This window comes from Bacteroides sp. AM16-24, from assembly GCF_003471885.1.
Lineage (GTDB): Bacteria > Bacteroidota > Bacteroidia > Bacteroidales > Bacteroidaceae > Bacteroides.
In genome coordinates this window covers 1-115,343 of record NZ_QRKI01000011.1, presented here as the reverse complement: position 1 = coordinate 115,343, position 115,343 = coordinate 1, and the positions used below count along the sequence as shown (strand labels likewise).

The following is a 115,343-nucleotide window of genomic DNA, read 5'->3' as shown; positions in this document are numbered from 1 at the left end:
ACGCTCTATCATATTGACCGTGGCGGAGATATTACCTATCACGGTCCGGGACAGCTGGTATGTTATCCTATCCTGAATCTTGAAGAATTCTCATTGGGACTGAAGGAGTATGTGCATTTGCTGGAGGAAGCAGTCATCCGTGTGTGTGCCTCTTATGGAATCATTGCCGGAAGATTGGAGAAAGCCACAGGAGTCTGGCTGGAAGGGGATACGCCACGTGCCCGTAAGATATGTGCCATTGGTGTGCGTAGCAGCCACTTTGTCACCATGCACGGGCTGGCACTGAATGTGAATACGGATTTACGTTATTTCAGTTATATCCATCCTTGCGGATTTGTGGATAAAGGAGTGACCTCACTTCAGCAGGAGCTGAAACGGGAGATGCCGATGGAAGAGGTGAAACAGCGACTATGCAGGGAATTACAAGAATTACTTCATAGATAAAAAACAGTCCATCTATTTACAACGGATAGATGGACTGTTTTCAGAATAATTATTAATTGCTTTTATCTTTTATTTCAGCCATTCGTCCAGCCATTCGAAGAATGTGCGCTGCCAGAGAATACCATTCTGAGGTTTCAATACCCAGTGGTTCTCGTCCGGATAGATCAGCAGTTCGGCAGGAACACCACGCATTACGGCAGCATCAAAAGCAGCCATTGCCTGGTTGGCAAGAATGCGGTAATCCTTTTCACCGTGAATACAAAGGATAGGCGTATCCCATTTGTCTACAAACTGGTGTGGAGAGTTGGCGAATGTGCGTTGAGCCACCGGATTCTGTTTTTCCCAGTATGCGCCACCCATATCCCAGTTGGCAAACCATTTTTCTTCAGTTTCCAGATATTGCATTTCCATGTTGAAGATACCATCATGTGCGATGAATGCTTTGAATCGCTTGTCATGATGTCCGGCAAGCCAGTAAACGGAGAAGCCGCCGAAGCTGGCGCCTACACAACCGAGACAGTCTTTGTCTACAAACGGTTCTTTCGCCATTTCATCAATCGCTGTGAAATAATCCTTCATACATTGACCGCCGTAATCTCCACTGATAGCCTCATTCCATTCTACTCCGAAACCCGGAAGACCGCGGCGGTTGGGAGCTACGATGATATAATCGTTGGCAGCCATAATCTGGAAGTTCCAGCGATAACTCCAGAACTGGCTTACGGGGCTTTGCGGACCACCTTCACAGAACAGGAGGGTGGGGTATTTCTTATTCGGGTCAAACTGTGGCGGATAGATTACCCATGTCAGCATCTGTTTGCCGTCTGTAGTCTTCATCCAGCGAGCTTCAACCTTACCCATTTCCAATTGGTCGTAAATCTGCTTGTTTTCGAAGGTCAGTTGCTTTGCTTCGGCAAAAGCATCACCGTTGCGGGTGGCAGATACGGCATAGATTTCATCACCCATACTCATTGAATGGCGTAAAGCGATTACCTTATCTCCTGCAAGGGCAAGGGAAGCATAGTCATACATGCCGTCTGTCAATTGTGTAATCTTATCATTGGCAGCAAGGTCTACATTATAAATCTGTGTTTCACCATGCCAGACACCGATGAAATAAATACTTTTAGAGTCTTTATTCCATAAGAAACCGTCTACATTCGATTCAAATTCCTTGCTGACGAAACGTTTCTCACCTGTTTCCAGATTCATAATGAAGAGGCGGTTTAAGTCTGCTTCATAACCGTCACGTTCCATGCTCTGCCAGGCAATGTATTTACCATCGGGAGAGTATTGAGGATTCGTGTCGTAACCTTTGTTTTCTTCGGTGATATTGTCTGTCTTCTTAGTTGCAAGGTCATAGATGTAAATATCCGAGTTGGTGGAGATGGCATAAGCCAGACCGGTCTTTTTACGGCAAGTATATGCTACCTTGTCTCCGGCAGGACTCCATGCCAGTTGCTCGATGCCACCCCAAGGTCTCATCGGGCTTTCGTAAGGTTTCCCTTCCAGTATATCTTTTATATTACTGATACTGTTTCCATCAAAATCGGCTACAAAAGGATGTGGAGCACCGGTTACCCATTCATCCCAGTGTTTGTACATCAGGTCGGTAACGATGATCCCCGTTGCTTTAGGCAGATCAGGATACTTATCCGCGGTACTTGGTTTAGTTTTCACTTGTGCAATGAAAAGCAACTTCTTGCCGTCGGGAGAGAAAGAATAACCTTCGATATCACCATCATATTGCGTCAATTGCTTGCGTCCGCTGCCATCAGGATTCATTTCCCACAACTGACTGCTGCCACTTTCATTAGAAAGGAACGCCAGTTTAGTACCGCCTTTTATCCAGTTTACTTCGTTCTCCTGCCAAGGAGTACGGGTGATTTGTTGGTTGCCTGTTCCATCTGTGTTCATCACAAAGACTTCACGGTTGCTCTTGTTCTCCGGTACACTGTAGTAAGCTACCGTGTAAGCAATCTGCTTTTCATCGGGAGATACGGCTACACCGCCGATACGCCCCATAGCCCAGAGAGCTTCGGGAGTCATGCGCTTGCCTTCAATCTTGATGTTCGACCGCTCGATAAGTGGTACTCCGGCTTGCCCTGCGTCTTTTGTCCCGCCGCAGGCAGCCAATGTCATAGCTGCTGACATAAGCAATAAGTTTACTTGTTTCATATAGGTTGTTCGTTACAGTTATTTTGCGACAAATATACAAATTATATGCGTTTCTTCTGCCATTGTCCTCGTTTAATATACCGCCAGCAAAATAGTAGAATAAAGATGGAATACACCATTTCTGATGTCCAGCATAGGGCTACATCCAACTTAAGGTAAAGAATGGTGTAAGTAATATAGGCCACATAGATCACCAGTGTGGCTAGTTCCATTACCAGTGCTGTGCGTGTATTTCCAGTTCCGGAAACTGACTGGAAATATACATTGGCAGGTACGAGAAATAAATATGCAGAACACATCACCCAAAGTGAGTGTACGGCTGCATCCTGTAAATCGGTCATATCGGTGTAGATGCCCAGTATCAATTTGGGGAATAGTACGAAGAGCAATGCCAATGGTAAGACAAATATATATGCAAGACGTATATGTTGCCGGATGGTCCCTTCTACACAATCTTTCTCGCCGGCACCTATTAGGTTGCTGACTAGTGAACCGCATGTCGAGGCAAATGCCATCATTACCATAAACAGTATACCGGATACACTCCGGACAATGTTTGTAACGGCAAGCGACCGCTCTCCCAGGTGCTCTACATAGAGGAAGAATAAAAACCAAGTGGACAAAGAAATAACATTCTGTATCATTGTCCAGAAAGAGATGTTTAACATCCGTTTTAATACTTCCGGACGGAACTTAGGAATACGATCCAGTCCATACTTGCGGCAATCGATGCGACTACGGGTATAGAGGATGAAAAATGCCAATGAAACTAATTCTGCAAGCGATGAGCCAATGGCTGCACCTGCAATACCGAGGGCTGGGAAACCGAACTTTCCAAAAATCAATATATAGTTGAACACTACGTTGCTCAATACCATAACTATTGAGTTCAGGGTCAGGGTTTTTGTTTGTGTAGTTCCCAGAAAGAAAGCACGGAATATGACTGCACTGAATGAGAAGAAAGCTCCGAAGACACGCCAGTTCAGGTAGCTAATAGCTGCTTCATAAATGTGTTCGGAGGCAACGATACGCTTTAGTATAATCGGCGACAGGAAGTAGGAGAGCAGGAACATGATTGTTGCCAATCCTATCTGGAAGTAAATTCCCTGATAGAAAAGGTCACCAATTTCCCGGTACTGTTTTTCACCGTTTCGCCGTGCTATCAGTATCTGTGCTCCGATGCTGAAGCCGAAAGCTGCCATAAAGATTACCATATAGAAAACACCTGCAATGGCTGATGCTCCTAGTTCTACTTCGCCTACCCGTCCTAGAAAGGCGGTGTCTGTCATACCTATCATTTGTTCCATCAGCAGGCTGATAAGGATCGGATAGGCTATCATCCAAATCTGTTTGTTGGTGTATTTAGTTTTCATTTAAATTATAGTTATAGTTGTTATAAGAGAAAGAAAGCCGGACAATTACATCAATTGCCCGGCTTTTATTATCAAGTGATGAAAAACGGAGACTTACTTTTTATTCTGTCTCTCTTTCATCAACTGTTCCTGTTGTTTCTGCATTGCCTCCAGGCGAGCGGCAAAGCCGGTTTTCTTAGCTTTCTTCGGATCTTTCTTTCGGGCTTCCAATTGGGCAAGAAGTTTCTCTTCATTCGTAGTCTTGCGCAGAATGAGAGTAGTCACCACACTAATCAATGTCGATATGAAGTAGTAATAGTTCAAACCTGAAGGATAGCTGTTCAAGATAAACAACATCATAATCGGCATGAGATAGGTCATCCACTTCATCGCTGCCATCTGCGGGTTTGCTCCGGTATCCTGTTGTTGCATCATGAACTTGGAGTTCAGAATATTCACAACGGTCATCAGTAAGCAGAACAAACTGAGGTGACTGCCCAGAAACGGGATATTGAACGGGAAGTTGATGAAAGCATCATACGTTGAAAGGTCATCAGCCCATAAGAAGCTCTGTTGACGCAATTCGATAGCACTTGGCACGAACATGAACAGCGCAATCAGAACGGGAAATTGTACCAACATCGGCAAACAACCACCCATCGGACTCACACCATACTGGCTGTACATTCCCATTACCTCCTGTTGCTTCTTCATCGCATCTTCCTGCTTGGGGTATTTCTTGTTGATTTCGTCTATTTTCGGTTTCAACACGCGCATCTTGGCAGAAGATATATACGTTTTCCAGGTAGCGGGGAATACGACTGCTTTTACAATCAATGTCATCAGTAACAATACGATACCCATGCTCAGACCCCAACCGGACAACCAGTCAAAGATATTAATAGTAAACCATTTGTTGATCCAGCGGATCAACGGCCAACCTAAATAAACCAGGCGGTTCAGTTCCCATTTCTCTTCGCGTCCCTTGTCCAGTGCAGTCAGCGTCTTGTAATGGTTCGGGCCGAAGTAAAAGAACATCTGTGTAGGCTGTTTGCCTGTCGGGTCAAAGCTCGTACTCATTTCAGCAGAGTAGTCCTTGATGTATCCACTGCCTTCTCTCTCCATTTTAGATACTAACTTCGTTTTTTCAAAGTCGGTGTCTGCAATAAATACTGAAGAGAAGAACTGATTCTTGAAAGCAATCCAGTCCAGACGTTCCGGTACTTCTTTTTCATCATCTTTATTGGCTGATAAATAATCTGTACCATTACCCATGAACTTGTAAGTCAGTTCAGACAGACGGTTTTCGTATACATAACCCTTTTCGATCTGACGGGCGCGTTGTGCCCATTCGATGTCTACATAGTTATTACTTGCTGCCAACTTATCTGCCATGCCTTTAGCTTCGATGCTGAAGTCCACCAGGTAAGTGTTGGGATGCAATGCATACTTGAAGTCTATAAAACTTGCACTGTCAGCAGACAGACGCATCGTTACAGTGCTGTCCGTACGGTTCACAGTGGTGAAGTAATAGTCCTTAGTCTGTATTGTTTCCTTTTTATTATAGAAAAGGAAATTCATGGAAACATCGTTTCCGGTGAATAAGGTTACAGGAGTCTTCTTGTCCTGCTCCATATACTCTTTCAATACAGCGGAGAATATGGAACCGCCTTTGGTGCTGAGGGTCAACTCAGCCACGTCGTTCTGAATAGTAATCAGCGAATCTGTTCCTTGGAGAGCATTGAAGAAGAGTGAAGTAGAATCCACAGTTTCTACATCTTTTTCATTTGCCAATGCTGCATCCGCTTTGGCTTTCAGTGCTTCTTCACGTTGCTGTACCAGCGCAATGGAATCATAATAACGCTGCTGTGCCTCCAATTGCTCTTTGCTGGGGCGACTCAGAAAACTGAAGCCGACTAACAAAATTGCTATTAAAACAAGACCTGTAATGGTGTTTTTATCCATGAATAATTTCTAGTTTACAATTTTATAATTATTGAAATAATCTTATTTCTTTGCTTTTTCCTTTTCCTCGAAACTTTCGATAGATGCTTTAATGAAAGCCACGAACAACGGATGGGGATTCAATACCGTACTGCTGTATTCCGGATGGAATTGAGTTCCGACAAACCACTTCAGTTCCGGTATTTCTACGATTTCCACCAAGTCCGATTCCGGGTTGATACCTACACATTTCATGCCGGCTGCTTCATACTCCGTTTTATACTGGTTATTGAATTCATAGCGATGGCGGTGGCGTTCCTGGATGTGTTCTGTTCCGTATGCCTCGTATGCCTTGCTGCCTTTTTGCAAAATACATTCGTAAGCTCCCAGACGCATCGTTCCACCCATATTGGTGATGGATTTCTGCTCTTCCATGATGTCAATCACATTATGCGGAGTTTTCTCATTCATTTCGCGTGAGTCAGCATCAGTATATCCCAGTACGTTGCGTGCAAATTCGATAGCAATGCATTGCATTCCCAGGCAGATACCGAAAGTCGGAATATCATGCGTGCGTGCATATTTGATAGCTACGAACTTACCGGCAACACCACGTTCGCCGAATCCCGGGCCAATCAATATACCTGCCATGCCTTTCAATGCTTCCGCTACATTTTCTTCCGTGAGCTTTTCACTGTTCACGAAGTCTACAGATACCTTACAGTCATTGTACGTACCGGCTTGTGACAGGGCTTCACGGATGGATTTGTATGCATCCTGCAAATCATATTTGCCAACTAGTGCGATGTGCAGCGGTTCTGTATTTTCCGCTTTATGACGGCGTTCAAGAAAAGCACGCCACGGACCCAGTCCCGGTGTGTCGCCTACGGGCAATCCCATTTTCTTCAATATTGTTTCATCCAGTTTCTGAGCCTGCATCAGGATGGGAACTTCGTAGATGGTAGGAGCATCGATGCTCTGTACTACTGCGTTTTCATCCACATTACAGAACAAAGCAACTTTCTTGCGTACGTTGCTACTCAATTCGTGTTCCGTGCGCAAAACCAATATATCCGGTTGGATACCTGCACTCTGCAATTCCTTTACGGAGTGTTGTGTCGGTTTGGTTTTCAATTCACCGGCGGCTGTGAGGTAAGGCACATAAGTAAGATGTACACACAATGCGTCACGTCCCAGTTCCCACTTCAACTGACGGATACTTTCCAGATATGGCAAGGATTCGATGTCGCCCACCGTACCGCCGATTTCTGTAATTACAAAATCGAATTTATATTTGTTACCCAGCAACTTTACGTTTCGTTTGATTTCGTCCGTGATATGAGGAATGACTTGAATGGTCTTACCTAAATAATCACCACGGCGTTCTTTATCGATAACGCTTTTATAGATGCGTCCGGTTGTGATGTTATTGGCTTTTGTAGTCTGGATGCCAAGAAAACGTTCGTAGTGGCCTAAGTCAAGGTCAGCTTCATGTCCGTCTACAGTCACATAACATTCTCCGTGTTCGTAGGGGTTTAAAGTACCCGGGTCAATATTGATATACGGGTCAAACTTTTGAATGGTTACTTTGTAACCTCTTGCTTGTAGCAATTTACCAATGGATGAGGCGATGATACCTTTACCTAAAGATGAGGCAACGCCACCGGTGACGAAAATATACTTTGTTTCTCCCACAGCTATACTGTTTTTAATATTATTGTTTTGTTTTGGTGCGATGTACACATTTGTGTATCTATCTGTCTACACGTGAGACTTAAAAAGCGCAAAATTACAAAAAAAAGAGGAAGTACATAAAGTTTCGGCGAAACAATTATAAAAAAAGCATGTTTTCTTTTTCTTTCTCTATTTCTATGTTTTCTAAACATTTTAATTTAATTTTGCGCTCAAAACATAGATTTTAGGGCGTTATGAAGAATAAATTTTTATCTTTATGGGCAATCGCTGTGCTTTTTTCTTCGTCGGCTATGGCGCAGAATTCGGTGAAGCCTGTATTAAAAACCGGTGAAAAAACGGCTGTAGTACAAGCGGATACTTTATCGGACTTAATGAAGCAATATTTTGTTTTAAAGTTGAAGCCGGGAAGTGCTACCCCAGAATTGGATACAGTTTCCATATCCTATGAAAAACATTTGGGAGTATTAAATTACCTGAATGATCCTTCCACTCCGGAGCGTTACATTGCGGACAATCCTGATTATTACCGCTTGTTTATCCCGTTGACTTATTATAATTCTCCCATGGAGAGCATTTCAATATTGAAATGGAAATTCCAGCCTTTTGATACAGCAAAAACTTCTGTAAAGGAACCATTGTTGTTTGATGAAGCTCCTTTTACTTCGAAGAAACGTGCCAATGAAGTGGTGGACCGTGCGCTGTTATATCTTTATGCTAATGAGAATCCGCCTAAGATTGTGGCATGGGAAGATGAATTAATGCAGGTGAAAAGTTTCACGGATAATATTGAAAAAGAAGTTTCATCTAAACCTTCTGTCCTGAAATTATTTGTCCAGGAAGATATGGCCAATGTAAAAGAGGATGCAGAGGTTGTGATCCATAAGCCCAATTGGTGGGTGACGGGTGGAAGTGGTTCTTTGCAGATTACTCAAAACTATATTTCTGACAACTGGTATAAAGGTGGTGAAAGTACAAACTCTTTTTTGGCGAATCTGCAATTGTTTGCTAATTATAATGATCGCGAGAAAGTGCAGTGGGAAAATATGTTGGAGGCCAAGTTAGGTTTTGGTTCCACTCCTTCGGACAAGTATCACGATTATCTGGTAAACACTGACCTGCTACGCTTGTATAGTAAAATGGGTATTCAGGCAGCTTCTAATTGGTACTATACCATTTCAACAGAATTTAAAACCCAGTTCTGCCATGGTTATAAGGCGAACAGCGAAAAGTTAGTTTCAGCTTTCTTTGCTCCGGCGGATTTATCCACCAGTGTCGGTATGGACTACAAGTTGAAGAAGAAAAAGTTTAGTCTGTCTGTTTTTATGGCTCCGTTGACTTGGACGATGCGTTATATAGGCAATAAAGATGTGAATGAGGTGGACTTCGGTTTGGAGGAAGGCAAGTGTGTACGTCACAACTGGGGTTCGCAAATACAACCCACATTGGAGTGGACCATCATTCCTTCCATCGTATTGAATTCCCGTCTGAATTATCTGACCAGCTACGAATGGACTCGTGTAGAATGGGAGAATACGATCAATTTCATATTGAACCGTTATCTTTCTACAAAATTGTATGTACATGCACGTTATGATGACAGTAGCAAGCCGACTACTGGAGATAGTCACTTCCAGGTGAATGAAATTCTGAGTTTTGGTATTAATTATAAATGGTAATTATAAATACTTGATATAAATAATGAAGCTGCTTCCTTTTGGGGGCAGCTTTATTTATAATATCCCTCCATTAGTGGAATTAATGGCTTCCTTTCCGTGCCCGAAAAGGAACCAAGGCTGGAGTTGGGCAATATCCGGTCCGTACCAACTCCGTACCAAATTCGGTTGAAGGTACCTCTATCCGGGGATGGTACGGAGCAAACAGGGGGGTGAACCTTTTTTGGTAGGGATCTGACAGGATGCTGAGCAGCCTCTGATTCCTGCCAATGAGTATAGTATAAATGTAGTAAATGAGGCTGTTTCTTTTGAACAATAGTGCAAAGTGATACATCAATCCCTGTTTTTTAACAGCTTTTCTGGCTTTTCCTGTGAAAAAAATGAGGAAAAACAGTTAAAACGGGAAAAAGTGCGTTAGCGTACACATAAAAAAGTAGGTGAAAGCCTTGCAGTTCACAAATAATGCGTAAATTTGCCGCAATTTGTAATGCACAGTTTGCAAAATGGCAGATATTATAAAACATCAAGGTATTGTGGAAAACATAAACGGTTCTCATGTTATGGTGAGAATTGTCCAAACGTCAGCTTGTGCAGCGTGTAGCGCTAAAGGACATTGTGCCTCGGCTGATACCAAAGAAAAAATGATTGATGTAATCAGTAATGATGCATCTTCCTACCAACCCGGTGACCGGGTAATCGTCTTCGGAGAACTATCCATGGGGATGATGGCGGTGTTACTGGCCTTTATAATACCTTTCTGTGTTCTGATTATTTCTCTCTTTATATTTATGGCTATCTGGAACGACGAACTTCTCTCTGCGATTTGTTCGTTAGCTCTCCTTATACCTTACTATTATATATTATGGCTGAATAAAACACGTATGGGGAAAAAGTTCTCTTTTTCCATAAAGCCGATAGACTAACTATTAGAACATTAAAAACAAATAATTAAATAAATAACTAATTTATGAATGTAATTCTGATTGCAGTGATTTCATTGGGAGCTATAGCGCTGGTTTCGGCTGCTATTCTGTATATCGCTTCCAAGAAATTCGCCGTGTACGAAGACCCGCGAATTGCACAGGTAGGAGAGGTGTTGCCTCAAGCAAATTGCGGTGGATGTGGTTACCCGGGTTGTAGTGGTTTTGCCGATGCTTGTGTAAAAGCAGGTTCGTTGGACGGAAAATTCTGTCCGGTAGGCGGACAACCTGTCATGACGCAAATTGCCGAAATCCTTGGTTTGGATGCTACTGCGGCCGAACCGATGGTTGCGGTTGTGAGATGTAATGGAACCTGTGCCAATCGCCCGCGTGTAAATATGTACGATGGCGCGAAGAGTTGTGCTATTGCAGCTTCTCTTTATGGTGGTGAAACAGGTTGTAGTTTTGGATGTCTGGGCTGTGGCGACTGTGTGGAAGCCTGTCAGTTTGATGCTATCCACATGAATCCCGAAACAGGACTTCCGGAAGTGGATGAAGCCAAATGTACGGCTTGTGGTGCTTGTGCAAAGGCTTGCCCGAAGAATATTATTGAAATCCGCCCGCAGGGTAAGAAGTCACGCCGTGTCTATGTGCAATGCGTGAACAAAGACAAGGGTGCCGTAGCGCGTAAGGCTTGTACGGTTGCTTGTATCGGTTGTGGCAAGTGCGTGAAAGTTTGTCCGTTCGAGGCCATTACGCTGGAGAATAATCTGGCTTACATTGACCCGAACAAATGTAAATCATGTCGTAAGTGCGAGGAAGTTTGTCCGCAGAACACGATTGTCGCACTCAATTTCCCGCCGCGCAAGCCGAAGGCGGAAGGTGCTGCTCCGGCTGCTGCTAAAGTAGCTGCTGCGCCAAAAGCTACAGAAACACCTAAAGCAGCAGAGGCTCCTAAGGCTGTAGAAACCCCGAAAGTAGTTGAAACCCCTCAGGTGGAAACTCCGAAGGCGGAAGCTTAATAATCAAGAAGTAATAAACGACTAAAATACAGAATTGTATGTTGAAGACATTTTCAATCGGTGGTGTTCATCCACACGAAAATAAACTTTCAGCACATCAGCCCATCATCAAGGCGGAAGTTCCTGCTAAAGCTGTGATTCTGCTGGGACAGCACATCGGTGCACCTGCAAAACCGCTTGTGGCTAAAGGAGATGTGGTGAAAGTCGGCACAAAGATTGCTGAACCCGGTGGTTTTGTATCTGCAGCCATTCACTCGTCTGTCAGCGGCAAGGTTGCTAAGATCGATTCGATTATCGATGCCAGCGGTTATCCGAAGCCAGCTATTTTTATCGACGTAGAAGGTGACGAATGGGAAGAAAGCATTGACCGCACAGAAACTTTGGTGAAGGAATGTAATCTTACCTCTGAAGAAATTGTGAAAAAGATTGCCGATGCCGGTATTGTAGGTTTGGGTGGTGCTTGTTTCCCTACTCAAGTGAAACTTTGTCCGCCGCCTGCATTCAAGGCAGAATGTGTGATCATTAATGCCGTAGAATGTGAACCCTACCTGACAGCTGATCACCAGTTAATGCTGGAACATGCAGAAGAAATTATGGTAGGTGTATCTATCCTGATGAAGGCCGTAAAGGTTAATAAGGCATTTATCGGTATTGAAAATAATAAGCCGGATGCTATTCAGTTGATGACAAAAGTTGCTTCCAGCTATGCAGGTATCGAGGTGGTTGCTTTGAAAGTGCAATATCCGCAAGGAGGTGAAAAGCAGTTGATTGATGCCATCACCAGCCGTCAGGTAGCAAGTGGCGCATTGCCTATCTCTACAGGTGCTGTGGTACAGAATGTGGGTACTGCATTTGCCGTATATCAAGCTGTACAGAAGAATAAGCCATTGTTTGAACGTGTGATTACCGTAACAGGAAAATCGGTGGCAAAACCCTCCAACTTCCTGGCACGTATCGGTACACCGATGAAGCAGTTGATTGATGCTTGCGGTGGTTTGCCCGAAGATACAGGTAAGATTATCGGTGGTGGCCCGATGATGGGAAAGGCGTTGATAAATACAGATGTACCAACTGCTAAAGGTAGTTCTGGTATTCTGATAATGAACAATAAGGAAGCCAAGCGTGGTGAAATTCAACCTTGCATCCGTTGTGCAAAGTGCGTGGGTGCTTGTCCGATGGGATTGGAGCCTTATTTGTTGTCGGCGCTTGCTGAACATACTGAATTCGAGAGAATGGAGAAAGAAAGAATAATGGATTGTATCGAGTGCGGTTCTTGCCAGTTCACCTGTCCTGCGAACCGTCCGTTGCTGGACTATTGCCGTTTGGGTAAAGGTAAAGTAGGAGCGATCATCCGTGCACGTCAAGCTAAAAAATAACGAAGTATGGAAAATAAATTAATAGTATCACTTTCGCCCCATGTCCATGGTGGTGACAGCGTGAAAAAGAATATGTATGGCGTGCTCATTGCATTGATTCCTGCATTTCTCGTATCACTCTATTTCTTCGGACTGGGTGCGCTGATTGTTACGGCTACTTCGGTAGCTGCCTGTTTGTTCTTTGAATGGGCTATCGGCAAATTCCTTTTAAAGAAAGAAACCACGACTATTTGTGACGGTTCTGCCGTAATCACAGGTGTGTTGCTGGCATTCAACTTACCTTCCAATCTGCCTATCTGGATTATTATTCTGGGTGCATTGTTTGCAATAGGTGTCGGTAAAATGTCTTTTGGCGGACTGGGTTGTAATCCGTTCAACCCCGCATTGGCAGGCCGTGTATTCCTGTTGCTCTCTTTCCCTGTGCAGATGACGAGCTGGCCGGTTGTCGGACAGTTGACTTCTTATACAGATGCAACGACGGCGGCTACACCTCTTAACCTGATGAAGCAGATTGCCGGTGGAAATATAGAAGCTTTAAAAGATTTGCCTTCTTCTTTTGACTTATTGATTGGTAATAATGGAGGTTGCTTGGGTGAAGTAAGTGCCTTGGCATTGCTGTTGGGATTGGCTTATATGCTTTGGAAGAAAATTATAACCTGGCATATTCCTATTTCTATATTGGCAACAGTATTTGTATTCTCAGGTATCATGCATCTGGTAGATCCGGAAGTATATGTATCTCCGGTGCTTCAACTGCTTACAGGTGGTTTGATGTTGGGGGCTATCTTTATGGCTACGGATTATGTCACTTCTCCGATGAGCAAGAAAGGGATGTTGATCTATGGTGTGTGTATCGGTCTGCTGACAGTGATTATCCGTTTGTTCGGTGCTTATCCTGAGGGTATGTCATTCGCCATCCTGATTATGAATGCCTTTACTCCGTTGATAAATACATATTGTAAACCTAAACGCTTTGGGGAGGTAGCGAAGAAGAAATGAAAAAGTTAGAATCATCCTTGAAGAATATGTTGCTGGTACTCACGGGTGTTACCGCTATTTCTGTGGCGTTGCTGGCATATGTAAATGAGCTGACGAAAGAACCTATTGCACAAGCCAATGCAAAGACATTGAGTGATGCGGTAAGTGCGGTTGTTCCTGGTTTTGATAACGATCCGATTGCGGAAAAAAAGGTGCAGGCTGTGAATGGTGTGGATTATGCCGTGTATCCTGCAACGAAAGACGGACAATTTATTGGTGCTGCTGTAGAAGCCAGTTCAATGGCATTTGGCGGTGAACTGAAGGTACTGGTCGGTTTTGATGCAGAAGGAAACATTATAGATTATTCTTTGTTGTCGCATGCGGAAACTCCGGGATTGGGTTCCAAAGCTGCCGATTGGTTTAAAGAAGGTAACAAAGGAAGTATTAAGGGAATGAATCCGGGTAAGGCCCCTTTGTCTGTTAGCAAAGACGGGGGACAGGTAGATGCTATTACCGCTTCTACCATTACTTCACGTGCTTTCCTGAATGCTGTGAATGCTGCTTATGCTGCTTATGCGGGTCAGAATGAGTCTGATGCTGCTACGGGCGCTACACAAAAAGTTGTTGAACCTGCTGAAAACGCAGCTACTGAGGCTACGGATTCCATCAGCGCTAAATAAAGAAAGGAGTAGAAGATATGAATAATTTTAAAGTTATGATGAACGGGATTATTAAAGAGAATCCTACGTTTGTACTCCTGCTTGGTATGTGTCCTACGCTGGGTACTACCTCTTCCGCCATTAATGGTATGGGTATGGGATTGGCAACCATGTTCGTGTTGATTTGCTCTAATATTGTAATCTCGGCTATTAAGAATGTTATCCCTGATATGGTGCGTATTCCATCTTTTATCGTAGTTATCGCATCTTTTGTAACGTTGTTGCAAATGGTGATGCAGGCTTATGTTCCTGCTCTGTATGCTACGCTGGGTCTGTTTATTCCGCTGATTGTGGTAAACTGTATCGTACTGGGACGTGCCGAAGCTTTTGCTGCAAAGAATACTCCGGTAGCTTCTTTCTTCGATGGTTTGGGAATGGGACTTGGTTTTACCTTGGCTCTTACTCTGTTGGGTGCCGTACGTGAGTTCCTGGGAACAGGTAAAATCTTCAATCTGACTATTCTTCCTGAAGAATACGGTATGTTGATATTCGTACTTGCACCGGGTGCGTTCATCGCGTTGGGTTATCTGATTGCATTGATTAACAGCTTTAAAAAAGCATAATTAAGAACTTAGTATGGAATATATATTGATATTTATTTCGGCAATCTTTGTTAACAACATCGTGTTGTCACAATTCCTGGGAATTTGTCCGTTCCTCGGAGTATCCAAGAAAGTGGAAACTGCATTGGGTATGTCGGCTGCTGTAGCATTCGTACTTACTATTGCTACTATAGTGACATTCCTTATTCAAAAGTTTGTTCTTGATGCTTTCGGTTTGGAATACCTGCAAACAATTACCTTTATTTTGGTAATTGCAGCCTTGGTTCAGATGGTAGAAATCATTCTTAAAAAAGTATCACCTTCCCTATATCAGGCACTGGGTGTATTTTTACCTTTGATTACTACAAACTGCTGTATTCTTGGTGTGGCCATTCTTGTAATTCAAAAGGATTATGACCTGTTGACGGGTGTAGTTTATGCATTCTCTACTGCTATTGGCTTTGGCTTGGCACTGACACTCTTTGCGGGTTTGCGTGAACAGATGAGTTTGGTGAATATTCCGAAAGGCATGAAAGGAACTCCGATTGCTTTAATTACAGCCGGTCTTTTGGCTATGGCTTTCATGGGATTCTCCGGTGTAGTAAAGATCTGAAAAAAAGAACATTCAGTAATAGATAAGGGGTAGAAGAAATTCTGCCCCTTTTTAATTTAAACTAAAAAAATACTCTTTTTTCTTTTTATCTAAAATTAATTTCCTTAAATTTGCCGCCACAACGATGATAACCTATAAGAATAAATCACTGATGAAAGAAAAAATCTTGGTTACAGGTGGAACCGGTTATATTGGTTCACATACTGTAGTAGAACTTCAAAACGCAGGTTATGAAGTAGTGATAATAGATAATTTGTCAAACTCTAGCGCCGATGTAGTTGATAACATCGAAAAAGTATCAGGTATTCGTCCTGCATTCGAAAAATTGGATTGTTTGGATTTCGCTGGTCTTGACGCTGTGTTTACTAAATATAAAGGCATTAAAGCCATCATCCACTTTGCAGCCAGTAAGGCTGTAGGCGAGTCGGTTCAGAAACCATTGCTTTATTATCGCAATAATCTGGTTTCATTGATTAACCTGCTTGAGTTGATGCCAAAGCACGGAGTGGAAGGTATTGTGTTCTCTTCTTCTTGTACAGTTTACGGTCAGCCGGACGAATTGCCGGTAACGGAGAAAGCCCCGATTAAGAAAGCTGAATCTCCTTACGGTAATACGAAGCAGATCAATGAAGAAATCGTTCGCGATACAGTGGCTTCAGGTGCTCCTATCAATGCAATTTTGCTGCGCTATTTCAATCCGATTGGTGCGCATCCGACAGCATTGCTCGGTGAGTTACCCAATGGTGTGCCTCAGAACTTGATACCTTATCTGACCCAGACCGCTATCGGTATCCGTGAGAAACTGAGCGTCTTTGGTGATGATTATGATACGCCCGACGGCTCTTGTATACGCGACTTCATTAATGTAGTTGATTTGGCAAAAGCACATGTTATTGCTATCCGCCGTATTTTGGAAAAGAAACAAAAGGAAACAGTGGAAGTGTTTAATATCGGAACGGGACGCGGTCTTTCAGTATTGGAATTGATTAACGCTTTCGAAAAGGCAACTGGTGTGAAACTGAATTATCAGATTGTCGGTCGTCGTGCGGGAGATATTGAAAAGGTATGGGCCGATCCTAAATTCGCTAATGAAGAGTTGGGTTGGAAAGCTGTTGAAACCATCGAAGATACATTGCGTTCTGCATGGAACTGGCAATTGAAGCTTCGTGAGAGGGGTATTCAATAAGCGGTAAAAGAGATTTTTGTTTTTATTAACAAATAGGGAATGAACAAATGCTTCCCCGCATTTGTTTATATGTTGCAAATCAGCCTGATGCTGTTTATGTATATGTGAATATCCGTAACTAGTACTTATGCCTCCCCGGCATAGACAGGTAAGATTGCATAGTAGTTTTGTCGTGTTTTATTTTGTGTTTGTGTTGTGAATAAGCCTTGTCGGGAGACAGGGCTTATTTTTTATTCTTGTTCTTCTATTGCCTTATTCAATAGAAATGTTGTTTCTTTAAGTTTTTCGACAATATTTATTTTAGTAATTTCTTCAAACCGAATATCTGGCAAGTAAATCCCCAGACTTGCGATGATCGTCTTGTTTTTATAAATAGGAGTTGCTAGGCTGACAACATGGTTAGCATTGGAAGTGATTTCTACTTCTTTGGCTCTAATTTCAGTTAAGGCAGCAACCAGATTTTGTGCATTCTTTATTTCCGGCCACGATTCTTTATCAGGTAATCCGTATTTTCCTGTGAAATAGTTTAGTTCCTTTGGAGAGTAGTGGGCTAGTATCATTCTTCCGGTAGTAGCTTTATAAACGCTGGATTCTTGGGTGGTTCTGACCTGGATTTCATGGGTACATTCTGCTTCATATAATAAAATTCGTTTCCCCCCTTCAATAATGGAGAGAATAACCGTTTCATTTATATTATCCCGAAGCCGTTCAATAAGAGGCTTTGCGATTTCTTTTAGTTCAGCATAATAGGTATATGAGTTGGTTAATTGATAAGCCATATAGCCTAGTTTGTATCCCTTCTTTGCGCCTATCTGTTCTACATAGTTTCTGTTTACCAATGTTTTTAATATGTTGGCACATGTTCCATGGTTTAATTGAAGTGAATCTGCAATTTCGGACAAGCTTAGGTCTTCTTTGGGGCTGGAAGCTATTACTTCAAGAATGCTTAGGGCCCGATGTATGACTTGTATCATATCTATAATATAAAAGTTATTTTTTTATAGTTTTATAATGCAAAATTAGGAATTATAATTCTATTGCCAATTTTTAGGTTTTGTTTTTAACTACTATTGTGTGTGTGTCCTCGTGTAGAGCCCTTTTGATGGCTTATTCTTATGTTCTACAACAGAAATTGCATTTTTTTTCTGCTGATTATTTTGATCCTAAAAGACTAATAGTAATTTTGCATTGAAAAATTAAATTTTATATTATGAAAACAAAGTGTTATTTGCTACTGTGTATGTTTGTTTGCACCACGGCTTTTGCTCAGCATGGTGTAAAAGGCAAAATTGTGGATGCCGGTACCGGAGAGTCTTTGGTAGGCGTGAATGTTACGGTAAAAAATGAGAGTTCCGTAGGTACGATTTCCGATTTGGACGGAAATTATTCTTTGGTTGTTTCTAAAACTGCTACTTTGGTATTTTCGTATATAGGTTACATAAGCCAGGAGATACCGGTAGGAGAGAAAAACATGATTAATGTTTCATTGGTTGAGGATTCAAAAACCTTAAGTGAAGTTGTTGTGATTGGTTATGGAACCATGAAAAAATCAGATTTGACTGGTTCTGTGGTTAAAGCGGATTTGAATGTAATGAAAGATTCGCCGAATACAAGCATTATGCAATCTTTGCATGGAACGGTGGCTGGATTGCAAATAGGGCAGACCAATTCAGCTGGTGAAGATCCTTCAATCGGAGTGCGTGGACAAACCACTATTAATGGTAGTACTTCTCCTTTAATTATATTGGATGGAATTATATATGGTGGGCGCATTTCTGATATTAATCCGAGTGATATTGAATCCATTGATATATTGAAAGATGCGAGCAGTAAGGCTGTTTATGGTGCGAAAGCAGCTAATGGTGTATTGATGATTACATCTAAAAAAGGTAAAAGAGCTCAAAAACCGAAGATATCATATTCAGGTAGTTGGGCGTTCAGTAATCCGACAGTCGATTACCGGCCATTGAACCGGGAAGAATGGATGCAGAAAGTACGTGATATCGAATATGAGTCAGCCTATACCAAGGAATCCGGTTATTTAGTTCCAAATCCGGACTGGGATTTTTCCAAGTCACAACTGAATGTGCAACAGTTGGATGGAATAGAGAATGGTACAGATTTTAACTGGTGGGATGAAGCTATGCAGACTGGGCATTTATTTACTGATATGGTGAATATCAATGGTGGTAGCGAACATGTTTCTTATTTCCTTTCCGGTAGTTGGACCAATCAAAGAGGAGTTGTAAAGAATGACAAATATAAGCGTACTACATTCAGAGCTAATATTGATGTGCAAGCTACATCTTGGCTGAAGGTGGGTACTAATACTTTTTTCTCCGTTTTGGACTATTCCGGAGAGTCCCCCAATATGAATGCTCTTATTCGTATGCCGGCCGTAGTGACTCCCAAGGATGCGGATGGTGAGTGGATTACCAATCCGAATGGAACTTTAACTATGAATCCTTTCTTGGAATATATGGTCGAAAATTCAGACAAGCGTCATCAGATAAATACAACCGTTTATGGACTGGTTAGTATACCTTGGATCAAAGGATTGACCTATCGCTTGAATTATAATTATACGCTTGATGCCAAGAATTTATATAATTATAGTCGGTATGAGGCCAGTCAACAAGGAGAAGCATCAAAGCAGCACGATAATTCATCTGTATGGTTGCTGGATAATATTGTAAATTATACCAATTCTTTTGGTAAGCATGCTATTAATGCAACGTTTGTGTATGGTGCTAGCAGGCAGGCCTATGACAATACCCTGGCAAAAGGACAACAATATACTAGTACGGTAACTGGTTATAATGATTTGGGACAGGCTATCATACAAACCATACGTTCGTCAGCTTATAAGGAGAGCAACCTTTATCAAATGCTTCGTACATCTTATAATTATGATAGCAAATATTTGTTAACAGCTACATTACGTCGTGATGGTTTTAGTGGCTTTGCCGAGAATCACAAGTTCGGTCTGTTTCCTTCTGTTGGTTTGGGTTGGGTATTGTCTCGTGAAGCGTTCTTGTCCGAAGCGGAATTTATGGATAATCTCAAGCTCAGAGCTAGTTTTGGTGTGACGGGTAACCAAACTTCACGTTACAGTTCCTTAGCAAAGGTTGAACTGAATGCAGGCTCGAAATATGTTTTTGGCGATGGTGCAAGTACGTCCATCGGTTCTACTGTTATGCGCATGTCCAATAAAGATTTAAAGTGGGAGACGACAGCTGAGTATAATGTTGGTATTGACTTTTCCTTTTTCAAGGAGAGGCTGACTGGAAGTATAGACTTTTACCGAGCTACCACAAAGAATCTGTTATGGGATGTTATTATTCCGACGATGACCGGATTTTCCAGTGTACGCAGCAATGTGGGCAAGTTACAGAATACAGGTTTGGAAATAGTACTCGGTGGTACTCCTGTGAAAACAAAAGATTTTCAATGGAATGTCCGGCTGAATTTTTCAACGAATAAGAACAAGGTGGTTTCTTTACTGGGACAGGATACTGATGGAGACGGTAAAGAAGATGACTTGGTAGCCAGCGGACTGTTTATCGGAGAATCGTTGGGAACCATTTATGACTATGAAGTGGAAGGTATCTGGCAGTTGGCAGATAAAGAGAATGGTACTATTATGAAGGGTTTTTATCCCGGAACCTATAAAATTAAGGATCAGAATGGCGATGGAGAGATTACGGCTGGTGAAGACAGGGTGATTCTAGGGCATAAAGAACCGGCTTACATGATGGGTATTTCCAATGATTTTAGCTATAAAGGGTTTGAATTACGTTTTTTCATCAATACCATTCAGGGAGGTAAGAACGGATATCGGTCGAAGATTGCCAAACCTGATTATATTGGAAAGTCGATAGGTAATGCCGAGAACCTGAGTTGGCTGACTGCCTATGATTATTGGTCACCAAGAAATCCGAATGCTAAGTTTGCAACAGCTTGGCTATCTCCTACCGTAGATACGAATCGGATGCAAAATCGCAGCTTTGTCCGTTTGCAAGATGTATCGTTATCCTATAACTTTGATCAGCGATGGACTAAAAAGTTAGGTGTGAGTAATCTGAGGCTTTTTATTAGCGGACAGAACCTTTTGACTTTTACAGGTTGGGATGGTTGGGATCCTGAAGCCGGTATTGGTTTCACCACAGACTCTTATCCCGTAATGCGTACTTATGCTTTTGGTATAGATTTAACTTTTTAACAGATTGAATTATGAGACAGAATATTTTTAATGCAGGAATTGCCTTTTTATTCTCATGTTTTGTTTTCTCTTGTAACGAAAGCAGCTTTCTGGAAGAGAAGCCGCTGGACTTCTTGAGTCCGGAGAATGCCTATAATACATATGCCGATTATGAAACAGCCTTAACAGGTTTGTATGCGAAAGTACGTGCGAATTTCTATAATAGTGATTTCGTCTTCTTTCAGGAAACAGATGTAGCCAAGAATGCGCGTGACAATAATAATTTCATGGGCAATCTTAAAGACTGGCTCACTCCTCAGCAAGCTGGTGTGGCAGACGTATGGGATCGTGAGTATAAACTGATTAATAATGCCAATACCATCATCAGTCGTATAGAAGGTAGTTCACTGAACGCGGAACAAAAATCCCAAGTGGCTGCCGAGGCCAAATTTTTCCGTGCATTCGGTTATCGTACGTTGGTTTATATTTTCGGTGGTGTTCCGTTAGTGCTTGAGGAAAATGTCTCTCCAAAGACGGACTTCACCCGGAACTCGAAAGAGGAAGTATTGAAAGCTATGTATGATGACTTCCTGGAAGCAACAACTGTACTTCCTGACATTCATACTGTAGTTGATGGAAAGATTTCCAATCTAGTGGCAAAACATTACCTTGCTGAGACCTGTATATCGTTGGGACTCTACGATGATGCTATTCGTTTAGCTTCTGAAGTGATTGATAATCCCAATACAGGTTTGATGAAAGTCAGGTTCGGGTCTCACAAATCGGAAGAAGGAGATGTCTATTGGGATCTATTCAGAAGGAAAAATCAGAACCGAAAAACTTCGGGTAATACGGAAGCATTATGGGTAATTCAGATGGAGCCGGATGTAGAAGGTGGTTATCTGACTTCAACTTCTTATCGTCCCTATTATCTGGAACGGTTTGCCGCACCAGTGACATATTCATGTACTGATCCGGAAGGAAAGAAAGCTTTCCTTTCTTCGAATGGTCGTTCGGATGCCAATGTGGGGGGGCGTGGAGTTTCCAATATGTCAAATACCCATTGGTGGTTGTATGAGGTATGGGGCGACGATTTTAGCAATGATATGCGTAATTCCAAATACAATGTGGTACGTGATGCTTATTATGATTTGCCTACTTCCAAGTATTATGGTAAAAGTATTATTGCTCCTGAAACGAAGAGTAAACTTTTGGAAGAACAGTCTTGGCGTTGGTATCCGTGGCCAACTAAGATTACAACTCCGGGTGAACATCCTGAAGCCCTGTATGCCGATCCGGCACTGAAAACACTGAAATCAACTGCCGGTGCTACTTATCTGGACCAATATATGCTACGTTTGGCTGAAACCTATCTGCTACGGGCAGAGGCTTTTTTAATGAAAGGAGACAAAGAAAAGGCAGCAAACGATATCAATGAAGTAAGGAACCGTGCTCATACATCTGAAGTAGTTGCATCGGAGGTCACCATAGACTATATTCTGGATGAGCGTGCACGCGAATTGGTATATGAGGAATTCCGCAGAATTACGTTAGGACGATTGGGCAAGTATGTAGAACGTGTTCGTAAATACAATACGCTCAACGGACCTCGTGTGGAAGATTATCATGAACTGTTTCCGATACCTTACAGTGCAATAGAAGCCAATAAAGATGCTGTATTGGAACAGAATCCAGGTTATAAGAACTAAGGAACTACTGATATAATAAACAAGAATAATACAGTTTCTAACTATAATTTTTTAAAAGGAATTGAAAATGAGGAATCAAATAAATGTTTTATGTCATTTTTTGCTGCTTTGGGTTGTAAGCTCATGTACCCATACACCGGTTAGTGAAGGACGGGTGAAAACGAATCTTGCCGTACCGTATGAAGTGATCGGTGTACTATCTCCTAAAAGTATTCATGAGGTAAAAAACGATCTGACTTTAGGATGCGAGGTGCTGGATAGGGATTATGCCGACTACCATCAGTATAAAGAATATATCGTTCCTTTGGGTCTTAAAAAGATACGGTTGCAAGCCGGATGGGCCAAAACAGAAAAGATAAAGGGAGTTTATGATTTTGCCTGGTTGGATTCCATCATAAATGATGCAGTTGGACGTGGAATAAAAATCTGGTTACAGGCATCTTATGGGAACCCCATCTATGAAGGTGGGGGAACCCCCTATCTGAAAGGAGGTTGGCCTACTTCCGAAGAGGGAAAAACTGCTTGGAACAGATGGGTGGAGGCTATGGCTCTTCATTATAAAGGTAAGGTTTATGAATGGGAAATCTGGAATGAGCCGGATATCAATAAAGAACAGATCAAGGATTATAAGAGTCTGACGGACCTGAATATTCGTACGGCAGAAATTATAAAGCGAATAGAGCCGGATGCTAAGATCGCTGCTTTGGCATTGGCCTTTGCCGATGCAGAATTTCTGGAGAAATGTATGCAGGATTTTAAGGAACGCGGGAAATTGGAACTTTTTGATTGGATTTCGTATCATCAGTATGTGTTCCGGCCGGAAGATGTGTATCCGAAGGTTGAGAAGATGCGGCAAGTTATACAAAAATATTCAGATCATATCAAATTGTGGCAAGGTGAGAACGGTGCACCATCCAAAGGATATATGGGTGGAGCTTTAGGAGCTTATCAATGGTCGGAAGTCTCGCAGGCCAAATGGGCTTTGAGAAGAATGCTCGGTGATCACGGGCGGGATATTGCTACCGGGATATTCAGTATTGCAGATATGAACTATGGCGGTAATGATGCCATCAAGAAGAAAAATGTAAAAGGCCTGTTGGAAACTAATGAACAAAACCAGGTTGTTCGGGCAAAGGTGGTTTATTATGCCGTACAACATCTGGCTTCGGTGTTCGATTTGTTACAGCATTCGGTAGATGTACATAGGTTTGAGGTAAAGACGGATTATCCTTATAGTCTTTTTGCCTATCAAGATGAAAAGAGTGAATTACAGTCATTCCTGATATGGTACGATGAAGCTACTCCTACAAACTTCAATCAGACTACCCCGGTGGATGTGGAAGTGGCCGGGGGAAAATTTAAGAATCCTGTATGGGTAGATTTGTTGACTGGTAAAGTTTATAAGATTCCTGCCGGTGATATAAGTAAGCACGGAGACAAGTATTGTTTTAGCAATCTTCCGGTATATGATTCTCCGATTATGGTCGTTGACCAGAGCTTAATCAAATATGAATAATGGCTATGGAGTTACAATTACAGGAACTGGATTACTGGGCCATTGGTGTTTATATATTATTGATGGCAGGGATAGGTTTATCTTTCGGTTGGTTTATTAAAGATGTCGGTGCTTATTTCAAGGGAAATGGCACTATCCCCTGGGTGATGGCTACCGTTACCAATTTTATGGGATTGTTCAGTACGTTTGTCTTCGTGGCTTATGCCGGGATTGCTTACGAGTACGGGTTGGTCTCTGTTACGGTATTTTGGTCCACTGTACCGGCATGTATCATTGGCAGCCTGTGGCTTGGCGGACGTTGGCGGCGGACTGGTTGCGTCACTCCCATCGAATATTTGGAACAGCGTTATAGTTTCTCTGTTCGTGAAATAATGACGTGGGTAGGATTACTGGTGAGGCTGTTAGACAATATGGTGCGGTTGTATGCTATTGGTGTTTTCATTACTGTAGTCACTCCTCTGTCATTGGAATGGGCCATCATCATTTCGGGTGTAATTGTTACGCTGTTCAATATTATTGGCGGTATCTGGACTGTAACGATTATGAGTACGGTACAGTTTGTGATCTTAATACTTATCACCTGTGTACTGCTGCCCGTGTCCTTACATGAAGTGGGAGGTATTGGTGGACTTTATCAACAGATCCCTGAGAAGATGACGTGGTTTAATGGTCCCAAAGGAGCATTTTTCTGGTTGGCAATCTATTATGTAATGACGATGATAAAATACAATGAGAACTGGACATTTATTCAGAAATTCTTTTGTGTGAAAGACGAAAAAGCAGCTAAGAAAATGGGAGTTCTGACGGGTATCCTCTTTTTAGTGTTTACCCCGATATTCCTCATTCCGGCTGTTGCCTCTTCTTTAATAGTTCCGGAACTGGAGAATCCGGAGATGTCCTATATATCGGTTGCCATTCGCTTGCTTCCTGCCGGTATTATGGGTATCATGTTTTCTTCGATGTTTGCGGCAACTATGTCTTCACTGAATGCCGAGTACAATGTTATGTCGAGTGTTTTTACAAAGGATGTATATCAGCGGTTGTTTAATACGGAAGCTGCTGAAAAACGCCTTCTGGTTGTGGCTCGTTGGTCTACATTGGTTATCGGAGCACTGATTACAGTAGGTGCTATCTATATCGAAGGGTTTGGAGGAGCTTTTGAAGCCAATAAACTGTTTACGGGAATATTCTGTATTCCTATAGGTATTCCTTTGGTATTGGGTATTGTAAGCCGCAAGCCGAATGCCAAGGCGGCTATAATTACGATCAGTGCTGGAATTGTAGTAGGGATTGTCTTGAATGCACTTCCCGAAGTGGATTGGGAGATGGCAACGCTTATCGAGTTAATAGTTTGTTTGGTTCTTTATTATCTGCCGGTTTATGGGCAGATGGATATGAAAGACAAAGTGAAAGTGGATGAACTGTTTGATGCCTTGAGTGTGAATATAGACCCTAAAAAGGTTCCTTCCATTTCATCGCAATATGTTAAAGCACTGATGATATTACTGTTGGTATCTCTTGTTGTATCCGGCGGGCTTTTTATAGGAATGAGCATTCCCAATCTACGTTCTATGGGTGGAGATTTGAGTTTATGCGCCGGCATTTTGAGTCTTTTACTGGCAGTGGCTCTGTGTGTTGTTTATAAATTGAAAATAAAAAAGTAAATAATGAAACTAGCATGGTATTTACCTACTTTGCCATCGGTAAAGTGGAAGATTGCAACCCAATTGGGTGTAGAATATGCGGTAGCGGCATTGCCTGCCGAACGGTATTATATGAAACCGTGGGATTTCAAGGCTCTGCTTTATGCTAAAGAGAGTTTGAATGATGCAGGTCTGAAGCTTGAAGTGATTGAACCGGCTCCTCCCCATTATAAGATTAAGCTGGGATTGCCAGGCAGGGATGAAGAAATAGAGATATTCAAGCAAGTACTGAGAAATATGGCGGCTTTGGATATTCCTGTTTTATGTTACAATTTCATGCCCCAATCCGGTTGGTATCGTACCTCTTTTGCTAAAAAGGGGAGAGGTGGGGCACTGGTAACGGCATTTGATTCAAAATTGATGCAGGCAGCCCCGCAGTTGACTGAAGCCGGGACACAAACTGACATACAGATATGGGACAATTATAAATACTTTATGGATAAGGTATTACCCGTAGCAGAAGCATGTAAAGTGAAACTGGCTCTTCATCCGGATGATCCTCCGGTACCTTCCTTGCAGGGAGTGTCGCGTATCTTTAGAAATGTAGAGAATTTCGACAAAGCCTTAGAACTTTATCCCAGCGATTACAACGGGATAACATTTTGCCAAGGTTCTTTTGCAGCCATGAATGAGGACATACCTTCTTTGATAAGACATTTCGGTCGGAAGATTTTCTTTGTCCATTTCCGAGATATACGTGGAGATGCAGATGCTTTTGAAGAGACATTCCATGATGAAGGGCAGACTGACATGAAAGCCTGCATGCGTGCATATAAGGAAATTGGGTTTGATGGAGTGATCCGTACAGACCATGCTCCTGTTATGGCTGGTGAGTCAGGAGAAAATCCGGCGTATGAGATGCTGGGACATATATTTGCGACAGGATATTTAAAAGGTTTATTAGAAGAATAAAAATGATTATGGACAATAATTTAATGAAGTTAGAGAAATTGATTGAGAAATTGGATAGGATAGATGGTATAGAGTTTCCGATTTCAGATCAAGAATTGTGTGAACGTTACGAAAATCTTTATACAGGAGCCGTAAACGATGTTTTGCGTGAAGCCACATTGATGGATCAAGCCTTGCCGATTACTATCTTACCATTGCAGTTTGAAATGCGTGCGGCAGGCATCGCATTCACTATTCGCAGTAATCCGGACCCCACTGTCAAGGGGGAAATGGATATCAGGGCACAGATGCTGGATGATATGCCGAAAAATTGTTGTGTGGTATGGGACGCAGGTAATGAAGATGAAGCAGCTCATTGGGGAGAGGTAATGACAGCTTCCGCTATAGCCCGCGGAGCAAGATGTGCTGTGGTCAACGGTGGGCTGCGTGATACGATTCAGGTATTGAAGCAAGACTTTCCTATATTCTACCGTTACCGCAGTTCGAACGGTTCTTTAGGGAGAACTAAAATAACAGGATATAATATACCGGTTAGGATTGGAAAAGTTTATATAAAGCCGGGAGATGTCATTTTTGGTGATGTGGATGGTGTGGTAGCCATTCCGCGTAGTATCGCCTATGACGTATTGTTGAGAGCTGAAGCTATCAAGCAGCAGGAGAGGGAGATGCGTACTTGGGTACATGAAGGCTTTTCTGCTCAGGAGATGGTAAAGAATGGTGGCTATTTTTAAAGCAGCTTGAGTATGGATAGTTTTATTAATGAGGATTTTCTGCTGACGACCCATATTTCCAGGCAACTCTATCATGAGATTGCTGAAAATCTTCCGGTTATAGACTTTCATAACCATCTGGACCCGCGAAAACTGGCAGAAAATCATAAATTCGTTGATTTGGCAGAATTGTGGATTCATGCTGATCCTTACAAACATCGTGTGATGCGTATAGCCGGTATTGACGAAGAGATGATTACAGGGGTTGGCATATCCGGTAAAGAACGGTATGATACGTGGGCCTCCATATTCACACGTACCATTGGTAATCCTTTGTTCCATTGGTCATGTCTGGAGTTAAAACGCTTTTTCGGTATTGACGAAATCTTGAATCGGGAAAATGCGGGGGAGATATGGAAGGTGTGCAATGACATCCTCCGGCAGCCGGGATGGGGAATGCTGGACATCTTGAAGAAATGTCGGGTGGAAATGTTATGTACTTCCGATGATTTATTGGCCGATTTCACTTGGCATCGCCAGGCATCCCTACAACCTCAGAATATTATAGTGAAGCCTTCGCTGCGGGCGGATTCGGTAATTTCTTTTACAACTCCTTCTTTCAAGGATTTCGTTTCGCAGTTAGCGGAGCTTTCAGGTATGAAAATAAAGTGTCTGGAAGATTATCTGAATGCAATAGATATTCGTCTGAACCTTTTTTCTGATGCAGGATGCGAGTACGCCGACCATTCTTTGGATGCGGGTTTCAGGTTTGTACCGGTTTTATCGGGAGAGGCTTCGTCCTTATTCGGTAAATTGTTGCAGATTGGGGAAATCTCTCCTGCGGAAACGGTGAAATTACAGTCGTATGTCTTGTTGTTCATGGGGCGCTGCTATGCACGGAGAAACTGGAACATGCAATTACATATTGGGGCCAAACGGGATACCAATACTCAGTTGCGGACACGGCTTGGTCCGGCGGGAGGATATGCAGCGATCGGTTCGGCGTGCGATGTGAACAGTTTGGTTTGCTTCCTAGACACATTGAATGAGGAGGATTCGTTGCCTCGGACCATTTTGTATACATTAAATCCGGCGGACAATGCTGTTTTTGCCACACTGACCGGTTCATATTCGGGCAGTGGTATTTTAGGAAAAGTGCAATTTGGTCCTGCCTGGTGGTACAATGATCATTTGGAAGGAATGACGCAACAATTGCAGTCCCTATCTTCTTATGGACTTTTGAGCTGTTTTGTCGGTATGACGACAGATTCACGGAGTGTACTTTCCTTCTCGCGTCATGAATATTTCCGCAGGGTGCTTTGCCGGTTTATTGGTGAAAAGGTAGTCAGCGGAGAGTTCCCGTCGGATATGACTTTATTAGGCGATATAGTAAGAGACATTTGTTATAGAAATTGTAAAAATTGGAGGAAATAGGTATGAACAATATAAAAAAAGAAGAAGTGGCTGTCGTTACGGGAGCCGGTGGTACGTTATGTTCGGAGTTAGCTGTAGACTTGGCTCGGAAGGGCTATCGAGTAGCCCTTATAGGTCGTAGTCTGGAAAAGTTGCGGAAGACGGAGAAGATGATAAAAGAGGCGGATGGGAATGTTTTGTCTGTTTCGTGTGATGTTCGTAATTTAGCGGAAGTAAAGAGGGCACATGCTTTGATTAACGAACAGTTTGGTGCATGTTCGATTCTTATTAACGGGGCGGGAGGTAACCAGCCGGAGGCAGTGACTAATATCAATGAATTTAACGAACGGGAATTGGAAGAGGAGCAAGGAGAATTGCGCGGTTTCTTTAATCTGGACATGAGCCGTTTCTTGGATGTGATTGATGTAAATATTATGGGCACGGTTATTCCTTGTCAGGTTTTTGCTCCGGATATGGTTCGGTTGGGCAAAGGATGTATCATCAATTTTGCATCAATGAATACTTATCGGCCTTTGTCGCGGGTACCGGCTTATGCTTTGAGCAAAGCAGGTATTGCAAATTTCACCCAATGGTTGGCTGCCTATCTGGCACCGGCCCATATACGTGTGAATGCCATTGCTCCGGGATTTTTTCTGAATGACAGGAGCCGTAAGCTGTTGATGACTCCGGATGGTAACTTTTCGGAAAGGGGAAGTAACATTTTGCGTCAAACACCCATGAAGCATTTTGGGGAAGCGCAAGAGCTGGTAGGTTGTATGAACTGGCTTATCAATGAAGAAGCTTCCGGCTTTGTAACCGGCATTACCATACCAATTGACGGAGGCTTTCTGGCTTGTAGCGGAGTCTGATTTTTAATTTTGATTAATGAAATGTTTATTATGAAAAACAAGTTTGTAATTCTACCGATTATTGTGTTCTTTAATTTTCTTGCGCTGTATTCACAGCAAATACCGAAGCAGGAAGAAACTTTGAAACACATGCTGTTGGCCAATAATTATTTTATGGTCAAATATCCGGATCCTTGTCAACTTACATTTGTACATACCTTACGGCCAAGCAATATATGGACGAGGGCTGTATATTTTGAAGGTTTGATGGCTTTTCATGCTATTTATCCCCAAAAGGAATTTTACGATTATGCATTGAAATGGGCGGAATTCCATAAATGGGGGTTGGATAAAGGGACTGTTACTCGTCATGCAGACAATCAGTGTTGTGGGCAGACTTATATTGATTTGTATAACATTTGTCCTGATGATCCTAATAAAATCAAGGATATAAAATTATCCATTGACATGATGGTGAATACACCTCAGAACGATGACTGGTGGTGGGTAGATGCCATCCAGATGTCTATGCCTGTATTTGCTAAGTTGGGCAGACTGACTGGAGAACAATCTTATTATGACAAGATGTGGGATTTGTATTCATTCACACGCAACCATCATGGCGATAAGGGGTTGTACAATCGTAAAGACGGGCTTTGGTATCGCGATAAGAGATTTGCCCCGCCTTATAAAGAGCCTAACGGACGAGACTGCTACTGGTCCAGGGGCAATGGATGGGCATACGCTGCGCTGGCGCGTGTCATGAATCTGATTCCCCGAAAAGATAAGCATTACAAGGATTATCTGAAAGACTTTTTGCAGATGAGCAAGGCCATTAAACTTTGCCAGCGCGAAGACGGTTTTTGGAATGTAAGCCTACATGATCCCGGTAATTTTGGTGGAAAGGAAGGTACCGGTACCGCTTTATTTGTATATGGTTTGGCATGGGGAATAAGGAATGGTATTTTGGATCGTGACGAATATCTGCCAATGACCTTGAAAGCTTGGAATGCTTTGGTAAAGGACTGTATGCATCCGAATGGTGCATTGGGATATATGCAAGGGAGAAGTAATAGTCCTAAGGCCGGTCAGCCCTTAACTTACGATTGTATACATGAACCGGAGGATTTTGCAGTAGGCTGCTTTTTGTTAGCCGCTTCGGAAATATATAAATTGAAATAGCATAAATATTATGTATAGAAATATTTTGTTACTCATATGCGGGCTGTTGGGGAGTGTCTCTCTGTTACATGCTCAGAAACTGGTCAAAGCTGGTATGGGATATAGCAGTACGTCTGTTAATACTGCCATTTTTCGGACAAACTCCGTTACTTCGAAAGGAAATATGCAATTTATTGCCTATTATGACGAAGATGGATATCTGACGTTGGGGAAACGCCGTTTAGGAAACGACCGTTTTGAAATACTCCGTTCACCTTATAAAGGAAAATGCGAGGATGCCCACAACGTTATCAGTATTGGTATCGACGGTAAAGGTTATCTGCATGTGGCTTTCAATCATCACAATGCTCCGTTGCAATATTGTAAAAGTGTGGAGGCTTATTCCCTCCGGCTGGATACGTTGCAATCTATGTTGGGTAAAGATGAAAGGAAGGTGACCTATCCCGAATTTTATACATTGAAAAATGGTGATTTGCTGTTTGCTTACCGTTTGGGTAAGTCCGGTCAGGGCAATCTTGTACTGAATAGGTACGATGTGCGGAAAGGCCAGTGGAAGCGCTTGCAGGATACTTTGATTGATGGTGAAGGACAGAGAAATGCATACTGGCAAATGTGTGTTGACAGGAAAGGAACCATACATGTTTCCTGGGTGTGGCGTGAGACGTCTGCTGTAGAGACGAACCATGATTTATGCTATGCCTGTTCCAAGGATGGAGGAATCACTTGGCAGAAGTCAACCGGTGAGCGGTATCATCTTCCCATTAATGTGAGAAATGCAGAATATGCATTTAAAATTCCTCAGAAAAGTGAGTTGATAAACCAGACAAGTATGGCTACTGATAAAGAAGGCAATCCTTTTATTGCCGCATATTGGAAAGAACCCGGAGATGCTTGTCCGCAATATCGATTAGTCTTCATAGGAAAAGGAAATTGGCAAATGGTAAAGGTTGCCGATAGGCATACGGATTTTACATTAAGTGGGCGCGGTACCAAGATGATTCCTATGTCACGTCCTCGTTTGGCTGTTGACACCCGGGGAAAAGGAATATATTATATATATCGTGATGTAGACCGTAATAGCCGGGTGACGGTAGCATACTCGGGTGACCTTTCAAAAGGGAACTGGAATGTGAGTGATCTGACGGATTTTTCGGTTGATGCATGGGAACCAAGTTATGATACAAATTTGTGGAACAAGCGGGGAATGCTGCATCTTTTTGTACAATGTACCTCACAGGGAGACGGAGAGAAAGTGAAGCAATCGGTTCCCCAACAAGTATATGTATTGGAAGTAGATACAAAACAATAAATAATTATGAAACGAGAAGCATTTAAAATGTTTTTGAAGCCGGGGTGCGAAGCTGAATATGAAAGAAGGCATGCACAGATATGGCCCGAATTGAAACAATTATTGTCAGAAAACGGAGTTTATGATTATTCCATTTATTGGGATAAGGATACCAATATCCTTTATGCTTGTCAGAAGATCAAAGGAGAAGCTTCATCCCAAGAAATGGGAAATACTCCTATTGTACAAAAATGGTGGGATTATATGGCTGATATAATGGAAGTCAATCCGGATAATTCTCCAATAAGTATTCCACTTATAGAAGTCTTTCACATGGAATGAAATAGAGATAAGTCTTAAGATTGAATTACACGGACAACTTTATGAAAAAGAATATAGTAATTCTATTTTTGTTGATTGCCGGTTGGGGGTATGCTCAAAAACCAGCTTATCTGGCTTCGAAGTTTACAAATGGATTACGCGATTTTTTTGTTTATTATGATAGTTGTTTTGAGGCAAGACATCATTTACCCGGACTTTTTCCTTGGTTGGAGAAAGATAGAGTGGAAATTAAGGAAATTGTACGAAAGTCACTTGCCATAAAAGAGGAATGGATTCCGGTGATTAAGACCCGAATAAATGGAGTCACACGAAATCGGGACTTCATAGTGCAGCATTTGCAATCCGTTTCGTGGAATAATTGTTACGGTGCAGCTCATTTGTATATTCCGTCCAATAATGATGCGGATAAAGGTTTACCTGTTGTATTGCTGGCTTGCGGACATGGAAATAACGGTAAACTCTATCCTGCTTATCGGAAAATGGCAGAATATTTGGCTTCCAGCGGCATTGCGGTATTAGTACCGGACAATATTGGTCAGGGTGAACGTCATTTCATGGGACATTATTCCGCTCCCGGAGTTTTTGAGTGTGGACTGACTGTACAGGGATTGATAGTTATGGAAACCATAGGATGGCTCAATTGGATAAGAAAGCAAAGAAATTTTAATATCGAAAAGATTGCTGTATGTGGTAATTCTGGTGGAGGGGCGCTGGGACTATTCTTGGCATCTGTTGTACCTGAAAAATTCTCTGTACTGATTTCATCTGGCTATCCTTCTACGTTCGAGTATGTTGCCCGCAAGGAGAAACGGCATTGCCATTGTAACATTGTTCCGGGAATTATTGGAAAAGTGGAGATGTGGCAGGTTTTGGGGTGTTTTGCACCTAAACCAATGTACCTCCTGCAAGGAAAATCGGATGAATTCTTCCCGGTAGATATCTTTTATCGAGTATGTAGACAAGTAGGAGATGTTTATCACGAATCGAAGGTTTCAGTGAATTTTAAGGCAGATGTATTTAACGGAACTCATGACTGGGATGATACACGTATTTTGGGGATCGCGCAATATCTTTGTAGACAATTTGATACTTTTTGTAAGCAATGGGATGAATTTATGGGTAGTACCCGATTAATAGCTTCTGACTGCTATGATAAATGGCCAATCAATGCGCTTGATATAAACAAACTTGCCCAACAAATTTCAGGCAATAAAATTAAAGCCAATAAATTGAGAGATGTTTTTCCGCCATTTCACATTCCAATAGAAAAATCAGAAGTAAATTACAGGCTACCTCGCGGGGATTGTGGAGAAATCTTTGCACAGTTTAATGCTTTTCTTGGATTATAAAAAGTTATTAAGAATAGGGGGACTCTCCATGCTGTTGTGAAGAGTCCCTTTATTTATTTTAATGTTCCTTGGTATACAAAGGCCTTTTCTCCGAAATCTTCTTTAACAGATTTATTATATTCCGGTTTGAACAATCCGAATACGGATGAACCGGACCCTGTCATTGCCGCATATATGGCTCCTTCTTGATAGAGTTTCTCTTTTATCTCTTTGATAGCGGGGAATTGGGGGAATACGCTTTCTTCGAAATCGTTCACCATTCGTTCTTTCCATTCCTCTATAGGTTGCTTTATGACTTCTTTCAATGGAATTTCCTGCCGATGAGGCTTTATTTGCGCAAAAGCATCACGAGTGGATACAAAGATATCCGGTTTTACTAAAACAATCTGATATCCTTTTAAGGATAAGGAAATAGGAGAGAAGATGTTTCCTATTCCCTCTGCATAGGTTGGAGCGTTCCGGATGAAAAAGGCGCAATCCGCTCCTAATCTGGCGGCATACTCTTCTAAGTTCTCATCCGACAATTTCAAATTGAACTTTTCATTCAGCAATTTCAGCATATAAGCTGCGTCCGATGAACCGCCGCCTAATCCTGCACCGGAAGGGATATGCTTGAATAGGTGAATATCTACGGGAGGAAGGTTGAATCTTTCATCTAAAAGCTTATAAGCTTTCACTACTAAGTTGTTTTCTGCTTCTCCCGCAATTTCTAATCCCGCCTGATGCAGACGAAACTTCTGCGTGCTTTCATTCCATATATTGACTTCTAACGCATCTTCTATGGGGACGGGATAGAATACTGTTTCCAGATTATGATATCCATCAGGACGTTTCTCTACAATGTTCAGTCCCAGATTTATTTTAGCATTCGGAAATGTTATCATGGCGTTTTCTATCCATATTCAAAGTGATTTATGTAGCAAATATACGAATTTGTTTAAAGTAAAAAGCAAAATCTATCTATTTTTGTTTATTGCAGAAAGCAGTTTGGGCTTGATTGATTTGAAAATAGTAAAAAGGTTGCTCTTGGGGGAGAGCTAACCTCTTTGAGATTTTTCTTAGTTTTGCAGTAACTTTAAGATATATTTTCCCGGCATAACAATTCGTGCCTTCATTTGTGGTGAACTGTTGATGTCATAGATGATTTTCCAAATTTTGCCTCCTAATTTTCCGAAGTCCGTCAGTCTGAGAATAGCGTTTTTCTCTTTTATGGATGCAACTTTTTGCCGTTCCAATTCTGCGATCAATCCTTCGTAGTTGTGCGTCTGCCGGTTGAGTGCATACTCCGGAGGAACAAGAAGAATCTCCTCATTCTTCACTGTCTCCCCTTGGGGAGATATAGAGGGGGCTGTTTTATTATCTTTATTCTCTTTATTTGTTGCTAAAGCGTTGCTTGCCTTTGCCTCCCTGATTTTCTGCTGGTTAGCCAGTCCTCCATGCTTGCCTGCCTCTCTGTTCGCTTCACGCTTGGCTTCCAGTGGCCTCATGCGCAGGATAAGCCCGGGCGATGAAAATACTGTATCGTCCACCTCAAAGAGTTTATAATCGTAGATAATTCGCTTTGAGGTAGTCACTGTCACTCTCATCTTTTGTGCCAGGATAGGCAGCACCCTCAGATCGGCTTTATATCCGTTCTGTAACCTTAGGAATTCAAGCAGCATCCAGTAGATGCCATATCCTTTCATTCCTTCTTTTTGTATCATCATCATAATTTTAAAGTTATTGCCTGCATTGGCATCATGTAATAAATATGAATCCATAATTCTTCATTCTTAATTTTTCATTCTTCATTTAAACCATCGGTTTCCATTCCAGAAAGTTTTCAATCTGGAAGGTTCTCCATCCCTGCTGTTCCATATCCCAGTATGCTACATGGTTTTTAATGCGCTCAATATCATATTTCCGATGGAAATCGGACTCATAATAAATAAGGGTTCCTCTTGCCATGTAGAATTCTCCATTTTGTTTTCTGTAGGCTATCAGCGCACATCCGTATGGCATGTACTCGGTCAACTGTCGGATGCGTAGTGCCATCCATGTAATGGTTTCTTCGGATAAATCGGTTTCTTGTCTAATAAGTTTTTTCCATAGATTTTCTACTCTTTCTTCTTTCGTTACATGATTTGGTTGGTGTCCCAACTTCTTTTTCTCCATTTTAATAATTTTAGTTGAATATAAATTGTTAATAATCAACTTTCTGTGATGGCTACACCCTTTGCTCCGGATAGCTACACCCTTTTATGCTTAGGGCTACACCATCCGGGTGAAAGGGTGTAGCCCTTCCACTGTCAGGTTGACGGGGCAAAGTTATGCCCTTTCTTTGGAGTAAACTATCAGTGATTTATTTTTACATCATATCCATAGGGGTCTATATGTTCCGTATCTTCCTTTTGTATCACTGCCCATATCTTTCTTAGTTCTGTCATTAAACTGCTTAGTTCCAATAAAGTATCTTCTCCTTTTTCGTGTTTTAAACCATCACCCGATTCGTATAAGTGCATTCCCAAATCGCTTATGGTGTTAATATTTAGGCCTCTAAAATAGCCTAATTTGAAACTTCTTAGAATTCCTACATACATGTGGGTTTTTGTACCTGCATAATACCGTTCAGCCAGTAAATTTTCATCAACTATACTAATTCTGCTTACTGTTCTGCTACTGCTTGTTTTCTGATTTCCAACTTGATGTGACCTTTTCTTTGTATCAGATCCATTCTGATTCTCTTTTTTTTAAATCTTTCATATTATATAAATTTTAATTGTGTATTTAACTGATATTTACAGTTAAAAATGTCGCAAAAGTAGAAATTAAAGTTCGAATATGATAATGGGGAGAAGGAAAGTGAAAAGAATGTGATGTTAGGTTAGGGGGAACAATTGTTTGTTAAGTATATGCCTTATTTTAAAAGCTGTCCAAGAATCGTTCGTTTAATGGACACAAAGATAGATGTGTTTTTTTGAATGACAAAATGTTTGATAAAAAATCTTTTTATAATCGAATAAAAAAGAGGTTAACTAATTGATTATAAGCAACAAATAAATAATAAAATCATTGGTTAAAATTCATTTCTTTTATTCTTTTTCTTGCCTGCTGATTTTTATAAATATTGACATACATTAAACGAACGATTAAAAGACACTTGTTTGCTTGTAATTCGTTCGTTTATAGCTTTTTACCTGCAAGTTGGTGAGTGGTTACAGTAAATCACTGGGCAAGAGGAACACAAAGTTTGCCCTATTTTACATAAAGTGTTCGCAAGTGATTGAATTTCAAGTATATGCAAGGAATTCAAAGCCCCGATGGAATACCCTTTTCTGAATAAAATATTAAATGGAATCGGAAAAAGAATCTGAAGTATGGTATGCAATGCGTGCTACTTATCGTAGGGAGCTTGATGCAATGCGATTACTCGAAAAAGAAAATTTAGGCTGTTTTATTCCCATGCAATACAAGATAAGTATAAAGAGAGGGAAAAAAGTCCGTGTTTTGCTTCCGGTCGTTCACAATTTGCTTTTTGTTCATGCCTGTCCTTCCGAGTTGAAGCGTATTAAGTCTCAGATCACTTATTTGCAATATATAACCGATACTCGTAGCGGGCAGAAGATTATTATCTCCGATAATGAGATGCAGCGTTTCATTGCTGTGGCGGGTACTTACAATGACCACCTTATGTATTTTCAGCCTAATGAATTAAACTTGTCGAAAGGTACCAGAGTCCGTGTTATAGGTGGTGACTTTGAGGGCCAGGAAGGTGTTTTCCTGAAAGTGAAAGGTGCTCGCGATCGTCGTGTCGTTATTGAAATACAAGGTGTTATTGCTGTTGCCATGGCTACTATTCATCCTGATCTTATAGAAGTAATTAAATAATTGCCGGTTGTCATTTGATACCTGGTAAATCATAAATCTGAAATCATAATTGTTATGACTCTTTCCGAAGAAACTGCTACTCTTCAGCGTGCAGCGCACGAACTGATGTATTTAGGTATGGACGGGAATCCGGTTTATAGCGATGACCTGTCCCGTCGTAACGGTGAAGTTTATCGTCTGACTACGGCTTTGTATAATTCCGGTGTCAAAGGTTCCACTACTGAAGAACAAGCTTCCGTTTGTCTTGCTCTTCTGATGGGCTATAGTGCGTCGTTCATTGATTATGGTGAAAAGCAAAAACATGTTCAGGAAGTTTTGGATCGTTGTTGGGATATTCTTGATGTTCTTCCTGCTTCGTTGTTAAAGCTCCGGCTACTTACTGCCTGTTATGGTGAAGTATTCGATGAGCCTTTGGCTGATGAAGCCCGTGCTATTATTGCTTCCTGGGATTCCGCTTCGCTCACTCCTGAACAAAAAGAAGCTATTGCTGAGTTTCAGAATGTGGTCGATAATCCTTATCCGTGGGAGTATATTGACGAATAAAAAGGACATATAATTTGGCGGGCTCTTTAAGACATAAAGCCGTTCATGGTGTTGGGTGGAGTTTTATTGATAATATAGCCAGTTCCGGCATCACCTTTTTGGTGGGGCTTGTACTTGCTCGTTTATTGACTCCCGAAGAATATGGCATCATGGCTATGATTGCTATTTTCATAGCAGTTTCCAACTCCATTATAGACAGTGGCTTTTCCAATGCACTGATACGGAAGACACGTATAGAACGGGTCGATTATAACACTGTTTTTTATTTTAATCTGACAGTCAGTATTCTTATTTATGTACTTCTATATTTAGCTGCCCCTGCAATCAGTGTATTCTTTAAGGAGCCTGTTTTGGTGGAAGTTATAAGAATAATTGGTTGGGTACTGATAATCAATGCACTTGCCATAATTCCTCGTACCCAGTTTGTAAGGGAGGTGGATTTCAAGACACAGACCAAGGTTTCTTTGATTTCTTCTATTAGCAGTGGAGTTATTGGAATAGGGATGGCATTGGGAGGAATGGGAGTATGGAGTCTGGTTGGCCAGCAACTTTCCCGTCAATTTCTGAATACTTTGTTCTTATGGGTATATAGCAAATGGCATCCGGTATGGGAGTTTTCTGCGGAGAGTTTTAAAGAACTTTTTGGCTTTGGTTCTAAATTGTTGCTTTCAGGGTTATTGAATACCATCTATAAAAATATCTATTACATTGTAATCGGACGTTTCTATACTTCCGCACAATTGGGGCAATATACCCGTGCGGAGCAGTTTAATATGATATTCTCCAGTAATCTTACCTCCGTTGTTCAACGGGTCAGTTATCCGGTTTTGAGTTCCATACAAGAAGAACCGGAACGATTACGGGAAGGATACCGGAAAGTGATCAAGATTACCATGTTGATAACTTTTGCCTGTATGCTGGGGTTGGCGGCAGTTGCAAAACCATTGATTCTGATTTTGATAGGTGAAAAATGGTTGCCTGCTGTCTACTTTTTACAAATCATTTGTTTCAGTGGTATGCTTTATCCGCTTCATGCCATTAACCTGAATATCCTGCAAGTAAAAGGGCGTTCGGACTTGTTTCTGAAATTGGAAATTATAAAGAAAATTATAGCTGTGGGACCTATTGTTGTAGGTATTATTTATGGCATTGAATATATGCTGTGGGGTGGTGTCTTGACCTCTTTTATCGCTTATTTCTTAAACAGCTATTATTCGGCCAATTTGATAAACTATCCTACAAGCCAACAAATTAAAGACATACTGCCTACTTTCCTGATTTCTTTAGTGGTGGCGACATTCATGTGGGGTGTTTCTTTCTGGGATATTTCTGTGTATGTTCTGTTACCCATTCAGATATTGGTCGGAATATTGTTGGCTTTGTGTATATATGAAAAGTTGCATCTTGATGAGTATTTAGAAGTCAAGGAACTGGTACTTTCTGCACTTAAGCGCAGGTGGTAAATCAAAAATATATTTATTGTAGTAAAATGGAAAATAAAGTAATTACGGTAACTTCTCCATTACTTCCTTCATTGGACGATTTTATCCCTTATTTGCAGGATATCTGGAATCGTAAGTGGTTAACTAACAATGGTCATTACCATCAGGAGTTGGAGAAGGCTTTGTGTGAATATTTGAAAGTACCTTATATTAGTCTCTTTACCAATGGTACGTTGCCTCTGATGTGCGCTTTGCAGGCATTGCGTATTACAGGTGAAGTGATCACCACTCCTTACAGCTTTGTTGCCACCACTCATTCCTTGTGGTGGAATGGTATCAAACCTGTATTTGTGGATATTGATCCTGATACATGCAATCTCGATCCTGATAAGATAGAGGCTGCCATTACTCCTAAGACTACAGCAATTATGCCTGTACATGTATATGGTAAGCCTTGCGATACGAAACGTATTCAGGAAATAGCTGACAAATACGGCTTGAAAGTAATTTACGATGCTGCCCATGCGTTTGGCGTGGAAGTGAATGGAAAATCAATCTTGAATACCGGTGATATGTCAACGTTAAGTTTCCATGCCACGAAGGTTTATAATACGATTGAAGGTGGTGCGTTGATTTGTCATGATGAAAAGACTAAGAAGCGCATTGATTATCTGAAAAACTTCGGCTTTGCGGGAGAAACAGAGATTGTGGCACCGGGTATTAATGGTAAGATGGATGAAGTACGTGCCGCATACGGTTTACTTAACTTGAAACAAGTGGATGCTGCAATAGAAGCCCGTCGACAGGTGGCTATCAGGTATCGTGAAGTCTTGAAGTATGTCGAAGGAATCAGTTTTATGGAAGATATACCAGGCGTACGTCATAACTACTCTTACTTCCCGATATTTGTGGATGCTGAGAAATATGGTATGACTCGTGATGAGCTCTATTTCAAGATGAAAGAACAGAACGTGTTGGGCAGACGGTACTTTTATCCTTTGATAAGTGAGTTTTCTACTTATAGAGGATTGGATTCAGCGCGGCCTGAAAATTTGTCGGTGGCGCATAAGGTGGCGGATAGTGTAATATGTTTGCCTATGTATACAGGGTTGAACGATGAAGAGATTGAATTAATTTTATCAATAATAAAAAAATAGAGAATTATGGAATTACAAGACTTTGTACAAAATTTTGCGGAACAATTTGATGAAACAGATGCTAATGAAATAAAAGCTTCTACTGTATTTAAAGAATTAGACGAGTGGTCTTCTTTGATAGCTTTATCTATCATAGCAATGGTTGACGAAGAATACGAAGTAGCTTTGAAAGGAGACGATATTTTAGGAGCATCTACGATTGAGGATTTATTCAATACTGTAAAGAGCAAAAAATAGAAGATGGCTTTTTTAGAATTTAAGGATATGAGGATTGCCGGTTTTTCAGCCGGCGTTCCTAAGTATATTGCAGTAAATGATACAGTAGCCTCAAAAGATTATGCTGCTGCTGATTTTGTTGCGACGACTGGAGTTAAAGAGCGTCGTATTGGCGATTTTACTACTTCAGATTTGTGTTATGAAGCTGCTGAACGTTTATTATCTGATCTTCAATGGAGAAAAGAGGAGGTAGGTGCTCTTATATTTGTATCGCAGACAGCAGATTATATTCTTCCGGCTACTGCTTGTATTCTTCAAGACCGTTTGGGACTGAGTAAAGAATGTTATGCTCTGGATGTTGCTTTGGGATGTTCCGGTTGGGTATATGGGTTGAGTGTTATAGCAGGACTGTTGTCCAAGGAAGGTATAACCAAAGCTTTATTGTTGGCTGGCGATGCCAAAAAACGTGCCCAAGGTGCGTCTGATCCTTTATTTGGTCATGCTGGTACGGTGACAGCTGTGGAATATAGCGAAGGTGCTGCTGGTTTCAAATTTCATGTAGGAACTGATGGCAGTGGTTTTGATGCTATTATTACACCCGATGGTGGTTCTAGAAATCAGTTTACAGAAGATTCATTGAAGTTGATTCAAGACTCTGACGGTGTGACACGCCATCGCTTACAAACTGTTATGAAAGGAATGGATGTGTTTGCTTTTGGTATCACTACTGTTCCTAAAACAGTAAAAAAATTGCTGGAAAAGCATCAGATAAGCATTGACTCAATTGATTATTTCGTTTTTCATCAGGCCAATAAAATGATGAATGAAAAGATTCGTAAGAAATTGAAATTGTCTGAGGAAAAAGTTCCATATTGTATGCACGAGTTTGGAAATACTTCATCTGCATCAATTCCGTTGACAATTGTAACTCAAATAGCCAATGAAACAAGGAATAAATCGTTAAACTTTCTTGCATGTGGTTTTGGAGTGGGTTTATCGTGGGCTACCGTTTTGTTTGATACTAATCATGCTATTGTTTCAGATTTAGTAGAATTATAATAATATGTTGTGTTATAATCCATATTCATTAGAAGGAAAAAGAATTTTAGTAACCGGTGCTTCCTCGGGGATAGGTAAATCTATCGCCGTAGAATGCTCCAAAATGGGGGCACAACTTATTATCTGTGGCCGTAATCAAGAAAGATTGGAGGAAGTGTTGTCTGCATTGGAAGGTACCGGGCATCAATGTGTGATTGGTGATCTGCTTCAGAATGAAGATATCGATTCTTTGCTTTCACAAATATCCCAATTAGATGGTGTTGTCTTTTCTGCAGGTAAAGGATTAACCTTGCCTTTTCAGTTCTCAACCCGTGAAAAGTTTGATGACATATTTAATATTAATTTTTTCTCTCCTGTTGAACTCTTAAGATTGTTGGTAAAGAAGAAAAAACTACACTCCAATAGTTCTGTTGTATTTATTGTATCAATAGGAGGAACAGGGAGATTTTCTGTTGGAAATTCAATATATGGGGCATCAAAAGCTGCTCTTCAAGCAATGGTTAGATTTTGTGCTCAAGAGTTGGCCTCAAAGAAAGTAAGAGTGAATGGGATTAATCCTGGTATGGTGAATACTCCTTTAATAAGAAAGGGGACACTTACTGACGAACAACTTGAAGAGGATAGAGCAAAGTACCCATTGAAACGATATGGTGAACCGGAGGACATTGCTTATGCAGCCATTTATTTATTGTCTAATGCTTCATCTTGGGTTACGGGGCAATCTATCATAATTGATGGGGGAATTACCTCCAAATAGGATATGGCTATATTACAATACAAAAATGTAGGAATAACTGCAATGGCAGCATGTGTCCCCCATACAGTTATTGATAACTATAAATATACGCAATATTTTTCGGAAGAAGAAGTGCGTAAGGTGGTGGATAAGGTGGGCATCTACGAACGTCGTTTTGCTGATCAGAATACCTGCTCTTCTGATTTATGTTTTGCTGCTGCAGAAAAATTGTTTGTAGATAATCAAATCGATCGTAGTGAGATTGATTTATTGGTTTTTGTATCCCAGACTCCTGACTATCGGATGCCTGCCACTTCAATTATTTTGCAAGAGCGGTTGAAACTGAATAATTCCGTCATAGCTTTTGATATCAATTTAGGGTGTTCAGGTTTTCTGTACGGTTTGAGTACAGTCTATTCGTTTATGCAACAAAAAGGCCTTCGTAAAGCTTTACTACTTGATGGAGAGACCCGTTCTAAGGTTTATTCTCCTAAGGACAGACGCTCTGCTTTTCTGTTTGGCGATGCCGGTGTTGCTGCTTTAATCGAGAGGAATGAAAAGTTTGGTAATTCTTATTTTTCTTTGAATTCAGACGGTTCACGTGCAGATTTGATCATGATAAAGGGAGGAGGTTATCGTCATCCCAGTTCGCTTGATACTCTTAAAGAACGCGTTGTAGATGAATTTGGGAATATTCGTAGTGATGAACAGGGATATATGAAAGGGGCTGATGTGTTCAACTTTGTTATAGTAGAAATTCCAAGGGATATAAAACGGCTTTTTCAATTTGCGGAAATAGAAAAAGAACAGGTGGATTATTATGTCTTTCATCAGGCTAATGATTTTATCAATTCATATATAGCTAAAAAACTTAAGCTTGATACCGAAAGAATTCCTTCTACTATTCATAAATATGGAAATACATCTTCTGTTTCTGTTCCATTGACCATTGTCAGTGAATTAAAGTCGCAACTAAAAGAGACTAATAAAACTTTAATGTTGAGTGCATTTGGTGTTGGGTTGACTTGGGGAACTGCAATAGTTCCTTTTTCGGATTGCCATATCAGTGATGTTGTAGAACTGTGATGTGCAAAGTTCTTCAGTTCATAAACACATTATTCCATTCTAACACTTATGTCCTTTATCTGGAGGATAGGCCGGAAGTATGGTTAGTGGATTGTGGTGATGTAGAGCCTTTAATTCAATGGTGTGAAAAATATGAAAAATCTATTGAGGGCGTTTTTTTTACTCATACTCATTTTGACCATATTTATGGATTGAATGATTTGCTGGCATATATTCCACATGTGAAGGTTTATACTTCCTCCAATGGAGTTCAAGGTTTGGCTTCTCCACGTTATAACCTTTCATTATTTCATGAAGAATCTTTTGAATATACAGGTGATGTAAATACATTGGAAGAAGGTTGCAGTATAGATTTATATCCAAATATTTGTTTGACGTCATATTTTACTCCTGGACATGATTGGAGTTGTTTGGTTTTTCTTGTGGATGATTATCTGTTTACAGGAGATTCTTACATACCCGGTGTGAAGCTAGTCACAAATTTTCCAAAAAGTAATAAAGAACAGGCAAAGAAATCCTTGAATAAAATACTGGATTTGTCAAAGAAATGTTCAAAATTATGTCCGGGACATGGTGAAATGTTAATGTTATAGAAATGAAAAATTTGATAATTATAGGTGCTAGAGGATTTGGACGTGAATACCATAACGGCTTAAAACTGCGTGATGATTATGGCAAAGATTTTATAATAAAAGGTTTTTTGGATGATAAGAAGGATGCATTGGATGGTTTTGAAAATTATGCTCCTATTTTGAATTCGGTAGAAGATTATTTGATAGAGCCTGAGGATGTGTTTGTCTGTGCATTAGGCGATTCTTTTTATCGGAGAAAGTATGTGAATATGATTAAAGAAAAAGGAGGTATTTTTTCTTCAATTATTAGTTCCAAAAGCATAATTCACCCCAATGCTCAGATAGGAGAGGGAGTTATGATTTCAGCTTTTTGCAATATATCTTCAAACACTGTAATTGGTGACTTTACTACAATCCAACCTTATTGTAATATAGGACATGATGCAGTTATTGGTGATTTTTGTTCTTTAGAGTCCTATTCTTTTATGGGTGGATTTTCTAGAATAGGGGATAATGTAACTCTTCACACGAGGGCGACTATTCTTCCTCATGTGAAAATCGGAGATAATTCTATTGTCGGTGCTGGAAGTGTTGTTTTGCGAAATGTGAAGAGTAATATAACTGTGTTTGGTGTACCTGCAAAAAAAATTAGTTTTTGAAATGAAAAGGAATACATATCTTGAGATGTTGGCTAAGCAGAAAGATCTGCTTAGCCAAAAAGGCTATGATTTTGCAACTTTTCAATCTAAAAGTATTTTAGAACGTTATGAGATCTTGCACAGTCTGCAAGAGGAATATTTAGGAAGTGATAAACCTATAAATCATATAAGACCTATTATATCGGTATGTATTCCTACTTACCAACAGCATGATTATATAAGGGGATGTATTGAAGGAGCACTAATGCAGCAAACTTCTTTTCCTTTTGAAATTGTGGTAGGTGATGATGGTTCAGTAGATGGAACCACAGAAATCTGCATGGAATATGCAGAAAAATATCCAGATAAAATACGTTTTTATAATCGTACTCGTGAATTATGTCGGGTTTTTGATGAGGAAGGACATATTGAGAAAGAGCGAGCTGGAAATTGGTGGTGGACTTTACAGGATGGAAGAGGTATATACATAGCAATTTGTGAAGGTGATGATTATTGGATTGATCCGTTAAAGTTGCAAAAGCAAGTGGATTTTTTAGAAAACAATCCGGATTATTCAATATCACATACAAGTTTCAATTTCTATTATGAATTAGAAAAACAAATTGTAAAAAATCGAGATATTGAAATTAATAGGGGAATATCTAGAGAATTCTGTTATGAAAATATACTATACTATGGAGAAAAAAAATATAGAATTCAAACCTTGACAGTCGTATTTAGAAGAAAACTGCAAGGGGATATACTTGAAAGTGATGATTTTATATATAAATCAGATCATTTTTTGATGGGGGATACCCCTTTGTGGTATGATTTACTTCGTCAAGGTAAAGTACATTATTTGCCAGAAGTGACTTCTGTTTATCGCATAAATAGGGGCTCGATTACAAGATCTATTGATTTATTGAAATCATTGCAATTTATCTTTTCTATGGCAGAAATAAGAATGTATCTTATAAAAAGAGATTCTCTTTCTAATGATTTATATGTAAATGTTGCACCTCATTATCATAATACTTTGTTCTGTTGTAAATGTTTGGTAAAAGATTACCCTTCTCTTTTTCCGCTGGATGCAAGTTATGTACATAAATCTCTTTTGTTCTTATCTAAATTAGGACTATTGAAACATTATCTTGTTTGGCAAACTAAAATCCGTTCTTTAGGAGGGAGAGTTAGGCGTTTACTTATTCGTACTATTTGAAAAGTATATGGTTAATAATAAAACAGGAGATATTGTCTTGGCTTGTGTATCTTTGGCTCAATCTCCTTTGATGATTTTGCAGTTGTTTATCACAGGAACTGGAATTGTCACAGAAGATATGGCTTCTCTATTAAGATTATTATGTTCTGCTTTATTGGGGGGATTATCATTTGTTTATTTGATAAGGAGAAACTTTTTTCTTTTATTAGTAGCCTATTTGAGCTCTTTTTCTGTATTGACTTATTATTTGTTATTTTTTGAAGCTACAGAACCTTTTATATTGGATGGTGCTTTGAAATTTACCTTGCCTATATCTTTACCAACAGTGTTGTCTTTATTTTGTATTAAAGATTATAATCTCTTTAAAAGGGTCTTATATCAATTTTCCAGAATTATATGCGTTATAGGAATTCTATATGGAATATTGAATGTTACTGGATTACTTGCTGTAACCAGCTTTTATTCAATGTCTTATTCTTATGCTTTGTTATTGCCTATAATGTTACTTGTTATCTCAAAATCTATTATTGATAAAATACTAGTCTTTTTCTCTTTTATTCTCATTTTTATCATGGGGTCTAGAGGGCCATTAGGAATTATTTTGGCTTTTATTATACTCTATATTTTTATAGTGGGAAATTTAAAAATGAGAATAATATTACTTATGTGTTTTATCACAATATTATTATTAGTTCCTTATTTTTTAAAATTAATAGAAGCCTTTGATATTCAATCTCGTACTTTAATTTTGCTTATGGATGGTGCTTTGGATTCAGATTCTGGACGTTCTGATATTTATAATATAATATGGGAAAAAATAGCGGAAAATCCCTTTTGGGGCTATGGTATAGGTGCTGATCGTACTTTTCTTGATGGTGCTTATGTTCATAATATTATCTTAGAATTTTGGATTGACTTTGGTCTATTTATAGGTTCTTTCTTTTTGTTTTTATTATTTTTTAAAACATGGAATGTTTTCAGATTAAGTTCTATAAAATATGACAAATTATTAGTTTTGATAGTCTTTTTAGCGGGCTTTGTGCCTTTATTATTTTCTGGTTCTTATCTGATTTTCTTTAATTTTTCCTTTTTAATAGGTTTTCTACTTTTAGCTTCTAAAAGTCAGAGAATAGTATGTAAATTAATGTAATATGAATATTGCTGTTGTAGGAACTGGTTATGTTGGTTTGGTTTCAGGAGCTTGTTTTGCTGAAATGGGTGTATCTGTAGTTTGTGTAGATATTAATGAGGAAAAGATAATTTCCTTAAAACAAGGAAACATACCTATATATGAACCAGGATTAGATGAACTCGTTTTAAAAAATTATCGTGAAGGAAGACTAAACTTTGCGACTGAGTTAATTTCGTGTTTAGATGATGTAGATATTGTTTTTAGTGCGGTTGGTACACCACCGGATGAAGATGGATCAGCAGATTTGCAATACGTGATGTCGGTGGCTCGAACATTTGGGCAGAATATAAAAAAGTATTCGATTTTAGTTACAAAGTCAACTGTTCCTGTTGGTACTGCACGGAAGGTGAAAACTGTAATTCAGACAGAACTTGACAAGCGTGGAGTAGATATATCTTTTGATGTGGTGTCCAATCCAGAATTTTTAAAAGAAGGCTCTGCGATAAAAGATTTTATGAGTCCGGATCGAGTAATTATAGGTGTAGAAACAGAAAGAGCTAAAGAATGGATGACTAAATTATACCGTCCTTTTTTGTTGAATAATTTTCGGGTGATTTTTACAGACATTCCTAGTGCTGAGATGATTAAATATGCTGCTAACTCTATGCTGGCAACAAGGATTTCTTTTATGAATGATATTGCAAATTTATGTGAGTTAGTTGGCGCAGATGTTAATCAAGTTCGTAAAGGAATAGGTACTGATCTCCGTATTGGAAATAAGTTTCTTTATCCAGGTTGTGGATATGGAGGAAGTTGTTTCCCTAAAGATGTGAAAGCTTTAATAAAAACAGCCGAACAAAACAATTATTCAATGAATGTTTTAAAGGCAGTAGAAGAAGTAAATCAAGAACAAAAAAAGGTTCTTTTTAAAAAATTGTTCTATTATTATAGAGGGAACTTACGGAATAAGAAAATAGCAATTTGGGGATTGGCTTTTAAAGCAGAAACGGATGATATGCGTGAGGCTACTTCATTGGTGATAATTGATTTATTATTAGAAGCGGGTGCTACTATTGTAGTATATGATCCCATCGCTATGGAAGAATGTAAACGTCGTGTAGGGAACATGGTTTTTTATGCAACGGATATGTATGATGCTGTTCAAGATGTGGATGCTTTGTTGTTGTTGACGGAATGGAAATTGTTTAGACTTCCTAAGTGGGATGCTATAAAAAATATGATGAAAGAAGCATTGGTTATTGATGGTCGTAATATTTATGACAAGAAAGAAATGCATGAACTTGGGTTTACTTATTTATGTATAGGATGCTAGATTTCTTAGTGATATGGAGAAGTTGTGTATCATATATAATTTTGCGGCTCAATATCGTGAAGGCATATTCAGATTATTAGATAAAGAATATGATTGTTATTGGTTTTTTGGAGATAATAAGACTGATATAAAGGGGCTTGATTTAAATATATTGAAGAATGTTTCTTTATTGAAAAATAAAATATTTTTTCTTCGTCCTTTTTATTTTCAAAGTGGTAGCTTAAAGTTACTGCAGAGAAAAGATTTTTCTACTTTTCTCATATTGGGCGATTTATTCTGCATTTCTACTTGGATTCTTGCAATATTAGCAAAGTTGTTTTATCGAGACAAGTATATCTATTTTTGGAGTCATGGTTGGTATGGGAAGGAAAGTAAGATAAGACGTTTTTTAAAAAAAATTTTTTTCTCATTGGCAGATGCAACTTTTTTGTATGGTAATTATGCAAAACAGTTGATGCGGGAAGAGGGCTTTGCAACTGATAAATTGTTTGTAATTCATAATTCTTTGTTATATCAAAAGCAATTAGAACTACGTAAAGATTTGTTTTTATCAAATTTGTATGAAGAACATTTTGGTAATAAGGCAAGGAATTTGATATTTATTGGACGTTTAACACCTGTAAAGAAAATTGAACTTTTAATAGAGGCTTTGTTGATATTAAAACAAAGTGGATTACAGTATAATCTTACACTTGTTGGTGGGGGGGTACAAGAGCCCTTTTTGAAAGAGCTTGTCGAGCAATATTACTTAAATGATAATGTGTGGTTTTATGGGGTATGTTATGATGAAATTAAGAATGCAGAGTTAATTTATAACGCAGATTTATGTGTATCTCCTGGAAATGTAGGTTTAACGGCTATACATTCAATGATGTTTGGTACTCCTGTTATAACACATAATTGTTTAAAATTTCAAATGCCTGAATTTGAAGCAATACACGAAGGAGTTACTGGTAGTTTTTTTGATTATAATAATGCTTCATCCATAGCAGACTGTATTATTCGCTGGAATGAAAAATACACAGATAAGCGTGAAGAAGTACGTTTGGCATGTTTTAATGAAATCGATAAATTTTGGACTCCAAAATTTCAATTAGAAATAATAAAGGCTAATTTGAAGTTTAAATGATTTTGAGATATATAATAGGCTTTTTTAAGAATCTGTTTAATAGCTCTGTATCTTTAGGTGCTATTATAGATTCGGATTCAGTGATAACTTCTAAAGCAAAAGTAAATAGATTTGCTAAGATTGTAAGATCAAAAGTTAATGATTATACTTATATAGGGGTTAATACTGTGGTTGTAAATTCTGATATAGGTAAATTTTGTTCTATTGCAAATGAAGTATATATAGGATTGAGTAGGCATTCTTTGGCTTATCTTTCTGTTTCTCCTATTTTTACAGAGTGTAATAATGGAACAGGATATACTTGGACTCAAGAGAATTCTTACAATAATTCATTATCTACTAAAATAGGAAATGATGTTTGGATCGGATTCCGTGCATTAATTTGTTGTGGGGTTACGGTTGGAGATGGTGCTGTAATAGGAGCAGGAGCTGTTGTCACGAAAGATATTCCTCCTTATGCTATTGTTGGTGGTATTCCTGCCTGCATTATACGTTATCGTTACTCACAATATATGATTCAGCAACTTAAAGAAATTGAATGGTGGAATATGAAAGATGAGTTTCTTAAAGAAAATATTGTTTTGTTTCAGCATGAATTAACTCAGGCGGATATAGAGTCACTGCGTGAAAAAATGAATGTAAAATAGAGGCTTATATTTTTTAATATAATCAAACCAGAAATAATTATGTCTAACTTCAAAGACAAAATCCTGTTAATAACAGGTGGTACAGGTAGTTTTGGCAATGCCGTACTTCGTCGTTTCCTTAACAGCGATATCAAGGAAATTCGTATTTTTTCGAGAGACGAAAAGAAGCAGGATGACATGCGTCATCACTTGCAGAATCCTAAAGTGAAGTTTTATATTGGTAATGTCCGTGATCGTCAATCTGTAGATGGAGCAATGATGGGAGTGGACTATGTATTCTCTGCTGCTGCCTTGAAACAGGTGCCCAGTTGTGAGTTCTTTCCATTGCAGGCCGTACAGACCAATGTAATTGGTACTGACAATGTGTTGGAATCTGCCATTGCTCACGGTGTGAAGAACGTAGTAGTACTTAGTACAGACAAGGCTGCTTATCCCATCAACGCCATGGGTATCAGCAAAGCAATGATGGAAAAGGTGGCTATTGCTAAAGGTCGTGCCTTGGGTGATGAAGCAGGGACTACCATCTGTTGTACCCGTTACGGGAATGTAATGGCAAGCCGTGGTTCTGTAATTCCTTTGTGGGTGGAACAAATAAAGAATGGTAAACCGATTACGATTACAGATCCGAATATGACCCGTTTCATGATGACACTGGATGATGCGGTGGATTTGGTAATCTATGCATTTGAACACGGTCACAACGGAGACTTGTTTGTTCAGAAAGCTCCGGCGGCCACATTGGATGTTTTGGCACAGGCTTTGAAAGAAACATACGCGCAGATAAAGCCTGAATATGGGGATACGGAAGTAAAAACTATCGGTACACGCCATGGTGAAAAACTGTATGAAACTTTGGTGACCCGCGAAGAGATGGCTAAAGCCATTGATATGGGTGAGTATTATCGCATTCCTTGCGATACCCGCGACCTGAATTATGACAAGTTCTTTACGGAAGGTAATGAGGATATTGCCCAGATAGAGGATTACCACAGTCACAATACTGCTCGTCTGGATGTGGAGGGTATGAAGAAACTTCTTCTGAAACTCCGTTTTATCCGTGAAGACCTCGGACTGGAGGAAAAGGCGAAAACAACAGAAATCAAGAGTGAATAAGCTATAGAACTATTTTATGAAAATATTAGTGACCGGTGCCAAAGGGTTTGTCGGGCGGAATTTGGTTTCCCAATTACATAGTATTCAGGATGGAAAAGCCCGCAACTATGGAATATCGGGTGAAAATCTGACTGTCTATGAGTATGACATGGATAGTGATCCTTCCGAACTGGAGATCTATTGCAAGCAAGCTGATTTTGTTTTCAATCTGGCAGGTGTCAACCGTCCGAAAGATGAGTCTGAATTTATGAAAGGGAATTTCGGTTTTGCCTCTACACTGCTTGATACGCTGAAGAAGTATAATAATGCGTGTCCGGTGATGATATCATCTTCCATACAGGCTGCACAGGACAATCCTTACGGGGAATCGAAACGTGCAGGAGAACAGCTGATGTTTGATTATAGCAAAGAAACGGGGGCAAAGGTACTGGTGTATCGCTTCCCGAATGTTTTTGGCAAGTGGTGTCGTCCTAACTATAACAGTGCGGTGGCCACGTTCTGCAATAACATCGCTCATGACCTGCCGATCCGGGTAAATGATCCTTCTGTGGTGATGAGTCTGGTGTATATAGACGATGTGGTGGATGAACTGATTTCTGCATTGAAGGGGCAGGAGCATCGGAAAGGGGAGTATTGTGAAGTGTCGGTAGTGCATACGATAACTCTTGGAGGCATTGTGGAACTGATAAAGTCTTTCAGGCAGATGCCTGATACTTTGGCAGTGCCTGATTTGGGTGATGCTTTTATAAAGAAACTATACTCCACTTACCTTTCATACTTGCCCAAGGAAAAATTTTGCTATCCTTTGAAGATGAACGTGGATGAACGTGGTAGTTTTACCGAAATCATTCGTACTGCCGACCGTGGACAGTTCTCGGTGAATATATCCAAGCCGGGTATCACGAAGGGCCAGCATTGGCATCACACTAAGAACGAAAAGTTTGTAGTGGTGAGTGGACATGGTTTGATACAGCTCCGAAAGATGGGCACGGAAGAGGTGATAAACTTTGAGGTGAGCGGTGAGAAAATGGAGGTAGTGGAGATGATTCCCGGATATACACATAATATTATCAATCTTTCAGATACGGAAGATTTGGTGACTTTTATGTGGTGCAACGAATGTTTTGATCCGGAACGTCCGGATACTTATTTTGAAAAAGTTTAGAACAATGGATATAAAATTGGATTATTCTGATATCAAGTTTCAGGAGAACGGCAAGTTGAAACTCTTGATTATAGTAGGTACCCGACCGGAGATTATTCGTCTGGCGGCTGTCATCAACAAATGCCGTAAGTATTTTGACTGTATCCTGGCACATACCGGACAGAATTATGATTATAACCTGAATGGTGTGTTTTTCCATGATCTGAAACTGAAAAATCCTGATGTGTATATGGATGCAGTGGGGGATGATCTCGGTGCCACAATGGGGAATATTATCAATGCAAGCTATAAATTGATGGTGCAAGTGAAGCCGGATGCCGTATTGGTATTGGGTGACACCAATTCTTGCCTGAGTGTGATAGGAGCCAAACGTCTCCATATTCCTATCTTCCACATGGAAGCCGGGAATCGTTGCTTTGACGAGTGTCTGCCGGAAGAGACTAACCGCAGGATTGTGGATATCATTTCGGACATGAATCTTTGTTACTCGGAGCATGCACGCAGATATCTGAATGCTTCGGGAGTGGCAAAGGAACGCACATACGTGACAGGTTCTCCTATGGCTGAAGTGTTGCATGAGAATCTGGAAGAGATTAAATCTTCGGATATTCATAAAAGGCTGAACTTAGAAAAAGGACGATACATATTGCTTTCCGCCCATCGGGAAGAGAATATTGATACAGAGAAAAATTTCTTGTCGCTTTTCAAGGCGATAAACTCAATGGCAGAGAGATATGACATGCCGATTCTTTACAGTTGCCATCCTCGTAGCAAGAAACGGTTGGAGGCGAGTAAATTTGAACTTGATAAGCGTGTGATTCAGCATGAGCCACTCGGTTTCCACGATTACAATTGCCTGCAGATGAATGCATACGCTGTGGTGTCGGATAGCGGAACACTGCCGGAGGAAAGTTCTTTCTTTACCTCGGTGGGGCACTCTTTCCCGGCAGTCTGTATCCGTACCAGTACGGAACGTCCGGAAGCGATGGATAAGGGTTGCTTTATCCTTGCGGGTATTGACGAGCGGTCTTTGCTTCAGGCGGTGGATACGGCTGTGGAGATGAACAAGAATGGTGACAATGGTTTGCCTGTGCCGAACTATACAGACGAGAATGTATCGACTAAAGTTGTGAAGCTGATTCAGAGCTATACGGGAGTGGTGGATAAAATGGTTTGGAGAAAGTAGTGATTATTCGGAGATGAATGTTCTTTTTTTAACACTTGCCCGTATATCGGATATAGAGGAAAGAGGAATCTATACGGATCTGATGCGTGAATTTGTTCGCCATGGACATACAATGTATATTGTAGTACCGGCAGAACGGCGCTTTCATCAGCCTACTGAGATGTTGGATGGTGGAAATGTGAAGATATTAAGGGTATGGACATTCAATATACAGAAAACTAATCTGATAGAAAAGGGAATTGGTACTTTACTCTTGGAATATCAATATCAGAAGGCAATTCAAAAGTACTGGAAGAATGCTAAATTTGATTTGATTCTGTATTCAACCCCACCAATTACCTTCAATAAGGTAATAGCGGCATTGAAGAAAAAGGGTGCCAAGACATATCTCCTTTTAAAAGATATATTTCCTCAGAATGCTGTTGATCTGGGTATGTTCTCCAAAGACAGTTTTCTCTATAGGATGTTCCGTAAAAAGGAAGAAAGGTTGTATCAATTGTCAGACTATATTGGTTGCATGTCTCCAGCTAATGTGGATTATGTATTGATGCATAATCGTGAGGTTGATACCTGTAGAGTAGAGGTTTGTCCTAACAGTATAGAATTTTGCAGGGGGGAAGAGCGGCTTTGCCCCAATGAAGCTCTACTTCAAAAATTGAGTATTCCCATAGATAAGATACTTTTTATTTATGGGGGGAATCTGGGGCGTCCACAAGGAATTGATTTTTTGATAAAAGTGCTTGCGGCCAATGAAAAAAGGAATGATTCTTTTTTTATCATAGTGGGTAATGGCACTGAATTTATGAAGATAAAATTGTGGTTCGATCAAAATACACCGCATAATGCTTGTTTGTTATCTTCACTTCCCAAACAAGAATATGACGGTCTGGTAAGAGTTTGTAATGTAGGTTTAATATTTTTGGACAGGCGTTTCACAATTCCAAATTTTCCGTCTCGTTTGCTTTCTTATCTTGAAAACAGAATGCCGGTACTGATGGCTACTGACAAGAACACGGATATAGGAGAGATAGCTAGAACTAACGGTTTTGGTTTATGGACTGAAAGCGGGAATATAGAGACTTTTATGGAAATGGTTGACTTTATGACTGCTGATAGAGAACGGATTAAGATGATGGGAGAGAATGGATATGCTTATCTGGAAGCCAACTATACGGTGAAGCATAGTTATAATATAATAATGAGGCATTTTGAGTGATTATGTATTCTTGCTTTCTGAAGCGTTTTATTGATTTTGTAATAGTGTTTTTTGTCTTGGCTGTTATTTGGCCGATATTACTTTTTATGGCAGTCTGGTTACATTTTGCCAATAAGGGCGCTGGCGTTTTTTTTACTCAGGAACGTCCTGGTAAGCATGGCAAGATATTTAAGGTCATTAAGTTTAAAACAATGACTGATGAACGTGATGGAAGTGGTAATCTCTTGCCGGACGAGAGACGATTGACAAAAATAGGAAAGTTCATTCGATCCGCTTCTGTGGATGAATTACCTCAATTGATTAATGTACTGAAAGGTGATATGGCTTTAATCGGTCCCCGTCCTTTACTTCCTCAATATCTGCCTCTTTACTCAAGAGAGCAGGCTCGTCGCCATGAAGTCCGTCCGGGCATAACTGGTTGGGCCCAGGTAAATGGTCGTAATGCTATTAGTTGGAGCAAGAAGTTTGAACTGGACGTGTGGTATGTGGATCACTGTTCTTTTTTGCTGGATTTAAAAATTATACTTCTTACTATAAAGAAAGTTTTTGTACGTGAAGGTATCAGTTCCGATACTTCAGTAACAATGGAACCCTTTACCGGAAACAATTGAAATATTAGCTAATGTATTTATATGGTGCCAGTGGTCATGCGAAAGTGATCATTGATATATTACGTGCGAATAATGAAAAACTTGAAGCATTATTTGATGATAATGAAGCGATTGATTCTCTTCTTGATTATCCCGTCTTACGTTCGTCGGAAGTCCGTGGACCGTTGATAATCAGTATTGGAAATAATGGTATTCGCAGGAAGATAGCTGAAAGTGTGAATACTACATTCGGTAACGCTTTTCATCCTTCAGCCATTATATCTGAAGAAGTTGAGATCAAAGAAGGTACAGTTGTGATGCAAGGAGCTATCATTCAATCCGGTGTTCATATCGGCAGGCATTGCATAATCAATACTGGTGCTTCTGTGGATCACGAATGTCTGATAGGTGATTATGTACATATCTCTCCTCATTGTACTCTTTGTGGCAATGTACAAATAGGGGAGGGGAGTTGGATTGGTGCAGGAACTACCATTATTCCGGGTGTAAAAGTGGGGAAATGGAGTGTGATCGGTGCCGGTTCTGTCGTCACAAAAGATATTCCGGATAATGTTTTGGCTGTAGGGAATAGATGTAAAATCATAAAGAACTTATTATAGTTTTCTTTTAATCATATAATTTCATGGACAAAAGAATTTATCTTTGCCTCGCTCATATGAGCGGCAAGGAGCAAGACTTCATACGCGAAGCCTTTGATACAAACTGGGTAGTTCCTTTGGGACCCAACGTCAATGCTTTCGAAGACGACCTGAAACATTTTGTGGGACAGAATAAGGAAGTCGTTGCTTTGTCAGCTGGTACGGCAGCTATTCATTTGGGATTGATTCAGCTTGGTGTTGGGGTAGGCGATGAAGTGATTTGCCAGTCATTCACTTTTTGTGCTTCTGCCAATCCAGTGGTTTATCAGGGTGCAACCCCAGTGTTTATCGATAGTGAAGAAGACACTTGGAATATGGACCCTGCTTTACTGGAAGAGGCCATCAAAGACAGAATCGCGCAGACAGGTAAGAAGCCTAAAGCCATTCTTCCGGTTCATCTTTATGGTATGCCTGCCAGGATAGATGAGATTTGTGCCATTGCATCGAAATATGATATTCCGGTGTTGGAAGATGCTGCTGAAGCTTTAGGTTCTGAGTTCAAGGGACAAAAGTGTGGTACGTTCGGTACTTTTGGTGTATTGTCTTTCAATGGAAATAAGATGATCACTACTTCGGGTGGTGGTGCGTTAATCGTTCCTGATGAAGCGGCAAAGAAGCAGACCATGTTTTATGCTACCCAGGCTCGTGAACCCTTTCCTCATTATCAGCATGAAAAGATCGGTTACAACTATCGCATGAGTAATATCTGTGCGGGTATCGGTCGTGGTCAGATGACTGTGTTGGAAGATCATATTGCCCATCACCGCCATGTACATAATCTTTACGCAAAGGCTTTTGAAGGTGTGGAAGGCATTACACTGAAATCTAATCCTGACGATCGTTTCAATGCTAACTATTGGTTATCTACGATTCTGATTGATCCTGAGAAGACCGGTACTAACTATGACGAAGTTCGTGTGCTACTTGATGCCAAAGGTATTGAGACCCGCCCTTTGTGGAAACCTATGCACCTTCAGCCTGTCTATGCGAATAATCCTCGCTATGTGAATGGTGTTTCTGAACGTTTATTCAATATGGGTTTATGTATTCCTGCCGGACCTTGGGTGACAGATGAAGACGTAGCATACATCGTGGAGCAAATAAAGGCATGTTGTGCGAAATCTTGTTTCATAGCAGCATCTTAATAAAGTGTTGATTTATAGTAGCTTGTAACTTTTCTCAGAAAAACTGCTCTCACCACCCTTTTTTCTTCTTTTATTAGAGATTTAATCCTCACCTTTGCATCAACGTTGATCAACAAAGTGAATTAAAACAGAATTTAAATCTCTAAATGAAAAAGTATGAGTGTAATTTTTAGAACGGTAGAGAGACCGTCTGACCCTCGGGTTGAGAATTCTCCCAAAAAGTTTTTCCCTCAGTTAATAACTTTAGGACAGAGTGTAGACTTGGCATTCATAGCCCAGAAGATGCAGGATCGTTCTTCGCTTTCTATTGGTGATATCCGGAGTACTATGCAGAACTTCGTGGAGAAGCTGAAAGAACAGTTGCTGGAAGGTAAAACAGTAAATATTGCCGGATTGGGTGTATTTATGCTGGCTGCAAAATCTAAGGGAGAAGATAAGACTGAAGATGTGACCGCAAAGAGTGTGGAGAGTGTTCGTATCTGCTTCCAGGCTAACAGGGAATTGAAGATAACCAAGACTGCTACTCGTGCCGGTGAAAAACTGGATCTGGTCAGCTTGGATGATTATCTGAAAAATTTAGCTAATGCTCCATCAGGAGGTGGCTCAGATGGTGGCTCAGGAGGTAATTCGGGTGATGGGGGAATAGAAGACGATCCTCTGGGATAGAAATTCAGAGCCGGAGGCATTGAAAATGAAAAATGAAGACTGCGTAGTCTGTTAATCGCTGAATATTAATTATTAAAAAACGATTCTCTTATGAAAAAAACGAGTTGGAATGTGATATTGAAAGTCATCATTGCCGTGGCTAGTGCCATTGCAGGTGTGATTGGCGGTCAAGCAATGACCATTTAAGAATAAGTTTGATATAAACGTAAAGAGCCATTTTCGAATTTCGGGAATGGCTCTTTTTTTGTTTGGTAGAATAGGGATGATTTTGATTAATAAGCGTTATCTTTGCCATCCCTTTATAATTCATAGTATTTAAAAATGGCAGAACAAAAAAGAACTCCCCGAAGTAACTCCAAGGCAAAAGTGCAGCCTGTAACTGATTACGGACGTATACAGCCGCAGGCACCAGAATTGGAAGAAGCTGTATTGGGAGCATTGATGATTGAGAAAGACGCTTATTCATTGGTAAGTGAAATTCTTCGCCCGGAGTCTTTTTATGAACACCGGCACCAGTTGATTTATTCCGCTATCACCGATCTGGCTGTGAACCAGAAGCCAGTGGATATCCTCACGGTAAAAGAACAGCTTGCCAAACGTGGTGATTTGGAAGAGGTGGGCGGACCGTTCTACATTACCCAGTTGAGTAGCAAGGTTGCCTCTTCGGCACATATTGAATATCATGCCCGCATCATTGCGCAGAAAGCATTAGCTCGTGAATTGATTACGTTTACCAGCAATGTTCAGAGCAAAGCTTTTGATGAGACTCTGGACGTGGATGATTTAATGCAGGAGGCTGAGGGAAGGCTTTTCGAGATTTCCCAACAGAACATGAAGAAGGATTATACGCAGATTAATCCGGTTATTGCCGAAGCGTATCAATTAATTCAGAAAGCAGCTGCCCGTACAGATGGTTTAAGTGGTTTGGAAAGCGGATTTACCAAGTTGGATAAAATGACTTCGGGTTGGCAAAATTCTGACCTTATTATTATTGCTGCCCGTCCGGCAATGGGTAAGACGGCGTTCGTGCTTTCTATGGCAAAGAATATAGCTGTTAATTATCGCAATCCGGTTGCTGTGTTTTCACTTGAAATGAGCAACGTACAGTTGGTGAATCGTTTGATATCCAATGCGTGCGAGATTCCGAGTGAGAAAATCAAGAGTGGACAGTTGGCAGATTATGAATGGCAACAGTTGGACTATAAATTGCGTGATCTTTTGGATGCGCCGTTATATGTGGATGATACTCCTTCTTTGTCTGTATTTGAGCTACGTACAAAAGCACGCCGTCTGGTGCGTGAGCATGGGGTAAGGATTATTATTATCGACTACTTGCAGCTAATGAATGCAAGTGGTATGTCGTTTGGTAGCCGTCAGGAAGAGGTAAGTACCATTTCGCGTTCGTTGAAAGGTTTGGCGAAGGAGTTGAATATTCCTATTATAGCCTTGTCGCAGTTGAACCGTGGTGTGGAGAGCCGTGAAGGTGAAGAAGGTAAACGTCCGCAACTGAGTGACTTGCGTGAATCGGGAGCCATTGAGCAGGATGCCGATATGGTGTGTTTCATTCATCGTCCTGAATATTATAAAATCTATACATCGCAAGATGGTACTGATTTGCGTGGTATGGCGGAAATTATTATTGCCAAGCATCGTAATGGTGCGGTAGGTGATGTTCGTTTGCGCTTTATCGGTCAGTATACCCGTTTCCAGAATCCGGAGGATGATATGGTGATTCCGCATCCGGCAGAAGGAGGCGGAGCTACTTATGGCTCCAAAATAAATGCGGTAGGTGATGGCAGTATACCGCCTCCGGCTGAATTCGCTCCTCAAACAGATAATCCGTTTGGTGGGGTGGGGTCGGATGGACCGTTGCCATTCTAGGTTGTTTTGTTTATGAAATGGATGGTTTTTGAGTAGAAAATCATATCTTTGCAAAAAAGAAGGTTAAAAATGTCTGCAAATCAATATATAAATATGTTTTCCGCCCATCTGTTTTGGGATGTGCGGAGAGAAGATTTAGACCTTGATAAGCACTCTGAGTATATCATAAAAAGAGTGTTGGAATATGGTTTGCTGAAAGACTGGAATTTGCTTCGGTCGTATTACGGATTATTTAAGATTGTTGAAGTTACGAAAGAAATGAGAGATTTAGAGCCTCGTGCTTTAGCTTATATTTCTGCCATATCTAAAACACCTAAAGAACAGTTCAGATGTTATGCTTATCGACAATTGAACCCTCAACACTGGAACTTTTAAAAAAGTTACAGCAACTTCCTGAACTTCGTGATACACGATTAGTAGGAGGAACAGCACTTGCTTTGCAATTAGGGCATCGGAAATCTATTGATTTGGATTTCTTTGGCACAATCAATTGTGATACTCAAGAATTGGTTGATGCTATAAAGAGTGTTGCTACTCTTACTATTTTGAAAGAGTCTCCTCATATACATATTTATTTAATAGATGGTATAAAAGTGGATATTGTGAACTATAAATATCCGTGGCTTGATGAAGTGGTACTAAAACAGGGAATCAGGATGGCTAGTTTTAAAGACATTGCTGCAATGAAAATAACTGCGGTGGTAGGGCGGGGAACTAAGAAGGATTTTATAGATATTGCATTCTTGTTATGTCATTTCTCTTTGGATGAGATTCTGAGTTTTTATTCATTGAAATATAATGATGGTTCTATTTTCATGGCGATGAAAAGTCTGGCTTATTTTGATGATGCAGAAAATGAGCCAATGCCTGATATGTTTGTGAATCAGTCTTGGGAGCAAATAAAAGAATATATCCTATCAAAGATTTCTTGATATATTTTCCCTGTCAACCCAAAAAATCTTATTACCTTTGCGGGTCACTTTTGGAAACAATAAAAAATTAATGATATGAATATCTCTTATAATTGGTTGAAAGAGTATGTCGATTTCGATTTGACACCGGAAGAAGTTGCGGCTGCATTGACTTCTATAGGTCTGGAAACAGGTGGTGTAGAAGAAGTGCAAACAATTAAAGGCGGACTGGAAGGTCTCGTGATAGGTGAAGTGTTGACATGCGTTCCTCATCCGAATTCAGACCACATGCATGTGACTACTGTGAATCTGGGACAGGGAGAACCTGTACAGATAGTATGCGGTGCACCGAATGTGGCTGCCGGTCAGAAAGTGGTAGTTGCTACTTTGGGTGCAAAACTCTATGATGGGGATGAATGTTTTACGATTAAAAAGTCAAAACTCCGTGGTGTTGAGTCCAACGGTATGATTTGTGCTGAAGATGAAATAGGCATCGGTACGGATCATGCAGGTATTATCGTTTTGCCGACTGATGCAGTCCCGGGAACTCTTGCCAAAGATTATTATAACATCAAGAGCGACTATGTGCTGGAAGTGGATATCACTCCGAATCGTGCCGATGCTTGTTCGCATTATGGTGTAGCTCGTGACTTGTATGCTTATCTGGTGCAAAATAATAAACCGACTTCTCTGAAGAGGCCGTCTGTAGATACTTTCTCCGTTGAAAATAATGATTTGGATATCAAAGTTACAGTTGAAAACACTGAGGCTTGCCCTCGCTATGCCGGTGTAACGGTGAAAGGCGTAACGGTTAAAGAAAGTCCGGAATGGTTGCAGAATAAACTCCGTATCATCGGACTGCGTCCTATCAATAATGTAGTAGATATCACAAATTACATTGTTCATGCATTCGGTCAACCGTTGCACTGCTTTGATGCGGATAAAATTGAAGGTGGCGAAGTAGTGATAAAGACAATGCCTGAAGGTACTCCGTTTGTCACATTGGATGGTGTGGAACGCAAATTATCCGATCGTGACCTGATGATTTGTGACAAGGAAAAACCGATGTGTATTGCCGGTGTATTCGGCGGTTTGGATTCCGGTTCTACGGAAACCACCAAGGATGTTTTCATTGAGAGTGCTTATTTCCATCCGACATGGGTTCGTAAGACGGCTCGTCGTCATGGGCTGAATACAGATGCTTCTTTCCGTTTTGAAAGAGGTATTGATCCTAATATCACTATTTATTGCCTGAAGCTGGCTGCCATGATGGTGAAAGAACTGGCCGGCGGTACTATTTCCTCTGAAATTAAAGATGTTTGTGCTACTCCTGCTCAGGATTTCATCGTAGAATTATCTTATGAGAAGGTATATTCATTGGTAGGCAAGGTGATTCCGGTGGAGACAATCAAGAGTATTGTTACCAGTCTGGAAATGAAAATAACCAATGAGACTGCAGAAGGATTGACTCTGGCTGTACCTCCTTATCGTGTAGATGTACAACGTGATTGTGATGTTATTGAAGATATCCTCCGTATTTATGGATATAATAATGTAGAGATACCATCTACGTTGAAGTCCAGCTTGACAACGAAAGGCGAACATGATAAATCTAACAAGTTACAGAATTTGGTAGCTGAACAGTTGGTAGGTTGTGGTTTCAATGAAATTCTGAATAATTCTCTGACACGCGCCGGTTATTATGATGGTATGGAAACTTATCCTTCTAAGAATCTGGTAATGTTGCTGAACCCGTTGAGTACAGATCTGAATGCAATGCGTCAGACTTTGTTGTTCGGTGGTCTGGAAAGTATCTCTCATAACGCCAACCGTAAGAATGCCGACTTGAAATTCTTCGAATTCGGAAATTGCTATTATTTCGATGCAGAAAAGAAGAATCCCGAAAAGTCGTTGGCTGCTTATACAGAGAATTATCATCTCGGATTGTGGGTAACGGGTAAGAAAGTATCCAACTCTTGGGCACATGCTGATGAAGAAAGTTCTGTATATGAATTGAAAGCTTACGTAGAAAATATTTTCCTCCGTTTAGGGCTGAATATGAGAAATCTGGTAGTAGGTAATCTGGTGGACGATATTTATGCTACTGCCTTGTCTGTACAGACTAAAGGTGGAAAGCGTCTTGCCACATTCGGTATCGTAACGAAGAAGATTCTCAAAGCTTTCGATATTGATAATGAAGTATATTACGCTGATCTGAACTGGAAAGAGTTGATGAAAGCTATCCGTTCTGTAAAGATCAGTTATACGGAAATCTCCAAATTCCCGGCTGTGAAACGTGACCTTGCCTTGTTGATCGATAAGAAGGTGCAGTTTGCAGAGATAGAAAAGATTGCTTATGAAACTGAGAAGAAGTTACTGAAAGAAGTATCTCTTTTCGATGTTTATGAGGGCAAGAATCTTGAAGCCGGCAAAAAATCGTATGCTGTCAGCTTCCTGTTGCAGGATGAAACGCAGACACTGAACGATAAGATGATCGATAAGATAATGTCGAAACTCGTGAAGAATCTGGAAGATAAACTGGATGCAAAACTTCGATAATTAATTAAAAGTTAAACATTAAAATATTATTCCAATGGGAAGAGCGTTTGAATATAGAAAAGCTGCCAAATTGAAAAGATGGGGTCACATGGCAAAGACCTTTACAAGACTGGGTAAACAAATTGCTATTGCTGTAAAGGCTGGTGGCCCGGAACCGGAAAATAACCCGACTTTGCGTTCTGTTATCGCTACTTGTAAGCGTGAGAATATGCCGAAGGATAACATTGACCGTGCTATTAAAAATGCGTTAGGCAAAGATCAGAGCGATTACAAAGGAATGACTTATGAAGGATACGGCCCTCACGGTATTGCTGTATTCGTAGATACATTGACTGACAATACGACCCGTACAGTTGCTGATGTACGTTCAGTGTTCAACAAGTTTGGTGGAAACTTGGGTACTATGGGGTCATTGGCTTTCCTGTTCGACCACAAATGTATGTTTACTTTCAAGAAGAAAGACGGCATAGATATGGAAGAACTCATCCTTGACTTGATTGACTACGATGTAGATGATGAGTTTGAAGAGGATGAAGAAGAAGGTACAATCACTATCTATGGTGATCCGAAGAGCTATGCTGCCATCCAGAAACATTTGGAGGAATGTGGCTTTGAGGATGTCGGTGGTGAATTTACTTATATCCCGAACGATACGAAGGAGGTAACTCCCGAGCAACGTGAGACTCTTGACAAGATGATAGAGCGTCTTGAAGAATTTGATGATGTGCAAACGGTTTATACCAACATGAAGCCGGAGGGAAGTGAAGAGTAATGAAGTATACTTATAAGACTCAAGGTACATGTAGTTCTCACATTGAATTGGAAATAGAAGATAATATAATAACGGATATTGCATTTTGGGGAGGTTGTAACGGTAATTTGCAAGGCATTTCCCGTTTGGTAAAGGGAATGCCGGTAAATGATGTGATTTCCCGTCTGGAAGGAATTCGTTGCGGAGGACGTCCGACTTCTTGTCCGGATCAGTTATGTAGGGCGCTGCATGAAATGGGATTCTAACTAAATCCCTGTACTTTTAAATATATAGGTTGACCCTCGGTATTGTACAATGCCGGGGGCTTCTTTTTTGAACAGAATGTGTGGCTTGCTTGTTATTATTTCGTAATTTTACGCCATAAAAAGAACGAACAATGAAAAATATTCTGAAAGACTTGAAACGTAGGGATCATAAGCGCTATTTAGGTGGTCTGGACGTTTTTAAATATATTGGTCCCGGACTCCTTGTTACAGTAGGTTTTATTGATCCCGGAAACTGGGCTTCTAATTTTGCGGCGGGGTCCGAATTTGGATATTCCCTGCTTTGGGTGGTAACTTTATCAACGATCATGTTGATTGTATTGCAACATAATGTGGCTCACTTGGGGATTGTTACAGGTTTATGCTTGTCGGAAGCTGCTACGAAGTATACTCCTAAATGGGTTTCCCGTCCTATTCTGGGTACTGCGGTGTTGGCATCCATATCGACTTCCCTTGCCGAGATACTGGGAGGAGCAATTGCTCTGGAAATGCTTTTTGATATTCCCATTATATGGGGAGCCATATTGACAACCGTCTTTGTCGTCATCATGCTTTTTACGAACTCATATAAGAAGATAGAGCGTTCCATCATCGCGTTTGTTTCAGTTATTGGGTTATCCTTTATTTATGAGTTGTTCCTGGTGAAGATTGACTGGCCACTAGCTGTAGAAGGATGGGTGACACCTGCTTTTCCAGAAGGAAGTATGCTGATTATTATGAGTGTCCTGGGAGCAGTGGTAATGCCACATAATTTATTCCTGCATTCGGAGGTAATCCAGAGTCATGAGTATAATAAGCAAGATGACAGTTCTATTCGTAAGGTTTTGAAGTATGAGCTGTTTGATACGCTTTTCTCCATGATTGTAGGATGGGCTATCAATAGTGCCATGATATTGCTGGCTGCTGCTACTTTCTTTAAAAGTGGTATTCAGGTTGAAGAGCTGCAACAGGCAAAGTCTTTGTTGGAACCTCTACTTGGAAACAGTGCTGCAGTCGTGTTTGCTTTGGCTTTGTTGATGGCAGGTATTTCATCTACCATTACAAGTGGTATGGCGGCAGGTTCTATTTTTGCCGGTATCTTTGGAGAATCCTATCATATCAAGGATAGCCACTCTCAGGTGGGCGTAATCCTTTCATTGGGCATTGCGTTGTTGCTGATATTTTTCATCGGTGATCCTTTCAAGGGATTGTTGATTTCGCAAATGGTGCTGAGTATTCAGTTGCCATTTACTGTTTTCCTGCAAGTGGGACTAACGTCTTCGCGTAAAGTAATGGGGCAGTACGTTAATAGTAAGTGGAGTAGTTTTGTACTCTATGCTATTGCGGGAATCGTTACCGTATTGAATATTATGTTGCTGATATCTGAACTAGTATAAAATCAAATAAACAATCATATGAAGATTATTACATATAATGTGAATGGGCTGCGTGCAGCTGTTGGCAAAGGTTTGCCGGAATGGCTGGAACAGGAGCAAGCTGATGTAGTATGCATTCAGGAAACCAAATTGCAACCGGATCAATATCCGGAAGAAGCACTGAGTGCATTGGGATACAAGCATTATCTTTATTCTGCACAGAAGAAAGGCTATAGTGGAGTTGCCATTTTGACCAAGCGGGAACCGGACCATGTGGAATATGGTATGGGTATGGAAGAATATGACAATGAAGGCCGTTTTATCCGTGCCGATTTTGGCGATATATCTGTTGTGAGTGTTTATCATCCTTCGGGAACAAGCGGTGACGAACGTCAGGCATTCAAAATGGTATGGTTGGAGAAGTTCCAGGAATATGTGACGGAGTTACGAAAATCGCGTCCGAAACTGATTCTTTGTGGTGACTATAACATTTGTCATGAACCGATAGATATCCATGATCCTATCCGAAATGCCACAAATAGTGGTTTCTTGCCTGAAGAGAGGGAATGGATGACGCGTTTTCTGAATGCCGGCTTTATTGATACTTTTCGCCTGTTACATCCCGAACAACAGGAATATACGTGGTGGAGTTACCGCTTTAATTCCCGTGCAAAGAATAAAGGATGGCGTATTGACTATTGCATGGTGACTGAGCCGGTTCGTCCGCTGCTGAGAGAGGCGCGCATATTGAATGATGCTGTACATTCTGATCATTGCCCCATGTTGTTGGATATAGAAGGATAAGAGGAAGGGGAGGAACGATGTTTGAAGAAAGAATAGAAAAAGCAGTAGATTTTTTTAAAAGTGGTTATAATTGTTCTCAGTCTGTAGTACTTGCTTTTGCCGATATGTATGGGTTTACACAAGAACAGGCAGCGCGTATGTCAGCTTCTTTTGGTGGAGGTATTGGCCGTATGCGTCAGACTTGTGGAGCCGCATGCGGTATGTTTTTACTTGCAGGGCTAGAGACTGGGGCAACTGATCCCAAGGATCGTGAAGGAAAAGGTGCCAATTATGCCGTAGTTCAGGAGTTGGCTGCTGAGTTTAAGAAACGGAACGGTTCTACAATTTGTGCTGAACTATTGGGGCTGAAGAAACCGGAAGGCGTGTCTACCCCCGAAGAACGTACCGAACAATATTATGCTAAACGTCCGTGTGCCAGGATGGTAGAAGAGGCTGCCCGTATCTGGGCGGAATATCTTGAAAACAGACCGTCTGTTTGATATAAACAGGTCATATTTTTGGTCTGACCTGCTGAAAAAATGCTCTTTTTATGACATATAACATAAAAAAATAGAGAATAATGTGTTATATAACATAAATATAACTATCTTTGCCGCTGAAATAAAATCTGAACCTCATCAATGAGAGAAGTTAGATTAAAGCATGTATAACTAAAAACAAGAAGAAAATGTTAAAAGAAAAAGCTGGTGAAACTGCAGGAAAAATTTGGAGTGCTCTGAATGAGACTGAAGGTTTAACTGCTAAACAAATCAAGAAAGCAACTAAGTTGGTAGACAAAGATTTATTCTTGGGTCTTGGTTGGTTGTTGAGAGAAGACAAAATTTCTACTCAGGAAGTAGAAGGTGAACTGTTTGTCAAGTTGGTTTAAGAGAGAGATTGACATTTATCTTATAAAAAGAAGCGTTGATACATTTATATGTTATCAACGCTTCTTTTTATATACTATATTTCATCAATGAAGGATGTTTAAGGAGCTAGTCTTTCCTGTATCCAGTTGCCATCTTTCTGAAGTATATATTGGATGCGGTCGTGCAGACGGCTTTCCCGCCCTTGCCAAAACTCGAAGCGGGTAGGGGTTACAGCAAAACCACCCCAATTATCGGGACGTTTAATATCGCGGCCTGCCAGCTTGAAGACTTCTTTCACGAAGGCTCGCATAATCTCCATACGGCTGCTTATCACTTGGCTTTGCGGAGATATTCTTGCACCTATCTTGCTTTTATATGGCCTGGTGGCAAAGTAAGTATCCGAAACTTTGTCGGGGCATTTTTCGGCTTTACCTTCAATGTGTACCTGTCTTTCCAATTTGTGCCATACAAAAGAAAGGGAAATATATGGATTGCCTGCTAATTGTTTTCCCTTTCGGCTTTCGTAATTAGTGAAGAATATAAATTGGTTGTTTTCTACCCCTTTCAACAAAACGGTGCGCGTGGAGGGGAACCCTTCTGCTGAAACTGTTGCTACTATCATAGCGGTGGGTTCATCTTCTTTGTGAATGATAGCGTCATTCAGCCATTCCACGAATTGCTCAAAAGGATTGTCGTGGACAGTGCATTGTGTCAGCTTGCCTTTGCTGTATTCTCTTCTGATTTCAGATATTGGGGTTTCCATATTTTCTATTTTGTTGTTGTATTTTGATAATAAAGAGTGATCTCCTCTTATTTTTGTATCGGATAAATCGGATTGCCTGATTCGTCTACTTCGGTCCAGTCTTTAATGCTGACATTGGGGAACGATACGGAATTTCCGTCTATAATGGCGCTGAAGACATAAGAAAATCCACCGGCCAGTTTACCCGGAATAGGGATACTTCCGGTATAGGTACGTGGTGTGGTTTCTCCATCTGCGAGAATTTTTAGTGTCATTGACATTGGGGTGGTTGCACGGGTTGGTAAGACAATGGCCTGTGCGAGAAATCCATTCTTGCCCATATTAAGTGGAGTTGTGTCATAAGTGTCGGTTGCTTCGATAATACCGGTTTCTATATTGAGGCTGGCACCAGGGGTAGGCGGAAGAATAGTTGCAGATACTAAACTGTCAAGTTGTAAGCCTTCACCTGCTGACAGGTCAACTACGACCTGAGTAGCTATATGCTGAAAAACAATGGGCATGTGAATTTGTGAAGCCGTGATATCTTGGTCCAGATTTTCCCACCATAGATAATCTACGCCATTCTTTAGCGGAGCCGATATTCCATCTGTTAGACTCGGAGGATAAGTGGAAGAATTTTCTGAAAATGCATACATATTATAAGAGCCGTTACTCAAATACATTTTGTATCCTTTCATCCCCGTTAATGTACCAGCTGAAACTGTTGAATATAACCCTTCGGCGAACGGATCATTAAAATTCCTGTCTGTCGTTTCAAAAGCATATATTTGACTTACTAATCCTTTGGGCATAGGAGACATGGATCTGGTTACCTTACGACTTTCAAGTGAAGCGGAAAATGTGATGAGTATATCTTCTTTTTGTGAGGTTTCTCCGTTACCGGGATCATTGGTTCCGGGGGATGATTCATAAATGATTATTTCATTTTTGGAACATCCTACAAGTAATAATAAAGAGAATGCTAGAATAACAAATTTTTTCATTTCAGTTATATGGTTTAGGTTATTGTCCATACATAACAGCAGAATGATGGAATAGTTCTGGGATATATAGACATTTACAACTTCGGATATTGAATAAATCACTTTCAAAACCTCATCTTTTTCATTATCTTTGCGCCCGCATTTAATAGATAATTATAGAAGATGAAGAATAATATACGTAACTTTTGCATTATTGCCCACATTGATCATGGTAAGTCTACTTTAGCTGACCGTCTGCTTGAATATACCAACACCATACAGGTGACCGGAGGACAGATGCTGGATGATATGGATCTGGAAAAAGAGAGAGGTATCACCATTAAGAGCCATGCCATTCAGATGGAGTATACGTACAAGGGTGAAAAGTATATTCTGAATCTGATTGATACTCCGGGGCACGTAGACTTTTCGTATGAAGTTTCCCGTTCTATTGCCGCTTGTGAAGGTGCATTGCTGATTGTAGACGCTTCGCAGGGTGTACAGGCACAAACAATCTCCAATCTTTATATGGCAATCGAGCATGATCTGGAAATTATTCCGGTCATCAATAAGTGCGATATGGCGAGTGCCATGCCTGAAGAGGTAGAGGATGAAATCGTAGAGTTGCTTGGCTGCAAGCGCAGTGAGATAATCCGTGCTTCCGGTAAGACGGGTATGGGGGTAGAAGAAATTCTGGCTGCGGTTATCGAGCGTATTCCTCATCCCGAAGGTGATGAGGAAGCACCGTTGCAGGCTTTGATTTTTGACTCTGTATTCAATTCTTTCCGTGGTATCATTGCTTACTTCAAGATAGTAAACGGTGTGATCCGTAAGGGAGATAAGGTGAAATTCTTCAATACCGGTAAAGAATATGATGCTGATGAAATCGGTGTGCTCAAGATGGAAATGGTGGCACGTCAGGAACTGCGTACTGGTGACGTGGGATACATTATTTCCGGTATTAAAACCTCTAAAGAGGTAAAGGTGGGAGATACGATTACTCACATTGCCCGCCCGTGTAAAGAAGCTATTGCAGGTTTCGAGGAAGTGAAGCCGATGGTTTTTGCCGGTGTATATCCTATTGAAGCGGAAGACTTTGAAGACTTGCGTTCCTCTTTGGAAAAACTGCAATTGAACGATGCATCACTGACTTTCCAGCCTGAATCCTCGTTGGCGTTGGGCTTCGGATTCCGTTGCGGATTCCTGGGACTGTTGCACATGGAGATTGTGCAGGAGCGACTTGACCGTGAATTTGACATGAACGTGATAACCACTGTACCGAACGTTTCTTATAATATCTACGATAAACAAGGTCATATGACAGAGGTGCATAACCCTGGAAGTATGCCCGATCCTACTTTGATCGACCATATTGAGGAGCCTTATATCCGTGCTTCCGTTATCACAACCACAGATTATATCGGTCCTATCATGACCTTGTGTCTGGGTAAACGTGGTGAACTGGTGAAGCAGGAATATATTTCCGGTAATCGTGTGGAGATCTATTACGACATGCCTTTGGGAGAAATTGTGATTGACTTTTATGATAAACTGAAAAGTATTTCGAAAGGATATGCCTCTTTTGATTACCATGCCAGTGGTTTCCGTCCGTCCAAGTTGGTAAAACTGGACATCTTGCTGAATGGCGAGCCGGTGGATGCCCTTTCAACACTAACACATTTCGACAATGCGTATGATTTGGGACGCCGCATGTGCGAGAAGCTGAAAGACCTGATCCCGAGACAGCAGTTTGATATTGCTATCCAAGCGGCTATCGGAGCTAAAATCATTTCTCGTGAGACGATTAAGGCAGTACGCAAAGATGTTACGGCGAAATGTTATGGTGGTGACGTCAGTCGTAAGAGAAAGCTGTTGGAAAAGCAGAAGAGAGGAAAGAAACGTATGAAGCAGATTGGTAATGTGGAAGTGCCGCAGAAAGCGTTCCTTGCGGTGTTGAAATTAGATTAATATAAAAAATCATAAAAGCAGATTCATATTAGTCTGGGGATTGTTCTCTTTCTGTAGGACTGTCTTGGCAATCCCCTTTGTTTTGAAAATTCTAACTAATAATAAATGAGAAAAGTTCTATCGTTTTCGGCCTTCCTGGTGGTAGGTCTCTTTATAGCGCAATATCTGCCTGCATGGTCAGGAAGTGATTATGGTACAGTGAAAACTGTATCTAATGTGTTGTTGTATATTTGTCTGGGGTTCATTATGATTAATGTGGGACGTGAATTCGAAGTGGACAAGTCCCGATGGCAAACATACGCAAAAGATTATTTTGTCGCAATGGCTACAGCAGCCATGCCTTGGTTCCTGATTGCTATTTATTATATTTTCGTTTTACTTCCGCCGGAATACTGGAATAGTTGGGAGGCATGGAAAGAAAACTTGTTGCTGAGCCGTTTTGCGGCTCCTACTTCCGCAGGTATATTATTTACTATGTTGGCGGCTATCGGACTAAAGTCCAGTTGGATCTACAAGAAGATTCAGGTGCTGGCTATCTTTGATGATCTGGATACCATCCTTTTAATGATTCCTTTGCAAATAATGATGATCGGACCGCGCTGGCAGTTGTTGGTTATTATCCTTATCGTCTTTCTGTTGCTTTCTTTCGGTTGGAAGAAACTGAGTAAATATAATATGAGGCAGGATTGGAAAACCATTCTGTTTTATTCCGTTCTGGTGTTTGCTGCCACTCAATCGCTTTATCTTATTACGAAGAACTTATATGGCGAAGATGCCAGCATTCATATCGAGGTGTTGCTTCCGGCATTCGTCCTGGGTATGGTCATGAAGCATAAGGATATTGATACGGCTTGGGAACGTAAAGCTTCGACAGGAATTTCATTTATCTTTATGTTCCTGGTAGGTATGAGTATGCCTCCGCTTCAGGGAATCAGTCTCTCTGGTGATATGGGGCTAGCCTCTATAACAGGTTCACAGGAAATGATGCCTTGGGCACTGATTATTGTACATGTGGTTATTGTATCGTTACTTTCCAATGTCGGTAAGTTGTTTCCGGTATTCTTCTATCGCGACCGTAAATTGAGCGAACGTCTGGCACTTTCCATAGGTATGTTTACGCGTGGTGAGGTAGGGGCAGGAGTTATTTTTATTGCGTTGGGTTACAATCTGGGGGGGCCGGCATTAGTAATTTCTGTACTTACTATTGTGTTAAATTTAATATTAACAGGTATATTTGTGCTTTGGGTTAAAAAACTGGCATTAATGAGCTATCAGGAATAGCTCATTAATAGCGCATTCCTTTGAAAATGTAATACTTAAATCGAACATATGATTATTCTACGTACTGTGAAAAACTTTTCGGCGCTGAATGTAGTGGCGAGTATTTTATTATTCCTGACGGCTATTTTGGCAGCTATTGTTGCCAATTCTTCATTAGCTCCTGTGTATCAGAGTTTCCTGTCGCAAGAGTTGCATTTGCGTATAGGCGATTTTAACCTGCTTTCGCATGGCGGTCATAATCTTACGATGATTGAGTTTATCAATGATTGCTTGATGACGATTTTCTTTCTGGCTGTAGGATTAGAGATAAAACGTGAATTACTGGTTGGCGAATTGTCTTCTTTTCGAAAGGCTATTCTACCATTTATTGCAGCATGCGGGGGAATGATACTTCCGGTTGTAGCTTATTTTCTTCTAGTAACTCCTGATACTCCTGAAACACAAGGTATGGCTATTCCTATGGCTACGGATATTGCTTTTTCCTTAGGAGTGCTTAGTTTGTTGGGTAAGCGCGTACCATTGAGCTTGAAGATTTTCCTGACTGCCTTTGCTGTAGTAGATGATATTGGTGGTATTCTGGTGATTGCCATTTTTTATAGTTCTGAAGTTGCTTACGGTTATTTGATTGTGGCTGCCATCCTTTATATCTTTTTGTATTATATGGGCAAGTTTGGTATGACGCAGAAGATATTCTTTCTTTTCTTTGGCATTATTATCTGGTATTTATTCCTGCAATCCGGTATTCACAGTACAATATCCGGTGTGATACTTGCATTTGTTATACCTGCCCGTCCGCGATTGGATGCAGGTAAATATATCCGGCGTATCCGGGCTATTGTCAGTTCTTTCCCGATCGTGCAGTCTGATAATATAGTATTGACGAATGAGCAGATTGCTACATTGAAGCAAGTGGAGCGAGCTTCGGATCGCGTGATAAGCCCTTTACAATCTTTGGAGGATAATCTGCATGGGGTTGTGAATTTTGTTATTCTTCCTTTATTTGCCTTTGCTAATGCGGGAGTGGTTCTTGGCGGTAGTGGAGAAGTTATAGGGAATGTGAGTCTTGCTGTTGGCATGGGGCTTCTTATTGGTAAGTTTCTGGGGATTTACCTTTTCACCTGGCTGACTATCAAAAGTGGACTTACCCGAATGCCTGAAGGCATGAACTGGAAGAATATTGCAGGAGTTTCGCTGCTGGGTGGCATTGGGTTTACAGTGTCATTGTTTATAGCTAATCTTTCTTTTTCCGGTGCTTATCCGGAATTGCTGAATCAGGCTAAATTCGGTGTATTGTGTGGTACTATTATTGCCGGAATACTCGGATATGTGGTGCTGAATCAGGTATTGCCGAAGAAAAAGAAAGTATAAATAAGAGTATGACATTGACTATCTACTAATAATATTAGTTAAACTACTTCTTGTATTAGTTGAATAACTAAATAAATTAGTTGTTTGTTTAAAACTAATTCATATCTTTGTGCCGTTCACCCAAGTAAACTTGAAAAGATTATGAAACGATTAACTGCCAAAGAAGAAGAGATCATGCAAATGTTCTGGGAACATGGTCCGATGTTTGTTCGTGAATTGTTGGCCTTTTATGAAGAGCCTAAACCACATTATAATACCGTATCAACCTTGGTGAGAGGGCTAGAGGACAAAGGATTTGTGAAATACAGGGCTTATGGTAATACGTATCAGTATTATGCGGCTGTTTCCGACAAAGAATATAAGCGTTCTGCACTGAATGATGTGGTGGCTCAATACTATAATAACTCTTATACCAATGTCGTATCTACATTTATTGAAGAAGAAGGTATGTCGGTAGACGAGTTAAAAGCGTTGATCTCGGAAATAGAAAGTAAAAAGTCGAGCAGATAAAATAGAATCATACCCAGTAAATAAAAATATCATGGGAACTATCTTGTTTTATATATTTGAGGCTACCTTATGTCTGACAATCCTGTACTTTCTGTTCAGATTATTTTTCAGGAAAGATACACTGTTTCGTACGAACCGTTTTTTGCTGTTGATGGGAACAGTGGTATGCACATCACTCCCGTTGTTGCAAATAGATGTTCCTCAATATACAACTTTGCAGTTGCCGATAACTGCCGTAAGACATTTATTGACTGAAAAAGATGTGAATATTGAAAGAAAGGGAAGCGTTGATGAAAAACATTTGTTCGGAGAAACGAACCTTTTTGTGGCAGGGAAAGGAGATGATACAGAAGAAAATCATGCAAATGTGATTCATACTATCCCTGTGACTCTACTGTTAGGTGGTTGCTATTTTATTGGAGCTTTGGTTGTATTTACCTTTCTTTTGTTTTCTACTATCCGTATGCGCCGGCTCATTCATAGTTACCCTGCCTGTAATTATGGGAAATATAAATTGATTATCTGTCCTGAGAAGATCGTTTCTTTCAGTTGGGGGAATACGATTGTTCTGTCACAAGAAGATTATGAACGGAATCCCGGAGAAATATTGTTGCATGAACAAATGCACCTGCAACATAGGCATACATGGGATTTACTTTGGATGGAATGTATCATGATACTTCATTGGTTCAATCCTGCCGCATGGCTCCTGATGCGTGAACTTCGTGAGGTGCACGAGTATGAAGCCGATAATGGCGTTATTAATAATGGCATCGATGCAACAGAATATCAACTTTTGTTAGTGAAAAAATCCGTGGGTACAAGGCTCTACTCTATGGCTTGCGGATTCAATCACAGCAAACTTAAAAATCGTATCACTATGATGTTAAAAAGAAGAACAAACAATTGGGCACGTTTGAAGCTATTGCTTTTTGTGCCTGTAGCTGCTGGGACGCTTTATGCTTTTGCGCGACCAGAAGTGAAGAAAACAATGGGACAGGCGATAAACACGTCTGTGAGTGTGAAACAAAATCCGGTTCAGGAGAGCGAATTGCAACAGTTGGAAGCATTCTTCGAGCGTAAGGCTGAAGATGCTGTGGGTGGAAAGAAGGAGTACCAGATTGAAAACCCGACGGAAACTTTTCATAGTTTTTTTGTGAACATGAATAATAAAATGATGCTGAATCAGGAGTTGATTAAGGAATATGATGTGGAAACTTTATCAGTCCGCCTCAAGGATCTCTTGAGGAAAGAGTATCGAAAAGTTGCGAATACGGACAAAAAACTGATTTCCGGATTATTTGTAAGATATGACCGTGGCTCATCATCCACTGCTATCACTTCTTATCTGCGTACCATAAAAGAGGCTTATCTACAAGTTCGTGGAGAAATTTCCAAAGAATTGGGCGGAGTTTCCGAGGCTCGTTTGGATAGTTTGCTTCCTATATTCGTTTCTTTTGGAGAACCTAAGGTTTACAGTTCTAAATATAAGACGGCTTCGGATATATTTTTACCTATAGAAGTATCTTTGTATCCAAGAGGAGGTATAAGCTCAGTGATAAAGAATCCTTCTCTTCAGGAATTGGAATTAAAGCTAAAGGATTACAAAACGATTGCCAATAGCGTTGGATTATCAGTGGGACTGAAGTTTGATAAAGATGTTACTATGGGAATAGTCCAAGATGTGAAAGAAGTTATTCGGAAAACTTTATCCGATAAATAATGCTTTACTGAATTTAAGATATACCCCAGCTATTAATTTACAGCCAGTTTGTTCATGAATCAACAAGTCGGCTGTAAGTTAATAGATGATGAAACACTTTTATCTAATCTTTATTTCACAATTATCCAGACTTTCAATAATCGCCAGGGATTCCACATGTATACCTTGCTCACGCAGTTCATCTCCTCCATGTTGAAAAGCCTTTTCTATAATGAAGCTCATACCTACCAGTTCGGCACCGGCCTGTTTCACAAGCTCCATAATACCTTTAGCTGCATTTCCATTGGCTAGGAAATCGTCTATAAAGAGTACCCGGTCGCCCGGACGAAGAAAATCTTCACTGACACATACATCATACGAGCGTTGTTTGGTGAAAGAATAAACAGAGGTCACCAACATATTTTCCATGGTACTGGGCTTTTTCTTTTTGGCAAAAACTACGGGTAGTTCCAATAGATAACCTACCATGATAGCAGGAGCAATGCCACTGGCCTCTACTGTGATAATTTTGTTGATTGAGGTAGAAGCAAAACGTCTGACAAATTCCACACCGATAGATTTCATCAAAATAGGATCCATTTGGTGGTTGATGAAATTGTCTACTTTCAGTATACCTCCCGGGTAGCATTTTCCATCCTTCAGGATACGGTCTTTCAGTATTTTCATGTTTTATATATCTTATTTTAAATGCCTATTTCATTGGTTCGGTTTCCTCTTCCTCTGATTCTTCTTCCTGAGGCAACAGCCTTGCTGATATCCGTTTTTTAGGAGTAAGACTCATGTTACGCAGAAGTTCAGCTTGCCTTACCACACTACCGTTGCCATCAGAGAGCTGGTTGTATGCCTTGTCATAATCTCTCTGCATCCCGTTCAGACTGTCGCCGATACGCAGGAAAGTATCTGTAAATCCGGCAATCTTTTCGTAAAGCAACGTTCCTCTTTTGATGATATCCTGCACGTTCTTTACTTGATTTTCCCGTTTCCAGAGGTCGAGAGAGAGGCGGAGTGCGCTGATCAGATTGGTAGGGCTCATTAATACCACCTTCTTTTTATAAGCATACTCCCATAAATTAGTATCCGCTTTAATGGCTGTCAGGTAGGCTGCTTCAGTAGGAATAAACATCATTACAAAGTCCGGCGCTTTAGCGTCATAATGTGAGTAATCCTTCTGACTGAGTTCATCGACGTGAGCTCGTACCGATTGCAGATGTGCCTTTAGCCAGCGTGCCTCTTCATCTTTATTTTCGGCCGAATTATAAGCAGCATAGGCAGTTAGCGACACTTTAGAGTCGATAATCATTTCCCGGTCGTCCGGATACCTAACAATAATATCCGGCTGCATTTTCTGACCGCTTTCTTCATTGGTCAGCATTTCACCTTGCTCGTTTTTTAGGAATTCCTGACGGAAGTAGTGTTCACCTTCTATCAACCCGGAGGCTTGCAACAGGCGTTCCAGTATCATTTCTCCCCAATTACCCTGTATCTTGGAGTCGCCTTTCAAGGCACGGGTCAGGTTGTTGGCATCTTCACTGATACGATTGTTTAATTCTACCAGATCCTTGATGCGTTCTTCCAAAGAAAAACGTTGTTTCGACTCTTTGTCATACACTTGTTCCACCTTTTCCCGGAAGTCTTTCAGGTTTTCTCCCAAGGGACGGAGCAAATTGCTGAGGTGTTCTGAATTTAGCTTAGTAAAATCCTCTGCCTTACTCTTGAAAATCCGATTGGAGAGATTTTCGAACTCTGTGCTCATACGTTTGTGTAAGGCTTCCGCTTCTTCTACTTGCAATTTCAGGCGCTCTTCCCATTGTTTCTGTTGTTCTGCCAATCTCAGATTGAAAGATTTTTCCTGCTCTGCCAGCCGTTCGGTTGTTATGGCTTTTTCACGTGAAATCCGTTCTTCTACCGTACGATTCAGTAACTCCTCGCGTTCGCGGGTGGCTTGCAGTTGTGCGGATAGGGCAGCACTTTTTCGTCCGGCTATTAAGTAACCTATACCGGCACCTACGATGAGTCCGATAATCAGGAAAACAATATCCATGCCTATTCAGTCAGTATTTCGTTGCCATTCTCAGTAATCAAAATCATGCTTTCCCACTGTGCTGAGGGGAGCCCGTCGTCAGTGCAGACTGTCCATCCATCGACTTCATCAATGAAGACTTCATAAGTTCCCATATTTATCATTGGTTCGATGGTGAAAGTCATTCCCGGAACGATAAGCATTCCCGTACCGCGCTTGCCAAAGTGTTCTACGTCCGGTTCTTCATGGAACTTAATTCCTACACCGTGTCCGCACAAATCGCGTACTACACTATATCCATTTTTCTCGGCATGTTCCTGAATGGCTGCGCCTACATCTCCGAGACGTGCCCAGGGTTGTGCTGTTTGTACGCCTATGTCACGACATTCCTTTGCCACTTGTACCAGACGTTGCAGTTCCGGTTTCACTTCTCCAATCATGTACATGCGTGAAGCGTCCGAGAAATATCCTTTATAAATAGTCGAAACATCCACGTTCACAATATCTCCGTTACGCAGAAACTCTTTGGTACTCGGTATACCATGGCATACGACATCATTGATGCTTGTACATACACTTTTAGGGAAACCTTCGTACATGAAAGGGGCCGGAATGGCATCATGATCTGTTGTGAATTCATATACTATATGATCTATCTCTGCTGTCGACATCCCTTCACGAATATTTGCCGAGATATAATCCAGCAATGCAGTATTGATTTTTGCACTTTCGCGAATACCTGCCAATTGCTCCTCAGTACGCAATAAATGGCGTGACGGTAATTTGTAGCCTTCCTTTTTATAGTGCTGAATTTTCTCTTCTACTTCGTCGGAATAATTTTTAGGAGTAAACCGGACTCCTTTTATGAACTTTTTCATTGTCTTCTTCTATTAATAGTTGCTACAAAAGTACACAATAATATAGTGTATTTGTACTTGTAGGCACAGAAAATCGTTCCTTTCTTTGTCACAATACCTATTTATAGGGTTCTCACTGTGCTGATCTCACTTCTCGAATTATCGATTCGCTTTACCTGAATTTGGGTTTTGATCCGTTCGCGCAGCCCTTCTACATGACTGATGATGCCTACTTTCTTGCCACCCATTTGGTGTAGCTTTTCCAAAGTATCCATCACTGTATTCAGATAATCGCTGCTCAGTGTTCCAAATCCTTCATCGATAAACAGTGTATCTACTGACAGGCTGTGGCGGCTGAGGGCAGAGAGTCCTAAGGCGAGTGATAAAGATACCAGAAAGCTCTCTCCACCGGACAGGGTGCAAGCTGGACGTGGCGCGCCTCCCTGATAAAAATCGCGCAGCAAAATAGTGAGTGAACCAGCCTGGCATTCCAATTCGTAGCGCTTGGTGAGGTGTTTCAGGTAGAAATTTGCTCCATTGAGCAGCTCTTTCAGTACAAAACTTTGTGCGATGTTTCGGAAATTCTTTCCTTTCTCGTCACCAAAGTGATGGCAAAGACGGTCCCATTTTAAGTACACTTCCCGCAATTCGTCCGCACGTTTCTTCTCGTCCTTTATCCGGGCGATGTTCTTAGTGTTCTCTTCCAATTGGATTTTCAGCCGTATGAGGGCCTGATTGCTTACTGCTATTTTCTCATCTAAAGCTATGATAAGGCTGTCCAGACTTTCAAGGTTTTCTTCCTCTTTCATTTCCGGTTTCTTGCTTTGGTGTTCTTCCAGTTGTCCGGTTGTTAGCTTGAAAGCACTTTGTGCGGCTACTTCTTCATCTTTAAGCCTTTGTTGACTGGTACGCAAGTTCTCTATTTGCTCGCTAGGGTAGGAGGAAAGAGCAATGAGGCGTGCTTCGTTCATATCCGGATGTATAGTATAGAATGCTGTAAGGTTGGCTTGCAACTCGTCGATGTTCTTTCGGACAGATGAAATGTTTTGTTTCAATCCGCTGACTTCAGAGTTCAGAGTATTCCATGCCATTCCTAGATTTTTGATTTCCATCCTTTCCTCTATTGGCAGGTTTTTCCATTCGGGAAATGCTGTACAGATCAGATTCTGCGTTGCTGATACACTGTCCAGTTCTTTCTCTATGAGGGAAATGGTTGTTTTTAATTCCGATTGCCTGTTCTGTGCCAGTTTATAATGTACTGCAGACTTTTGTAAGCGTTCGATAAATGAGGTAGGAGCAGTACTCCATTCTGTTTGCCATCCTTCCCAAAGAATAAGTGGGCTGACACGTTCCAGTGTGGTGCGAATGATATCCTTCTCACTTTCGGTTAGCGAATGTTTATTAGTGATATCGTTTTTTAGTTTCATCAGATTCTTGTCAGCAGTATCGAAAGCATTTCGGGCGGCCTCCACTACTTTCTGAAGTTCATCTTTTAAGTACTGCAATCGGGAAATATTGTTGGAGAGAATTTGTACTTCGTTCAATCTGGCATTGATGTCTTTAAGGTGCTGTTCATTTTCTTGAATTTGTCTTTCCAGGATATCTCTGGTATCATTTGAGATTATTAGAATATTACACTGACGGCATGTTTCTTCAGCTTCAGTTTGAATAAATTCATATCCTTTCCGGGCCTTATCTGTAGCCAGACGACTCCCTGCTATCATATCCTCATAAGTTCTGGTCTCCGTCCGGTTGCTATTCAAAGTTTGTTCTGCTTCCTTGTACTCTTTCTCTTTTGTCTCCAGCGATTGCTGGATAGGTGCAAGTACAGACTGAAAATCTTCATCCTTGCTGAGTGATTCTATCTTTTGACCACATACCGGACACATATCTCCTACAGAAAGACGGGCACGGGCTTCTTGTGCCCATTCTTCCACAGCTTCTTTTTGTTTGTCGTAGAGTATTTTGATCTCATCATAGGCTTTCTTTTTAGTGTCGAATCTGTTTCCCAGTTCTTCGTGTTGTTTTTTTCTGGCTTGCAGTTTTAGTTCCAAAGATCTCAGGCTTTCTTCGGCTATATTTAAGGCTGCTTTTTTCTCTCCTAATAGTATCAGGGCATTTTGGGCTTTTAGCAACTTTTCCTTAGTCGTTTCCAATGCATACTTCTTTTCCTGTAGGACATTTCGATTCATGGATTCAAGCTGGGCATTCAATAAGTTTATCTCTTGCTGCTTAATCTGATTTTCTTCATTTTTCCGGTTGAAGTCATTTTTCTTATTCGTGCGTTCTTGCTCCCGGATAGGCTGCTGCCGGGACAATTCTGCTATTTGTTTTTTGTAGGCAGCGATGCGTGAATGAGCAGAAAGCACAGCATTCAGGTCTGTAACGATGGACTGACTTTGCTCGAACATAGGTAGGAGCGGGGCGTGAGCTTGCAAATATTCTTCGGCAAGTATTAGTTTTGCTTGCAATTCTTTCAGATTTTCCTTCAGCCAGGAACAACCACTACTGAGGTAGATGAAACTCTTTTTCAACTTTTCAGTTTGCTCTCTGTCTTTTTTCTGTTGCTGTTGTTGCTGTTTGAGAGAAAATAACCAGTTACGGGCATCTGCAGTATTATTCCAGTCTTTTATCAATAGTTCTTTTTGCAGGAAGTCATCCGATTGCAATTGTTCCTTTTTCGTTTCCCAGTTCTTTTGTTGGTTTTCTTGAGTGAGGATAAGCTCAGCAAACCGCTTCAGCCAGTCACGTTTCAGGACTGCTGTATTCTTTTGTACGGTATTTCCATTGATTTCAGCATTTAGCGTAGTTGTAGTTTCGGAAATTTCATTTATCTCTTCATCAGTCAGCACATGGATACCTTCCAGTTTTTGGTTCTGATTCTCATATTCTATGCGTTTCTCTTTGGTGATGGCGTAAATCTTTGCACCTATTTCAGAATAGATTCCGGTACCTGTCAGTTTCTCCAGGATATCCGATTTTTCACTTTCCTTACTCTGAAGAAATTTGGTAAAATCTCCTTGTGCCAGGAGAGTAGTACGGCAGAATTGCTCAAAACTTAACCCTACGGCTGCTTGTATTTCGGATTTTATCTCATTTTTCTTAGTGATTTGGAGATTCGTTTTCCGGTTCTCTAATGTCCACTTTGCATCTTGAATGGCACCCGATGCTTTTCGGTGTGCACGGGCTACGTACCACTTGGCAATATAAGGTATCTCGTTTGAACCGGTGAACTCCAGTTCCGTCCACGCCTCGTTGGTATTTCTGCGCATCAATTGGCGGCTGTCGTTTATTGACACATCCTCTTTCTTAGAAGAAAAAGTTTGCCCTATGTCCCGGTACTTTTCGTTTTCTGCCCGTTCCATGCGCGGCGTTTCATTGTAGAGTGCCAGGCAAATGGCATCGAGTAATGTTGTTTTGCCGGCACCCGTCTCCCCACAAATCAGAAACAGGGATTCTTCGCTCAGTGGTCCATTCTCAAAGTCAATCACAGCATCTTCTATGGATGCCAGATTTTTTATAGTCAGTTTTTGAAGTTTCATGATTCACTACAGATTATAGGGAATTAATGCAGATTGCTTTTCTCTTTTACCTTTTGTACGACACTATTCATCAGTTCGCAGAGTTCCTCATCCATTTCTTCTCCTTCTGCTTCCTTAAAATAAAGTTTTGCTATTTCCAATGGGGACATTTCCTGCATTTCCTGAATAGAGATATGCTTGGTTTCATCCTCTGAAGTGTGCTTCTCCCGGTTGGGCTTGATATAACAGAATTTGCAGTTTTTCCCTTTTACCGCGCTCGATGCCCGTTCGTTGCAGTCGGGCGCCAGGTAATCTTTTATCAGAACATTCAGGCGGATATAAGCCGGTTTGTCATCCGGGTATTCCTCCAGCAGTTTTATAGCTTCTTCAAAATCTACAGCTTCCTTGGGTAGCGTGATGAGTGGCATCGGATTCTCTATTTCAATTGTTTTGATCTGAGGTGCTTTTTCTCCTTGTATTTCAACAATGGAAACAGAATGTGGATAAGTCTCGTCGAAGCTGACAGACAGGGGAGCACCACAATATCGTGCACAAGACCTGCTTCCTTTAATGTTCTGTGAGCAATGGATGTGACCGAGTGCCAGATAATCGTATCCTTCACCCATTGCATTGATAGGGACATATTCTATTCCGCCTACGGTTTCATCATGTCCCGTTTGGTCACTGCCTTCTATGGAAAGGTGCGCCATCAATACAACAGGCAGTTTTTCCGCATTCATTTTCTCTACTTCATCCTGCAATGCTTGGAAAAAGCGTGTCTGCCGTTCTTCGCGGGGTGTTTCTGTGTCCAGTATCGGGAAATTCTGCGGATAGACGTGAGGTACGGCTATAATATATCCTTTTAGTATTCCTCTTTCATCTTTCACTTCCACGATATGTTTTTCCAGATTAACTTCTTCCTGGTTTCGTTCTATGTTTCCTACTACCTTTACACCGAAATGGTTCCACAGACTACTGTCTATCTCTAATTTCGAACTGCTGTCGTGGTTTCCGGCAGTTACTACAATTGTCATTCCGGGGCATGCCCTGTGAATTTCGAGCATACCGTCTGTGTACATCTTCTGGGTACTTGCCGATGGGGTGGAGTAGTGGTAGATGTCTCCGCTGACTACCATTGCATCTGGTTTTTCTTCTGCAACAATGTGGGTGAGTTGTTTCAGGAATGCTTGTTGCTCGCGACTGCGGTCATAGTTGTATAGTGTATGTCCCAGATGCCAGTCGCTGGTATGAAGTATTTTCATGATTTTACTATTTTATTTTTTCAAATGTACATAGAATATGGAAGATACGCAATTCTCTTTAAAAATCTCTTTACTAAAAACTGGGAATTCTCTGATTTTTAATTAGTTTTGCAATCTAATTTCTCTATGATGTAGGCCTTTTGTTCCTTGTGTGGTAAAGAATGGATACACTTGTAGACTAAACTGTAATTCCGATGAAATATTTGCAAATAATAATCAGAGTGTTTATTATATTGGTTGTTTTTCTTTTGAATGCTGTTAATGTATTTGGCGAAGTCTCCTCGGCATTTAAACCCGGAAATGAAGATAGGATATTGATTCTCAATGCATACAGCGGATCTTCCCGTTGGAGTAACGATTTTATTATCCCCATTTATAATTCTTATCAACATAAAAACTCTCCTTATGTAGTGGATGTGGAACACATGGGAGGGCAATTTATGCACCTGCAAAATACGGAAGATTTATCAGAATACAAAGAAAACCTTTTTGGAAAATATGCAGACAATCCTCCGAAACTCTTGCTCCTCTTGGGTAGTGCCTCTTGGGGCTTGCTGAAAGAGAGTATAGAAAGGCAATGGAAAGATGTTCCCGTTATTCTCTGCACTGAGACGGATTATGTAGGGCCACAAGAGGCCTACTTGCACAGGCGAGCCATTGCGGCGGAAGAGAGAACACCTCTGACAGATTATCAAGGCAATCTGTCGCTGACTGTCTTTCATGTGCCTGCTTATCTTAAAGAAACTGTTCTGTTAATGCAGAATCTGATGCCTGAAATGGATGAACTTATCTTCTTGTCGGATGCCCGTTACATAAGTGCTCAGTTCCGTTCGGATTTAAAAGAGATTGTGAATAAAGACTTTCCGGAGCTTGAAATAAAAGATTATGTTGCTGGTGAAATGACTACCGATGAATTGGCTGATTCACTGGCCCATGCAGAGGAGAATAGTGGTGTTCTCTTTTGTTCATGGTATCAGGAAAATGCTCAAAAAGGGAATGCTGTATTGACCAATAATATTTCCAGAATCCTCAGCTATTATTCTTCTTCACCTATTCTTTCATTGGATAATACCGGATTGCAACGGAATGGTTTGGTAGGTGGTTACTTTTTTGATGAGAAGACAATCGGAAGGAAAATTACGGAAATAACTGCCGGCGTTTTATCTGATAATAACTCGAAAGGCATTCATGTGGTGAATTGTGGAACTCCCACTCCTATGTTCAACTATTACGATCTTACAGAAGCCGGATTGTCACCTAAGTTGTGCCCTTCTAATTCTGTTTTTTATATGATGCCTCCTTCTTTCTGGGAGCAACACAAATACAGTGTTATTTGGGGAATTACCACAATTCTGATTTTGTTTATGTGGATGTGGTTGTGGTGGTTGTATAAGAGCAGAAGAAAGCAAGCCGAACAGATAAAGTTGATGACCAGCTATCACAGTTTGTTTGAGAATATGCCCATCGTTTATTTGAAGCAACAGCTGGTTTATGATTCTGCCGGAAAGATTGTAGACTACATCACAGTGGAAGCAAATCCCCGCTTTGAGAAATACTTCAAGTCTATGGGGGAGGTCATTGGTAAAAGAGGAAGTGAAGCAGATCCGAAAGGTTTTGAAAGGATGTGTCACCTCTATAGTATGGTCAACTCTACTCAAAAGGAGCTTTCATACCAATACTATTACGAAAATATAGGCAATTATTTCAATGTAATTCTGACGCCCTCTAAACATAAGGGATACGTTGATGTATTCTGTGTGGACAATACCGAGTTAGCCGAGACACAACAGATGTTACGATCTGCTAATCATAAATTATCAATGTCGCTGGACGTGGCTAATATTGTTCCCTGGAAATGGGATTTGGAGAAAGGTACTATGCTTTGTGACGTAAACCGTCCGGTAGAGCTTAGCCATGATGATAGCATGATGAACGAGGAGCAACTTTCCGTACCCGACTACCAATATTTTGCCAAAATTTGCAAGGAAGACAGAGACCGGGTAAAGAGGGCTTATAAGGAGTTGACGGAAGGTAATGTTTCTAAGATCAGAGAAGAATATCGCGTGATAGTTCGTAAGAATGGAATATCGCGTTATGAATGGGTTGAGGCTCAGGCCACTGTGGATAAGAGGGATGAAAAAGGTAATCCGATTACTTTGGTAGGTTCTTCTCTCGTGATAACCGGACGAAAGAAAATGGAAGAAGATCTGATTACGGCAAAGGAGAAAGCTGAAGAATCAAATCGTCTGAAGTCTGCTTTCCTGGCCAATATGAGTCATGAAATACGTACTCCGCTCAATGCTATTGTCGGCTTTTCCAGTATCTTGGCAGATACGGAAGAACAGGAGGAGAAAGAGGAGTATATCAATATTATTGAGAATAATAATACGCTATTGTTGCAACTGGTTGGAGACATTCTGGAGCTTTCTAAGATTGAGTCCGGAACATTGGAATTTGTATTTTCCGATTTAGATCTGAATGCATTGTTTAAGGAGATAGAAGAATCTGCCCAACTTCGTCAGAAGAATGAAGCTGTCCCCATCCGATATATACCGGAAATGCCGGACTGTACTGTAAATATCGAGAGGAACAGGCTGACGCAGGTTATGACGAATATGCTTAATAATGCTATGAAGTTTACTTATAGTGGAAGCGTCACTTTCGGTTATCGACTGAAGGATACTGATTCCCTTTATTTTTATGTTACGGATACGGGATGTGGAATTGAAGAGGATAAGAAAGATACTGTTTTTGGTCGTTTCGTGAAACTCGATTCTTTTTCTCAAGGTACAGGATTGGGGTTGTCTATCTGCCAGAGTGTTGTCGAGAATTTGGGTGGTAGCATAGGCGTTGAATCGGAACCTGGCAAGGGCTCTACTTTCTGGTTCACTCTTCCTTATCATCCAGTGGAACTCAAGTCGACGAGAGAACAGAAAGAACATCGGTTAAGTAAAGTAGAGAAACTCACCGTTTTAATAGCTGAAGATAATGAAAGCAATTTCTTGTTATTTGAATCTATCCTGAAACGTAAATATAACATTCTTCATGCTTGGGATGGGGAAGAGGCAGTAGAATTATTTAAGAAATACAATCCTCATTTGATATTGATGGATATCAATATGCCTAAAAAAACTGGCTACGAGGCTACGCAGATCATACGTGAAATATCGCCGACTGTTCCTATCATGGCAGTAACGGCTTATGTCTATGCAGAAGATGAGGAACGCATCCTGAATAGTGGTTTCGATGCGTATACTTCTAAACCTATCAATGCACAGAAATTGCAGAGTGATATTGTAGATTTGCTTAAGAAGCAGTTGATCTTCATGTAATCTTATCAGGGAATTGAGCATAAAAAAAGAGCTGTACTGTATCCTGAGTAATCATTAAAAAATAATTTGGTATAAATGGGTATTTTGTTTCCCGGTAGGAGAAATATTTTTTCTCAATAGGAGAAAAATAATTTAGTAACTTGTTGGCAGAATTAATGGTTTCCTTTTCGTGCCCAAAAGGAATCAGGGCCGGGGATGGGCAGTATCAGGCTCGTACCAACTCCGTATCAAATTCGGTTAGAAGTACTCCTATCCGGGGATGGTATGGAGCAAATAGGGACTTGAACCCTTTTTGATACGTCTCTAACAGGGTGTAGTCCTGCCGCAAACATGATTTTTGCGTAATAGTCTATGCTGTTTTATATATCTTAGCTATCTTTGCCTACTAAAATATTTAAAGCTACAAGAATATGTTAGGTCGTATCATTGCAATGGTCATAGCTGGAGTTATTATAGTTTATCTGGTTCGTTGGATAGATAACTTTTTCTCCGGATTCCGAAAATGAAAGATATAATAAGCCCCGAAACTTATGATAAATTTCGGGGCTTGTTATGTTCTTTTGCGTTTTCCACGCCGTTTTCACTTTTTTCGGTAAGCCATTTATAAAGAGGAGCAATGTCTTTCCCTTAAAGGTGGAAAGTGACAAATCTTCTCCATCAATCGTCTTGACTGTGAAGTCATAAAAGCTTTTTTGCTGTGCATGGGCAGCTATTGCTGTTATTGCCATAAATAGACTTATAATAATTGTTTTCATATTACTGTTCTGTCTATATATAAAAACAAAATGAAGCTATGAATAGTTTATTATTGGAATAAAAAAAACACTACCTTTGCACCCCGGTAAAAAGGTTAGTTTTTTGTAGGTAAAATAGGTATGAAGAAGAGTCTTATTGCATTAGCGTTCGGCACCTTGGGATTAGGGATTGCCGAGTTTGTCATGATGGGCATTCTGCCCGATGTGGCTAAAGATTTGGGCGTTAGTATTCCTGTGGCAGGGCATTTTATTTCTGCATACGCTTTGGGAGTATGTGTCGGGGCACCTACTCTGATCTTGGCCCGTAAACATCCACTGAAACATATTTTGTTGGCATTGGTGACTCTGATAATGATAGGGAATATCTGTGCAGCAATGGCACCTAATTATTGGGTGTTATTACTGGCTCGTTTTGTTTCCGGACTTCCTCATGGGGCTTATTTCGGTGTAGCTTCTATTGTTGCCGAAAAATTGGCTGATAAGGGTAAAGGTTCTGAGGCCGTATCTATCATGATTGCCGGAATGACTATAGCCAATCTTTTTGGAGTTCCATTGGGAACATCATTGAGTAATGCTATCTCATGGCGGGTAACATTCTTGCTGGTGGGTTGTTGGGGAGTGATTATTCTTTATTATATCTGGCGTTGGGTACCCCACGTGGAAGGGCTGAAAGATACTGGTTTCAAAGGACAGTTCCGTTTTCTTAAAAAACCGGCTCCCTGGCTCATTTTAGGGGCAACGGCACTGGGTAATGGCGGAGTTTTTTGTTGGTACAGTTATATTAACCCGTTATTGACGAATGTATCCGGTTTCAGTGCCGAAAGCATTACCGGATTGATGGTATTGGCCGGTTTTGGTATGGTGGTGGGTAATCTGGTGAGTGGGCGTCTTTCTGACCGGTATACTCCCGGAAAAGTAGGTACTACTGTGCAAGCTATGATTTGTGTTGTGCTGTTATTGATATTCTTCTTGTCTCCTTATCCGTGGTTATCAGCATTATTGATGTGCCTTTGTACTGCCGGCTTATTCGCGGTTTCCAGTCCGGAACAAGTGTTGATTATCCGTGTGGCAAAAGGTGGAGAGATGCTGGGAGCGGCTTGTGTGCAAGTGGCATTTAACTTGGGAAATGCCATCGGTGCGTATGTTGGTGGGCTTGCTATCAGTGGCGGTTATCGTTATCCGGCACTGGCAGGAGTTCCTTTCGCCATGGTCGGTTTTGTTCTGTTTCTGACCTTCTATAAGAAATATCAGGCGAAATATTAAAACATTTCGATATCTTTTCGTATTTTTGTCCACAGGTATTAACTAAACTTGATAATTATGAAAACTTTGAATTGCGTAAAAATATTATTGCTATGCGTCTTTGCTGTTGGTTTATTGTCTTGCGGGGATGATGTATATTACACGATGGAGAATAGTGACAAAAAGCTATGTGACAGAACCTGGATAGATGAATATGAGACGGATGAGGGTTTGACATGTACTTATCAACTCAGATTCTTTAAAGATAATAATAAAGGGCAGGAACTTACAACCACCTATGATACCGGTGGGAAAACGACTGTTGACAGAGAATTTTCCTGGCGTTGGACAGATGATAGCAAGGAAGCTTTAAGACTCACTTTTTCAGATGGAAAAGTAAAGTACTTTGAGAATGTATGGGTACGTGATCATTACCTTAGTGGTAAGCTGGATGGAAAGGTGCTGATGATGACAGACTCCAATTATAATAATAAATAATACATGTAATTATGAAATCTTTAGTTTATAAATTATTGTTTCTCTCTGTGTTTATTATGGGATTTACATCCTGTGATGATAGGGAGGATACTGAATTTAACTTGCCTGGTGAATGGTACACTTCTGATGAGATAGATTTTGGAATATATACTTGGGGAAGAGGGACAGTTATGACGTTTAATGAACGTTATCAAGGTACTATTGGTTCAAAAGGGGATCCTAATTACCTTTTGTTCAGGTGGAGCTGGCTGGAAGGTTCTTATAATGTGATGGAATTGGAATTCTATGATGATGGTAGTACAGCTTATATTTGGGGAGCTCAGGCAGATGCTAATTCTTTCAGTGGTACTTGGTATAATAGCTGGAGGGAATATAAAGATGATATTAATGGGCAAAGCTTTTATATGCGTCGTGTAAGATAAAAAAGTATATTATATAAAAGAAATTGCGCAGATTGATAAAATTCACTTTATTAATCTGCGCAATTTCTTTTTTTATTTCTTCAGAAACAACTTTTTAAAATCATTCGGATAAGGCGTTTCAAACTGCATCAGCTCTCCTGTAACCGGGTGATAGAAGCATAATTTGAAGGCATGTAGCGCCAGGCGTCCGATAGGATTTACCTCTTCAAGTCCGTAACGCCCGTCCCCAACAATAGGATGTCCTAAGTCTTGCATGTGTACCCGGATTTGGTTTTTACGTCCGGTTTCAAGGTTTAGTTCCACAAGAGAATAACCATTGGCACGCTTAATAGTGCGATAATGTGTAATTGACTTTTGTCCTCCGTCATCTGTCGGACTGGAATATACATAAAGAGTACGATCCGTGAGCCAGGATATTATACAACCGGCATTCTTCTCCATCTCTCCCGCAACTACAGCTACATAACGACGGTCGGTTACAATCTCATGCCAATTATCACGCAGCGTACGCTGCGTTTTTTCATCTTTTGCAAACATCATTAACCCGGAAGTATCACGATCAAGGCGGTGGACAATATAAACGTTGCTGCCGCGTCCATTGGAGCGTTGCACATATTCATTTAGAATATGATAGGCTGTACGTTCCTTCTGGCGTTCACTGCTGACTGACAGTAAACCTTGCATCTTTTCCACCACTATGATATATGCATCTTCATATACGATCTTCAGCAATTTGTTATGAAACTCCTTTTTACCCTTATCACGGCTAATCTGTACTTTCATGCCCGGTTTTAGCGGAAAATTGTATTGAGTGGTTATCACACTGTCTACGAACACCACTCGTTTGCTGAGCAATGATTTTAGTTTGGTGCGACTGGCGTCCGGCATCTTGGCTGCCAGGAACTCCATAAGTTCCATCGGTTCATTTACTGTGTAGTCCGTATATTGAGTGCGGGCTCGTGCTACTATTTTTCCTCTTGCCACGTTGATAGTGATTAATGGTTAGTGATTAGTGATTAATTCTCAGTCTTCATTTCTTAATTCCAGAAGCACAACGTTTTCTACGTGGTGAGTATGTGGGAACATATCCACCGGCTGTACGGCTTTTACTTTGTATTTTGCATCGAGTAGTTGCAGATCGCGTGCCTGTGTGGCTGGATTACAACTTACATATACAATACGTTTTGGTTCGGCAAATAAGATAACGTCTACTACATCCTGATGCATACCGGCTCGAGGAGGATCGGTGATAATAACATCCGGTCGACCGTATTGGTTGATGAAATCCTGTGTTAGCATATCTTTCATATCACCGGCAAAGAATAAGGTGTTCTCAATGCCGTTGATTTCTGCATTTACTTTTGCATCTTCAATAGCTTCGGGTACATATTCGATACCGATAACCTGGCGGGCTTGTTTGGAAACAAAGTTAGCAATGGTTCCTGTACCTGTATAAAGGTCATATACCAGTTCTTTTCCGGTTAATCCCGCAAAATTGCGTGCTATCTTATAAAGGTTGTATGCTTGTTCGGAATTGGTTTGATAGAATGATTTAGGCCCTATTTTAAAACGTAATCCTTCCATTTCTTCAAAGATGTGATCTTTGCCTTTGAAAGTATATACCTCCAGGTCGGTAATAGTATCGTTACGCTTATTATTGATAATGTATAGAAGGGAAGTTATTTCGGGAAATGTATCAGCAACATATTGCAGGAGTTGTTTGAACAGTTGCAGTTCTTTTTCTTCTTCCTCTATTTTTGCAACGAGGATCACCATAAGTTCCCCGGTAGTGGAGGTACGGATAATCATATTGCGCAACATCCCTTCCTGGGTACGCAGATTGATGAATGAATAATCATGCTCGTAAGCATAATCGCGTACAGTATTCCGGATACGGTTGGATATGTCATCCTGTAACCAGCATTTCTCTATCGCCAGTACTTTATCAAAAGCATTGGGGATGTGGAAACCTACAGCATTCATTTGATCATATACCACATTCTGCTTAACTTCTTCTTCCGTCAACCAGCGTTTGTTAGAAAAGGTGTACTCCAGTTTATTCCTATAGAATTGTGTTTTCTCAGAACCGAGAATCGGGGAAATTTCCGGAAGTTCAATTTTTCCGATGCGGGTAAGGTTGTCAGTTACTTGTTTTTGCTTGTATTTGATCTGTTCGGAATAAGGGAGAACTTGCCATTTGCAACCACCGCATACCCCATAATGTTGGCAAAATGGGACGGCTCTTTCACGAGAATATTCGTGGAACTTCACTGCTACGGCTTCAGCATAATGATGCTTTTTTCTCTTAATTTGCAGGTCTACTACATCTCCGGGAACGACATAAGGTACGAAAATAACCAAATCATTGACCTTTGCGATGGCTTTTCCTTCGGCAGCCACATCCGTTATTGTCACTTTCTCCAGTAGGGGAAGTTCTTTTCTATTTCTTGCCACTTTTACACCAGTCTAATAAATTATTCTGCAAAAATAGACATTTTTTCGGGAATTCTCTCTATGAAGTGAAATATTAAAGATTGCAATGTCGAAATTGCATTTTGATAGAAAGTTTTTTCTCAAAAAGTTTTCTAGTATGCGAAATATACTTAGATTTGCGAACAGAAAAAAATCACAATCGAGAAACTTAAATTTATATTATGGACAAGAAAAGAGTTTATACCTTTGGTAACGGTCAGGCAGAAGGAAAGGCCGACATGAAAAATCTTTTGGGAGGTAAAGGTGCCAACCTTGCCGAAATGAATCTTATCGGGGTTCCGGTTCCTCCTGGTTTTACAATTACGACTGAGGTTTGTACCGAATATAATGAGATGGGGCAGGAAAAAGTTGTTGCTCTGTTGAAAGGCGAAGTAGAAAACGCTATAGCAAAAGTAGAAGAATTGATGTCTTCTAAGTTCGGTGATATAGAAAATCCATTACTGGTTTCAGTACGTTCGGGCGCTCGTGCTTCTATGCCGGGTATGATGGACACGATCCTTAATCTGGGGCTGAACGATGAAGTAGTAGAAGGATTGACACGTAAAACAGGCAATGCACGTTTTGCATGGGATTCTTACCGTCGTTTCGTACAGATGTATGGTGACGTGGTATTGGGCATGAAACCGACTAATAAAGAGGATATCGATCCATTTGAAGCCATCATTGAAGAGGTGAAGCATGCAAAAGGTGTGAAGCTGGATAATGAACTGGAAGTGGAAGACCTCAAAGAATTAGTAAAGAAGTTTAAAGCTGCTGTAAAGGAGCAAACCGGCAAAGACTTTCCGGCTTGTGCTTATGAGCAGTTGTGGGGCGCTGTTTGTGCTGTATTCAATTCTTGGATGAATGAACGTGCTATTCTATATCGTAAGATGGAAAGTATACCCGATGAGTGGGGTACAGCCGTTAATGTTCAGGCAATGGTGTTTGGTAATATGGGTGAGACTTCTGCTACAGGTGTTTGCTTTAGCCGCGATGCCGGTACAGGTGAAGACTTGTTTAATGGTGAATATTTGATTAATGCGCAAGGTGAAGACGTGGTGGCAGGTATCCGTACACCGCAGCAAATTACTAAAATCGGTTCACAACGTTGGGCAGAACTGGCAGGTGTTAGCGAAGAAGAACGTGCAGCCAAATATCCGTCAATGGAAGAGGCTATGCCGGAAATCTACAAAGAGTTGGATACTTTGCAGACTAAGTTGGAAGACCACTATAAAGATATGCAGGATATGGAATTTACCGTTCAGGAAGGTAAACTCTGGTTCCTCCAGACGCGTAACGGTAAACGTACTGGTGCAGCTATGGTGAAGATTGCAATGGATTTGCTGCGTCAGGGCATGATTGATGAAAAAACTGCATTGATGCGCTGCGAGCCCAATAAATTGGATGAATTGCTCCACCCCGTATTTGATAAGACCGCTTTGAAACAAGCCAAGGTTTTAACTCGTGGCCTTCCCGCATCTCCGGGTGCTGCTACAGGACAGATTGTCTTCTTTGCAGATGATGCTGCAGAATGGCATGCTGCCGGTAAACGTATCATAATGGTACGTATCGAGACTTCTCCCGAAGATTTGGCGGGCATGGCAGTTGCAGAAGGTATTCTTACTGCCCGCGGTGGTATGACTTCTCATGCAGCAGTAGTTGCTCGTGGTATGGGTAAGTGCTGTGTATCGGGTGCCGGTGCTTTGAATATTGATTATAAGGCCCGTACTGTGGAAATAGATGGTGTTCTGCTGAAAGAAGGCGATTATATTTCATTGAATGGTAGTACAGGTGTAGTTTATAAAGGTCAGGTAGAAACAAAAGCTGCTGAACTTTCTGGAGACTTTGCAGAATTGATGGATCTGGCCAATAAGTATACGAAACTTCAGGTACGCACTAATGCTGATACTCCCCATGATGCCGGCGTAGCTCGCAACTTTGGTGCTGTAGGCATTGGTCTTTGCCGTACGGAACACATGTTCTTTGAAGGTGAAAAGATTAAAGCTATGCGTGAGATGATCCTCGCAGAAGATGCGGAAGGACGTCGCAAAGCTTTGGCCAAGATATTGCCTTACCAACAAGCAGACTTTAAGGGTATCTTCCAGGCTATGGAAGGTTGTCCGGTAACTGTCCGTTTGCTTGATCCTCCTTTGCACGAATTTGTTCCGCATGATTTGAAGGGGCAACAAGAAATGGCGGACGCTATGGGGGTTAGTCTGCAATATATCCAGCAACGTGTAGAATCACTTTGTGAACATAATCCGATGCTGGGACACCGTGGATGTCGTTTGGGCAATACGTATCCTGAAATTACTCAGATGCAGACACGTGCTATCCTTGGTGCTGCTCTGGAACTGAAGAAAGAAGGTGTGGAAACCCATCCGGAAATCATGGTTCCGCTGACTGGTATCTTGTATGAGTTCAAAGAACAGGAAAAGGTGATTCGCGAAGAAGCTGCTGCACTTTTCGCTGAACTGGGTGACAGCATTGACTTCAAGGTAGGTACAATGATTGAAATTCCTCGTGCAGCTTTGACTGCTGACCGTATTGCTTCTTCTGCTGAGTTCTTCTCATTCGGTACAAATGACTTAACGCAGATGACATTCGGTTATTCACGTGATGATATTGCTTCTTTCCTTCCGGTTTATCTGGAAAAGAAGATTCTGAAAGTAGACCCGTTCCAGGTTCTCGATCAGAATGGAGTAGGACAGTTGGTACGTATGGCTACGGAAAAAGGCCGTGCTATCCGTCCGGATTTGAAATGCGGTATCTGTGGTGAACATGGCGGTGAGCCTTCTTCTGTGAAATTCTGCCATAAGGTGGGTTTGAACTACGTTAGTTGTTCTCCATTCAGAGTACCCATTGCACGTCTGGCAGCAGCGCAGGCAGCCATTGAAGATATGAAATAAAAGACTTCATAAATCTTATATTTATAGGCTGTAAACCTTTTTCAAAGAGGCTTACAGCCTATCTTTTTTAGAAAAAACATGTATCTATTGATCAGTTATTTGTTTTTTCTTTAGTATATTTGTGCCCACATATAGAATTTGGATCACTTTTATCTTTTAATAACCAACTTTATGAAGCCGGATTTTGCTACATTTTATATTTTATGGGCATCAGATTTTTATCAAAGAAATGAAATACTCTTGCTTTGCTTTGGAGTAATTATTTTATTACTTCTGGTCATTATGATTGTGGTGTCTATCAACAAGACCAAGAGGTTGAAGACTTTGCAACAATTAAATGAAGTGGCGGAAGAAAGTAATCAGCTGAAGAATGCCTTTATCGCCAATATGACCCATGAGATACGTACCCCACTTAATGCGATTGTCGGATTTACAAATGTACTTGCTGAGACTGATAATCTGAGTAGAGAAGAACGAATGATTTTTCTGAAAGAAATCAATGACAATAAAGATTTTCTTGTTCAGATGATTAATGATTTATTGGACTTCTCAAAGATTGAGGCCAATACAATGGAATATAAAGATGGAGATGTGGATGTGAATGCTTTGATTCAGGAAATGTGTGCTGCAGAAAATGCACATCCCCGTCCGTCGGGTATTCAGATTGAGTTTGTAGAAAAACTTCCTCAATGTCGTTTAATGATAGACCGGGTACGTTTTGCACAGGTCATTAATAATTTGGTGAAAAATGCTTTGAAGTTTACAGAACAGGGTAGTGTGAAGATTGGATATCGCCGTTTGAGTAATAATAACTTTTATTTTTATGTAGCTGATACAGGATGTGGCATTGATGAAGAAAGTCGCCGGGCTATCTTTGAACGTTTTGTGAAGATGAACTATAACATTCGTGGCACAGGTTTAGGTCTTTCTATTACGAAATCTATTGTTGAACACTATGGTGGTGGCATTGGTGTAGAATCTAAAAAAGGAGAAGGCTCTACATTCTATTTTACTTTGCCTGCTGGGGTCGAATATAAAGAATATGGGAAGTTCTAATGGAAATTGAACTTTTTAATCCGCCATTTCCTTTAGTTTCTTAAAGTGGCGGATGACACCTAAATAATCCCGATCTGTACAAACATTAAATTTATTCCATAAATCACCAAGTACTACTGCACCTCCAAATCCGAAATCTTTTATCTCCAAAATATTGTCTGGAGTAATTCCTCCTAAAGCCATAACTTTAGTATCTATTATTCTTTCTTTTCCAGCTGCGCGCAATTCTTCCGGAGTATAACCGGAAAGAGTACCTGTTTTGGTGATACAGTCATAAACGGGACTCATAAATACATAATCATAAAAATGCTTTTTACTTTTTACTTCTTCTACAGAATGGCAAGTGCAACTGACATGTCCTGAGTAATCATGTGGCTCATTAGGATTACGTGTGTTCAGATGAATACCCATGAGGTCAAACTCTTCCTTTAAATAGAAATGTTCGTGAGTAACAATGCGTCTATGATATTTTTCAGGTATTAGCGTCAAAAGTCGCTCGGAATACATAGCAGGAGTTTCCGGTTTCCGCAGATGCAAAATATCCAGCCCTTCTTCAAAGAGTGCTGTAATGATCTTGTCCTCTTCCACAAAGAATGTGGGCGCTGTGACTATGATGAGCTTCATTTTTATTTGTTAAACGTTTATGTTTAGCAAAGTTAATGATAAATGCTTTCAGTAGGTAACGTTTTTCTTTAAAATCCGATAAGTATTTGCAGGTAATTTAGAATGAGAGCGTTATAAGTTTATCTGTTTTTTAGGGTAATGACTTGGCAACAGTCCTAATTTCAATGTTTTGCGGCTCATTACTGTCAAACAACTCTTCTGTATGCAAAGGTAACATTATTTTTTGAAACCTCTGTCTTTATTGAGGATGAAATTGCAACATTGACATTCGTAATAATCTAAATTAAATGAATTATCAACTATGATTGCCCGAATTTGTATTTCAATCCATACTCTTCCAGTTTGCTGTACAGCGTTGTACGTCCTATTCCGAGCAGTTCGGCGGCAATCTTTCTGTTTCCGTTCGCCTGCTTCAACGCACGTAAAATCCGCTCTTTGTCTTCCGCATCGTTACGCAGGGCAAAGCTGGCGGATGAGGACGATAATGTCTCGTCACTGCCAAACTCCAGATTTTCTTTGGTTATCATATCGGCTTCCGTATGTAGGACTGCCACCTGTATCTTTTGTTTCAGTTCGCGCACGTTGCCCGGCCACGGATAAGTGAGCAGGGCTTTCCGTGCGGATGCGTCAAAGCCCTTGATGTTGCGCTCCAACTCCTTGTTCGCAAATTCAAGGAAGAACTCTGCCAGTGGCATGATGTCCTCTTGGCAGTTGCGAAGCGGAGGCACGGTTATCGTGTACTCTTTCAGACGATAGAGCAAGTCTTCGCGGAAACGCTTTTCGGCGACTGCCTTTTGCAAGTCCTCGTTGGTTGCCGCCACGATGCGCACATCGGCTGTCTTGTCCCCCTTTGCCCCAATGGGGCGATAACGGCGTTCCTGTATGGCACGAAGCAACATCCGCTGCATTTCCATCGGCAGGTTGGCCACTTCATCAAGAAACAATGTACCGCCATTGGCTTCTTGAAAATACCCAACATGGGTAGAATCTGCTCCTGTGAATGCACCTTTGATGTGTCCGAAGAATGCGGACAGTGCCAATGTCGGGGACAACGAACCACAGTCCACCGCCACGAAAGGCTTATCCGCACGTTTGCTCTGTGCGTGGATGTGTTGGGCAATATGTTCTTTGCCCGTACCGTTCTCACCTAATATCAATACACTCATACGGGTGGGTGCAACCAACCGGACACGCCGCTTGATTCCTTGATATGCCGTACCTTGCCGGACAAATATCGGGACTTGTTTGTTCCTTTTCTGTTCCTGTGCTTTGTGTATGGAGCGGATGAGAGGAACAAGCCTGTCCTCTACCAATTGCTTGGGAATATAGTCGGCGGAGCCGAGTTTCATACTTTCCACTGCCGTATGCACCTCGGCGTAATCGGTCATGATGATGAACGGCTGCGGCTTCCCTTCCTTGCGCATCCAACGCAACAGGTCGACACCCTCACCATCAGGTAGACGCAAGTCGGCAAGCACAGTATTATCTTCCTCTGCCTTTGCCAGCAATTTCTTGGCGGTAGAAAGCCGATACGCCTGCATGGTGTCGAAGCCGCCTTTCTTCAAGAAGTTGCAGACATAATCGTTATAAACGGGATTGTCCTCTACTACAATTACCTTCATAATCCGTCTTCCTTTCGTTTTTTAGCCTGTTCCACAATCTTGTCACCCATTGCCAATACTGCATTCACGGTGTGTTGAATCTCGTTATCGGAACATTCCGTGTCTGAATGCAGAAGTCTGTGCAGTTCCCATAGTGGTTTGTCCGCACGGATTACTGCCCACGAACTGCGTAAACGGTGTACCTGCATATCCAATTCTTTGCGGTCACACCGCTCTCCGGCATCGCTAATGGCTTGCATGTCCTTTTCCGTTTCGGTTTTCAGTTTGTCAAGCATAGTCACCTTGTCACCATACGCCAATAAAGAAGAAAGGTCAGGTTGTTTCTCTTTGTTATTTTTGACAGAAGATACTGAAAGGCATTTGCCCGACACCGCCAGCAGTTCCGACAGGCCGAACGGCTTGAACAGGCAGGCGGAAAAGCCATGAGCCAGCAGTTCTTCTTCGGTGCAGCTTCCCGAAGCAGTGGCGACAATCACAGGGATGGTCTTCGAGTTGCCGACGTGGGACGAGCGCAGCAGTTCCAATACCTCAAAGCCATTTATTTCCGGCATCTTCAAGTCTGTAATCAGCAGGTCGTAGTCCTTTGTCCGCATGGCTTCCATGAGGTCGCTTGTATTAGTGCACACATCACAACGGATACCGTAATGGGCATACATATCCATTGCCATCGAAAGAAGAATGTCGTTGTCATCCAACATAATGACCGAATAGGCACGTTCAGAATAAGGATATTGTTCTTGCACTTCTTTCTTTTCGATGACAGCAATATCAGCGGTTTGCATGGGTATTTCTATCGTGAAACGACTGCCCCGACCTTTCTTGCTTTCCAATCGGACAGTACCGCCTAACATATCCACGATGCGTTTCACGATGGATAATCCTAATCCGAAACCGTCCTGCGTGGCGGCGTTGGAGAGCCGTTCAAATGCTCCGAACACCCGTTGCTGTTCTTCTTCGCTCATACCGCTGCCTGTATCTTCCACCACAATGGAAAGGTTATTGCCGTTGTAGTCCATGCGGAGCGATACGCTTCCGGCTTGCGTGAACTTGATGGCATTGGATAACAGGTTTGCGGAAACCTGCATAATGCGCTCCTTGTCGCCCATGAGGATAACATCGGTATTGCATTCCACCGTCAAACACAAGTCCTTTGTCTCTGCCAATGGAGCAAATTCCGCCGATAAAGCGTCTGCCATGCCCTGCAAACGGAACGGGGAAGTATTCGCACTCTCCTTTCCACTATCCAACCGAAAGAAGTCAAGCAGCGTGTTCAACATGGCAATCATTCGTTGCGATGCCTGCCGGATATTGCCCGAATAGCGTTCCGTCTGCGTTGCATTTTCTCCGTTGGCTATCAGTTCCGCATAGCCGTGTATGGCGGTCAGCGGTGTACGCAGTTCATGAGTAATGGTGTGCATGGCTCTCTTGCGTGAGGAAATCAGTTCCCTGTTTCTCATATCCGATTCATGGAGTTGCCTTATCAGATTAACGGTCTTTGCCTTATACCGCTTTATGCGGCGTATGTCCCTGTGGATGATGATGTATGACACAACCAAAAGAAGAAAAAGAAATCCTGTCAGCCCTCCGATTTGAAAGAACGAGCGTTCACGCATGGCGGTTATCTCTGCCTCACGCTTTTGCAGGTCACGTTCTACTTTCCTGTCCATCTGCCCGATAAGCGATTGCAGTTGTCGATTCAATTCGCTGTTGCGCATGGCGAGGCTGTCGGCATGTTCCGACAAGCGGCGGCTTTGCGCCTGTTGTTGTGTAATCTCCTTGCGGTTCAGTGCATGGAGCATGGAGGTTGTGGCGGTCGGTTTCGACTTTTCTTTCTTGCCGAACAAGCCTAAGAAACCTTTGCGCTTCGTTTTCTTAGGCTGTTCCTGTGTGCTTTTTGCCGCAATGAAGGGTACACGCTTAGCAATTTCCCGATTCAAATTTTCCTGTTTATTCAATACTTCCACAATGCTACAAAGCAAATTTTCCTTGCTTTCTAACAAATGACGCACACTGTCTATCCGCTCTGCCGGATAAACGGTTTTGAAACGGCACAGCAGACTATCCACCGCCATGCGCCGGATATGGTAATGCTCCAAATCCTCGTCTTCCCACTCCAACACACTTTCGCCCAAAAGGGAAAGCCCCGTCATTTCCCCATAAACAAGATGCACTTCCTGACGAAAAGCATTTATACGTCGGTTCTCCGTTTCCAATGCTTCAATCTCTTTCCATTCATAAAACCACAGGTACATGATGCCGACTGCCAGCAGGCACATCAATAAATAACCTGCGGCAATCAGCGTGCGGAGAAATTTTGTTCCTATGGTACTTCTCATTTGATTATTCCTTTTTAATCATGCAGCCCGTAGTCCATCTAAAACCACAGGCTGCATACATTATAGCAATCTTTGTCAGCAATGACATTATCCCAAAGGATTGTCACCATCTTCGCCATTACCGGAACCGTCTGTGCTTCCGCCACCCTGCGCCGGGTCATCGTCCTTCGCATCGGCAGAAAGTTCAATCCATTCCAAATCATCGCTGTCCACAAGGGCACGGGTGTAGGTCTTGTTCGACAGCCGCTCCCGTTCGGGTGTGAACTGCACGCGCACCGCCTGCACCTGCTTGTCGAAGTCCGCCAAATCCTTCACGCCCTTCGTGTCGAGCGTGTAGCGGAAATAGCCCAGCCCCTTGATGTGGACGCTCTTGCCCTGCGCCATGCGCGTGTGCATCACGCCTGCGATGTCGCCCAACACGGCTTGCACGTCACTGTTACTTACTGTGAAGATTTTCGTCAAATCCTTTGCTATGGTCTCCGTTTCCACGGGCTTGCCCTGCACTACGGCTTGGGGATAGTAAACGCCCTGTTGCTTCTGAAACGCTTTTTCCCCAAAAGGCATAGTCTTACGTTTTTAATTGGTTGATGAATAATGTTTATTGTCTCACTCGGATGCCTTTGCAAGCATCCGTTTTGCTGTTGCCTGAACTAACCTCCACTCTTGATTTTCCGAAGTGCCACTTCGACCACCACAAAGTGGCACCTTGTGCGCCTCGAAGTGCCACTTTGTCTTTCACCAGCTTCCACCTCCCAACGCATGATACAGATTTATCATCCCCTGTATTTTGTCGAAATGATCGTTTGCTTCCGTCAGTTCAGCGGAGAGCAGGGATTGCTGAGCGGTAAGCACTTCCAAATAGGTGGTGCTACTGCTGTGTTCCATCAGCTGGCGGGTACTTTCCACGGTGCGGCGCAGAGCGGCTATCTGCTTGCCATCAAGTTGCAAACGGCGGTCGGCTGTCTGCCATTGTGCAAGAGCATCGTTCACCTCGCTACCCGCTTTCAGCAGACTTTGCTGGAAAGAGAGTAACGCTTCCTGTTGCTGTGCCTTGGCGATGCGCAGGTTGGCGATGTTACGCCCACGGTTGAAGAGGGGGTGTGTCAATGAGCCGACTGCACTCAGTAGCCAGCGTCCGGGATTGATAATGGCGGCACCGGTACTGTTTGTCCAACCTGCAGACCCGCCCAGCGTAATGCTGGGATAAAAGGCGGAGCGGGCGGCACCGGTGGCATAGAACGCCTGTGCCAGCGATGCTTCTGCCTGACGGATGTCGGGACGGCGGGCAAGCAACTGCAGGGGTACACCTACGGAGAGTGTATCGGGAAATTGCTGTTCTGTCAACGTACCGCGTTCGATATGGGAAGGCACATCGCCTAAGAGCAAGGAGATGGCATTTTCCTGTTTCTTGACTTGCTGTTCCAGAGTAAGCACATTCGTTTCCACGGTAAGCAGGTTGGCACGTGCCTGCTGCACGGCAGCTTCGGTGGTGTTGCCGAACTGCTTTTGCAGTTCCAACGTGCGCAACGACTCGCTCCAACTCTCGGCGGTGCAGCGGTTGATGTCGAGTTGTACATCCAACATCAGCAAGTTGTAATAACTGTTGGCAATTGTGGCGATGAGTTGTGTCTGCACTGCCTGCCGGTAAGCGCGGCTCTGCTCTAAGGCGGCACGGGCACCACGTTTGGCATTGGTCAGCTTGCCGAACAAGTCCAGCTCCCACTCGGCGGAAGCAGCAAGGGTGTAGGTCTTGGTCGTCTTGCTACCATCGAAGCTACTCAACGTACCTTGCGGGGCAAGCGACACTGAGGGCAGGTAGGCAAGGCGCGAAGACATCAGCGTGGCTTCTGCCTCCACCACTTTCAGACGTGCGACGTTAAGGTCGTTGTTATTCTCCAGTCCTCGCCGGATGAGGGATTGCAAGCGTGTGTCGGTGAACAGTTCGCTCCAATGCAAGGAGGCGATGGAGGCTGTGTCTTCCGCTTGTATGTCGGTGCCATACAGCCCATCGGTTTTCACTTCCTCCGGACGGGAGTAAGGTTTATAGACTCCGCACGAGGCAAGCAGCAGTGCGGTAACTGTTGTCAGTAATATATTTCTCATGATTCCTTTTCCTTTTTATGTTTCTTCAAATCTTCCATTTCACCTTGTATCGACCATTCGCCGGAGGAAACAGCCTGCATGGGACGTACCTTCTCTTGCAACCACTGGAAAGCAATGAACAGTGCCGGAACCACAAATAGCAAGGCAAGTGTACCGACCAGCATACCACCCACCGCACCGGAACCCAACGTGCGGTTACCGTTGGCTCCTACTCCCGTTGATACCATCAGCGGTAGCAGTCCGAACACCATTGTAAGGGCTGTCATTAGGATGGGGCGCAATCGCACCTTGGCGGCTCCAACGGCAGCTTGTATCAGCGACATGCCCGCCTGTCGGCGTTTGACGGCATATTCCGTTATCAGGATGGCGGTCTTTGCCAGCAATCCGATGAGCATAATCAAACCGGTCTGCATATAGATGTTATTCTCCAATCCCATCAGCTTGGCAAACAGGAAACTGCCCAGCAAGCCGAAAGGAAGGGCGAGCACCACGGCAAACGGGATGAGGAAACTTTCATAAAGTGCGCTCAGGATGAGATAGACCAGCACAAAGCAAATGGCGAAGATAATCACCGTGTTGCTGCTCGACTGACTTTCCTCGCGGGTGATGCCGCCAAACTCGTAGGTATAGCCTTTGGGCAATGCCGTGGACGCCGCTTCGCCGATGGCACGGATGGCGTCGCCGGAAGAATAGCCGTCGGCAGCCGAACCGTTGACCGCAATGGAGCCATAGAGGTTGAAGCGGTTGAGCGACTGTGGCCCGTAGGTCTTGGTAAGCCGGGCAAACTGGCTGATGGGAGCCATTTCACCGTTGCCGGTACGCACATAGAGGTGGTTCAGCGATTCCGGTGTGACCCGTGTGTCCGGCTCCGCCTGTATCATGACACGGTAGAGCTTGGAGAAACGGTTAAAATTGGAGACATACTGCCCGCCATAGTAACCGGACACCGTGGAAAGCACCTCTGCCGGAGAAAGCCCCGAACGTTCGCAACGGGCGGCATCAATGTCCAGCGTATATTGCGGATAGTCTGCTGAAAAAGCGGTATAGGCAGTCCCGATTTCCGGGCATTGGCTCAGGGAGGCAATGAATCCCTTGGTGGCATCGTCCAACTCACTGACAGGTTTGCCCGTCTTGTCCTGCACGTGCAGTTCAAAACCGTTCACCATGCCGTAGCCGTTAATCATGGGCGGGGCGGCGGCAAATAACTGCGCATCCGGTATTTTCTGTGAAAGGGTGTTGATGCGTCCGATGATAGAGTTTACATCATCTTCCTTGCCGTCACGTTCCGACCAGTCGCGCAGGGAGATGATAATCAGTCCCGCACTGGCTCCCGAACCGCTGAGCGAATATCCGCTGACGGTGGCATAATGCTTCACCTGCGGCATTTGTTGGATTTCCTTTTCCAACTGCGCCAATACTTGGGTGGTGCGGAAGAGCGAAGTGCCCGGCTTGGTATTGACGCTCACCATGACCGTACCCGTATCTTCATCGGGCACAAGTCCGGTCTTGGTAGTGCGCATCAGCACCACCACCAGCGCCACCGTAGCCACCAGCAGTCCCCATGTCACCACCCGATGGCGGCAGAAGTAGATGACACCCCGAACGTACCGCTTCACCAAGACCTCGAAAGCCGCATTGAACGCCTTGCGGAAGCGTGCCGAAAAACCGCTTTTCTCTTTGCCGTCCGCATCTATATAAGGTTCAAGCAGTAAGGCACACAGAGTCGGTGAAAGTGTCAAGGCATTGACTGCCGACAGTCCGACCGCCACCGCCATCGTGATGCCGAACTGCGTATAGAATACGCCGGACGTGCCGCCCATCATGGAAACCGGGATGAATACCGCCATGAACACCAGCGTAGAGGTAACGATGGCAGCCGTAATGCCCGACATGGCTTCGTTCGTCGCCATATACGATGAGTAGTAACCGGCATCGAACTTCGCCTGTACTGCCTCGACTACCACAATGGCATTGTCCACCACCGTACCGATGGCAAGCACCAGTGCGAACAGCGTCAGCAAGTTGATGGAAAAGCCCGCCACCGCCATGAAAGCGAACGTGCCGACCAAAGAGACGATAATGGATATGGTGGGAATCAGTGTCGAACGGATGTCCTGCAAAAACACATAAACCACCAGTACAACGAGAATGATAGCCTCTATCAGCGTCCAAAGCACATTCTCGATGGAGGCAAAGAGAAAGTCGTTCACGCTCAACAAGCTGGCAAACTTCAATCCTTCAGGCAAGTCTTCGGATATTTCATCTATCAGCGCATCAATCTCCTGTACCACCTCCGTAGCATTGGAACCGGCACTCTGGTAAGCCTCGGTGATACATCCCGCATGACCGTCCGTCATGGCACGATAGGTATAGGCTTCATCACCCAACTCGATGCGGGCAATATCTTTCAGACGCAAGATTTCTCCGTTGGAAAGCGAACGGATAACAATATCACCAAACTCTTCGGGCGTGGAGAAGCGTCCCCTATATTTGATGGTATATTCGTAGGCATTCTCGTGGTTCTCGCCGAAAGCACCCGTAGCCGATTCCAAATTCTGCTTTTCGAGGGCATTGGTCACGTCTGACGGTATCAGTTTGTACTGCGCCATCACGTCCGGTTTCAGCCAAATGCGCATGGAATAGTTGGATGCCAATACATTGAACTCACCCACACCGGCAATACGCTTGACGCGCGGCTCCACATTTATCTTCATGTAGTTGTTGATAAACTGCATATCGTATGAATCGTCCGGGCTGTAGAGGGCGACCACCTTCAATAGCGACTTCTGTTGTTTCTGCGTCTGCACCCCGATTTTGGTTACTTCGGCAGGAAGCAATCCCTGTGCCTTCGATACGCGGTTTTGCACATTGACTGCCGCCATGTCGGCATCAGTTCCCTGACGGAAATAGACATTCACTGTAACATCTCCCGTATTGGAGGCTTCCGAATGGATGTAGCTCATGTTCTCCACACCGTTGATGGCTTCCTCCAACGGGACAATGACCGACTTCTGCACCGTTTCGGCATTGGCACCGGGATAAGAAGTCGTTACTTGCACCGTGGGCGGCGCAATGTCTGGATATTGCTCCACAGGCAGCCCCGTCAGGGATATGATGCCCAACAAAACAATAATTACGGAAATAACGATGGAAAAGACCGGGCGGTCTATAAAGAATCGTAAATTCATAACTTCTTCCTCCTCTTATTACGGTTTTAAGGTTACGGCATCGCCGTTATTGAGCAAGCCTACGCCTGTAGTCACAATCACATCGCCAACATCCAATCCGGAAGTGACGGTATAGCGGATGCCGTCATGCACCGGATTGACTTCAATACGGGTAGCCACCGCCTTGCCATTCACTACCCGATAGACAAACAGCTTGTCCTGCAATTCGTAGGTGGCTTCTTGCGGAATGGGAATAGCATCCTGCAAGGTCTGCGGGATAAGTATATTTCCCGTGCTTCCGCTCAGCAGCACCCGTTCGGCGTTGGGGAATACGGCACGCAAGGAGCCACTTCCGGTCTGTCGGTCAAGTACGCCGCTGATGCTCTCAATACGCCCTTCCTTTTCATAGATAGTTCCATCACCCAGTTGCAGACGGACGGCAGGCATCTCTTCCAAGGTTCGGTTGATGGAGCCGTAACAGCGTATCAATGACTGCAATCGCTGCCCCGACATGGAGAAATAGACATACATCTCCGAATTATCCGATACGGAAGTAAGCGGTTGTGCCGAACCGGAACTGACCAATGTGCCCACGCGGTAAGGGATGGTGCCTATTACTCCGTTTGCGGGACTCTTTACTTCTGTATAAGAAAGGTCGTTGTGGGCATTCACCTCCTGCGCTTTGGCTTGTTCCAACGCGGCTTCGGCCACGAGAAGCGCATTGCGGGCTGTGGAGAGGTCATATTCCGAAATGACCTTTTCACGATGAAGTGCCTGCTTGCTTTCGTAGGTCAGCCGGGCGGTCTGTACCTGTGCTTCGGCAGAATGGACATTGGCAATAGCTGTCCGCAGGGCTGCTTGGTAAGGAACTTGGTCTATAATAAACAACCGTTCACCCCGACGTACCTCTTGCCCTTCTTTCACGCATACCTGTTGTATCGTCCCGGACACCTGCGGATAGATTTCAATGTCCTGCCTTCCCTGTACGGATGCGGAATAAGATTCGGTCAGCGTCACTTCTCCTTTTCCTACGGTCATGACCGAATAATTGACTTCTTCCTGCTCCGGTTCCGTTTGGTGACAGGCAGTAAATGATGTTGAACAGAGTATCAACGTACTCAAGAAATACTTTTTCATAAGTTCGATATGTTTTTGTTGTTTCTGTTTAGCAGATAATAAACTAAAATAAGGATTTGTGTCATTATTTCCGATAGGGGAACTGACAGCCAAAGTCCCGGAACGCCGATGACACGCGGTAACACAAGAAAAGCCGGAACTACGAAAACAAGACCTCGCAATAGCATGAGCAAGATGGCGGTCTTGAAACATCCAAGGCTTTGATAGTACCCCACACATACCAAATTGAGAGCGAAGAACAGAAATGCGACAGAGAAATAGGGAAGTCCCTCTTGTGCGATATTAGCGGCGGTCGTTGCGCCGGAAAGGAACAGCGACACAATCCGAGGACTTTCTGTCATGCCTCCCAATGTCATCAACAGTCCACATGCAAAAGCCAGCGATATGGAGAAACGGAAAGCCTGCGTCACCCTCGCCTGCAGACCGGCACCGTAATTGTAGCTGACAATGGGTTGTGCCGATTGTGCGATGGCATTGCCTATCATAAATACCAGCGGGAAGCAGTAGCAAGCAACGCTGAAAGCAGCCACGCCATCCTCTCCAAGGTAACGGATGAAGACAAAGTTGCCCGTAAGCATCATGCACGCAATAGCCAGTTCTCCAATCATGGAAGGTATTCCGAGTTTCACCTGATACCCGATGTTGCGCATTGTCAGGCGTATGCTCTTTACCGTGAATTTTGGTTTGTAGAAATGAATGGTTCTGGCGTATCATTTCCATCAGTGCCGCAGCATCGGTGCAAGTGTCGCAGTGTATTCCTTCTTGGGAATACATCTCTTTCAGCATCAGAAGTAATACCTCATCATTGTCAATGGCGACAACATCATGGAATTTATTGTTATGATAAACAGGTGTATTGCTTGTATATCCAAGCTGTTCTTCAGCTTCCTGCATAGAAATTTCAACTGTGAAACGACTGCCTTTCCCTTTCTTGCTGTCTAAACGGATTGTTCCGCCAAGCATCGACACAATATTACGCATTATGGCAAGCCCAAGCCCGAAACCCTCCTTTGCGGCGGCATTTGATAGACGTTCAAACGCACCGAACGCTTGTTTCTGTTCCTCTTCTGTCATGCCTGTACCTGTATCTTCAACGACCAGTGTCAGAACTCCATTATCATATTCAGTAATCAAAGAAACACCGCCTTCTTCTGTGAACTTGACAGCGTTTGACAGCAGGTTATTCCCGATTTGTATTATTCGCTCTTTGTCGGTCAATACAATGGCATCGTGTCCAGTCTTCACGGACAAGGACAGCCCTTTGTTCACGGCAACAGGCATGAACTCCGTTTCAAGTGTGTGCGTGATTGCTGAAATCCGGCAGGGTGACAGACGGGGCTGTTCCTTGCCGTTGTCCAGGCGGAAGAAGTCAAGCAAAGTGTTAAGCATATCCCGCATACGGTCGGAGGATTGCAGTATGTTTTGGATATACTGCCCGGACTTATCCTCACACTGTTCTTTCCGTATCAGTCCGGCATAGCCTGTTATTGCTGTCAGCGGTGTGCGCAGTTCATGGGTGATAGTATGTACCGCCTTCTTCCTTGACGTTATCAGTGCCTCGTTCCGTTGTACGGATTGTTCCAGTTGCCTTATCAAATCAGTTGTCTTGTGCTTGTATTGTTTAATGCTTTTTGCATCACGATGTATGATGATGTAGGAAATTAACAACAATAGAAGAACGAATCCCATTAAACCGCCTACTTGCATAAATGACTTTTCACGCATGGCAACTATTTCGTTTTCCCGGCTTTGCAGTTCGGTTTGTACCTTTTCTTCTATTTGGCAAATCAATTCTTGCAGTTGTCTGTTAAGTTCTGCATTACGAGCTGCAAGGCTGTCGGCTTGTTCCGACAATTGGCGATCCTGCACTTTCTGTTCGCTGATTACGTTTCTATTGACCGAATGAAGGATAGTGGTTGATACTGCTGGAGTTACTTCCTTTTTTTTGCCGAATATGCCTAAGAAACCTTTTCGTTTTGGCTTTTTGGACTGTTCCTGCACACTTTTCTGTACAATAACCGGAATTTGATTGGCTATCTTCTTGTTAATAGATTGTTGTTCATCCATTAACCGGACTATCTGGAACATCTGTCGTTCCTTATCCTCTAAAAGACTGCGCACACTATCGATGCGCTCTGCTGGATAGGTGGCCTTGAAACGGCAGAGCATACTGTCCATTGCCATACGCCGTGCATGGTAATGCTCGATATCTTTATCGTTCCATTCCAGTATTGTTTCACCCAATAGAGAAAATTTTATCATTTGAATATTGATATTGTTTATTTCTTTTCGGAGCTCGTCTATTTTTTTATTGCCAAGTTCTAATGCTTCTATCTCCTGCCATTCATAGAGGCTATTATATGCCATACATCCGATAAGAATGGAGATAAGTATATATCCCAACCGTATTGCCTTATAGAAATTTCCTGACCGCTCCATTATTTTAATGACATTGATTTTTGGAACATGAATAAAAGTTTATCTTTTTCGTTCATGCGGATATTATCAGAATAACCGTCTTTTGTTATTTGATACCCACATGGCTTAACCATAAAAATGCCTAAGCCCTTAGTGTACGAACTTACTTCTGAGGCATAGTCTTTACTTGTATTTAATGGAACTTTCCCTTTAATATGACACCACTCATTATTACAACTGATGTCTTCAATCTCAGACATCAGTTTTTGCAAATCTGTAATAGCTTTGGAACTCGCTACTTGGGGTATCTGCAACTCAAAACAGAGCATCGGTTCGAGAATGTCCACACCTGACTGTTGCAAAGCCAGCCTGAAGACATAAGGGGTCAGCTGTCTGAAATCAGCAGGTGTACTTACCGGGCTATAATACTCGGCTTGAGTAAAAGTTACTTTCAGATCTGTCACTTCCCATCCATGTAAACCAGATTGGCAAGACATACGAATCCCTTCAAAAACGGCATTTTGAAAAGAATGGTTCAGATAACCATAGGAGATGTCACTTTCGATTTGCAACCCTGCCCCTAACGGTAAGGGTTCAAGAGTCAGCCCTATTGTGGCCCAGTAAGGGTTGGGTGGTACTTCGATCTGAATAATCTTATTGACCTTTTTTATAGGTCGTTCTTTGTAGATAGTCTTGATCTCATCAAAATGGACCTTTACGGAAAATCGTTCTTCCAGCAATGTCTGTATGATTTCCTTTTGGGTCAAACCATATAACGAGATTTCCAATTCATCACTATATGAGTTTATGGAAAAGGACAAAGACGGGTCTTCAATCCACAATGTATTCAGAGCGGATATCACCTTGCTTCTCTCTTCGGGCTTATTTGGCCGGACGGAGGATTTGAGAGCGGGATGCTGATGAGATAATCCTTGAATCAAACAAGGTTTAGCACCTAAATAATCTCCGATTCGAAAATCTTCTATATCTTCTACAATCGCGATATCATTGGCACCCACTTCATCAACATTTATCTCTCTGCCCTGATAAATAGTCTTTAGATTTTTAATCTTGATGAATTTTTCCGAATCGTTGATTCTTACAACGTCTCGAAGTCTCAGACTTCCGTCAATTATTTTAAGAAAACTTCTTTTATGCCCTTTGGGGTCATGCTCTATCTTATAGAGATAAGCTGAAAGTCTGTTTGAGACTGATGCCGGAGGAAGTATAAAAGAAGAAATGGCGTCCAACAACTCATTGATACCGATATTGAACATTGCTGATCCATGTAGCACCGGATAGACTTTGGCTTTTGCCACAAGAGCGATTATCGTATTCCAATAATCAGCCGGTGAAATTTCGCTATCCGCCAAATATCGTTCTAATATATCGTCGTCATGGTTGCATACAAATTCTTTGTATTCTTCCTTTATATATGTTTGGGAGCAAACCGGATAAACCGATCCATCGACAACAGTTTGCATAAACAGGACATCTTGCGACAGATTTGTTTTTATATCCATATACAAACGCTCCAAATTCACACCGGCACGGTCAATCTTATTGATAAATATAATTGTCGGGATTTGCAGCTTTTGTAAAGTACTGAACAGCAACTTTGTCTGCGCTTGTATGCCTTCCTTTGCGGATAAGATGAGGACTGCTCCATCAAGCATTTTGAATGTCCGCTCCACTTCCGCAATAAAATCCATGTGTCCCGGAGTGTCAATGATATTGCATTTCACTCCATTCCAGATAATAGATGTCGTAGAAGCCCGGACAGTAATTCCTCTACGTTTCTCTATATCCATAGAGTCCGTTATGGTGTCACCATTATCCACACGGCCGCACTTTTCCGTTGCTCCACTGGCAAACAGCAGATTCTCGGTTACGGAAGTTTTTCCTGCATCAATGTGAGCAAGAATTCCTAAATTTATAATATTCATTTGGATTAAGCAATAATATACTACAGTAGATGCATTGTCGAAACGCACCTTTTAATACCTCCTCGTAGCATATGAGAACTACAGGATTACTAACTCGTATTAATATGTATATTATTACTGCCGCATAACGATTACAAAATTACACAAAAAAATATATCTAACAAAAGTGGGAGGATTTTTTAACTTTTTACCATAGACATTTTATTAGGGAAGCGTAGGTTCAACTGGCAAGTACAAATAAGTAGAAATGTTTGAACAACACCGTTTTAGGAAGTTGAAAAATCAAGTTTCTCTCTCGGTATAGCGTTTATTTTGGCCAATATCTTCTTTAGTTTAGCATTTGTGTATTTCCCATTCGTGTTCTATTTAGCTCCTTATTATGAGTATGTAGCAAGTTACTTATCAAATTCAGCCTCTTTGAGGGTCAAATATGGTTTTGCAAATGGTGACTGACAAGACATAAACAAGGTCAGCAGGAATTTTTTACATAAATGGACATGAATGTATATAACCTAAAATAAGAATAAATTTTAATAAGGGCTGCCCAAAAAGAAAAAAATGCAGTTGCCATCCTATAGATACTTGCAGAAAGGATAAAATTTACTTTTAGACCTTTTGGGATAGCCCTTATTAATACTTCAGATAAAATTCCTTAGGTTATATTTTCAATCCTTTGGACCGGGTTTCCTCCTTGGCATACAGTCCCGGACGCCCGATTATGACATGGTTGGCAACGATACTATCCGCCGGACTGCGTATCTGCGGCGGTGCATTTTCGGGATATTGCGCCTGCCTGTTCCTCACATCTTCCGCTTCCGGCTTGAGCTGTTGCCCTTCATTCTCCTTTTCTGCGACTTCGGGCGTGGGTGGCGCAAGCTCCAGCTGAATTTTTCGGTCAAGGGCGGCAAGTTCGGACTTCAACTGCTTCAGCTCGTCCTCCTTCTTCCACACCTTACCCGCTATCTCCTGTAACTGCGGTATCTCCATCTCCAGCACCTCGTTCTTCGCCTTGTACTGGTCGATGATGGAGGGTATCCTCTCCATCGCGTTGAGGAAGTTGCGGGCGGCGGCCAACGGGTCAGCCATCGCCAGATGCCCGTTGTTGTAGGTGTACTTGTAGTTCCCCTCGACCACGAAGCGGTTGTCGGTGAACTCCAATCCCTCTTTGAGTATCCTTTCGCTCACCACCTTTATCGGAAAACCGTAAAGTTCACCGACCTGCGTGTACAACCCTCCGGTCGTGGCATTCTTGGCTATCTCCTGCAAACGCTTTCCGATGACCTTCTCATCGGCGGAATCCACTCCGTCCACCTTTATTATATTAAGGCGGTTGCCCTCCTTGTCGGTCTGCACCACCGACAGGAAGCGGTTCCAGTCCTCCGTCATGGCATCTATGAAAGCCGTGTTGTTGCGCAACTCGCCGGTCTTTGACTCCAGCTTGAACTCCGAATCACGCTTGCCCTTGTTGAACGACTTGCGTTCCCCTTCGAGCGATGCGATCCGCTTTTCCAGTTTCGCCTTGTCCAACAGGTCGGTATTGCCGGAGAGCAACGCCATGTATTCCGAGAAATTCATGCCCGATTTTTCGTCCATTGCCCCCTCGTCGATGGTACGCGCACCCATCGCACCGCTTTTGAGCTGGCTTATGAAAGTCTGCTTGCAGTGCAGGAGGTTGAACTTGTAGCTGTCCAGTGACTTCTCCACCGCGTAGATGATTACATCCACGTTGTTCCCGGCGAAATGTTTGGCAATCTCATTACCTGCCCTAACTCCGCGTCCGTCACGCTGTTGCAAGTCGGACGGTCGCCACGGCGTATCGAGATGATGGATAGCCACACACCGTTTCTGGGCGTTCACACCCGTTCCGAGCATAGAGGTAGAGCCGAACAGCACACGCACCGTCCCGGCGTTCATGGCGTCTATCACCGCCTTCCGCGCCTTGTCGGTCTTGCACTCCTGAATGAAGCGCACCTCGCTTGGCGGTATACCGTAGTCCTCCGTCAGTTTGCGCTTGATTTCCGAATAGACGTTCCACCCGTCGCCCGGCTGGTATGTCCCCAAATCAGAGAAAACGAACTGCGTGCCTTTCTGGGCGTCGTATTTTTGATAATACTCCGCGATCATCTTGGCACAGTGACTCGCTTTGTTGTCGGGATGATCTTCGTAATTCGGGTCTATCATGCGCATGTCGAGTGCCATTTTCCGGGCATAGTCCGTGGCGATGAGCATCTTCGCCTTTTCTTCCGTTTCCGAAAGCGGCAGCCTGCCCAACAAGGTGGCATCGCCCGTCTTGGCGAACTGCATCAGTTTCTGTATGAAGTCCTCCTGTTCCGGCGTGGGCGGTATATGGTGCAGTATCTCGTTCTTGGCAGGACGGTCAACGCCCACATCCTCCGCCGTGCGGTAGTCCGTGATTTCATTATAGAAGGCGGCAAGCTCCGGCACTTTGATGAAGTAGCGGAAACGCTCCTTCTGGACCACATTGTTCGTCACGTTAAATTCAAAATCCGTCGTCTTCTTGGCAAATATCGCCGCCCAAGCGTCGAAACACCTTATGTCCTGCCGTTCCAGCTCCTTCGGGCGCAGGTACTTGAACAGCAGGTACAATTCAGTCAGTGAGTTGCTGATAGTCGTGCCGGAGAGGAAGGTCGCACCCAAGTCTTTTCCTGTGCGCTCCTGTATGGTGCGTATGGCAAAGAGCATGTTAAGTGCCTTCTGGCTTCCCTCGCTGTTTCCCAATCCCGCCACACGGTCGTGGCGCGTGTTGAAAGTCAGATTCTTGAACTGGTGGCTCTCATCTATGAAGATGTGGTCGATGCCCATCTGCTTGAAATCCACCACGTCGTCCGTGCGTGACTTTATGGCGTGTTCCACCTTCTCCAGCTTCGCTTCAAGGTTGTGCTTGCGCTTCTCCAATCCTTTCAGCATCGCCCGCGACACGTTCTTTCCCTGCTGCCGTAGCACTTCGAGGTTTTCCTCCACCGTGTCAAGCTCTGCTTGCAGGATGCGCTGCTGCAATTCCGGCGACTGCGGTATCTTGCCGAACTGGTCGTGCGACATGATGACGCAATCGTAGTCGTTGTTCTTTATATTATTGAAGAAGCGCACACGGTTGGCGGTCGAAAAGTCCTTCTCCGAAGCGTACAGAATACGTGCGTTGGGATATGCCGCCTGATAGGTGGCTGCAATCTCCGCAACGTTGGCTTTCAGCCCGATAATCATCGGCTTGTGTGCCAAATTCAGACGCTTCATCTCATGCGCGGCGATGCACATTATCAGCGTCTTACCGGTTCCACAGGCTAAGCGCAAAGCGCCTTGCCGTCCTTTCGGACGGTAGGTTTCTAA

The 115,343-nt window shown here is 41.9% G+C and carries 95 protein-coding genes and 1 pseudogene (1 of these 96 running past the window's edge); 67 read left to right on the top strand and 29 right to left on the bottom strand.

Translation table 11 applies throughout. From position 1 onward, the window contains the following. Positions 1-444, top strand: the 3' portion of a protein-coding gene (gene lipB, locus DW182_RS13890) for a lipoyl(octanoyl) transferase LipB (RefSeq protein ID WP_118295887.1). 219 nt of this gene lie to the left of the window's left edge; the window shows 444 of its 663 coding nt (coding positions 220-663); the start codon falls outside the window, past its left edge; it ends in the stop codon at positions 442-444. Between the two features lie 69 nt (positions 445-513). Here lipB and DW182_RS13885 read toward each other — a convergent pair whose 3' ends face one another. The 4 genes from DW182_RS13885 to DW182_RS13870 form a co-directional block, all read right to left on the bottom strand. After that, entirely contained in the window at positions 514-2,622 is a 2,109-nt protein-coding gene (locus DW182_RS13885; protein WP_117692121.1) for a S9 family peptidase, read from the bottom strand. Positions 2,623-2,663: 41 nt separating this feature from the next. After that, positions 2,664-3,995 (bottom strand): MATE family efflux transporter, encoded by a 1,332-nt coding sequence (locus DW182_RS13880; RefSeq protein ID WP_117692119.1) that lies wholly within the window; start codon positions 3,993-3,995, stop codon positions 2,664-2,666. 93 nt (positions 3,996-4,088) lie between these two features. Beyond that, the gene (gene yidC / locus DW182_RS13875; RefSeq protein WP_044534463.1) at positions 4,089-5,939 is read right to left on the bottom strand and encodes a membrane protein insertase YidC; all 1,851 of its coding nucleotides are present in this window, start codon (positions 5,937-5,939) and stop codon (positions 4,089-4,091) included. 42 nt (positions 5,940-5,981) lie between these two features. Then, positions 5,982-7,613, bottom strand: coding sequence for a CTP synthase (locus DW182_RS13870; RefSeq protein WP_115501825.1), 1,632 nt, complete (start codon positions 7,611-7,613; stop codon positions 5,982-5,984). Between the two features lie 233 nt (positions 7,614-7,846). Between DW182_RS13870 and DW182_RS13865 the strand changes: the two genes are divergently transcribed. From DW182_RS13865 to galE, 9 genes are all read left to right on the top strand, one after another. After that, positions 7,847-9,289 carry a DUF3078 domain-containing protein gene (locus tag DW182_RS13865; protein WP_118295886.1) on the top strand — a complete coding sequence of 481 codons (1,443 nt, stop codon included), beginning with the start codon at positions 7,847-7,849 and terminating at the stop codon, positions 9,287-9,289. Positions 9,290-9,789: 500 nt separating this feature from the next. Continuing rightward, positions 9,790-10,209: a SoxR reducing system RseC family protein gene (locus tag DW182_RS13860; RefSeq protein WP_044534790.1), complete on the top strand. Its 420-nt coding sequence runs from the start codon at positions 9,790-9,792 to the stop codon at positions 10,207-10,209. Positions 10,210-10,253: 44 nt separating this feature from the next. Next, the gene (locus DW182_RS13855) at positions 10,254-11,228 is read left to right on the top strand and encodes a Fe-S cluster domain-containing protein (protein ID WP_021966978.1); all 975 of its coding nucleotides are present in this window, start codon (positions 10,254-10,256) and stop codon (positions 11,226-11,228) included. A 38-nt stretch (positions 11,229-11,266) separates the two neighbouring features. Next, positions 11,267-12,604 (top strand): electron transport complex subunit RsxC, encoded by a 1,338-nt coding sequence (rsxC, locus tag DW182_RS13850; protein ID WP_007663250.1) that lies wholly within the window; start codon positions 11,267-11,269, stop codon positions 12,602-12,604. Between the two features lie 6 nt (positions 12,605-12,610). After that, entirely contained in the window at positions 12,611-13,603 is a 993-nt protein-coding gene (locus DW182_RS13845; RefSeq protein WP_007663248.1) for an RnfABCDGE type electron transport complex subunit D, read from the top strand. Beyond that, entirely contained in the window at positions 13,600-14,262 is a 663-nt protein-coding gene (locus DW182_RS13840) for an RnfABCDGE type electron transport complex subunit G (RefSeq protein WP_007663247.1), read from the top strand. Before DW182_RS13845 ends, DW182_RS13840 begins: the two co-directional genes overlap by 4 nt. 17 nt (positions 14,263-14,279) lie before the next feature. Further along, positions 14,280-14,864, top strand: a complete 585-nt coding sequence (gene rsxE, locus DW182_RS13835) for an electron transport complex subunit RsxE (protein ID WP_007663246.1) — start codon at positions 14,280-14,282, stop codon at positions 14,862-14,864. Between the two features lie 13 nt (positions 14,865-14,877). Then, positions 14,878-15,456 carry an electron transport complex subunit RsxA gene (gene rsxA / locus DW182_RS13830; RefSeq protein WP_007663245.1) on the top strand — a complete coding sequence of 193 codons (579 nt, stop codon included), beginning with the start codon at positions 14,878-14,880 and terminating at the stop codon, positions 15,454-15,456. A 151-nt stretch (positions 15,457-15,607) separates the two neighbouring features. Beyond that, the gene (galE, locus tag DW182_RS13825; RefSeq protein WP_044534918.1) at positions 15,608-16,642 is read left to right on the top strand and encodes a UDP-glucose 4-epimerase GalE; all 1,035 of its coding nucleotides are present in this window, start codon (positions 15,608-15,610) and stop codon (positions 16,640-16,642) included. Positions 16,643-16,872: 230 nt separating this feature from the next. Here galE and DW182_RS13820 read toward each other — a convergent pair whose 3' ends face one another. Continuing rightward, a complete protein-coding gene (locus DW182_RS13820) occupies positions 16,873-17,616 on the bottom strand; it encodes an IclR family transcriptional regulator (protein WP_007663243.1) in 744 nt (247 codons plus the stop codon). Between the two features lie 236 nt (positions 17,617-17,852). Here DW182_RS13820 and DW182_RS13815 point away from each other — a divergent pair, with 236 nt between their 5' ends. The 12 genes from DW182_RS13815 (at position 17,853) to DW182_RS13760 (ending at position 33,815) form a co-directional block, all read left to right on the top strand. Further along, entirely contained in the window at positions 17,853-20,864 is a 3,012-nt protein-coding gene (locus tag DW182_RS13815) for a TonB-dependent receptor (protein ID WP_233564160.1), read from the top strand. 11 nt (positions 20,865-20,875) lie between these two features. Continuing rightward, entirely contained in the window at positions 20,876-22,552 is a 1,677-nt protein-coding gene (locus DW182_RS13810) for a RagB/SusD family nutrient uptake outer membrane protein (RefSeq protein ID WP_007663241.1), read from the top strand. A 67-nt stretch (positions 22,553-22,619) separates the two neighbouring features. Then, on the top strand, positions 22,620-24,068 hold the full coding sequence (locus DW182_RS13805) for a hypothetical protein (protein ID WP_118295884.1): 1,449 nt from the start codon (positions 22,620-22,622) through the stop codon (positions 24,066-24,068). Positions 24,069-24,073: 5 nt separating this feature from the next. Further along, complete coding sequence (locus tag DW182_RS13800; protein ID WP_233564159.1) at positions 24,074-25,732, top strand: sodium transporter; 1,659 nt, start codon at positions 24,074-24,076, stop codon at positions 25,730-25,732. A 3-nt stretch (positions 25,733-25,735) separates the two neighbouring features. Then, positions 25,736-26,683, top strand: a complete 948-nt coding sequence (locus DW182_RS13795; RefSeq protein ID WP_021966968.1) for a mannonate dehydratase — start codon at positions 25,736-25,738, stop codon at positions 26,681-26,683. An 8-nt stretch (positions 26,684-26,691) separates the two neighbouring features. After that, positions 26,692-27,414: an RraA family protein gene (locus DW182_RS13790; RefSeq protein ID WP_021966967.1), complete on the top strand. Its 723-nt coding sequence runs from the start codon at positions 26,692-26,694 to the stop codon at positions 27,412-27,414. A 12-nt stretch (positions 27,415-27,426) separates the two neighbouring features. Further along, the gene (gene uxaC / locus DW182_RS13785) at positions 27,427-28,827 is read left to right on the top strand and encodes a glucuronate isomerase (protein ID WP_118295882.1); all 1,401 of its coding nucleotides are present in this window, start codon (positions 27,427-27,429) and stop codon (positions 28,825-28,827) included. Positions 28,828-28,829: 2 nt separating this feature from the next. Next, positions 28,830-29,675 (top strand): SDR family NAD(P)-dependent oxidoreductase, encoded by an 846-nt coding sequence (locus DW182_RS13780; protein ID WP_044532875.1) that lies wholly within the window; start codon positions 28,830-28,832, stop codon positions 29,673-29,675. Positions 29,676-29,705: 30 nt separating this feature from the next. Next, complete coding sequence (locus tag DW182_RS13775; protein WP_118295881.1) at positions 29,706-30,836, top strand: glycoside hydrolase family 88 protein; 1,131 nt, start codon at positions 29,706-29,708, stop codon at positions 30,834-30,836. Positions 30,837-30,846: 10 nt separating this feature from the next. Further along, complete coding sequence (locus DW182_RS13770; RefSeq protein WP_044532883.1) at positions 30,847-32,145, top strand: BNR repeat-containing protein; 1,299 nt, start codon at positions 30,847-30,849, stop codon at positions 32,143-32,145. Positions 32,146-32,151: 6 nt separating this feature from the next. After that, complete coding sequence (rhaM, locus tag DW182_RS13765; RefSeq protein WP_007663220.1) at positions 32,152-32,466, top strand: L-rhamnose mutarotase; 315 nt, start codon at positions 32,152-32,154, stop codon at positions 32,464-32,466. 41 nt (positions 32,467-32,507) lie between these two features. Next, positions 32,508-33,815, top strand: coding sequence for a S9 family peptidase (locus DW182_RS13760; RefSeq protein ID WP_147400126.1), 1,308 nt, complete (start codon positions 32,508-32,510; stop codon positions 33,813-33,815). Positions 33,816-33,868: 53 nt separating this feature from the next. Here the strand turns inward: DW182_RS13760 and ispE are convergent, their stop codons facing one another. The 3 genes from ispE to DW182_RS13745 all read right to left on the bottom strand — a co-directional run bounded on the left by ispE (position 33,869) and on the right by DW182_RS13745 (position 35,969). Continuing rightward, positions 33,869-34,699: a 4-(cytidine 5'-diphospho)-2-C-methyl-D-erythritol kinase gene (gene ispE, locus DW182_RS13755; protein WP_118295879.1), complete on the bottom strand. Its 831-nt coding sequence runs from the start codon at positions 34,697-34,699 to the stop codon at positions 33,869-33,871. A gap of 174 nt (positions 34,700-34,873) precedes the next feature. Continuing rightward, the gene (locus DW182_RS13750) at positions 34,874-35,575 is read right to left on the bottom strand and encodes a DUF4373 domain-containing protein (RefSeq protein ID WP_118295878.1); all 702 of its coding nucleotides are present in this window, start codon (positions 35,573-35,575) and stop codon (positions 34,874-34,876) included. A 31-nt stretch (positions 35,576-35,606) separates the two neighbouring features. After that, positions 35,607-35,969, bottom strand: a complete 363-nt coding sequence (locus DW182_RS13745; RefSeq protein WP_118295924.1) for an SH3 beta-barrel fold-containing protein — start codon at positions 35,967-35,969, stop codon at positions 35,607-35,609. Between the two features lie 1,176 nt (positions 35,970-37,145). Between DW182_RS13745 and DW182_RS13735 the strand changes: the two genes are divergently transcribed. The 34 genes from DW182_RS13735 to DW182_RS13575 all read left to right on the top strand — a co-directional run bounded on the left by DW182_RS13735 (position 37,146) and on the right by DW182_RS13575 (position 67,744). Beyond that, complete coding sequence (locus DW182_RS13735) at positions 37,146-37,682, top strand: UpxY family transcription antiterminator (protein WP_118295876.1); 537 nt, start codon at positions 37,146-37,148, stop codon at positions 37,680-37,682. A 54-nt stretch (positions 37,683-37,736) separates the two neighbouring features. Then, complete coding sequence (locus DW182_RS13730) at positions 37,737-38,225, top strand: UpxZ family transcription anti-terminator antagonist (RefSeq protein WP_118295875.1); 489 nt, start codon at positions 37,737-37,739, stop codon at positions 38,223-38,225. A 14-nt stretch (positions 38,226-38,239) separates the two neighbouring features. After that, complete coding sequence (locus tag DW182_RS13725; protein ID WP_118295874.1) at positions 38,240-39,688, top strand: lipopolysaccharide biosynthesis protein; 1,449 nt, start codon at positions 38,240-38,242, stop codon at positions 39,686-39,688. Between the two features lie 26 nt (positions 39,689-39,714). Further along, positions 39,715-40,824 carry a DegT/DnrJ/EryC1/StrS aminotransferase family protein gene (locus tag DW182_RS13720; RefSeq protein WP_118295873.1) on the top strand — a complete coding sequence of 370 codons (1,110 nt, stop codon included), beginning with the start codon at positions 39,715-39,717 and terminating at the stop codon, positions 40,822-40,824. Between the two features lie 6 nt (positions 40,825-40,830). Beyond that, entirely contained in the window at positions 40,831-41,061 is a 231-nt protein-coding gene (locus tag DW182_RS13715) for a phosphopantetheine-binding protein (protein ID WP_118295872.1), read from the top strand. 3 nt (positions 41,062-41,064) lie between these two features. Then, positions 41,065-42,099, top strand: a complete 1,035-nt coding sequence (locus DW182_RS13710) for a ketoacyl-ACP synthase III (RefSeq protein WP_118295871.1) — start codon at positions 41,065-41,067, stop codon at positions 42,097-42,099. A gap of 4 nt (positions 42,100-42,103) precedes the next feature. Continuing rightward, on the top strand, positions 42,104-42,856 hold the full coding sequence (locus DW182_RS13705) for an SDR family NAD(P)-dependent oxidoreductase (protein WP_118295870.1): 753 nt from the start codon (positions 42,104-42,106) through the stop codon (positions 42,854-42,856). Positions 42,857-42,859: 3 nt separating this feature from the next. Then, entirely contained in the window at positions 42,860-43,921 is a 1,062-nt protein-coding gene (locus tag DW182_RS13700; RefSeq protein WP_118295869.1) for a ketoacyl-ACP synthase III, read from the top strand. Then, on the top strand, positions 43,921-44,514 hold the full coding sequence (locus DW182_RS13695; RefSeq protein ID WP_118295868.1) for an MBL fold metallo-hydrolase: 594 nt from the start codon (positions 43,921-43,923) through the stop codon (positions 44,512-44,514). The genes DW182_RS13700 and DW182_RS13695 overlap by 1 nt, the downstream gene beginning before the upstream one ends. A 2-nt stretch (positions 44,515-44,516) precedes the next feature. Continuing rightward, complete coding sequence (locus tag DW182_RS13690; RefSeq protein WP_118295867.1) at positions 44,517-45,152, top strand: acetyltransferase; 636 nt, start codon at positions 44,517-44,519, stop codon at positions 45,150-45,152. 1 nt (position 45,153) lies between these two features. Continuing rightward, a complete protein-coding gene (locus DW182_RS13685; protein WP_118295866.1) occupies positions 45,154-46,350 on the top strand; it encodes a glycosyltransferase in 1,197 nt (398 codons plus the stop codon). Positions 46,351-46,357: 7 nt separating this feature from the next. Then, positions 46,358-47,500, top strand: a complete 1,143-nt coding sequence (locus tag DW182_RS13680) for an O-antigen ligase (RefSeq protein WP_118295865.1) — start codon at positions 46,358-46,360, stop codon at positions 47,498-47,500. Between the two features lies 1 nt (position 47,501). Then, positions 47,502-48,815 carry a UDP-glucose/GDP-mannose dehydrogenase family protein gene (locus DW182_RS13675; protein ID WP_118295864.1) on the top strand — a complete coding sequence of 438 codons (1,314 nt, stop codon included), beginning with the start codon at positions 47,502-47,504 and terminating at the stop codon, positions 48,813-48,815. A gap of 13 nt (positions 48,816-48,828) precedes the next feature. Continuing rightward, complete coding sequence (locus DW182_RS13670; protein WP_118295863.1) at positions 48,829-49,944, top strand: glycosyltransferase; 1,116 nt, start codon at positions 48,829-48,831, stop codon at positions 49,942-49,944. Beyond that, complete coding sequence (locus tag DW182_RS13665; protein ID WP_118295862.1) at positions 49,941-50,591, top strand: CatB-related O-acetyltransferase; 651 nt, start codon at positions 49,941-49,943, stop codon at positions 50,589-50,591. Before DW182_RS13670 ends, DW182_RS13665 begins: the two co-directional genes overlap by 4 nt. A 39-nt stretch (positions 50,592-50,630) precedes the next feature. Continuing rightward, complete coding sequence (locus DW182_RS13660) at positions 50,631-51,704, top strand: polysaccharide biosynthesis protein (RefSeq protein WP_118295861.1); 1,074 nt, start codon at positions 50,631-50,633, stop codon at positions 51,702-51,704. A 16-nt stretch (positions 51,705-51,720) separates the two neighbouring features. Next, on the top strand, positions 51,721-52,869 hold the full coding sequence (locus DW182_RS13655) for a capsular polysaccharide biosynthesis protein CapF (protein WP_118295860.1): 1,149 nt from the start codon (positions 51,721-51,723) through the stop codon (positions 52,867-52,869). Between the two features lie 4 nt (positions 52,870-52,873). After that, positions 52,874-54,055, top strand: a complete 1,182-nt coding sequence (wecB, locus tag DW182_RS13650) for a non-hydrolyzing UDP-N-acetylglucosamine 2-epimerase (protein WP_118217105.1) — start codon at positions 52,874-52,876, stop codon at positions 54,053-54,055. Positions 54,056-54,068: 13 nt separating this feature from the next. Further along, positions 54,069-55,271 carry a glycosyltransferase family 4 protein gene (locus tag DW182_RS13645; protein WP_118295859.1) on the top strand — a complete coding sequence of 401 codons (1,203 nt, stop codon included), beginning with the start codon at positions 54,069-54,071 and terminating at the stop codon, positions 55,269-55,271. A gap of 2 nt (positions 55,272-55,273) precedes the next feature. Next, positions 55,274-55,882 (top strand): sugar transferase, encoded by a 609-nt coding sequence (locus DW182_RS13640; protein WP_118295858.1) that lies wholly within the window; start codon positions 55,274-55,276, stop codon positions 55,880-55,882. An 11-nt stretch (positions 55,883-55,893) separates the two neighbouring features. After that, positions 55,894-56,481 carry an acetyltransferase gene (locus DW182_RS13635; protein ID WP_118295857.1) on the top strand — a complete coding sequence of 196 codons (588 nt, stop codon included), beginning with the start codon at positions 55,894-55,896 and terminating at the stop codon, positions 56,479-56,481. A 23-nt stretch (positions 56,482-56,504) separates the two neighbouring features. Continuing rightward, positions 56,505-57,665 carry a DegT/DnrJ/EryC1/StrS aminotransferase family protein gene (locus DW182_RS13630; protein WP_118295856.1) on the top strand — a complete coding sequence of 387 codons (1,161 nt, stop codon included), beginning with the start codon at positions 56,505-56,507 and terminating at the stop codon, positions 57,663-57,665. Between the two features lie 156 nt (positions 57,666-57,821). Next, positions 57,822-58,331: an HU family DNA-binding protein gene (locus DW182_RS13625; RefSeq protein WP_021968106.1), complete on the top strand. Its 510-nt coding sequence runs from the start codon at positions 57,822-57,824 to the stop codon at positions 58,329-58,331. 90 nt (positions 58,332-58,421) lie between these two features. Then, complete coding sequence (locus DW182_RS22170) at positions 58,422-58,517, top strand: smalltalk protein (protein ID WP_021968105.1); 96 nt, start codon at positions 58,422-58,424, stop codon at positions 58,515-58,517. 135 nt (positions 58,518-58,652) lie between these two features. After that, entirely contained in the window at positions 58,653-60,212 is a 1,560-nt protein-coding gene (dnaB, locus tag DW182_RS13620; RefSeq protein WP_007663179.1) for a replicative DNA helicase, read from the top strand. 69 nt (positions 60,213-60,281) lie between these two features. Continuing rightward, a complete protein-coding gene (locus DW182_RS13615; protein ID WP_007663177.1) occupies positions 60,282-60,587 on the top strand; it encodes a hypothetical protein in 306 nt (101 codons plus the stop codon). After that, positions 60,542-61,144, top strand: a complete 603-nt coding sequence (locus DW182_RS13610) for a nucleotidyl transferase AbiEii/AbiGii toxin family protein (protein ID WP_118295855.1) — start codon at positions 60,542-60,544, stop codon at positions 61,142-61,144. The genes DW182_RS13615 and DW182_RS13610 overlap by 46 nt, the downstream gene beginning before the upstream one ends. 75 nt (positions 61,145-61,219) lie before the next feature. Then, positions 61,220-63,682, top strand: a complete 2,463-nt coding sequence (pheT, locus tag DW182_RS13605) for a phenylalanine--tRNA ligase subunit beta (protein WP_118295854.1) — start codon at positions 61,220-61,222, stop codon at positions 63,680-63,682. 34 nt (positions 63,683-63,716) lie between these two features. After that, positions 63,717-64,454 carry a YebC/PmpR family DNA-binding transcriptional regulator gene (locus tag DW182_RS13600; protein ID WP_007663170.1) on the top strand — a complete coding sequence of 246 codons (738 nt, stop codon included), beginning with the start codon at positions 63,717-63,719 and terminating at the stop codon, positions 64,452-64,454. After that, complete coding sequence (locus DW182_RS13595) at positions 64,454-64,699, top strand: TIGR03905 family TSCPD domain-containing protein (protein ID WP_007663169.1); 246 nt, start codon at positions 64,454-64,456, stop codon at positions 64,697-64,699. The genes DW182_RS13600 and DW182_RS13595 overlap by 1 nt, the downstream gene beginning before the upstream one ends. Before the next feature lie 131 nt (positions 64,700-64,830). After that, positions 64,831-66,093 carry an Nramp family divalent metal transporter gene (locus DW182_RS13590; protein WP_007663167.1) on the top strand — a complete coding sequence of 421 codons (1,263 nt, stop codon included), beginning with the start codon at positions 64,831-64,833 and terminating at the stop codon, positions 66,091-66,093. 18 nt (positions 66,094-66,111) lie between these two features. Continuing rightward, positions 66,112-66,876, top strand: a complete 765-nt coding sequence (locus tag DW182_RS13585; protein WP_118295853.1) for an exodeoxyribonuclease III — start codon at positions 66,112-66,114, stop codon at positions 66,874-66,876. Between the two features lie 17 nt (positions 66,877-66,893). Then, positions 66,894-67,355 carry a C-GCAxxG-C-C family protein gene (locus DW182_RS13580; protein WP_118295852.1) on the top strand — a complete coding sequence of 154 codons (462 nt, stop codon included), beginning with the start codon at positions 66,894-66,896 and terminating at the stop codon, positions 67,353-67,355. A 188-nt stretch (positions 67,356-67,543) separates the two neighbouring features. Then, entirely contained in the window at positions 67,544-67,744 is a 201-nt protein-coding gene (locus DW182_RS13575; protein WP_007213746.1) for a winged helix-turn-helix domain-containing protein, read from the top strand. A 98-nt stretch (positions 67,745-67,842) separates the two neighbouring features. Here DW182_RS13575 and pdxH read toward each other — a convergent pair whose 3' ends face one another. Together pdxH and DW182_RS13565 are read right to left on the bottom strand one after the other, a co-directional pair. Further along, on the bottom strand, positions 67,843-68,487 hold the full coding sequence (pdxH, locus tag DW182_RS13570) for a pyridoxamine 5'-phosphate oxidase (RefSeq protein WP_118295851.1): 645 nt from the start codon (positions 68,485-68,487) through the stop codon (positions 67,843-67,845). A gap of 47 nt (positions 68,488-68,534) precedes the next feature. Further along, positions 68,535-69,470 carry a fimbrillin family protein gene (locus DW182_RS13565; protein WP_158580806.1) on the bottom strand — a complete coding sequence of 312 codons (936 nt, stop codon included), beginning with the start codon at positions 69,468-69,470 and terminating at the stop codon, positions 68,535-68,537. A gap of 162 nt (positions 69,471-69,632) precedes the next feature. Between DW182_RS13565 and lepA the strand changes: the two genes are divergently transcribed. The 5 genes from lepA (at position 69,633) to DW182_RS13540 (ending at position 76,299) form a co-directional block, all read left to right on the top strand. Beyond that, positions 69,633-71,417, top strand: coding sequence for a translation elongation factor 4 (gene lepA / locus DW182_RS13560; RefSeq protein WP_007663158.1), 1,785 nt, complete (start codon positions 69,633-69,635; stop codon positions 71,415-71,417). 105 nt (positions 71,418-71,522) lie between these two features. Beyond that, positions 71,523-72,698, top strand: a complete 1,176-nt coding sequence (locus DW182_RS13555; protein ID WP_118295850.1) for a sodium:proton antiporter — start codon at positions 71,523-71,525, stop codon at positions 72,696-72,698. Positions 72,699-72,746: 48 nt separating this feature from the next. Continuing rightward, on the top strand, positions 72,747-74,066 hold the full coding sequence (nhaA, locus tag DW182_RS13550; protein ID WP_118295849.1) for a Na+/H+ antiporter NhaA: 1,320 nt from the start codon (positions 72,747-72,749) through the stop codon (positions 74,064-74,066). 141 nt (positions 74,067-74,207) lie between these two features. Continuing rightward, the gene (locus tag DW182_RS13545; protein WP_118295848.1) at positions 74,208-74,576 is read left to right on the top strand and encodes a BlaI/MecI/CopY family transcriptional regulator; all 369 of its coding nucleotides are present in this window, start codon (positions 74,208-74,210) and stop codon (positions 74,574-74,576) included. Between the two features lie 31 nt (positions 74,577-74,607). Continuing rightward, a complete protein-coding gene (locus tag DW182_RS13540) occupies positions 74,608-76,299 on the top strand; it encodes a M56 family metallopeptidase (RefSeq protein WP_118295847.1) in 1,692 nt (563 codons plus the stop codon). Between the two features lie 99 nt (positions 76,300-76,398). On the opposite strand, the gene xpt is transcribed toward DW182_RS13540, so the two are convergent. The 5 genes from xpt to DW182_RS13515 form a co-directional block, all read right to left on the bottom strand. Further along, entirely contained in the window at positions 76,399-76,965 is a 567-nt protein-coding gene (gene xpt / locus DW182_RS13535; RefSeq protein WP_118295846.1) for a xanthine phosphoribosyltransferase, read from the bottom strand. A gap of 25 nt (positions 76,966-76,990) precedes the next feature. Then, entirely contained in the window at positions 76,991-78,340 is a 1,350-nt protein-coding gene (gene rmuC, locus DW182_RS13530) for a DNA recombination protein RmuC (RefSeq protein ID WP_118295845.1), read from the bottom strand. Between the two features lie 2 nt (positions 78,341-78,342). Then, positions 78,343-79,197, bottom strand: a complete 855-nt coding sequence (gene map, locus DW182_RS13525) for a type I methionyl aminopeptidase (RefSeq protein ID WP_118295844.1) — start codon at positions 79,195-79,197, stop codon at positions 78,343-78,345. 101 nt (positions 79,198-79,298) lie between these two features. Continuing rightward, on the bottom strand, positions 79,299-82,718 hold the full coding sequence (locus tag DW182_RS13520) for an AAA family ATPase (RefSeq protein WP_118295843.1): 3,420 nt from the start codon (positions 82,716-82,718) through the stop codon (positions 79,299-79,301). 23 nt (positions 82,719-82,741) lie between these two features. Then, positions 82,742-83,959, bottom strand: coding sequence for an exonuclease SbcCD subunit D (locus DW182_RS13515; protein ID WP_118295842.1), 1,218 nt, complete (start codon positions 83,957-83,959; stop codon positions 82,742-82,744). Between the two features lie 194 nt (positions 83,960-84,153). Between DW182_RS13515 and DW182_RS22545 the strand changes: the two genes are divergently transcribed. Further along, positions 84,154-87,291 (top strand): ATP-binding protein, encoded by a 3,138-nt coding sequence (locus DW182_RS22545; RefSeq protein ID WP_007663137.1) that lies wholly within the window; start codon positions 84,154-84,156, stop codon positions 87,289-87,291. 413 nt (positions 87,292-87,704) lie between these two features. Here DW182_RS22545 and DW182_RS22540 read toward each other — a convergent pair whose 3' ends face one another. After that, positions 87,705-88,046 carry a hypothetical protein gene (locus tag DW182_RS22540; RefSeq protein ID WP_233564158.1) on the bottom strand — a complete coding sequence of 114 codons (342 nt, stop codon included), beginning with the start codon at positions 88,044-88,046 and terminating at the stop codon, positions 87,705-87,707. Positions 88,047-88,166: 120 nt separating this feature from the next. Here DW182_RS22540 and araJ point away from each other — a divergent pair, with 120 nt between their 5' ends. From araJ to DW182_RS13490, 3 genes are read left to right on the top strand one after another with little or no spacing between them, the layout of a single operon-like run. Further along, positions 88,167-89,309 carry an MFS transporter AraJ gene (araJ, locus tag DW182_RS13500; RefSeq protein WP_115501845.1) on the top strand — a complete coding sequence of 381 codons (1,143 nt, stop codon included), beginning with the start codon at positions 88,167-88,169 and terminating at the stop codon, positions 89,307-89,309. Between the two features lie 57 nt (positions 89,310-89,366). Then, positions 89,367-89,786 carry a hypothetical protein gene (locus DW182_RS13495; protein WP_118223577.1) on the top strand — a complete coding sequence of 140 codons (420 nt, stop codon included), beginning with the start codon at positions 89,367-89,369 and terminating at the stop codon, positions 89,784-89,786. A gap of 11 nt (positions 89,787-89,797) precedes the next feature. Next, positions 89,798-90,208, top strand: a complete 411-nt coding sequence (locus DW182_RS13490; RefSeq protein ID WP_007663127.1) for a hypothetical protein — start codon at positions 89,798-89,800, stop codon at positions 90,206-90,208. A gap of 72 nt (positions 90,209-90,280) precedes the next feature. Here the strand turns inward: DW182_RS13490 and DW182_RS13485 are convergent, their stop codons facing one another. Together DW182_RS13485 and rlmD are read right to left on the bottom strand one after the other, a co-directional pair. Next, positions 90,281-91,192 carry an RluA family pseudouridine synthase gene (locus DW182_RS13485; protein ID WP_007663126.1) on the bottom strand — a complete coding sequence of 304 codons (912 nt, stop codon included), beginning with the start codon at positions 91,190-91,192 and terminating at the stop codon, positions 90,281-90,283. A gap of 39 nt (positions 91,193-91,231) precedes the next feature. Then, positions 91,232-92,662 carry a 23S rRNA (uracil(1939)-C(5))-methyltransferase RlmD gene (gene rlmD / locus DW182_RS13480; protein ID WP_117692052.1) on the bottom strand — a complete coding sequence of 477 codons (1,431 nt, stop codon included), beginning with the start codon at positions 92,660-92,662 and terminating at the stop codon, positions 91,232-91,234. A gap of 200 nt (positions 92,663-92,862) precedes the next feature. Between rlmD and ppdK the strand changes: the two genes are divergently transcribed. Continuing rightward, a complete protein-coding gene (ppdK, locus tag DW182_RS13475) occupies positions 92,863-95,589 on the top strand; it encodes a pyruvate, phosphate dikinase (RefSeq protein ID WP_117692049.1) in 2,727 nt (908 codons plus the stop codon). Between the two features lie 171 nt (positions 95,590-95,760). Next, a complete protein-coding gene (locus DW182_RS13470) occupies positions 95,761-96,645 on the top strand; it encodes a sensor histidine kinase KdpD (RefSeq protein WP_118295841.1) in 885 nt (294 codons plus the stop codon). A gap of 15 nt (positions 96,646-96,660) precedes the next feature. Here the strand turns inward: DW182_RS13470 and DW182_RS13465 are convergent, their stop codons facing one another. From DW182_RS13465 to DW182_RS13415, 11 genes and pseudogenes are all read right to left on the bottom strand, one after another. Further along, positions 96,661-97,269, bottom strand: coding sequence for a thiamine phosphate synthase (locus tag DW182_RS13465; protein WP_117692044.1), 609 nt, complete (start codon positions 97,267-97,269; stop codon positions 96,661-96,663). Positions 97,270-97,568: 299 nt separating this feature from the next. Beyond that, positions 97,569-98,891 carry a sigma-54 dependent transcriptional regulator gene (locus DW182_RS13460; protein WP_118295840.1) on the bottom strand — a complete coding sequence of 441 codons (1,323 nt, stop codon included), beginning with the start codon at positions 98,889-98,891 and terminating at the stop codon, positions 97,569-97,571. After that, positions 98,888-101,227, bottom strand: a complete 2,340-nt coding sequence (locus DW182_RS13455; protein ID WP_117588718.1) for a hybrid sensor histidine kinase/response regulator — start codon at positions 101,225-101,227, stop codon at positions 98,888-98,890. The genes DW182_RS13460 and DW182_RS13455 overlap by 4 nt, the downstream gene beginning before the upstream one ends. Positions 101,228-101,314: 87 nt before the next feature. After that, positions 101,315-101,791, bottom strand: a complete 477-nt coding sequence (locus DW182_RS13450) for an HU family DNA-binding protein (RefSeq protein ID WP_117588717.1) — start codon at positions 101,789-101,791, stop codon at positions 101,315-101,317. Positions 101,792-101,962: 171 nt separating this feature from the next. Continuing rightward, positions 101,963-103,330 (bottom strand): efflux transporter outer membrane subunit, encoded by a 1,368-nt coding sequence (locus DW182_RS13445; protein WP_117588716.1) that lies wholly within the window; start codon positions 103,328-103,330, stop codon positions 101,963-101,965. Next, positions 103,327-106,518, bottom strand: a complete 3,192-nt coding sequence (locus DW182_RS13440) for an efflux RND transporter permease subunit (protein WP_117588715.1) — start codon at positions 106,516-106,518, stop codon at positions 103,327-103,329. The genes DW182_RS13445 and DW182_RS13440 overlap by 4 nt, the downstream gene beginning before the upstream one ends. A gap of 18 nt (positions 106,519-106,536) precedes the next feature. Continuing rightward, a complete protein-coding gene (locus DW182_RS13435) occupies positions 106,537-107,634 on the bottom strand; it encodes an efflux RND transporter periplasmic adaptor subunit (RefSeq protein ID WP_117588714.1) in 1,098 nt (365 codons plus the stop codon). Continuing rightward, positions 107,631-108,212, bottom strand: coding sequence for an MATE family efflux transporter (locus DW182_RS22785; protein WP_233555800.1), 582 nt, complete (start codon positions 108,210-108,212; stop codon positions 107,631-107,633). The genes DW182_RS13435 and DW182_RS22785 overlap by 4 nt, the downstream gene beginning before the upstream one ends. Before the next feature lie 94 nt (positions 108,213-108,306). Then, positions 108,307-110,073: pseudogene (locus DW182_RS13425) on the bottom strand (hybrid sensor histidine kinase/response regulator); the annotation flags it as partial. Continuing rightward, positions 110,073-111,998, bottom strand: a complete 1,926-nt coding sequence (tet(Q), locus tag DW182_RS13420; RefSeq protein ID WP_004291466.1) for a tetracycline resistance ribosomal protection protein Tet(Q) — start codon at positions 111,996-111,998, stop codon at positions 110,073-110,075. The pseudogene DW182_RS13425 and the gene tet(Q), both read right to left, overlap by 1 nt. Positions 111,999-112,655: 657 nt before the next feature. Next, on the bottom strand, positions 112,656-115,343 hold a 2,688-nt coding region (locus tag DW182_RS13415; protein WP_255419612.1), incomplete at its 5' end, for a helicase-related protein.

Coding starts and splice junctions, on each gene's coding strand:
- DW182_RS13885 (WP_117692121.1), bottom strand. CDS start 2,622: ATGAAACAAGTAAACTTATTGCTTATGTCAGCAGCTATGACATTGGCT.
- DW182_RS13880 (WP_117692119.1), bottom strand. CDS start 3,995: ATGAAAACTAAATACACCAACAAACAGATTTGGATGATAGCCTATCCG.
- yidC (WP_044534463.1), bottom strand. CDS start 5,939: ATGGATAAAAACACCATTACAGGTCTTGTTTTAATAGCAATTTTGTTA.
- DW182_RS13865 (WP_118295886.1), top strand. CDS start 7,847: ATGAAGAATAAATTTTTATCTTTATGGGCAATCGCTGTGCTTTTTTCT.
- DW182_RS13860 (WP_044534790.1), top strand. CDS start 9,790: ATGGCAGATATTATAAAACATCAAGGTATTGTGGAAAACATAAACGGT.
- DW182_RS13855 (WP_021966978.1), top strand. CDS start 10,254: ATGAATGTAATTCTGATTGCAGTGATTTCATTGGGAGCTATAGCGCTG.
- rsxC (WP_007663250.1), top strand. CDS start 11,267: ATGTTGAAGACATTTTCAATCGGTGGTGTTCATCCACACGAAAATAAA.
- DW182_RS13845 (WP_007663248.1), top strand. CDS start 12,611: ATGGAAAATAAATTAATAGTATCACTTTCGCCCCATGTCCATGGTGGT.
- DW182_RS13840 (WP_007663247.1), top strand. CDS start 13,600: ATGAAAAAGTTAGAATCATCCTTGAAGAATATGTTGCTGGTACTCACG.
- rsxE (WP_007663246.1), top strand. CDS start 14,280: ATGAATAATTTTAAAGTTATGATGAACGGGATTATTAAAGAGAATCCT.
- rsxA (WP_007663245.1), top strand. CDS start 14,878: ATGGAATATATATTGATATTTATTTCGGCAATCTTTGTTAACAACATC.
- galE (WP_044534918.1), top strand. CDS start 15,608: ATGAAAGAAAAAATCTTGGTTACAGGTGGAACCGGTTATATTGGTTCA.
- DW182_RS13820 (WP_007663243.1), bottom strand. CDS start 17,616: ATGATACAAGTCATACATCGGGCCCTAAGCATTCTTGAAGTAATAGCT.
- DW182_RS13815 (WP_233564160.1), top strand. CDS start 17,853: ATGAAAACAAAGTGTTATTTGCTACTGTGTATGTTTGTTTGCACCACG.
- DW182_RS13810 (WP_007663241.1), top strand. CDS start 20,876: ATGAGACAGAATATTTTTAATGCAGGAATTGCCTTTTTATTCTCATGT.
- DW182_RS13805 (WP_118295884.1), top strand. CDS start 22,620: ATGAGGAATCAAATAAATGTTTTATGTCATTTTTTGCTGCTTTGGGTT.
- DW182_RS13800 (WP_233564159.1), top strand. CDS start 24,074: ATGGAGTTACAATTACAGGAACTGGATTACTGGGCCATTGGTGTTTAT.
- DW182_RS13795 (WP_021966968.1), top strand. CDS start 25,736: ATGAAACTAGCATGGTATTTACCTACTTTGCCATCGGTAAAGTGGAAG.
- DW182_RS13790 (WP_021966967.1), top strand. CDS start 26,692: ATGGACAATAATTTAATGAAGTTAGAGAAATTGATTGAGAAATTGGAT.
- uxaC (WP_118295882.1), top strand. CDS start 27,427: ATGGATAGTTTTATTAATGAGGATTTTCTGCTGACGACCCATATTTCC.
- DW182_RS13780 (WP_044532875.1), top strand. CDS start 28,830: ATGAACAATATAAAAAAAGAAGAAGTGGCTGTCGTTACGGGAGCCGGT.
- DW182_RS13775 (WP_118295881.1), top strand. CDS start 29,706: ATGAAAAACAAGTTTGTAATTCTACCGATTATTGTGTTCTTTAATTTT.
- DW182_RS13770 (WP_044532883.1), top strand. CDS start 30,847: ATGTATAGAAATATTTTGTTACTCATATGCGGGCTGTTGGGGAGTGTC.
- rhaM (WP_007663220.1), top strand. CDS start 32,152: ATGAAACGAGAAGCATTTAAAATGTTTTTGAAGCCGGGGTGCGAAGCT.
- DW182_RS13760 (WP_147400126.1), top strand. CDS start 32,508: ATGAAAAAGAATATAGTAATTCTATTTTTGTTGATTGCCGGTTGGGGG.
- ispE (WP_118295879.1), bottom strand. CDS start 34,699: ATGATAACATTTCCGAATGCTAAAATAAATCTGGGACTGAACATTGTA.
- DW182_RS13750 (WP_118295878.1), bottom strand. CDS start 35,575: ATGGATTCATATTTATTACATGATGCCAATGCAGGCAATAACTTTAAA.
- DW182_RS13745 (WP_118295924.1), bottom strand. CDS start 35,969: ATGGAGAAAAAGAAGTTGGGACACCAACCAAATCATGTAACGAAAGAA.
- DW182_RS13735 (WP_118295876.1), top strand. CDS start 37,146: ATGGAATCGGAAAAAGAATCTGAAGTATGGTATGCAATGCGTGCTACT.
- DW182_RS13730 (WP_118295875.1), top strand. CDS start 37,737: ATGACTCTTTCCGAAGAAACTGCTACTCTTCAGCGTGCAGCGCACGAA.
- DW182_RS13720 (WP_118295873.1), top strand. CDS start 39,715: ATGGAAAATAAAGTAATTACGGTAACTTCTCCATTACTTCCTTCATTG.
- DW182_RS13715 (WP_118295872.1), top strand. CDS start 40,831: ATGGAATTACAAGACTTTGTACAAAATTTTGCGGAACAATTTGATGAA.
- DW182_RS13710 (WP_118295871.1), top strand. CDS start 41,065: ATGGCTTTTTTAGAATTTAAGGATATGAGGATTGCCGGTTTTTCAGCC.
- DW182_RS13705 (WP_118295870.1), top strand. CDS start 42,104: ATGTTGTGTTATAATCCATATTCATTAGAAGGAAAAAGAATTTTAGTA.
- DW182_RS13700 (WP_118295869.1), top strand. CDS start 42,860: ATGGCTATATTACAATACAAAAATGTAGGAATAACTGCAATGGCAGCA.
- DW182_RS13695 (WP_118295868.1), top strand. CDS start 43,921: ATGTGCAAAGTTCTTCAGTTCATAAACACATTATTCCATTCTAACACT.
- DW182_RS13690 (WP_118295867.1), top strand. CDS start 44,517: ATGAAAAATTTGATAATTATAGGTGCTAGAGGATTTGGACGTGAATAC.
- DW182_RS13685 (WP_118295866.1), top strand. CDS start 45,154: ATGAAAAGGAATACATATCTTGAGATGTTGGCTAAGCAGAAAGATCTG.
- DW182_RS13680 (WP_118295865.1), top strand. CDS start 46,358: ATGGTTAATAATAAAACAGGAGATATTGTCTTGGCTTGTGTATCTTTG.
- DW182_RS13675 (WP_118295864.1), top strand. CDS start 47,502: ATGAATATTGCTGTTGTAGGAACTGGTTATGTTGGTTTGGTTTCAGGA.
- DW182_RS13670 (WP_118295863.1), top strand. CDS start 48,829: ATGGAGAAGTTGTGTATCATATATAATTTTGCGGCTCAATATCGTGAA.
- DW182_RS13665 (WP_118295862.1), top strand. CDS start 49,941: ATGATTTTGAGATATATAATAGGCTTTTTTAAGAATCTGTTTAATAGC.
- DW182_RS13660 (WP_118295861.1), top strand. CDS start 50,631: ATGTCTAACTTCAAAGACAAAATCCTGTTAATAACAGGTGGTACAGGT.
- DW182_RS13655 (WP_118295860.1), top strand. CDS start 51,721: ATGAAAATATTAGTGACCGGTGCCAAAGGGTTTGTCGGGCGGAATTTG.
- wecB (WP_118217105.1), top strand. CDS start 52,874: ATGGATATAAAATTGGATTATTCTGATATCAAGTTTCAGGAGAACGGC.
- DW182_RS13645 (WP_118295859.1), top strand. CDS start 54,069: ATGAATGTTCTTTTTTTAACACTTGCCCGTATATCGGATATAGAGGAA.
- DW182_RS13640 (WP_118295858.1), top strand. CDS start 55,274: ATGTATTCTTGCTTTCTGAAGCGTTTTATTGATTTTGTAATAGTGTTT.
- DW182_RS13635 (WP_118295857.1), top strand. CDS start 55,894: ATGTATTTATATGGTGCCAGTGGTCATGCGAAAGTGATCATTGATATA.
- DW182_RS13630 (WP_118295856.1), top strand. CDS start 56,505: ATGGACAAAAGAATTTATCTTTGCCTCGCTCATATGAGCGGCAAGGAG.
- DW182_RS13625 (WP_021968106.1), top strand. CDS start 57,822: ATGAGTGTAATTTTTAGAACGGTAGAGAGACCGTCTGACCCTCGGGTT.
- DW182_RS22170 (WP_021968105.1), top strand. CDS start 58,422: ATGAAAAAAACGAGTTGGAATGTGATATTGAAAGTCATCATTGCCGTG.
- dnaB (WP_007663179.1), top strand. CDS start 58,653: ATGGCAGAACAAAAAAGAACTCCCCGAAGTAACTCCAAGGCAAAAGTG.
- DW182_RS13615 (WP_007663177.1), top strand. CDS start 60,282: ATGTCTGCAAATCAATATATAAATATGTTTTCCGCCCATCTGTTTTGG.
- DW182_RS13610 (WP_118295855.1), top strand. CDS start 60,542: ATGTTATGCTTATCGACAATTGAACCCTCAACACTGGAACTTTTAAAA.
- pheT (WP_118295854.1), top strand. CDS start 61,220: ATGAATATCTCTTATAATTGGTTGAAAGAGTATGTCGATTTCGATTTG.
- DW182_RS13600 (WP_007663170.1), top strand. CDS start 63,717: ATGGGAAGAGCGTTTGAATATAGAAAAGCTGCCAAATTGAAAAGATGG.
- DW182_RS13595 (WP_007663169.1), top strand. CDS start 64,454: ATGAAGTATACTTATAAGACTCAAGGTACATGTAGTTCTCACATTGAA.
- DW182_RS13590 (WP_007663167.1), top strand. CDS start 64,831: ATGAAAAATATTCTGAAAGACTTGAAACGTAGGGATCATAAGCGCTAT.
- DW182_RS13585 (WP_118295853.1), top strand. CDS start 66,112: ATGAAGATTATTACATATAATGTGAATGGGCTGCGTGCAGCTGTTGGC.
- DW182_RS13580 (WP_118295852.1), top strand. CDS start 66,894: ATGTTTGAAGAAAGAATAGAAAAAGCAGTAGATTTTTTTAAAAGTGGT.
- DW182_RS13575 (WP_007213746.1), top strand. CDS start 67,544: ATGTTAAAAGAAAAAGCTGGTGAAACTGCAGGAAAAATTTGGAGTGCT.
- pdxH (WP_118295851.1), bottom strand. CDS start 68,487: ATGGAAACCCCAATATCTGAAATCAGAAGAGAATACAGCAAAGGCAAG.
- DW182_RS13565 (WP_158580806.1), bottom strand. CDS start 69,470: ATGAAAAAATTTGTTATTCTAGCATTCTCTTTATTATTACTTGTAGGA.
- lepA (WP_007663158.1), top strand. CDS start 69,633: ATGAAGAATAATATACGTAACTTTTGCATTATTGCCCACATTGATCAT.
- DW182_RS13555 (WP_118295850.1), top strand. CDS start 71,523: ATGAGAAAAGTTCTATCGTTTTCGGCCTTCCTGGTGGTAGGTCTCTTT.
- nhaA (WP_118295849.1), top strand. CDS start 72,747: ATGATTATTCTACGTACTGTGAAAAACTTTTCGGCGCTGAATGTAGTG.
- DW182_RS13545 (WP_118295848.1), top strand. CDS start 74,208: ATGAAACGATTAACTGCCAAAGAAGAAGAGATCATGCAAATGTTCTGG.
- DW182_RS13540 (WP_118295847.1), top strand. CDS start 74,608: ATGGGAACTATCTTGTTTTATATATTTGAGGCTACCTTATGTCTGACA.
- xpt (WP_118295846.1), bottom strand. CDS start 76,965: ATGAAAATACTGAAAGACCGTATCCTGAAGGATGGAAAATGCTACCCG.
- rmuC (WP_118295845.1), bottom strand. CDS start 78,340: ATGGATATTGTTTTCCTGATTATCGGACTCATCGTAGGTGCCGGTATA.
- map (WP_118295844.1), bottom strand. CDS start 79,197: ATGAAAAAGTTCATAAAAGGAGTCCGGTTTACTCCTAAAAATTATTCC.
- DW182_RS13520 (WP_118295843.1), bottom strand. CDS start 82,718: ATGAAACTTCAAAAACTGACTATAAAAAATCTGGCATCCATAGAAGAT.
- DW182_RS13515 (WP_118295842.1), bottom strand. CDS start 83,959: ATGAAAATACTTCATACCAGCGACTGGCATCTGGGACATACACTATAC.
- DW182_RS22545 (WP_007663137.1), top strand. CDS start 84,154: ATGAAATATTTGCAAATAATAATCAGAGTGTTTATTATATTGGTTGTT.
- DW182_RS22540 (WP_233564158.1), bottom strand. CDS start 88,046: ATGAAAACAATTATTATAAGTCTATTTATGGCAATAACAGCAATAGCT.
- araJ (WP_115501845.1), top strand. CDS start 88,167: ATGAAGAAGAGTCTTATTGCATTAGCGTTCGGCACCTTGGGATTAGGG.
- DW182_RS13495 (WP_118223577.1), top strand. CDS start 89,367: ATGAAAACTTTGAATTGCGTAAAAATATTATTGCTATGCGTCTTTGCT.
- DW182_RS13490 (WP_007663127.1), top strand. CDS start 89,798: ATGAAATCTTTAGTTTATAAATTATTGTTTCTCTCTGTGTTTATTATG.
- ppdK (WP_117692049.1), top strand. CDS start 92,863: ATGGACAAGAAAAGAGTTTATACCTTTGGTAACGGTCAGGCAGAAGGA.
- DW182_RS13470 (WP_118295841.1), top strand. CDS start 95,761: ATGAAGCCGGATTTTGCTACATTTTATATTTTATGGGCATCAGATTTT.
- DW182_RS13465 (WP_117692044.1), bottom strand. CDS start 97,269: ATGAAGCTCATCATAGTCACAGCGCCCACATTCTTTGTGGAAGAGGAC.
- DW182_RS13460 (WP_118295840.1), bottom strand. CDS start 98,891: ATGAAGGTAATTGTAGTAGAGGACAATCCCGTTTATAACGATTATGTC.
- DW182_RS13455 (WP_117588718.1), bottom strand. CDS start 101,227: ATGAGAAGTACCATAGGAACAAAATTTCTCCGCACGCTGATTGCCGCA.
- DW182_RS13450 (WP_117588717.1), bottom strand. CDS start 101,791: ATGCCTTTTGGGGAAAAAGCGTTTCAGAAGCAACAGGGCGTTTACTAT.
- DW182_RS13445 (WP_117588716.1), bottom strand. CDS start 103,330: ATGAGAAATATATTACTGACAACAGTTACCGCACTGCTGCTTGCCTCG.
- DW182_RS13440 (WP_117588715.1), bottom strand. CDS start 106,518: ATGAATTTACGATTCTTTATAGACCGCCCGGTCTTTTCCATCGTTATT.
- DW182_RS13435 (WP_117588714.1), bottom strand. CDS start 107,634: ATGAAAAAGTATTTCTTGAGTACGTTGATACTCTGTTCAACATCATTT.
- DW182_RS22785 (WP_233555800.1), bottom strand. CDS start 108,212: ATGCTTACGGGCAACTTTGTCTTCATCCGTTACCTTGGAGAGGATGGC.